The sequence below is a fragment of the Chitinophaga niastensis genome, from assembly GCF_003014755.1.
GTDB lineage: Bacteria > Bacteroidota > Bacteroidia > Chitinophagales > Chitinophagaceae > Chitinophaga > Chitinophaga niastensis.
In genome coordinates this window covers 57,672-173,014 of sequence record NZ_PYAW01000001.1, presented here as the reverse complement: position 1 = coordinate 173,014, position 115,343 = coordinate 57,672, and the positions used below count along the sequence as shown (strand labels likewise).

Below are 115,343 nucleotides of genomic sequence, written 5' to 3'. Positions count from 1 at the left end.
GCTGTAATGGCTTACGCTGCAGCTCCGGCACCAGCATCATTGCAAGGGAGGGTTGCCGGAGTGGCCCTGGATTCCGCTCCTCAAAAGGAAGAAGCCGTACCAAAAACAGATAATACCGATAACATCACCATCCGCAAAAACTTCCAGGAAACGGCTTTCTTTTTCCCGGATCTGCACACCGACAAAGAAGGCAATATTTCCTTTGAGTTTACTGTGCCGGAAGCCCTCACCAAATGGAACTTCCAGGGCCTTGCCCATACGAAGGACCTGTCATTTGGTGCTGTGAACACCAGCATTGTTACACAAAAAACGTTAATGGTGCAGCCTAATGCGCCCCGCTTTGTACGTGAAGGCGATAAAATTGAATTCACTGCTAAGGTGAGCAACCTGTCGGATACTTTGCTCATTGGACAGGCACACCTGGAACTGCTGGATGCTACTACCATGCAGCCGGTAGACGGATGGTTCCAGAACATTTTCCCGGTGCAGCACTTTACCGCCAAAGCCGGACAAAGTACCCTGGTTACTTTCCCATTGCAGATACCGCACGGGTTCCAGAGTGCGCTGATTTACCGCATTACTGCGCAGGCAGGGAGTTTCAGTGATGGAGAAGAAAACGCATTGCCGGTATTGATCAACTCCATGTTGGTAACAGAATCAATGCCATTGCCGGTTCGTGGAGATGGTAAACATAATTTTACTTTCGACAAATTATTGCATAGCGAGGCCTCGCAAACGTTGCGTCAGCATGCAGTAACGGTAGAATATACCAGCAATCCGGCCTGGTACGCTGTACAGGCGTTGCCATACCTGATGGAGTTCCCTTATGAATGTGCGGAACAGGTATTTAATCGTTACTACGCTAATGCACTGGCTACACATATTGTAGACGCCACACCTGGTATAAAAGCAGTGTTTGAAAAGTGGAAAATAACAGATACTGCTGCATTACAAAGTAATCTGCAAAAGAATGAAGAACTGAAATCGGTATTGCTCCAACAAACGCCATGGGTGCTGGAAGCAAAGAATGAAGCAGAACAGAAAAAGAATATTGCGCTGCTGTTTGACCTGCAACGTATGCAGCGGGAAAGAAAATCAGCATTGACGCAGTTAGCCGCTAAACAATTACCCAACGGTGCTTTCTCCTGGTTTACCGGTATGTGGGAAGATCGTTTTATCACGCAGTATATTTTAGCCGGCATCGGTCACCTGCAACAACTGGCTACCATTAAGGATCCGGAAGCCATGACAATTGCCAACAAGGCAATGGATTACCTGGATAGACAATTGGACAAAGACTATTATGCATTAATAAAGAGTAAGGCTAATCTGAAGGAACAACACCTCAGTGAGATACAGATTCATTACCTGTATGCACGTAGTTTCTTCAATCGCCCTGTACCTGCGGAGATGCACAAATCATTTGATTATTACAACGCGCAGCAGCAACAATTCTGGACCAAACAGAACCGTTATTCACAGGGTATGATAGCGTTGTCGCTCTTCAGAAAAGGAGACCAGGTAACACCAAAGGCTATATTAAAATCGCTGAAAGAAAATGCGATGAATAATAAAGAAATGGGGATGTACTGGAAAGATGTAACCGCTGGTTATGGCTGGCAGCAGGCTCCCATTGAAACGCAGGCATTGCTCATTGAAGCATTTGAAGTAGCAGGAAAAGAGGCAGATGCGGTAACTGATATGAAAACATGGTTGTTGAAAAACAAACAAACCAACAATTGGCACACCACCAAAGCCACTGCGGACGCTTGTTACGCTATGTTGCTGAATGGCAGCAACTGGTTGGCAGCTAATCCGGAGGTAACTATTCAACTGGGTAACAAAACAATCAAACCTGTTGCTACAGAAGCTGGTACCGGTTATTTCAAACAGCGTATTGATGGCAAAGATGTGAAACCTGATATGGGTAACATCAGCGTAACAATAAAGGATAGCAAAGGTCAGCCATCATGGGGCGCAGTGTACTGGCAGTACTTTGAAGAGCTGGATAAAATCACTTCCGCTAAAACACCACTGGTGCTGGAAAAAGAATTATTTAAAGAAGTGAATAGTGATAAAGGTCCGGAACTCACTAAAATAAACGAAGGCAATGAGCTGAAAGTGGGTGATAAAGTGAAAGTACGTATAGTACTGCGTGCCGATAGAACTATGGAATACATCCACCTGAAAGACATGCGGGCGGCTTGTTTTGAGCCAACGAATGTAATCAGTGCCAGCAAATGGCAGGATGGTTTAAGTTATTATGAAAGCACCAAAGATGCTTCTACCGACTTTTTCTTCAGTTACCTGCCTAAAGGCACCTATGTATTTGAGTATACATTGTTCGTTACGCATCAGGGTAAATTCTCTAACGGCATCAGCACTGCTCAGTGTATGTATGCACCGGAGTTCAGCGCACATAGCGAGGGGTTGAATGTGAAGGTGAGTGAGTAGCTTTTAGCAGTTAGCGATTAGCTCTTAGTAAAAATGCAGCGCAGATTATCTGCGCTGCATTTTTACTAAGAGCTAATCGCTAACTGCTAAAAGCTATATTTTCGCATTATCATGAAGAAAGTAGATTACCTCATAGTAGGACAGGGAATTGCGGGCACTATGCTAAGCTGGTTTTTACTACAGGCAGGGAAAAAAGTGATTGTAATAGATGATGCCAAAGCCAATAGCGCTTCCCGCGTGGCGGCGGGCATCATTAACCCGGTGTCGGGTCGCCGTTTTGAACCGGCGTGGTTATACGATACGCTTTATCCTTTTGCAAAAGCTACTTATCTGCAACTTTCGGCGTTACTGGAGGTGCCTGTTTTTACGGAGCGGGAACTATGGACGGTATTTCCCTCGCAGCAGATGCGGGATGCTTTTCTGACCAAAACTACCGGTGATGCCTATACGGAATTACCATCCGCATTAAAATACGAAGCTTTCCTTGATCAGCCGTATGGTGCTGCTATTGTAAAAGGGGCCACGGTGAATCTGCGTGCCTTGCTGCCGGCTTACCGCCGGTATTTACAGGAAAGGGAGTCCTTACTGGAGCAGCATCTTGATCTGACTTCCCTGGAGGTTACTGCTACTCATGTATTATATGGAGATGTCCAGGCAGATAAGATTATTTTTTGTGATGGGGTAGCTACTACTGGTAACCCCTTCTTCAGTAATATTAAATTTTTACCTAATAAGGGAGAGGTATTATTAGTTAAAGTTCCTGGCCTGGTTACCACAGACATTATTAAAAAAGGAATCACGCTTGTTCCACAGGAACCGGAATTATTCTGGGCAGGTTCTTCTTTCGTTTGGGATTATGAGAACGACCATCCTACTGCCAGGCAGCGGGAAATACTGGAAAAGAGCCTTCAACAGCTTTTAAAGCTCCCGTATGAGGTGCAGGACCAATTGGCGGCCGTTCGTCCTTCTGGTAATGACCGGCGTCCTATAGCCGGCCTTCATCCGGAATACCCAGCCATCGGCATATTTAACGGGCTGGGAACCAAAGGTTGCTCGCTGGCGCCCTTTATGGCGGCTCATTTTGTTGATGTGCTCGCTGCTAACGCCCTGCTGATGCCGGAAATAGACGTGCGCAGATATTTTAACATACTTCGGGGGTAAAATGCCCGATTCAAACCGTATCTTTGCCCCCCTTATGGTATAAGTGAACAACTGGATAGTGGTCATAAACAGCTGGCAGCTCATTCCGTATTTTCAACCATAAAACTAACTAAATCAATTATTTGCATGTATAGGACGCACACTTGCGGGGAATTACGAATGGAACAGGTGGGCCAGGAGGTAACTTTGGCCGGATGGGTACAGACAGTAAGAAAGTTTGGCAGCATCAATTTTTTTGATCTGCGCGACCGCTATGGTATTACTCAATTATTATTCGGGGAAAGCCTGAATACCAAACTGGATGCACAGCCGCTGGGCCGTGAATTTGTGATCCAGGTAAAAGGCACCGTAACCGAGCGTTCCAATAAAAATAAAAACATCCCTACTGGTGAGATCGAAATCACGGTGAGCGATTTTACCATCCTCAATGCGGCTAAAACACCGCCGTTTACTTTGCAGGATGATACTGACGGAGGTGACGAGCTGCGTATGAAATACCGCTACCTCGATCTCCGCCGCAATATTGTAAGACAAAACCTGGAACTGCGTTATAATGTAGGTCGTGCTGCACGCAACTATCTGCATACTGCCGGCTTCCTGGATATTGAAACGCCTTTCCTGATCAAGTCTACACCAGAAGGTGCACGCGACTTTGTGGTGCCTAGCCGTATGAACGCCAATGAGTTCTATGCACTGCCACAATCGCCGCAAACTTTCAAGCAATTGCTGATGGTGAGTGGATTTGATCGTTACTACCAGATCGTGAAGTGTTTCAGGGATGAGGATCTACGCGCAGACCGGCAGCCGGAGTTTACACAGATCGACTGTGAGATGAGTTTTGTAGAACAGGAAGATATTCTGAGAACTTTTGAAGATATGGTGAAACATATCTTCAGAGAAATAAAAGGAATTGAGTTTGCCGAATCCTTCCCGCGCATGACCTGGGAAGATGCCATGGAATTTTATGGTAACGACAAACCCGATATCCGCTTTGAAATGAAGCTGGTAAACCTGAACGATACCGTGAAGGAAAAAGGCTTCAAAGTGTTTGATGAGGCAGAGCTGGTGGTAGCAATTGCTGCCAAAGGCTGTGCTGAATACACACGTAAACAGCTGGATGAGCTGACAGAATGGGTTAAACGTCCGCAGATAGGTATGAGCGGACTCATCTATGTGAAGTATAATACAGACGGCACACTGAAGAGTTCGGTGGATAAGTTTTTTGATGAAGGACAGTTAAAATTATGGGCGCAAAAATGTCAGGCGCAACCCGGAGATCTGATCCTGGTGCTGGCCGGCAAGGAAGAGCGCACTCGTAAGGCTGCCAGCGAACTCCGTCTTGAGATGGGTGAACGCCTCGGTTTCCGCAACAAAAACGACTTTAAACCGTTGTGGGTAATAGACTTTCCGCTATTCGAGTACGCAGAAGAAGAAAACCGTTGGGTGGCACGTCACCATCCGTTCACCTCGCCCAAACCAGAGCAGATTGCCCTGATGGACGATCCTTCCCAATACGCTAAAATTAAGGCTAACGCCTACGATATAGTATTAAACGGCACAGAAGTAGGTGGTGGTTCTATCCGCATCTTCCAGCGCGATTTACAACAAAAAATGTTTGCTGCGCTTGGAATGAGTAAAGAAGAGGCAGAACATAAATTTGGCTTCCTGTTGGGTGCATTTGAATATGGTGCACCGCCACACGGAGGTATCGCCTTTGGATTTGACCGCCTGTGTTCGCTGTTAGGTGGCAGTGAGGGTATCCGCGACTTTATCGCCTTCCCGAAAAACAACTCCGGACGCGATGTAATGCTGGATGCGCCTGGTGAAATTGATCAGGTACAGCTGAATGAGTTAAAGATCAGCCTGGTAAAGTAGCTGTTAGCATTTAGCTGTTAGCGATTAGTTTAACTAAAAGCTAAATGCTAACAGCTGATTACCCGGCATAGTCTTTGCAAGTAGCGGGTGCTTTTGTAGCTAAATCCCCTTTGGTATGGCAAGTCGCCGCACCAAAGGGGATTGCCACAATTATAAGGTACAATATTTTTAACAAGAAATTAACGAGCGAGATAAGGATAGAGAAGAGACGTATTATCTAAATTTTTAAAGTAATATTGCGGTGTGATCATCGTCGATATGTGAGGTAAGAAATGATGCTGAAAACAAAGAAGAAACTATCACCTGATACTAAAAATACTACCATGAAGAGGTCAACATTCTTTAAGAGGCAAGTATGGTTATGTGCGGTGTTATTATTGCTAATGCTCAGCAATGTTGGGTTTGCACAGCAAACCACAAACAGTTATTTGAAAAAATACAAACCGGTATCTGTAGAATTAATGCAGGAAACAGGTATACCCGCGAGCGTAATTCTGGGTGTAGCTATGCTTGAATCAGGCACCGGAACCAGTAGAAATGCTAAATTATTGCATAACCATTTTGGCATAGTTGGAAGTAATAGCATGGCTAAGATCAAGCCTGGACACCATTCTGTGTACAAGCAATATGTAACTGATCTGGCTTCCTATGAGCATTTTGTAGAACTATTGGCCAAAAAGAAATGGTTTGGCCAGGTGAAAGGTAACCCACAATTCACTGTATGGCTCCAAAAAATGAATCATAGCGGTTATTCCTCTGCAGGTCATGAATGGATAAGAAGAGTAACATCTATTATTAACCGTTATAAACTGTATAAGCTGGACGCGGGCATGGATAGCGTGGCAACGGAATCATCTACATGGTTAACCGTGGGCATGCCGGCCAACGAACGGTGATGTGCTAACAGATTTTTAAAACTATGTCCGGCAAAAACAAGTCTGCCTATCCGTTCTATATTATAGTAGGTACATTAATCTGTCTGGTGGGGCTTTCACAGCTCAATTACACCTTTTCATATAAAGATTTTCAATTCCGGAAGCTGGACATGTTGTCAGATTTGAGAACATCATCCCCGGATAAACAAAAGCTTACTGCTGTTAAAGACAGCAGTAAGCTTTCTGGTTTAGACAGCACTGCCACTCCCGCTAAAAACAATATTCCAAACCCCGACAATACACATGATTTCATGTCGTATAGCGGCATCATGGAATATGCATCGCCTGTACCCGGCGATACAATTGTTGGGATGAAGCATTTCCTTGCCGTACTGAAAGAACTCAAAGAAGGTAAGCGCAGGAAAGTGCGTATTGCCTACTTTGGCGATTCCATGATTGAAGGAGATCTCATCACCGGTGATCTGCGCGACAGTCTGCAAAGCTTCTTTGGAGGAGCAGGCGTGGGCTTTGTGCCAGTAACCTCTGTGGTGGCTTCTTTCAGAACTACTATCACCCATACTTTTTCTACCGACTGGAAAGATTATCATTATAAAAATGCACCGCCGGCCAGTGTTACACTGGGTTTGTCTGGTCATACTTTTTTACCAGGTGGCAACAGCTGGGTGAAATATTCACCGGTGAAAAAGCCACGCCTGGACAAGTTCCGGGAGGTATCTGTATTATACGGTCCGGCTACTGCGGAAACTATCAATATTAACGATAAAGCCTATACGCTTTCAGGCAGCCAGCCTGTAAACAGATTGGATCTGGAACAGGACACTGCACAGCCTTCGCTGATGCTCAGGTATGCAGGTAATACTGCCATGCCTTTCTATGGCGTTTGTTTTGAAAGCGGCAATGGTGTTTATGTAGATAACTATTCTTTCAGAGGCATCAGTGGTGTGGAGCTGGGACACTTATCAGCAGATATGGTTCGTCGTATGCAGCAGGAACGCCCTTATGACCTGGTAGTGATGCACTACGGCGCCAATGTACTGTTTCGGCCTGAGCTGACAGACTACAGCTGGTACCAGCGCCCCATGAAAAAAGTAATGGATTCATTGCGTCAGGACCTGCCGGCAACCTCTTTCCTGATTATCGGAACTGCAGATAAATCTTACAGAAAAACCGACAAATACATAACAGCACCAGGTGTAGGAGCATTATTGAAAGTACAGCACGAACTGGCAGCAGATCACGGTACTGCCTACTGGAACCTCTTTGCTGCTATGGGTGGAGAAGGCTCTATGGTGAAATGGGTAGAAGGAGATACGGTACTGGCCAACAAAGATTATACACACTTTAACAGACAGGGAGCGGCCAGGGTGGGGGCGCTGCTGTATAAAGCTATTATGAATGAATACAGGCTGGCACAACAACCTTAAAAAGGGATTGGTAGCAGGGCTTGCGCTGTTACTCACCGGTATTACTACTTATGCACAACAGGTAAACGTTAACAACATTCAGCAGGACACTGCTTTATACACTGTTTTTCACGCTTTCTCTGCAGCAGATAGTAATGTAATATCCATTTTGCATTTGGGTGATTCACACGTACAGGCAGGCTATTTTCCGCTGAGCACCGGCACGCTGTTGCAGCAACAGTTTGGCTATGCGGGCAGAGGATATGTTTTTCCGTACAGCGTGGCTGGTACCAATGGCCCGGAGGATTTTAAGTGGAGCAGCACTGTGAGATGGCAGTCGGAACGGGTAGTTGATCGTAACAAATCAACTGTACTGGGCCCGGGCGCTATTACCATCAGCACCCAGAACAATGCGCCTGCGCTGTCTTTCAGCGGTAAGCCGGATGCGGGCATGGACAATAATTTCCGTAAAGTAAAGTTGCTGTACGATGCGGGTAATACCAACAGCACTGTGGTAGTACCTGATGCGGAAGTAACGGTAACGGCTACACCGTTTCCCGGTTCTTCTACCATAAGCATGGCTACACTGAACTTTCAGCAAACATCTTCCTCCTTCCAGGTAAGATGGGAAGGTACCGGCAGCGGACCATTCCGCTTTTACGGTGCAGTGATGGAAAATGGCCATAATGGTATATTGTACCATAGCATTGGTATCAACGGTGCCATGTATCAGCAGTACAATGAAGTAAATAACACTCTGCTGGCCCAGATGGCGGTATTACAACCCCAACTGGTGATCATCTCCCTGGGTACAAATGAAGCCTATGGCCGGTTAGACCCGCTGGCATTCAGGAATGAAATTGATAAAACAGTTCAACTCATCCGGCAGCAGAACCCATCCGTAAATATTTTACTGACTACACCACCGGATTGTATGCGCGTAGTGCATAAGGCTACCCGTAAAAAGATCGGTAAAAGGAAATACAGAACAATATATCATACCGCCTATTATCCTAATCCGTATATCTCCATGGTAACGCAACAGTTGATGGGATATGCAAAACAGCACGGCATTGCCTGCTGGAATTTTAATGCAGTAAATAAAGCGCAGAAAGATAGATTTGCAGGAGCCTGGGCGCCAGACCATATACATTTTAATGCGAGAGGATATCAGTTACAAGGACAATTATTATATGAAGCATTACAACAATCCTACTCACATTATTTAAAGCAAATAAAGAAAAATTCAGTTACTCCCGATGATCAACATTAATAAGCTGTTATCCGAGCTGTTGTACGATCCTAAAGATCCTGTGCTATTTAACAGCGCATTCTTTTTTTATTTCTTTGCCATGTTCCTGCTTTGTTATCTCGCCGTTAGCAAAAGCAAAACAGCCCGCGTATGGGTGTACACCGTTTTTTCGCTGTTCTTCTTTTATAAAGCTTGTGGCTATTATGTAGGACTGGTCATACTTTCAGCGATTGTGGATTTTAATTTATCCCGGTGGATTCATCGCACTCCCAGTAGAACGGTGAAGAAATCATTGCTCATATTCAGTATCCTGCTCAATATAGGATTACTGTTTTATTTCAAGTATACCGACTTCTTTATCGGTATTATCAACGATCTCTCTGCAGGACATATTTCTCCGTTACACCTGATGTTACCGATTGGTATCTCCTTCTATACATTTGAAAATCTGAGTTATACGATAGATGTTTACCGGGATGAAATAAAACCGGTGAATAATTTCATGGACTATCTCTTTTTCCTTTCTTTTTTCCCGAAACTGATGATGGGCCCCATTGTACGGGCGGCAGATTTTATTCCGCAGATATCAATGCCTTATCGCCTCAACTCCGAAGATATGGGCAAAGGCATGTACCTGATTATGGGTGGATTGTTTAAGAAGATAGTGATATCGGATTTTATCTATCAGAATTTTGTACAATTTATTTTTGATGATCCGAGCAAACATACTGGCCTGGAATGTCTCATTGGCGTTTATGGATATGCGCTGGTTATCTATTGTGATTTCTCCGGGTATTCTGATATGGCCCTGGGTATTGCGCGCTGGACCGGATTTAAGATTCCTGCCAACTTTGATTCTCCTTACCAAAGCTCGTCTATCACTGAGTTCTGGCGCCGCTGGCATATTTCCTTGTCCAGCTGGTTGCGTGATTACTTATACATTCCGCTGGGAGGCAACCGTAAAGGCAAAGTACGTCAGTTTATCAACCTGGCACTCACTATGCTCATAGGTGGTTTCTGGCATGGCGCCAGCTGGAACTTCATATTCTGGGGAGCATTACACGGCACCGCACTGGCTGTTGATAAAGTGCGTATAGACTGGCTAAAGAAGAAGAAAACTGTGATTACCGGTTGGAAAGCCACGCTGTTAAAGGTAGCGGGTGTATTGATAACCTTCCACTTTGTATGTTTCTGCTGGGTGTTTTTTAAGGCCTCCACTTTCCATGATGCATGGGCGCTGATACACCAGGTGATGTTCGACTTCCAGCCTGGTATTGCGATGGAGTTGTACAATGGTTATACTGCTGTGTTCTGGATAATAATCCTGGGTTTTGTACTACATTTCCTGCCGGCTAAAGCAGAATTTTCTATCGAAAGATTACTGGGACGTATACCCGTTGCCGGTAGTGTTGCCATCATGGTTACCTTCATATGGCTGCTGGTGCAGGTGAAGAGTACACAACCGATGATGCCGATATATTTCCAGTTTTAGCCTTTAGCTTTTAGTAAAAATGCAGCGGAGAAAGAAATCTCTTCGCTGCATTTTTACTAAAAGCTAAAAGCTAATCGCTAAAAGCTGCGCTTACCTCCTCTGCCAGGGGATGAAAATCTCACAATCATCCTGCCCTGTAAGAGATATAAAAAAATGATTGCTACTCATCTTGAAATAGCCTGCTCTGCAGCTGCTGTTAATAAATTCGTAAATCGGTAAACCGGCTGCGGCAAAACTCATAGGGGCTGCCAGTTTTTTAATAGGTGCCACCGGCTACTTGTTTGGTAAGCAGGCCAAAAGGCTCCTGGAAGCTCAGCTGTATCTGCAGATGAGCCATATCGTATGTTTGGGTTGCGGGTACGAGGATGCCTATATACATCAACATTCTGGCGTAAGAAGTAACGGGCACAATATCCAGTGTGCCGGTAATGACCATCGCACCGGGCAGCGACAGCGATGTTTTGATGGCTGTGAGTTGCTGCTGATAGAGGCCCATATATTCCAGGAGGCTTTTTATTGGATCATTATTGCGGGGAAGAATATTGTAGTACAGCATATAATCAGACAACCACACATCTTCCGTTTTGTCTGGGGTAAAGATTTTGTTTTGCTGATCTTCATGAGGAGCTGTGATTATCCTGTTTCATTGGGAATGATGTATCCTGTTGCGAAAAGAAGTTGGGGAGTCATTGAATAATTCCCGGAAAGCCTTGGAAAAACCGGCATTGGTGTAGCCGCAAAGTTCGCTGATTGTTCTGATACTGTAATCACTGTGCCGGAGATAGCCTGCACCCGCTTCCAGTCTGCGGCGTTTGGCAAAGTGCATGTAAGATTCCCCGCACATATCCACAAACTTATGGGAAAAATTGTCGGTAGATTCCTGAAGCAATGCCGCCACTGTTTTGAGATCCCGCTGCCCAAACGGATCATCATGTGATAAAGAAATATCCAGTTGGATCTTCTTTTCCCAATGATTAATAGTTGACAATTTCATGCTTAGGCCGATTTTGAGGATTGATTCTAATCTACTCAGATTGAAATTTTACAGATCCATTCTGATGCAAGTGAACGTGCATTAACAAATTGTTAACTAAATTAAATAGTTCTTTTGCGCAATAATTTTTTAGAGCTGATGCGAATAACCAAAATCTTTGTGATTGCCGTTTTGTTGTTGTGTTCTACGGTGGTGGCCCGTGCACAGTTTCTGATGGATATGATTGATACCACCACAGAATTGGGAAAGGGTATGATATCGATGTATCAGAAGTATGATGCCCTGCGTTTTAGCGGCTATATTCAACCACAATTTCAGATGGCGCAGGCAAGAGGAGCCAGCAGCTATGCCGGTGGTGATTTTCCTCCCGCTGTGGATAACCGTTTTATGCTGCGTCGTGGGCGTATACGGGTTGATTATGAGCGCTACAACAAGGATAATATGCCTCTTGTGCAGTTCGCCTTTCAGTTTGATGGTACAGAAAGGGGCGTTTTTATCCGTGACTTCTACGGTCGTTTTTTTGAAACTAAATTTAATGTGCTGTCATTGGCTGCTGGTATGTTTGCACGCCCTTTTGGCTATGAGGTAAATCTTTCCTCTGCCGATCGTGAAACACCGGAGCGTGGGCGTATGTCGCAAATCCTGATGAAAACGGAGCGCGACATGGGCGCTATGGTGTCTTTTGAACCCCGGCGTAAGGATCATCCACTCAGCTTCCTGAAGATAGACGCGGGGTTATTTAACGGGCAGGGATTAACCGGTCCCAATGATTTTGACAGCCACAAGGACTTCATAGGCCGCATTGCCATTAAACCCTGTAAGATCAGGGGCACCAACTACCTGTTGTCTGCCGGCGTATCCATTTTGTATGGTGGTATGGAGCAGTTTACCCAGTACATTAATACCATGGGCACTGTAAATGGGAAACCAGGATATACCGTGGATTCTGCTGCTGGCAATGTGGGCAAAATAGCGCCCCGTCATTATTTTGGAGCAGATATACAATTGAAGATACCCAATGGCCCCGGCAAGGGCAGTACCCAATTCCGGGCAGAATATATCCGTGGTAAGCAAACCGCTACAGCATTGACTACTGAAACGCCCGGCATCATTCCACTTACCCCACAAGGCAAGCCACAGCCTTTATATATCCGGAATTTTGATGGTGCTTATTTGTACTTTCTCCAGAACCTTGGCAGCGATAAACACCAGGTGGTAGTGAAATACGATTGGTATGACCCCAATAAAGACGTAAAAGGAAAAGATATCGGTATGCCTGGCGCGGGACTAACTGCTGCGGATATACGTTATAATACCCTCGGTGTAGGTTACCTGTATTATGCCAACGAACACCTCAAATTTATGTTCTACTACGACTGGGTAACCAACGAATCTACTGAACTGGAAGGGTATAAAAAAGATCTGAAAGACAATGTGTTGACGTGCAGGATCCAGTATAGGTTTTAAGCAATGTTTGTCTTTCCCGGGATTAGACTGATTATGCTGATTTTATTTTTGATTTAAAAAAGATTAGCGAAGATCGAAGCGGACATACTCGCTTTAATCTTCGCTAATCTTTTTAAATCTATCTAAATCAAAAAAATAAAATCAGCATAATCAGTCTAATCCTGGGAAAGACAATCTCTTTACTCTCTTCCGGACTCCATCGTAAATCCAAACGTACTGCCTATTTCCGGCTTACTACGTACTGTTATAGACTGATCATGCGCTTCCACAATATGTTTTACGATGGCCAGTCCCAAACCGGTACCGCCAATGTCACGACTGCGTGCACGATCTGTACGATAGAAGCGCTCAAATACGCGTGGCAGGTGGTCTTCAGACATTCCAATGCCGTCATCTGATATTTCTACCAATACACGTTTACCATCCATGCTGTAGATGCTGGCAATGGTGTGACCATCGGGTTTACCGTATTTGATAGAGTTATCTACCAGGTTGATAAGCACCTGCCGGATCTTTTCCTTATCGGCCAGTACTGGTTGTGGTGCTTCGCAACCCTTTTTGATATTGAATTTGATGCCTTTGGTATTGGCCTTCAGCGACAATGTATCAAATACATCTTTCACCAGGTCCTGTATGATAAATACTTCACTGTTGATCGTCATTTCTCCGCTTTCCAACTTGGATATTTCATCCAGGTCATCGATCAGGCGACATAAACGATCAATGTTTTTGGTAGCATTTTTCAGGAAAAGCTTATTTACAGTGGGGTCCTCCAATGCACCATCCAATAGTGTGTGGATGTAGCCCTGTACCGCAAAGATGGGCGTTTTAAGCTCATGCGAAAGGTTCAGCAGGAATTCCTTTCTGAACTCTTCATTGCGGCGGAGATTGTCCAGTTCCTCTTTCTTCTGACTGGCCCATTTCTCTACATCTTCACTTACCTCTTCAATCGTTTTTAAAGGAAGAATATTCTTCTGAAAGAACTCTTCTCTTTTCGATGCCTTGGTTTGATAAATGAATTTATAGATCAGCTTTATCTTCCTGTAAATAAAATTCTGCAGGGTGTAAAGATACAGGTAGTAGGACACAAGAAAGGTCAGCACAAACGCACCCACCACAACCTTCCAGTTGCCATCTACTACGAGGCTGCCCAATGCTATTATGGCTGATATTATCAGGGCTGTAAATCCCGCTAACTTCTGCGGGGATAGATTTTTTGCTTTAAACATACTCCAAAGTGAGTAATTAGTATAATAGTGGGAAATTACTTTAAATTTTTTACTTGCCATAAAAAAGCAGTTAGCTATTAGCTTTTAGCCATTAGCAAACTTATGTTTTGGTGGAAATTATGCAGAAAGGATACCGATCAGAAATGACTAACAGCTAAAGGCTAACAGCTACATTTCAAATTTATAACCTACTCCCTTCACCGTAGTGATCAGGTCGATGCCTATTTTCTGGCGGATCTTACGGATATGCACGTCAATGGTGCGGTCGCCCACAATTACTTCTGTGCCCCACACCTGGTTTAAAATTTCATTGCGCAGGAATACACGACCGGGTTTGGATGCGAGCAACTGCAACAATTCAAATTCTTTTTTAGCGAGAATGATTTCCTGGCCTTTGTAGGTAACCGTGTATTTTTCGCGGTCAATGATCAGGTCGCCCAGCGTTACACGTGTTTCTTCAGGTTTGTGCAGCCGGCGGAAGAGCGCATTGATCCTGCTTACCAGCAATTTGGGTTTAATGGGTTTGGCGATGTAATCATCAGCACCCATATTCAGGCCATCAACTTCTGATTTCTCATCATTGAGTGCTGTTAAAAATAACACCATAGTATCTTTGAACTCAGGGATTTTCCTGATTTCACGGCAGGTATCAATTCCGTTTTTATTCGGCATCATGATATCCAGCATAATCAGATCCGGTCTGAATATTTTTGCTTTCTGGATAGCCTCGCTGCCGTCTTTGGCGGTTACTGTATCGTAGCCCGCTGTTTTAAGGTTGTAGCTGATGATTTCTAAAATATCCAGCTCATCATCTACTACCAGTATTTTTCCTGCAACCGCTTGGTCTATCATAAATTTTGCTTTTAAAAAGACGGGACAAAATTATAAAGCCATTCCCGTGATTAATGTAAAATTAACATTATGAAATTGTTAATTCAATATCAGCCTAGTTTCCAGTGGTCTATGGCAAGTTACATCAAATAATAATTGAAGGCCGATATGTATATTATTCGCTATCCGTAGCCGGGTGATTGTTATGATGATGCCTCCATTCAAAATTTATTATCAAAACTGCTTTTATGACAGCTGTTTCCAGGAATAGATCACTTACAGAATAGAAATATTATATATATTTCGCCTTTAAAAAGAAAAGCTAACGTCGAAATCAGGGCAACATGGATATTTTGGTTGTAAATTTGCTATCTGGTCCACGTGAAATACACTTAGTATGAGAAGATTTTTTATAATGTTATTGCTGGTTGCTTTTTCAGTTAGTCTGGTACGGGCACAAAATAGTCACATACAAATTCCGATTACCAGGCAGGGATTTCATGACAACATCGACAAGGAGCAGGCAGCTGCCGATAAATTTGATGGTAAAGCAGATGATCTGGTAAAAGTATCAGAAGATCAAACGATCAATTTACAGGTAACCAACGCCTTACTCAAAGAAGTTGATGATATGCAGGTAGAAATTGAGCGCGATTCCGCGCTGGATCATCGGCTTAAAGTAAAATATCTCTCCGGCATCTATGTAATGCTGAAAGATTATAACCAGAAGCGTGCACACCACAATATTGACCCGGAAGAAGCTCCCGCTATGATACAGGCGTACCGCAATATGATGCATGCAGATGTTAAAGGACAAAGCATTTTGCCTTATATTCAGCACCTCTCATTTGATGCCTCCGAAAAAATCATTGAACTATTCAGAGATAACTCCGGCTACAAAGAGGCCAGGGGAGTGGTGTTTACCAAATATGCTTTCAGTAACCTCGAAACAGTGATGCCTAAATTGAGTCAATACCTGAATTATCCGGCTACAGATTCTATTATAGCAGCAGTGGCCCGTAAATATCCAAATCAGATCCTGACTTACGCTACTTCTTATACATCCATGGCTACTGCTATTAAGCGCAACCAGGACCCCATTGTGCAGCAGATTGTACGCATCGGACAGTCTGAGCAAAGCACTAAAATTCTTCCCTTTATAGACGAACTGCTGGCAGGTACCACTACCGTGGAAAAGCTGGAGAAGATTGTGGATAACGACTATCAGTATTACAAGCAGATGGTAAAGTCTACCATTGCCTTGCAGAAGCTGAAAAACGAAGGACAAAGTCCATATGGTCTGAAGGCCATGATGGAAAATATGCAGGCTAAATCACTGCTGTATATCCGCGATGTGAACGATCTGCATGAAGAGCCTGCCCCTGTACGTTTCGCCAGTGTAAAAAACTTTACCCCGGAAGAACTCTACTATCTCATTATCAATGGTCAGGAAGAATTATATACTTCCAGCTACACTAATCATAACAATGCCGGTTTATATGATCAGATGATGATCCGCATGAAACCGCCCCGGGGTGATAGTTTACTGATGATGGTGAACTTTGACCGGTTCAAGAAATTCATTGCTATGGCTGCCGGCTTCAATACGCTGGATAATTTCCTGAAGTCTATGGCACCGGAAAACTCCAACTACCTCATGCAGAAGTACGTGCAGAACCTGGAGAAAACAGAAGATCTGGAAGATGCGGTAGATGTGGCTAATTCCTTTGGCAGCATCCGTGATGAAAAGTTGCTGAACTTCCTTCGTGAAGAAGTAAAAAATAACCTGGCATATGTGAAAAAACATAAGGATACGCGTGGTACCGTAATTTACCAGTTGCTGAGTAGTTTGTTTGAAACAGCCTCCAAAGATGAAAACGATTCTTCCAAAGCATCAGATATGTCGGTCAAGTTCCAGTTGCCACCGGTTAACTACGTAGCTTACAATACGCTGGAAAGTGATAGTGGTAAGGTGTTTCAGCAAGTGTTTTTTTATGGGGATAAAGACGGACAGGAGTCTTTCTCCAGCTTTATGACCAACTTTCCGTCTTCTGAATGGAAGGTAAGCAAGAACAAGTACTGGGCTACTATTTCCTCTACAAAAGGCAAGCCGACTACTATTTATGCGAATTTGCCGATAGATGAACCGGGTGATAAGGAAGCTATCTCCAAACTGTCTGAATACCTGGATGAAAATGATATTCACCCTACGATCTTTATTCACCGTGGACACAGTTATCATATCAATACCACCCTGGATAACCTGCAAAGTTCTGCGAAAATAGTGTTGTTGGGCTCCTGCGGAGGTTATCATAACCTGTCTGTAGTACTGGGAAAATCGCCGGAAGCACATATCATTTCCTCCAAACAGGTGGGTACCCGTTTTGTAAATGAACCCATCATTCATAGCCTGGAAGATGTAGTTCGTTCCGGTAAAAATGTGGACTGGGTGATCATGTGGGCGCAGCTGACTAAAAGGTTTGCTCCTGATGCACGCAACAAGGAGCTTTTCAGTGATTATGTGCCACCGCATAAAAACCTCGGAGCCATATTCATCAAGGCTTACAAGCAGATCATAAAAGACGAAAAGAAATAATTACGAATTGCGAATTACGATTTACGAACAGAAGAGAGTGATAGCAGCGGATAACTTTCGCTAAAATCACTCGCTTCTGTTCGTAAATCGCAATTCGCAATTCGTAATTATTTTTACCGTAGGTTTGTTATGTAGTTTAAACCTGGCACATTGGAAAATCTGGCGGTAAAGAAAGTATTTGATTTTAGTTTATTACGGCGCATATTCTCGTTCGCTGCTCCCTACAAACGTTCCTTCTACATTTCCATGATATTAACGGTGGTATTGGCGGTGATATCGCCTATGCGGCCTTATCTTATCCAGGTAACTGTAGATAAGTACATCGCGAATCAGCTTATGCGAATGCTGCTGCTGGTTACTGTTGTGCAAATAGGATTGCTGGTACTGGAAACTATTGTACGTTTCTTCTTTTCTTATCTCACCAACTGGCTGGGACAATCGGTAGTAAAGGATTTGCGGGTAACTGTGTATAAGAAGGTAGTGCACCTGAACCTGGCTTTTTTTGATAAAACACCTATCGGTACGCTTACCACCAGAACGATCAATGATATTGAAGCCATCAATGATGTTTTTTCCGAAGGCATCATTTCCATTGTGGCAGATTTGCTGATGATCATCGCTATCCTGGTAGTGATGTTTATTGAAGACTGGCGCCTGACGTTGATCAGCTTGTCGCCTTTCCCCATCCTGATTTTTGCCACCTATATTTTTAAAGAGAGCGTAAACAAATCTTTTTACAGGGTACGTAATGCAGTATCCGCATTGAATGCCTTTGTGCAGGAGCATATTACCGGTATGGTGGTAGTGCAGGCTTTTACTTCCGAGAAAAGAGAATTTGCCCGTTTTAAGCATATCAACAAAGAACACCGTAAAGCCAATATCGACGCCATCTTCGCCTATTCTGTATTTTTTCCGGTAGTGGAAATTATACTGGCGATCTCACTGGGGCTAATGGTATGGTGGGGCGCCAATAAAGTATTGAATTACGAAGTAACCCAGGGGGTGATGATTGCTTTTATCATGTACCTGAATATGTTGTTTCGTCCGCTGCGTATGCTGGCAGATAAGTTTAATACCCTGCAAATGGGTATGGTGGCCAGTGAGCGCGTGTTCAAGGTACTGGATAACGAAGATTATATTCCCGACAGAGGTCATCAGCCGGCAAATAATATGCAGGGGGCGATCACTTTTGACCAGGTATATTTTGCGTATGTAGATGACCGTTATGTATTGAAAAATATCAGTTTTCATGCAAAGCCAGGAGATACCGTGGCTATTGTAGGGCATACCGGTTCGGGTAAAACCACCATCATCAGTATCCTTAACCGGTTGTATGAAATTCAGAAAGGGAGTATTAAGATTGATGATATTGAGTTGCCCGCCTATTCTCTGGAAGCTTTACGAAGCAAGATAGGCGTGGTATTGCAGGATGTATTCCTGTTTTCAGGTTCTATTTATGACAACATCACACTGCATAATAGTAATATCAGCAGGGCACAGGTAGAGGAAGCCTCCCGGCTGATAGGTATTCATGATTTTATTATGCAACTGCCAGGTGGCTACGATTACCAGGTAATGGAACGGGGCAGCACCTTATCGCTCGGGCAGCGGCAGCTGATTTCGTTTGTACGGGCATTGCTGTATAACCCGGCTATTCTGATCCTTGATGAGGCTACTTCGTCTGTAGATACAGAGTCGGAGATGATGATCCAACACGCCATTGATAAGCTGATTGCGGATCGTACAGCCATTATTATTGCCCACCGTTTGTCTACCATCAGTAAGGCAGATAAAATCATTGTGCTGGATAAGGGAGAGATAAAGGAGATGGGTACACACGAAGAATTACTGCGACTGGAAGGGTTTTATTATAGGTTGCATAGTATGCAATTTAACGTCAGCAAGGTGTAGTGCCTCGTTTTGTATTGTATAGCAGACACTTTAAAACTAATTGTAATAAATCTACTGCACCATCCACATTTAAGGAACTGGAAACTTTTTTTAACGGGATTATTAAAGCGGAGCAAAAATATCTTTCTTTCAAATGATGAAAATATTAATATGAGATAGTTACAAGAGGCGGTTGATTTCAACCGCCTTTTTATCCCTAAAAACGAATCTCGTTTTCATTATAAACAATTGATTATCAATATAATTACAATATATCCTTCTTTTTTTTCGAAGTCGCTTAATTTTGAAGATAAAAACGAGTATCTTTGCGCAAAATTTCAGAAAACGGTGATTTCTTTCAATTGGTTCAAACATAGAATGGTAGCTCTTGTGATGGTCTTAGGCCTTCACAGTTTTAGTAATTTTTCTTATGCGGAGGAACATGTAACAGGAGAGCCTGCTACAGCGCAGGCTTCTACCGCAGAAGAGCCAAAGAAATTTGATGTTAAAGAAGTGATTTTCGGTCACGTAAAGGATGCACATGACTGGCACCTGTTCAGTATAGGTGAAACACATGTAACAATTCCTTTACCTGTGATTATCTACAATCCTACCCGGGGTACTTCCGTATTTTCTTCTTCGGCGTTTCATCACGGACATGAATCTCATGATGGTTATCGCCTGATAAATGGCGACTATGTGAAGGAAAAAGGATTGGATCCTGCTAAATTTCCTGATCAGAAAGTGATTGCAGTAGATGCCAATGATAATCCTACCGGTGTGGAGATCTACGATCTTTCCATGACGAAGAACATTACATCCATGTTGATTGCCGCAATTTTGCTGGTGGTACTCATGCTGAATGTAGCGAAGGCTTACAAAATCCGTGGTGCTAAAAAAGCGCCTAAAGGTTTCCAGGGCCTGGTAGAGCCAGTGATTATTTTTATGCGTGATGAGGTAGTTAAACCTAACATTCCTGGTAAACACGCAGCGAGGTATACTCCTTTTATTCTGACTATATTCTTTTTTATACTTATCAATAACCTGCTTGGCTTGTTACCTGGTTCTGCCAACGTAACCGGTAACCTGGCTGTAACATCAGCACTGGCAATCATCAGCTTTATCGCTACGATGCTCAGTACCAACAAACATTTCTGGGGTCATATTTTTAATCCTCCTGTTCCATTAGGTGTTAAGTTTATCCTGGCGCCGGTAGAGTTGATCGGTGTGTTTACCAAACCGGTATCACTGATGATCAGGTTGTTTGCCAACATCCTGGCGGGCCACATTATCATTTTGAGTATTATATCCCTGGTGTTTATATTTGGTTCATTGAACAAGGTAGCTGGTTACGGCTTCCTGCCTGTTACTGTGCTGTTCAACATTGTAATGATGATGCTGGAATTGCTGGTAGCATTTATCCAGGCATTCATCTTTGCTAACCTGACCGCTGTATTTATTGGTCAGGCGATGGAAGGTGGTCATGACCATGATCATGAGCATGAAAAGGCACACCACTAAGCTTTGGTATTTTACAAAAAGCGGAATGCCCAACTTTTTTGATTAGAAATTTTTTATAATTCAAATACATATTCATTATGGCACTTTTGTCTATTTTATTGCAGGCTGCTGCTGCATCTGGCTTGGCTAAAGCTGGTGGTGCTGTTGGTGCTGGTATCGCTGCTATTGCTGCTGGTATTGGTGTAGGTAACATCGGTAAGAGCGCGCTGGAGTCTATCGCTCGTCAACCAGAAGCTGCTAACGACATCCGTGCAAACATGATCCTGGCTGCTGCGCTGGTAGAGGGTGTTGCCCTTTTCGGTGTAATCGCAGGTCTGTTGGCGGTAGTTCTGTAGGCCAAACTTCTTACTGCATCCGGCGCACAGGGCAATGGATGCAGTAATCTTTATTTTGGTGTTTTATTATTCAGAGATTTTTCATCATCTAATCTCTCAATAGCTTTCTTGAAATCAGTAATAACAAAATAATAAAATTCTAATTATATGGATCTGTTGCAACCCGCGTTAGGCTTGTTTCTTATTTCATTATTCATTTTCATCGTCGTTTTCCTCATCCTGAAAAAATTTGCATGGACTCCCATCCTCGCTGTTTTGAAAGAAAGGGAATCTTCTATCACAGAATCCATTGCTACTGCAGAAAGAGTGAAGGACGAAATGGCGCAGATGAAAGCAGAACATGAACATGTGCTGGCGGAAGCTAAAGCTGAAAGAAGCAAGATCCTGAAAGAAGCAAAAGACGCAAAAGACATGATCATCAGCGAAGCCAAGGTACAAGCCCAGGCAGAAGCTAAAAAGATCATCAGCGAAGCTTACACCGCTATCGAAAACCAGAAAATGGCTGCGTTAACGGATGTGAAAAACCAGGTAGGTAATCTCGTTATCGAAGTAGCAGAAAAAGTGCTCAGAAGAGAACTGGTTGATAAAACAGCACAGGAAAGTTTTGTGAAACAACTCGCAGGAGAAATCAAATTGAACTAAGATATTAGCTGTTAGTTATTAGCTGTGAGCAGCTAAAGGCTAAAGGCTAAAAGCTAAAAGCTTTTTTATTATGCAGAATCCCCGTTTAGCATCCCGGTATGCAAAATCATTGATAGATCTGGCTCAGGAACTGAACCAGCTGGAAGTGGTGCATACTGACATGCTGTTCTTACAACAGGTGATGAAAAGCAACCCCGATGTGGTGAGTTTGCTTAAAAGCCCGATCATTAAGGCAGATAAAAAGCAAAAGATATTGGCAGCAGTGCTGGCTGGTCGTGTAGGTACTACCTCCATCACTTTTTTGAACCTGTTGGTAAGCAAAGGCCGCGAAAGTGTGCTGCCTCAGATTGCCACTGAATTTTCACGCCAGTACATGGTGCTGAAAAATATCAGCCCGGTGAAAATCACTACCGCTGTTGCAATAGATGCTGCTACACTCGATGTTATTAAACAGAAAATAGCCAGCGAAAGCACACAACAAATCCAACTGGAAGCTGCTGTAAACGCAGATCTGATTGGTGGTTTTGTACTGGAAGCAAACGATCAGCTGTTTGATGCTTCTATATTGCGTGATCTGAAAGACATTAAACAACAGTTTAACAAGAATATTTACGTATCTGATATACGTTAATAAATACAGCAGCCGCTGCGTACACGCAAAGCTGTTGTCGTTATACTAAATTTATCTAACGACTTTTTTTAAAATCATAATTATGGTTGATATTAAACCTGATGAAATTTCGGCGATATTACGCCAGCAGTTAAGCAACTTCAATGCTTCTGCCGACCTGGAAGAGGTGGGTACTGTATTGCAGGTGGGTGATGGTATTGCCCGCATATACGGTTTAGGTAATGTGGGTTATGGTGAGCTAGTTGAATTTAGCAACGGTGTAAAAGCTATCGCACTGAACCTGGAAGAAGATAACGTGGGTGTGGTATTGATGGGTCAGTCAGCAGGTATTAAAGAAGGTGATAAAGTACGTCGTACCAAAAAGATCGCTTCCATTAACGTGGGCGAAGGTGTGGTAGGCCGTGTAATCAATACACTGGGTAATCCTATTGATGGTAAAGGTCCGATTAAAGGTGAACTGTATGAAATGCCACTGGAGCGTAAAGCGCCAGGTGTACTGTACCGTGAGCCGGTAAAGGAACCACTGCAAACAGGTGTAAAAGCGATCGATGCTATGATCCCTGTTGGTCGTGGTCAGCGTGAGCTGGTGATTGGTGACCGTCAGACTGGTAAAACAGCCATCTGCATTGACACTATCATCAACCAGAAAGAATTTTACGAAGCAGGTAAACCTGTTTATTGCATATACGTAGCGATTGGTCAGAAAGCATCCACTGTTGCCGGTGTAATGAAAACATTACAGGAAGCAGGTGCTATGGCTTATACTACTATCGTTGCTGCTAACGCTGCTGATCCTGCTCCATTGCAGTTCTACGCTCCGTTTGCCGGTGCTGCGATTGGTGAATTTTTCCGTGACTCAGGTCGCCCTGCACTGATCGTTTATGATGATCTGTCCAAACAGGCAGTTGCTTACCGTGAGGTATCCCTGTTGCTGAAACGTCCTCCGGGTCGTGAAGCATACCCTGGTGACGTATTCTACTTGCATAGCCGTTTACTCGAGCGTGCTGCAAAAATCATCAGCAATGATGCCATTGCACAGCAGATGAACGACTTACCAGAGTCTATCAGACACCTGGTAAAAGGTGGTGGTTCCCTGACAGCTTTGCCTATCATCGAAACACAGGCGAGTGACGTATCTGCTTACATTCCTACAAACGTGATCTCCATTACCGATGGTCAGATCTTCCTGGAAGGTAACCTGTTCAACGCTGGTATCCGTCCGGCGATCAACGTGGGTATCTCTGTAAGCCGTGTAGGTGGTAACGCACAGATCAAATCCATGAAAAAAGTTTCTGGTACCCTGAAACTCGATCAGGCACAATACCGTGAAATGGAGGCTTTCTCCAAATTCGGTGGTGACCTGGATGCTGCTACCAAAGCAGTTATCGACAAAGGTGCCCGTAACGTGGAGATCCTGAAACAAGCACAGTTCAGCCCGTACGCTGTAGAAAAACAGGTAGCCATGATTTACCTGGGTACTAATGGTTTGCTGCGTGATGTTCCTGTAAAACAAGTACGTGCTTTTGAAGAAGCGTTCCTGAATGAAATGCAGGTGCGTTTACCAGAAGTACTGGCTGAGTTCAAAAAAGGTAACCTGCCGGAAGATGGCATCAAGAAAATGGTTACACTGGCAAATGAACTGAAACCAAGATTTGCATAAGCAATTCCTTTATTGCTAAAAATATAGAAGGGCTTTACCAGTAAATGGTAAAGCCCTTTTTTTGTTTTATCCTTTTTGCAGATAACTGATTTTTATTTTATTATTATACTTTATAATATATAAGATTTTCAATCTGTGAGATATTTTTTCTTCATTATTTTGTTATTTATTTAACAGTCTGCTATACATTTGCTGAAGTTATAACCTCGCTCAACCGCATAAGGGTAATTTTAATCCTGTTCATAACCTTCTTCTTTTTAGTGAACATATCAGTCAGTTATTGTCTCTTATAATTGTTTCAGTTGTCATGTGCCCCTGACTTTGTGCCGGAATAGTACGCTATTGTTTTATACGTCTGTTTAGTTGTTAAAACCATTTTGCATGGGTGTAAGTTTACTCTCTGTTTCCGCAGTGAAATGCGTATGCAGGACTACTATCCTTATCGTTTGTTCCTGTTTTGTTTTTAATGTAGTCCACGCACAGTTTACGATTACGCAGGATTTTAAAAGTAATTCGCAGGGAAATACTACCCTGGGAGGGGCTGCCAAGCTTACTTCCGGTACTATAGATCCCGCGGGGCAGGGATGGCTGAGACTTACAGAAGATTTGAACAACCAGGTAGGCTATGCTTTTGTTAACCAGGGATTTCCATCTACATTAGGAGTCCTGATGGATTTTGAATATGTATCCTGGAGAGCTACTTCTGCTGCCGGCGCAGATGGTTTTTCTGTTTTTCTGTTTGATGATATAATAAACAGTACCACCTTCAGTCTTGGGGCAAGGGGAGGAAGTCTTGGATATGCACAATCTACCAGTACCAGCAATACAGGGCTGCGTGGTGGTTACGTTGGTGTGGGAATAGATGAATATGGTAACTACTCCAACTGTAGTGATGGAAAAAGTGGGGGACAGACTGCAAATTGCGGTACCCTGTTCACTAATTTTATTTCTGCCAGAGGTCCAGCACCCACCTATAGCTATATTGGCGGAACCAATGTAGGTACCTCTCTGGATTATGATGTAGCCACAACTGTAAGACCAACACCAACACAATTTTATCGCCGGGTGCAGATAATCCTTACCCCCAACGGACTCGGGCAATTTGTGTTAGTGGTAAAATCTACCACTACACCGGGAGGAGCACTCAGTACCTTGTTTGGCCCTATCACCATTACTTCTCCACCACCTGCCAGGCTTAAACTGGGATTTGCTGCTTCTACAGGTGGAGCTGTTAATAAACATGAAGTAAGAAATCTGATCATTACCACGCCTGGTAATATCAGGACCCAGAAGCTGGTAAACAAACCGGTAGCCAGGGTAGGAGACCAGCTTGTCTATACCGTTAATGTATACAATGAAACAGCATCTATAGTTAACGGACTACCACTGACAGATCTGTTTACACCAAACAATGGTTTTAATATCACCAATGTAGTTTTCAGCGGAACAGTAGGTAACTCCGCTACCGGCTATACAAGTACAAGTTTATCCAACGCTACTTTAGCCATGCAGGCTAACAGTGTTTCTACTTTTACAGTAACCGGAACGGTTACCGGCATGCCACCTAACGGGGTACTTACCAATACTGCTTATGTGAATCCCATTCCAACCGGTATAAGTGATGGAGATCCTACCAATGATACATCAAGGGTCAGTACACAGATTATAGCGCCGGATCTGGCCATTGCCAAAACGCATAGTGGCAAATTGAGGAAAGGATTGAGTGGTACTTATACGATCAGTGTGAACAATGTGGGGACTAATACCAAACCCATGTTGAGTACCGTAACAGTGCAGGATGTAGTGCCTGCCGGCCTCACAGCGGGTACTCCAACCGGTACCGGCTGGACATTCTCCGGCACCGGTAATAACATTACTGCCACCAGAACGGATTCACTGGCGCCGGGTGCTACGTATCCGCCCATCAATATCCCGGTCACAGTGGCATCCAATGCTCCCGACAGTATTACCAATACAGCTACTGTTACCAATGAATATGAGGCCAATACAGCCAATAATACCGCAAAAGATGCAATAGATACCCGCCGCAATATGGACCTGCAGGTGGTATCGCTTGTAATGCCACCAGGTAAACTCGGATGTTTGAATGTACCATACCAGGTACAGGTGAACATCCGGAATAATGGTCCTGATTCTGCTGTGAATGGTCGTTTTAATTTCAGTGTGCCAACTGCCCTGAATAATATTTCTCTCGTCAGCAGAACTATCACAGGGGGCTCAGGTTCCTTTGGTGCCGGCAGTTCTGTGAGTACTACCGGTTATGTTGATTCTGTAACGCTTACCAGCGGCAGTTCTGCCAGGTATATTTTTTCAGTGATAGTTACTTCACCTGCACCTGCTACGCTGGCCATTGCACAGGCGAGTTTGCTGCGTTCTGCCACAGACCTGGATATAGATGCCTCTGATCCTCTCATTTCCATACCAACTGATCCTCTACACGAATGTGATGCCCCTCCTTCAGGAGGCGGCTGTAATAACATTTTGCGGGACACTACTTTTGTGAGTGGAGGCGTATCTACTTCCAATGCAGGTCCTGACCAGATTTTGTGCGGAGTAACAAATGCCACATTAGCAGCTACTGCTCCAACATCAGGTACAGGTGCATGGACAGAAGTATCAGGCCCTAATACAGCTGTCATTAACAATGCAGCAGTAGCCAATACAGGTATCAGCGGCCTGATAGCCGGTACTTACACATTTGTATGGACCGTGAGTAACGGAGGATGTGCCCCCTCTACTGATACCATGCTCATTAAGCTGAGCGCATTGCCTACTGTAGCCAACGCGGGGCCGGATCAAAGTCCCTGTAACGTAACCACAGCTACGTTGGCCGGAAATACGCCTGTAACAGGCACTGGTGGCTGGCATCAGATCAGTGGGCCTAATAGCGCGGTGTTTGCAGATACAACATTGTCCAATACCGGTATCAGTGGGCTGGTAGCGGGTAGTTATAATTTTGTGTGGACGATTCGTAATGGTACCTGTCCACCCTTTATGGACACAGTACAGATAAATGTAAGCCCGGTGCCAACTGTTGCCAATGCAGGTCAGGATCAGCAATTGTGTAATGCTACCACAACCACACTGTCGGGCAATACACCTGCAGCAGGTACGGGTACCTGGTCGCAGATAGCAGGTCCCAATACACTTACGTTTGTAAATGCAGCATTGCCCAATACTGCTGTGCAGAACCTGGTACCAGGTATTTATTCCCTGGTATGGACTATCAGCAGTGGCACCTGCCCGGTATCAACAGATACTATGCAGCTCCAGGTATATGCCCAGCCGGATGCTGCTAATGCCGGTCCGGATCAGACGAAGAATAATAACGGGCAGTTTACAATGAATGCCAATGCGCCGGTAAGTGGTACAGGAACATGGGCGCAGGTGAGCGGCAGTGCAGTTATTGCTGCGCCTTCCAATCCTAATACGCTGGTTACATTGCAGCCCAATACAACAGCAGTACTTACCTGGACTATCTCCAATGGAAATTGTACTTCCAGTGTAGATACAGTGGTATTGAAATATGTACGGCAAGCCGATCTTAAAATCACTAAGTCAGATGCGGGCAACAGCTATAAGACTAATAGTCCGTTGAATTATACAATTACTGTTGAAAACCTGGGACCAACAGATGTATATGGTTTTACCCTGCAGGATGTATTACCCGCGCAGTTGGTGAATCCTTCCTGGTCATCTGTTGTAACCGGTACCAATGTGGCATTAAGGCCTGTATCCGGTACCGGTAGTACCATCAATGCAAATGGTGATATTCCTTTCGCTCCAGGCAACAAGATAGTGATCAATGTTACCGGTAATGTAGCTGCTACGGCTGTAGGAGGAACTAATATCAGTAATACAGCTACCGTCAGCACACCGGCAGATATTCCGGATCCTGTACAGGGAAATAATACTTCCTCAGTAACAGGGGTGGTGCCTAACAATCCACCGGTAGCAGTGAACGACAATTTTACCACGCTAAGAGATGTACCGGTAAGTGGTAATGTGTTGACGAATGATAGTGATCCGGAAAACCAGCCACTAACGGTAACGACTACACCGGTGACACCTCCTGCATTTGGAACAGTAGTGCAAAACGCTGATGGAACATTCACCTATACGCCGTCACCTGGTTTTATTGGTGGGGATTCCTATGTATACCAGGTGTGCGATAATCAGGGCGCCTGTTCCCAGGCAACGGTAAATATCACTATTACCCAGGGCAGGGCTGATCTTAATATTACCAAAATAGCTACGCCTGCTACCGCTACGGCAGGCGCTCCACTTACTTATACGCTTACAGTTACTAATAATGGGCCTTCTACCATACATGCTTCGGAAACATTTGTAGTAGTGGATACTTTGCCTAATGGCTTCGTTGCAAATACCTATACACCATCAGCAGGTACTTATGCGAGTGCAAGCGGTAACTGGACCGGCGTAAACCTCGCGCCCGGAGGTTCTGTCACACTGACCATTGCAGGTCAGGTAGCTGCGCAGTTTACCGGTACTAGCTTAACTAATGCTGCAAGTGCCACCCCTCCTGCCGCAGTGCCTGATCCTACACCGGCAACTACCACACTGGTAACTCCGGTAAACAAATCAGTAGAAGTGGTAGTCACTAAAACAGATAATACCACTACCTATACAGCGGGGACCAACACACAATACAAGATCACTATTATTAATAACGGGCCATCCTCGCTGACCGGCGCCACTTTCCTGGATCCGCTTCCGGCAGGGATTACTACTGCTTCCTGGACAGCTGCTACTCCTGGAGGAGGCCAGTCCAAGGATTCGGGTTCAGGACCTATTAACCAGCCAATGAATTTGCCGGCAGGTAGTCAGATCGTATATACCTTAACGTTAGCAATACCGTCAAACTATACCGGACCACTGACCAATACTGCCAGTATCGTTATTCCACCCGGATACAATAATATTAATCCTGCAGGCAATACAGCTACGGATACGGATACACCTAATCCGCAATCTGCTATTGTTATTACTAAAACAGGACCAGCAAGTGCAACAGCTGGTACACCTATCAGTTACCAGTTGAAAATTGTTAACAACGGGCCTTCGGATGTAACGGGTGTTACTATTGCTGATCAATTACCATCAGTAATACAAAACCCTGTATGGTCAGTTACCACTGCCGGCACTGCTACCGCCAGTGTTTCCAATGGCAACGGCGCTGTTAATTTCACGGCTGGTCTGCCGGCAGGTGCAGGCAATATCATCACCGTGAATATTAGCGGAACGATAGATCCTGCTGCTGTTGGTAGTTTGGCTAACACAGCGGCTGCTACAGTGACCGGACAGCCACCTGTTTTTTCCAATACCATTAATACTGTATTACAGAATACAACAGGTCTAACGCTGATCAAGCAGGGACCTGCTACCGGCCGTATTGCAGCTGGTCAGCCGATCAGTTATCTGCTTAAACTGACGAATGCCGGTCCTTCAAATGCCAATGGTATAATACTGTCAGATGTAGTGCCGGCTGCCATCACAAATACTACCTGGTCCTTAACAACAGCCGGAGGGGCTTCGCTGGGAACAGGTGCTCCTGCAAGCGGTACAGGTAATAATATCAGTACTGTTGTAAATATTCCGGCAGGACTGGCGAATGTAGTGACGGTGCAGATCAATGGTAGTGTTATTTCATCTGCAACAGATACTTTATTAAATACTGCTACAGCACAGCTGCCCGGAGATACTACCGTAACTGCATTCAATAAAACAGTGGTAGATAACCAGCCAGGTTTACAGATCGTGAAAGCAGGACCTGCTTCTGCTGATGCAGGCAGTAATATCACTTATACGATTACTGTTAATAACAGCGGCCCTTCAGATGCTTTGCAGGCGGTTATTTCAGATGTAGTGGGGCCAACCACGATGACAAATGTCAGCTGGATAGCCACTGCTGCTGGTAATGCTGTCATCAACAGTGGGGCTAACGGTAATGGCAATACGTTATCTGTTAACGCGAATATTCCAGCCGGCAGTAGCAATAGTGTTACTATTACAGTGCAGGGTACTATTCGTCCGGGTGCAGCAGGAAATATCCGTAATGTGGCATCTGTGGCGGTTAACGGACAACAGCCTGTTACTTCCAATGAGGTGATTACACAGATCAGAAATAATCCCGGACTGGCGCTGACCAAGAGTGGACCCGTGAATGGAACTGCCGGAGGTACTATGTTATATCTTATTAAGATTACCAATAGCGGACCATCAGATGCATTACATGCTTTATTACTGGACACAATTTCAACTGTTGTGCAGAACCCGGGAATCACAGCAATCCCTCATGGTAGTGCTACCGTTTCTTCTAGTCAGGTTGTTAACGGAGTGGCACAGGTAATAGGAGATATACCGGCGGGAGATTCCAATTCTATTGATGTTTTCATTGCAGGAAAAATAAATCCAACTTTCACGGGCCAGGTCAGGAACCAGGCGTTTATAAGTACAGATGGTGGTCCGGTAATCAGCTCCGGTGTTGTGATCACAAATATTGTTAGTACGCCTAAATTAATAGTAGATAAGAGCGGTCCGGATACAGCTGTAGCCGGACAAGAGATCACGTATACTGTAACAGCTAATAATATAGGATTATCTGATGCAATAAATGCGATTATACAGGATACTGTTGCTGCTAACTTATCAAATGTTAAATGGAGAGCAATTGCAGTAAGTGGTGCAAGCCTGGTGAGCGGTGCGAGTGGTAGCGGTAACATTATTACCGTAACAGGGAATATACCGGCAGGTAAACAACCGTATGTCATTATCTCCGTAACAGGTACTATTACCCCGGCTTTCACCGGAGATCTGACCAATTTTGCTACCGGTACCGTTAACGGCAGTACACCGGCAATATCAGATACAGTAATCACACATGTTATCAGCAAACCGGCATTGCAGATCACTAAAACAGCACCTGCTACTATTTCTGCCGGCGATCATATCCGGTATACATTACAGGTGACCAATGCAGGACCTTCTGATGCGGTGAATGTTAATATTATGGACAGTGTTAATGCCGTGGTGCAGGGAAGCAGCTGGACATCTCTTACAGCGGGAGGAGCTTCCATTATTTCCGGTGCTACAGGAAGCACCAATAATGTAACGGTTACAGCGAATATACCGGCGGGTACCGGAAGTGTTACCATTTTTGTAGATGGTACTGTAAACCCGGCCATATCCGGAACACTTAATAACCAGGCTACCGCAGCGGTTACCGGTGCACCAACGGTAACCGCCACCGCATCTACTATTATAACAAATGATCCGTTGATAAGTGTCAGCAAAACAGGACCAACACAGGCGAAGGCAGGAGATCAGATCAGTTATACGCTGGTAGTAACCAATTATGGCAAGTCGGATGCACATAATGTGCTCATACAGGATATTGTTCCATCGCAGATAACAAATGTTACGTGGTCTACCAACTTAATCGGTAATGGTAATATTATCAGTGGCGGAACGGGTACTGGTAATAATGTTTCCCTACATGCAAATCTGAATGCAAGTACCGCTAATCATATATTCGTTACCGTTACAGGCACAATAGCGCCGAACTTTACCGGTACGCTGATGAATACATCGGCTGCTTTTGTGAACAATAAGGATACCAGCCGCAGTGATACCGTAATAACGAATGTGATCAATGCACCGGGTATACAGGTAGTGAAATCCGCACCCGATACCTTGTTTGCCGGAAGTAATATTGTTTATACCATTACCACTACCAACATCGGACCTTCAGATGCTCCGAATGTTACCATTACTGATGCCATCCCTGCCTTCGTCAGGAATGTAACATGGTCGGCGGTAGCAACGGGATCAGCTACCGTACAGTCAGGAAGCGGTACCGGAAGTAATGTAATGCTTACCGGCGGTATTCCTGCCGGAGCCGGTAACGTGATTACGCTTACCATTACAGGAACAGTAGATCCATCCTTCACTGGTGATATTCCTAATGTGGCACTTGCTACAGCAGCCGGACAAACGCCGGTTACATCCAATCAAACGCTGACTCATATTATAAAGAAGACCGCATTATCGGTAATAAAATCAGCCCCTTCCCAGGAGGCGGCTGGTCAAAGTATTATCTATCTCATCAATTTAAGTAATAATGGGCCTTCTGATGCGCCGGGTGTGAACTTCACCGATACGGTTCCTGCGGCTATAAAGAATGTTACCTGGACGGCCGTTAAGCTTGGCGGAGCCACTGTTATCAGTGGAGGTTCCGGTAGCGGCAACCAGATTGCTGTTACAGGAAATATTCCTGCAGGCGTTAAGGTTAATAATATTATAGTAACTGTAAAAGGCGTGATAGATCCTGCCTTTACAGGCAGCTTACTGCAGAATATTGCTTATGCATCTTCCCCTGATCAGCCAATACCGGTAAAGGATACAGCAGTGACGAAGGTACTGGTTCAATCATTGCTGAAATTTAGTAAAAGTGGTCCTAGCAGACTGTTTGCCGGAGAGCCGGTTACATATACCATTCATTTGCAAAACGGCGGCCCATCCGATGCCCGTAACGTAACTATCGGGGATGTACTGGATCCGGCGATCCTGAATCCTGCATGGACGGCAGTAGCGACAGGTGTTGGTACCAGCGTTAATGTAAATAATGGCACCGGCAATGTGAGTGTAATTGGTAATATACCCGCAGGGCAGGGACATGATATTGATATAACGGTAACGGGTATACTTAGCCCTGATTTTACGGGTGATAGTATTTCGAATAGTGCTGTAGCGGGTATTCCGGGACAACAACCTGTGGTATCTACAGTTAATACCGTGGTAAGCCGCAGAGCCAATCTGCGTGTGGTAAAGAGCGGACCAGGTACTGCTGCTGCCGGTGAAAAAATCAGTTATACTATCACGGTCACCAATCAGGGCCCTTCCAATGTAAAAGGATTATCTGTTTCAGATATCATTCCGTCCAACATTCTGCAACCGGTATGGACTGCTGTTGCCAGTGGTACAAACAGTTCCGTATCTGCTGCAAGTGGTACCGGAAATATAAATCTGACAGGAAATCTTCCTGCCGGCTCAACTAACAATATCACTATTGTTGTGAATGGTACTATTGATCCGGCAACAGTAAATGGTTCCAATATTATTAATACTGTCACTGTTACACCGCCTGCTAACCTGGAAAACGGCAACCCTGTTACATCAACAGTGGTTACTGCTGTACATAAGGAAGCTGACCTGGTAATAGTGAAGTCCGGTCCAGCCAACATTGCAGCAGGACAAAATATTACTTACGAACTGTTGATCACCAACAGGGGAATTTCTGATGTAACCAATGCAGCTATCCATGATTCGGTACCGGCAAGTATTACTATCAATAATGTGAGTGTTACTTCCACTGGCAGCGCCAGTACAACAACACCGGTTGTTACAGGTAATAACATTGCGCTGAATGCTAATATTGCCGGAGGCCCCGGTAACAGCATTACGGTAACAATAACTGGCATGGTGGATCCTGCTGCTGCAACCGGTTCTATTACCAATACAGCTACTGTAACAGCACCTGTTGATGTAACGGAAACTGTTCCTGCCAATAATACCAGCAGTATAAGTACCAATATCACAACTGATCTTGGCCTGCAGATTTCCAAGTCCGGACCAGCCAGTGTTAATGTATTGGATAAGATTACATACAATATCGTATTAACGAATTCAGGTATTTCTGATGCGGGTGAAGTTACCATTACAGATGTAGTACCTGTTGATATCAGTGGCGTTGTATGGACAGCCTCCGCGACGGGTAATGCACAGGTATTTACAACAGGAGGAAGTGGTAATAATATCAGTTTAATAGCCAGGGTTGGAGGTAGCAATTCAGGTACCGTTACCATTACGGTTACCGGTACAGTACGGGTGAATGCAGCTAATACAATTGTGAATACAGTTGCAGCTGTGTCCGGAGGCACAAAGACCAGCACTGTAACGACTTCTGTAAATAAGTCTGTGGACCTGCGGATTAATAAAACAGCACCTGCCGCTATGGCTGCCGGTGAAGCAATCACGTATGTGGTAACAGTAAATAATGGCGGACCTGCAGATGCCACCGGCGCAACTATAAATGATGTAATCCCGGCAGATGTGCAGCAGGTTAGCTGGACAGCTACAGCGGCAAATGGAGCCACTGTTTTGCCAGCCAGTGGTAGTAGCAGTAATGTTTCATTAACAGCAGATATTCCTGCCAACACTGGTATCGTTACGCTTACAGTGAAAGGCATTGTGAATCCGGCTTTCAGTGGCACGCTTATCAATACAGCTACAGCGGTGCCGGCAATAGGAATAATAGATCCAAGACCTGCAACAGTAACGGTGAATACAGTCGTAACAGCCGTTCCGGGCCTGTCTGTGGTGAAGTCCGGACCTGCACAGGTAATTGCCGGTGATACGATGAGCTATATGCTGGAAATACGCAACAATGGTCCATCTGCTGCTACCGGTGTAAATATTAAAGACACCATTCCTGGTGCAATAAATACCACCACCTGGTCTGCCGTTGCCAACAATGCCATCATTACCAATCCTGGCACAGGTAGTGGAAATATAATAGCCATTATTGCTGACATACCGGTAGGTGGTGTTATTACAGTAAATGTAGCCGGTAAAACCGATCCTGCATTTGAAGGCAGCATGATCAACAGGGCGGTGATTAATGGAAACGGACAAACAGTTGTAAGTAATGACGTGCGCACATTGGTGCAAAATAAACCTGGTCTTACTATACATAAATCCGGTCCGGGGAAAGCAGCGGCCGGTGCACAGATTTCCTATGCTATTACACTTGGTAATAATGGTCTTTCTTCAGCAGCAGGGGTGACCGTAAGTGACCTGTTGCCGGTTGACCTGAAAAATGCAGTATGGTCTGCTACTGCCGGTGGTGGCGCTGTGATAACGGGCGGTAATATTGTTAACCGGCCGGGCAATGTGAGCTTCAAAGCAGATATACCCGCAGGAAGTGGTAATACTATTCTTGTCAATATAAATGGTACGGTGAATGCAGCAGCTATCGGTACCTTAACCAATGTGGCTACTGTTACACCTGTGAATGGTGCGCCAATGGCAGATACTGTAGTTACACAATTGACTACGCAAACAGGTCTGCGACTGGTGAAAGCTGCGCCGGACACTGCTGTAGCGGGAACTACCATTACCTATACCGTTGATGTGTATAATGATGGTCCTTCTGATGCAGTGAAGGTAAATATAGCTGATGTATTGCCTGCACAGCTGAAAGCAACAGTATGGTCTGCAACAGCAGCAGGTGCTGCTACTGTAGAAGGAGGAAATCTGCAACAACAATCAGGTAATGTCAGCTTCACCGGTAATATTCCTGCGGGCGCCGGAAATGTGATTCATGTAGTGATTACAGGTACCTTACTTCCATCATATACAGGACCTGTAAATAACCAGGCAACGGCTACTGCCGGAGGTACAAATTATGTATCCAATAAAGTAGTAACGCAGGTGGTTGGCAAACCGGGATTACGTCTTGTTAAATCCGGCCCTGCTACAGCTATTGCGGGAGGAACTATTAGTTACAGTATTATCTTAAGTAATGATGGTCCTTCAGATGCAGTGAATATTACAGTGAATGACCTGTTGCCGGCAGCATTGCAAAATACGCTGTGGTCAGCTAAGATGTCCGGCACAGCAATTATACCGGGTGGAAATATTACAGATCATCCGGGAAATGTAAATCTGATAGCCAGCGTTCCGGCAGGAGCAGGTAATCGTATAGTCATTGACGTGAGTGGTACCATTAACCCTGCCTTCTCAGGTAACATTACCAACATTGCCAGCTATACCATCAATAGTGTCACCACCAACACACCGCCAGTGGTTACAGTTGTTAATCAGCAGGCAGCATTGCATATCAGCAAATCTGCTCCTGATACTATATCTGCCGGCAGTACCATCAGGTATACTTTACTGGTATCCAATAATGGCCCATCAGATGCGAATAATATTACGATCGGTGATGTGGTACCGGCAACTATACAAAATGTAACATGGAATGCACAGCCTACCGGTGCTGTCATTAATGGTGCAAATAGCGGAACAGGTAATAACATTAGTATCAGTGCCAATATTCCGGCCGGTGAGCAGCATAATGTACTGGTAACGATTTCAGGCACTATTGCATCAGGTATTACCGGAGTTGTACAAAATAGTGCATCTGTAAGTTTCAATGGAAAGATAGTAGCCGGAGATTCTGTGAATACGCATATTATTAACAGACCTGGTGTGCAATTCTCCAAAGCTGGTCCGCGCAATGCTATAGCCGGTAGCATTATCAACTATACAATAAGTCTTGAAAATACAGGTCCGTCAGATCTTGTAAATGGAATGATATCAGACCAGGTGCCTGCGCAGATCCAGGATGTAAGCTGGACTATTACAACACAGGGTAGCGCTACATTGCCGACAGGTACACCTGTTTCCGGCATTGGTAACCAGATTGCCTTCAATGCAAATGTTCCGGCCGGACCAGGTAATGGAGTGGAAGTAGCTGTATCAGGAAGAATTGATCCTCAGTTCACAGGCAGCTTTACAAATATAGCACAAGCTAAAGATGAGAATGGAAAGGTATATACCTCCAGCGTAAACACTATCGTCAGCAATCAGTCTTTATTGACTGTGGAAAAAATTGGCCCTGACAGTGTGAACGCAGGCAATGGTATCAGTTATGTAATCACGGCCACTAACCAGGGACCTTCTGATGCAAATGGTATTACTATTACAGACCTGGTACCTGCCGGTGTAACAAAGGTAACCTGGACCGCAGTGACCTCAGGAAATGCACAGATAACAGGCCCCGTTTCCGGTGTGGGCAATAATATATCTGTTGGCGGAAATATTGCAGCTGGTACGCAGAATAAAATACAGATAACAATTAACGGAGTAGTCGCACCGGATGCCGCCGCTGGTGTGATAACTAATACGGCTACACTGAAAAAGACAGATGGAACTACAGTGACATCTCCACCGGTTAGTACAGTTATCCATAGTATTGCAGTACTTAATATAACGAAGGTAGCACCGGCAACAGCCAATGCAGGAGATAGTTTGCGTTATAATATCACATTGGCTAATAATGGCCCTTCGGATGCAAGGAACATACAGATCACCGACATCGTTTCTGATACGCTTGTGGGGGTAAGATGGACAGCCACTGCCGCCGGAGCAGCACAGATTATCGGATCATCTGAAGGTAATGGTAAAAATGTTACCCTGAAAGCTAATATCCCTGCGGGTTCAGGCAATGTAATCCAGCTGTGGATCATTGGTAAGATCAATCCTGATTTCGCGGGTACTATCACCAATACTGCCAGGGTAACAGATTCCAGTGGGAAGATATACAATGCAGCTGCTACTACAGCCGTAAGCAGCAAGCCATCGCTGAGCATTACTAAAACCAGTGTAGCCCAGGTGAATATGGGCGATACCATCCATTATGTAATCATCGCATCCAATGGTGGTCCGTCTGATGCCGCAGGGGTAAATATTACAGATATGGTGCCGGCTGTTATTGCCAATGTAAGCTGGACAGCTACCGCTAATGGTACTTCACAGATAGTGGGTGCATCAACAGGTACCGGTAATAATGTATTGGTGAAAAGTAATATCAATGCAGGAAGTGCAAACACTGTACAGGTAAATATCATGGGAGTGGTACCTGCCAATACTACCGCCACTTCCCTGACTAATATCGCTGTACTGAAACCAGGTACCGGAGATTCTATTCCGACTCCACCAGTCATCACAGTAGTAACGAAGAAACCATCTGTTCATATCGTGAAACAGGCCCCAGCAGTTGCTATTGCAGGTGATAGCCTGAAGTATACGATCACCGTTACTAACGACGGCCCATCTGATGCTACCGGTGTACAGATTCGTGATATGGTATCAGATACGCTTACAGGAGTAAGCTGGAGCGCTACAGCGAGTGGCAATGCACAGGTAACAGGACCTACTAACGGCAACGGCAATACGGTAACGCTGAGTGGCAACATTGCCGCAGGTGCAGGCAATGCGATTAACATACAGATCAGTGGTAAGATCAATCCAGGTTTCGCCGGCAGGATCACCAATACGGCCGGTGCAACGGATGCCAATAACAACACTGTTACTTCAACAGCCACTACGCAGGTAAGCAGCAAACCATTGCTGAGTATTACCAAAACCAGTTCCGGCCCGGTCAATGCCGGCGATACGATCCATTATGTCATCATCGCATCCAATGCGGGTCCATCTGATGCCGCAGGGGTAAATATTACAGATATGGTGCCGGCTGTTATTACCAATGTAAGCTGGACTGCTACCGCCAATGGTACCTCACAGATAGTGGGCGCGTCAACAGGTACCGGTAATAATGTATTGGTGAAGAGTAATATCAATGCAGGAAGTGGAAACACGGTACAGGTAAATATCACTGGTGTGGTACCTGCCAATGCTACCGTCACTTCCCTGACTAATATCGCTGTGCTGAAACCAGGCACCGGAGATTCAATTCCGACTCCACCAGTCATCACAGTAGTAACGAAGAAACCATCTGTTCATATCGTGAAACAGGCAGCAGCTACGGCTATTGCAGGTGATAGTCTGAAGTATATCATCACTGTTACTAACGACGGCCCTTCTGATGCCACAGATGTGGCGATCAATGACGTGGTGCCTGCTACACTCAGCGGTGTTAGCTGGGTGGCTACAACAGGCGGTAATGCACAAATAACAGGTGCTGCCAGCGGTAATGGAAATAATGTGACGTTGCATGCGAACATTCCAGCGGGCGCCAATAATACGGTGAACCTGCAGATCATCGGAAAAATAGATCCATCATTTACCGGAACAATTAACAACCAGGCCACCGCCATAACAAATGAGGTGAGTGTTTCCTCTAATACTACCGCCACCATTGTAAGCAGCAAACCATTGCTGAGCATTACTAAAACCAGTTTCGGCCCGGTCAATGCCGGCGATACGATCCATTATGTAATCATCGCATCCAATGCTGGCTCATCTGATGCCGCAGGGGTGAATATTACAGATATGGTGCCGGCAGTTATTACTAATGTAAGCTGGACAGCTACCGCTAACGGTACTTCACAGATAGTGGGCGCATCAACAGGTACCGGTAATAATGTATTGGTGAAAAGTAATATCAATGTAGGAAGTGGAAACACGGTACAGGTAAATATCACCGGTGTGGTACCTGCCAATACTACCGTCACTTCCCTGACTAATATCGCTGTGCTGAAACCAGGTACCGGAGATTCTATTCCGACTCCACCAGTCATCACAGTAGTAACGAAGAAACCATCTGTTCATATCGTAAAACAGGCCCCAGCTACGGCTATTGCAGGTGATAGTCTAAGGTATATCATCACCGTTACTAACGACGGGCCATCTGATGCCACAGATGTGGCGATCAGTGATGTGGTGCCTGCTACCCTCGCCGGCGTAAGCTGGATGGCTACTACAGGCGGTAATGCGCAAATAACAGGTGCTGCCAGTGGTACTGGAAATAATGTGATGTTACATGCGAACATTCCAGCGGGTGCCAATAATACGGTGAACCTGCAGATCACCGGAAAAATAGATCCATCATTTACCGGAACTATTAATAACCAGGCCACCGCCATAACAAATGAGGTGAGTGTTTCCTCCAATACTACCGCCACTATTGTAAGCAGTAAACCATCGCTGAGCATTACCAAAACCAGCTCCGGCCCGGTCAATGCCGGCGATACGATCCATTATGTCATCATCGCATCCAATGGTGGTCCGTCTGATGCCGCAGGGGTAAATATTACAGATATGGTGCCGGCAGTTATTACTAATGTAAGCTGGACTGCTACCGCTAATGGTACTTCACAGATAGTGGGTGCGTCAACAGGTACCGGTAACAATGTATTGGTGAAGAGTAATATCAATGCAGGAAGTGCAAACATTGTACAGGTAAACATCACTGGTGTGGTACCTGCCAATACTACCGCCACTTCCCTGACTAATATCGCTGTGCTGAAACCAGGCACCGGAGATTCAATTCCGACTCCACCAGTCATCACAGTAGTAACGAAGAAATCAATTTTACATATCGTAAAACAGGCACTAGCAGCAGCTATTGCAGGTGATAGCCTAAGGTATATCATCACTGTTACTAACGACGGGCCATCTGATGCCACAGATGTGGCGATCAATGATGTGGTACCTGCTACCCTCGCCGGTGTGAGCTGGATGGCTACAACAGGCGGTAATGCACAAATAACAGGTGCTGCCAGCGGTACTGGAAATAATGTGACGTTGCATGCGAACATTCCAGCGGGTGCCAATAATACGGTGAACCTGCAAATCACCGGCAAAATAGATCCGTCATTTACAGGAACTATTAATAACCAGGCCACCGCCATAACAAATGAGGTGAGTGTTTCCTCCAATACCACTACCACCACAATAACAAGAATGACCGATCTGCAAATCAGTAAAGCCGGTCCGTCTGAACTCAGTGACGGTGATTCTGTTACTTATGTACTCAATGCAAGTAATAACGGTCCTGCTAACGGAGATGGTGCTGTTATTACGGATGTACTGCCAGCTGGTATACAGGGCGCTTATGCAGTAGTATTATCTGCTACAGGTGGTGCTGCCGGAATACAGATGACCATAAATGGCAATACTGTGAAAATAACGGCGGGTGTCTTCCCGGCTGGTGCAGCAATACGTATAGGCATTACCGGTAGAGTATCAGGTGTTGGGCAATTAGTTAACCAGGCGCTTATTGAAGTGCCGGCTGGTGCAACAGATCCGGATCTTAGTAATAATAGCAGCGGGAAGGTGGTTACAAAGGTGAATGCAGGTCCTAATATTAAATCAGCGGATGTACAGCTCCGGAAAGCATTAACAACCACTACGCCGTTGCAGACAGGTGGTAAAGCAAATTTTGTTATCACCGTAAATAACGCCGGACCTGATACCGCCATGGCTGTTATGATCGTCGATACATTAAAAAATAACCTGGATGTAATAGGTGGTATAACCACCAGTATAGGCGCTGTACAGTATAATCCTGTTACCAGAATACTGGTATGGACCATTGATCAGCTCACCGTAACGCAAACGGCTACACTGAATATGACCACTCGCATCATCGCTAATGGTACGGTAGTAAATGCTGCCAGCGTAACGGCTGCTACCAGCGATCCTGATGCGTCTAATAACAGGGCTGTTACCAAAGAAGTGACGGTTACCGGAGATGATATTTTTATACCAAACGTCATCACACCAAACGGAGATGGTAAGAATGATAAGTTCGTAGTGCCCGGTATCTCCCAGCATCCGAACTCGTCTTTATTTATCTATAACCGTTGGGGTAACCAGGTATATCAATCTAAGAATTACCAGAATGAATGGGATGGAAGTGGTTTAAGTGAAGGGACTTATTACTATGTGTTAAAACTGCAAACAGCAGGCGGTGAAAAAATTTATAAGGGATGGATTGAATTGTTGAGATAGCAGAGATGTTGTACATAAATAAATGCATATCAGCGATGAAAAATTTTTTATCAATACTGTGTTGCTGCATTGCCTTACAGGCCAGTGCACAACAGAATGTGCAGTTCAGTCAGTACGTGTTTAATATGCTGAGTGTGAATCCTGCTTATGCCGGGTATAAAGGAGACTGGTACCTGAATGCGATTTACAGGCATCAATGGGTTGATTTTCCGGGTGCCCCTCAAACGGGCGGGGTTTCTATTGACGGCCTTACCAATGCACCTGATGAAAGGGTAGGTGTGGGGGCACAGGTGATGGTTGATAACCTGGGGCCGCAGCAAACATTGTCTGCTTACGGGTTTTACTCTTACCGCATTCCTTTGGGAGATGAAGGTACCAGGCGTTTGTGTATTGGTTTAGGTGGAGGTATCACCCAATACAGCATTGATGGTAATGCGCTGAAATATGTGGATGACCTGGACCAGGCTTTGCCATTGGGTAAAACTTCGCAGATAGTACCAGATGCACGTTTCGGTGTTTATTATTATACCCCTAAATTTTATTTAAGTGCATCTGTGATGGATCTTTTTTCGTTATACACATCTAATTTCCGTTACTACTGGGGAGGATATAATTATTCAACACTTCGTAAAACACAGCACTTATATGTAGGAGCGGGTTATTTGCTGGATCTGTCAGAGAACCTGAAATTAAAACCTTCGCTGATGATAAAGGAAGATTTTAAAGGGCCTACAAATGTAGATCTGACCGCCTTTTTACTTATAGCCGAAAAGTTATGGATAGGTGGTTCCTACAGAACGGGAGTGAAACTATGGAGCAAACCTGCACTGGCTAAAGACCTTGAACAACTGGATGCCGCCAGTGCAATGGTGGAATTTTACGCTACTCCGCAATTAAGGATTGGTTATTCCTATGATCTCTCTATTAATAAATTAGCAGGCTATCAGGCGGGCTCTCATGAAATATCAATCGGTTATCTGTTTAGTAAAAAGAAAACACGTATCAGCAGTCCCCGGTATTTCTAAATCCATTCGGGAAAGAAAATCAACCTTACCTACTGCGGGTGAGTTGGCTGCTTATTTTAAATTAAATTTGGTTTATAATATAAACTAGTTTAGTTTTATTTAAAATTTAACGCCCTACTATGTCGAAGTTCAACCTTTATCTATATCTCCTTATATTTTCACCTTTGCTGGCGTTGGCTCAGAGCAAAATCAGCGGTAAAGTGGTTGATAATAAAAAACGTCCTTTACCAGGTGTAAATGTATCTATAAAAGGTTCATACGATGGCGCCACTACAGCAGCTGATGGTAGCTTTTCCTTCACCACTGCCACCACTGGTGATCAGCTACTGACCACTGCTTTAATGGGATATCAAACACTGGAATTAAAGATCAATACAGCTACTGATCAGCAACTGAATATAGTAATGAAAGATGCCATGAACGCATTACGTGTGGTAACTATTTCTGCCGGCAGCTTTGAAGCCAGCGATGATAAAAAAGGTACGGTGCTGAAACCGCTGGATATTGTAACTACAGCCGGCGCCGGCGCAGATATTGCGAATGCTATCAAAACCCTGCCGGGAGCACAACAAACCAACGACCGCGAAGGTCTGTTTGTACGTGGAGGTACAGGCTATGAAACACAAACATTGATTGATGGTATGTTAGTCAGGAATCCTTTCTCCAGTAGCTTACCGGATATGCCAGGCCGCGGGCGCTTTTCCCCTTTCCTGTTTAAAGGTACTACTTTCAGCAGTGGCGGCTATTCTGCCCAATACGGACAGGCATTGTCTTCGGCCCTGATATTGGAATCACAGGATCTCCCGCAGCGTTCTTCTTCTTCTTTAGGTCTTTCGGTGATCGGTGTAAATGCAGGGGTGGATAATCTTTCAAGAGATAAAAGAACATCCTATGGAGTAGAAGCTGATTATACTAACCTGGCACCGTATTTTGACATCGCAAAGCCTAAAAGAGCACCTAATCTCGGGCCTGAAATTATTGGTACTTCTGTTAATTTCCGCAGAAAAACATCTGCCACCGGTATGATTAAATTTTACGGATATGGTAACTGGAGTAAGATGGGCTTTAATTCCAATAGCACTGAATATCCTGGTTATACAGAATCTTTTCAGCTGCGTAACAATAACGCCTATACGAACCTTACCTATCGTGAAAACATCGGGCACGACTGGCACCTGTACCTGGGTACTTCTTTCAGTTCCAACACAGATAATATTAAAGCAGATACACTGCTGAAAAATCCTGCACCCTCTCTCATTAAAGTACGCTCAGATCTGACCCAATCCCGTTTGATGTTTTACAAAAACCTGGGTCGTTTTTCAGTGCTTCGACTGGGAGCAGAATATCAATATGCAGTGGAGAAATCTGCACTTAATGAGAACAAAGCGAGCTATGTAGATAATTACACAGCTGCTTTTGCAGAGTCGGATATATATTTTACACCCAGCTTTGTAGGTCGTGTAGGTGGTCGTGCGGAATACTCTTCTGTATTAGGTAAAATGAATTTTGCCCCACGCGTATCGCTGGCATATAAGTTAGATAATTATAGTCAGTTCTCCGTAGCATATGGCGATTATTATCAGAAACCGGAACCGCAGTATGTACGCTTTGATAACGGTCTTGGCTATATGAAAGCAACGCACTATATCCTAAGCTATCAGCGCGTAGCTAGCGACTATACTTTCCGCACAGAACTGTTCTATAAAAAATATCATGACCTCATTAAAACGGTTCCCACTTTAAGCAATAACGGTGACGGCTATGCGCAAGGCGTAGAAGTTTTCTGGCGTGACCGAAAAACCTTTAAGAACGTGGACTACTGGATATCTTATTCTTATCTCGATACCAAACGTAATTACCTGAATTATCCTTACCAGGTGCAGCCTGATTTTGCATCCAGTCATACAGCAAGCCTTGTATACAAACATTTTTTTACCAAGCTTAAAACCAATCTGGGATTCACCTATACGTTTGCTACCGGCAGACCTTATTATGATCCTAATTTGCCGCTGAATAAATTTATGTCTGAGAAAACAATAGATTACAATGCCCTGGGACTTAGCGTAAGTTATCTTACCAGTATCCACAAAGCCTTCACCATATTTGTTTTATCGGTGAGTAATGTATTGGGTAACAAACAGGTATTTGGGTATCATTATTCTACTGACGGGTTGCGTCGTGATGAGGTAGTTCCTAATGTACCACGGTTTATTTTTGTGGGGATGTTCATGAATTTTGGAATTGACAGAAGACAAGATGTTATTAATAACCTCTAATTATTATAAATATGAAACGAATCTTTCTTTCTCTTTTTCTTACAGGTGGCGTGGCTATGGCTGCCATGGCACAAAGTGCGCAATACCAGGATGCAATGAGTAAACAAACTGCTGAACTGGATAGTAGCAGTACATTTACCCCTGATGGGTTGCAGCAAAAAGCAAACACCTTTGAACGCATCGCTGATGCCGAAAAGAATCAGTGGCTGCCTTACTATTATGCTGCATACGCAGAAGTAATGCAGACATTTATGCTAAAAGATAAGAGCCAGATTGATCCGCTGGCAGATAAGGCAGAAGCTAACCTGGACAAAGCAGAAGCACTGAGTCAAAAGAACTCTGAAATTGCCTGCATCCGTTCATTGGTAGCAACTGCAAGGCTCACTGTAGATCCAATGACGAGAGGTATGAAGTATGGAGCAGAAGCAGCTTCATTGCTGGAACAGGCCAAGGCCTACAATCCGGAAAATCCCCGCATCTATATGTTACAGGGACAATCATTATTATTTACACCGGAACAATTTGGTGGCAGTAAGTCAAGAGCTAAAACCACTTTTGAATTAGCATTGGAGAAGTTTGCAGCTTTTAAACCGGAGAGTAATATTGCACCACATTGGGGCGAACCATATACCCGTCAGCTGTTGGCAAAGGCGCAATAATTTAGTAAGGAATTTTTATTATTTAGATATTTAGTTATTTTGTTTCACTGGTAGATAACCCGTTGATTCAAAATAACTAAGTATTTAAGTAGCTAAATCAAAACTATATTCATGGACTTTAAAGATCTGGACCCGGTATTACATTCACAATTGCGGCTGGCTATTATGTCGTTGCTGATCAGTGAAAAGGAAGCAGAGTTTACTTCCCTGAAGGAAAAAACCAATGCAACTGCGGGCAATCTGAGTGTGCAGATCAATAAATTGCGTGATGCGGAGTACATTACGGTCGTGAAGCAGTTTAAAGAAAATTACCCGCAAACTATTTGTAAAATAACATCCACAGGCAAAAAAGCCTTTGAAAATTACGTTACTTCTATTCAATCATATCTGAATGCGGGCAAACGCTAATAGCTAATTGCTAAAGGCTACTCCGATGCCAGTTCTGTTTTCTTCAGGGGGTTTTTATTGTTTTCGGCATAACGTTCACGTTGTTCCAGAATTTCCAGGCAGGTAAAGATGGCTTGTCTGAAGGAGTCCGGATCTGCTACGTTTTTACCGGCAATGTCAAAGGCAGTGCCGTGGTCAGGAGAGGTGCGTACAACGGCCAGTCCTGCAGTATAGTTAATACCCTGGCCACTTGCCAGTGATTTAAATGGAATAAGTCCCTGATCGTGGTACATCGCTAATACACCATCGAATTGTTTAAACATTTCGCGGGCAAAAAATGCATCGGCGCTATAGGGGCCGAAACACAGGATACCATTGCCTTTGGCATGTTTGATCGCAGGGGCAATGTGGTCTATTTCTTCTCTTCCTATCAATCCATCATCACCGGCATGGGGGTTAAGACCCAATACAGCAATACGGGGTTGATCAATACCAAAATCTTTTACCAGGCTTTCTTTCATCAGCTGCAACTTGCCCAGGATGTTTTCTTTGGTCACATATTTTGCTACTTCCGCTACCGGCACATGTTCTGTGAGCAGGCCCACACGCATGTTATCCGCGGTCATGAACATCAGTACATCTTTAGCATTGAAGGATGCTTTAAGATAAGGTGTATGACCGGTATAGTTGAAGGTGGCGCTTTGTACATTATTTTTATGGATAGGAGCTGTTACCAGTCCTTGTATATAGCCATCTTTAATACATTGAATAGCTACTTCCAGTGCGCGTGCAGCGTATTTGCCGCCGGCTTCATTCAATACCCCCGGAGTGATCTGTACTTCTTCTTCCCAGCAGTTGTATACATTCACCTGTTTGTGATTAAGACGGGTGAAGTCTTTAATGCTTTGGTAGTTGAAATTATTCTCATTCATCAGCTTCCGGTAAAAGTTGATGGTTTTGTTAGATGCAAAAATCACCGGCGTACAGAATTCCATCATCCGTGGATCTATAAACGTTTTGATGATAATTTCCGCGCCAATGCTGTTGATATCACCAATGGTGATGCCTATAACCGGTTTGTTGATCTGGGTAGTACTCATGCTGTATTGCCTCAATGAGGGACAAATATAAAGCTTTTAGTGGTTAGCATTTAGCTTTTAGCTGGACTGCACACAAAAGCTACCTGGGTATTGTATATCCCTTTTTAAAATAGCTGACTATTCATCGCTGAGAGCTAACTGCTAAAAGCTAACCGCTAAAAGCTGATAATGCTTTATATTTGCGCTTCACACATGTATACAATAAAAAAATCACTCGGCCAGCATTTCCTCACAGATGAGAATATCTGCAGAAAAATCGTTGAGTCGTTACCTGTAATAGAAGGCCAGCAAGTGCTGGAAGTGGGCCCCGGTGCGGGCGCCATTACAAAGTATCTGATGCAGCTGCCGGGCATACAGTTCAAAGCCATAGAGCTTGATAGGGAAAAGGTGCAGTACCTGGAAAAAACCTACCCGGATATCCAGGGAAAGCTGATCAATGAAAGTATCCTGGATGCCACATTACCTTTTGAGGGTCAGTTTCACCTGATCGGTAATTTCCCGTATAATATTTCTACCCAGATTATGTTTAAGGTGCTGGAATGGCGCTCACACGTGGATGTAATAGTGGGGATGTTCCAGAAAGAAGTGGCACAGCGTATTGCAGCTCCTCATGGCAACAAGGAATATGGTATTCTCAGTGTGCTGTTACAGGCATTTTACAAAATAGAATATTTATTTGAAGTACATGAAAACTGCTTCAATCCGCCACCCAAAGTGAAATCAGGGGTGATCCGTCTTACAAGGCTGGAACAACCTGCTGATATTGCTTCTGAGCGTAAATTTTTTGTACTGGTGAAGACCGCTTTTGGTCAGCGTCGCAAGCAATTGCGCAATCCGTTGAAGACTATGTTTGATAAGGAGCTGATGTTACAGGACCCAATCTTTACCAAAAGAGCAGAAGAATTGAGTGTAGCTGATTTTGCAGCATTATCCCATAAGATGATATGAGCAGGAAAGTATTAATTACAGCGAAGACGCATCCGTATTTAGTTGATCAACTGGAAAACAAAGGCTTTGAAGTAATCTACCAGCCTTCTATTTCTCATGATGAAGTATACAGCACTATCAAGGATTGTATAGGGCTGATCGTTACTACCCGCATACGGGTAGACAAGCACATCATTGATCAGGCAAAAGGACTGCAATGGATAGGCCGTTTGGGTTCCGGCATGGAACTGATAGATGTGCCTTATGCGGAAAGCAAAGGTATTCACTGTGTAAGCAGCCCGGAAGGTAACCGGGATGCGGTAGGAGAGCAGGCGGTGGGTATGCTGCTGTGCCTGCTGAATAATGTGTTGAAAAGCAACCTGGAGCTGAGAACAGGTATCTGGGAGCGGGACGGCAACCGGGCTTATGAGCTGAACGGTAAAACGGTAGGCATTATAGGTTACGGTAACACCGGCAGTACCCTGGCGCATAAACTGCAGGGCTTTGATGTGAATATCCTGGCTTACGATAAATACAAAAAGGGCTTTGGCACAGCTGCTGTGAAAGAAGCCACCATGGAGCAGGTGTTTAATGAGGCAGATGTGGTGAGCCTTCATTTACCACTGACCGAAGAAACACGGCACCTGGCAAATGCTTCCTTTTTCAGCTCATTTGCCCGGCCGGTATGGTTCATGAATACGGCAAGGGGTAAGCTGGTGAATAACCGCGACCTGATAGCAGCGCTGCAAAGTGGTGTGCTGGCAGGTGCCTGTCTGGATGTATTAGAGAATGAAAAACTAGAAACATATAACAGCGAAGAGAAAGAGCAGCTGGCTTATTTACTGAAGGCTACCAATGTAGTAGTAACACCGCATATAGCGGGTTATTCACACGAAGCCAGCATTAAGATGGCGCGTATTGTATTAGAGAAATTAAACATTATATAAATCCCTCCCGGGGTTTATAAATCTGAGTTAAATAATTGATTATCAATTTATTTGACTCGGAAAAGACTATTCTTTTCTTTGTACAAAATTCATTATATTTGCAATAATACCAGTAACAACGCTTCTGTGCAAATGGAGGCGTTGATTTTTTTTTCTTATAACCAAAAAAACACAGCAGGTTATGTCTGGCATAAATTACGTTACGAAAGAAACCCTGGAGCAAATGATGAGTGAACTATCCATCCTGAAAACCAAGGGACGGGCAGAGATCGCACGCGCTATTGCAGAAGCAAGAGAAAAGGGTGACTTGAAGGAAAATGCCGAATATGATGCCGCCAAAGAAGCACAGGGTCTGCATGAAGCCCGGCTTGCAACACTGGAGAATGCCATTGCAGCTTCCCGTATAGTGGATGCTGATGCTATAGATACTTCCAAAGTATCTATCCTGTGTAAAGTAACCATTACTAATGTAGCCAATAAGAAAACGGTTACTTATCAGGTGGTGTCTGAAACGGAAGCCGATTTGAAACTGGGGAAAATATCTGTTACTTCTCCCATTGGCAGAGGCCTGCTTGGCAAACAAGTGGGTGATGTGGCGGAAGTACAGGCGCCCAACGGAGCTATTAAATTCAGGATTGATAACATTACTGTATAAGCGCCGGTGGCACTTTTTCACGATATTTGCTGGGGTTGCACTGAATGCAGCCCCTTTTTTATTGTCAAATAAATAATCTCAACATCCATATGACCATATTCACGAAAATTATCAAGGGCGAGATTCCCAGTTATAAAATTGCGGAGAACGAACACTTTTACGCTTTCCTGGATATTTTCCCGCTGGTAAAAGGGCATACGCTGGTGGTTCCCAAATCAGAAACGGATAAGTTCTTTGATGTATCTGATGAGCTGTTGCAGGAATGGTTGGTGTTTGCCAAACCTATTGCAAATGCGATAGAAAAAGTAGTGCCGTGTAATCGTATAGGGGTAAGTGTAGTGGGCCTGGAAGTGCCGCACGCGCATATGCACCTTATCCCGATCAATTCAGCGGATGACATGAATTTTACCCGCAGTAAACTGAAGTTGTCTGTAGAAGAATTTAAGGAGATACAAGCGCAGATAATAGCTGCTTTGTAAAGGATTATTTTGCCGGAATATTGAACCGGAACCCGACACCATGAACAGTTTCCAGTTTAATTTGGGGGTCCGACTTAAAATGTTTCCGGAGCTTGGTGATAAAAACATCCATACTGCGGCCAAGGAAATAATCATCTTTTCCCCATACATGAGAGAGGATGTCTTCTCTTTTCAATGTTTTATTGGGATTGTTACAGAGATATTTTAACAGGTCTGCTTCTTTTTGTGTAAGAGAAATAGATACTTCGCCGGTTTCGGAATAGAGACGCAAGTCTTCATAATCAAAGGTGAGTTTACCTATTGCGAAGAGATGGGACTTGTCTTTGCTCCGGCTCATGGTCCTTTTCAGAAATACTTCAATGCGCAGGATCAGTTCCTGCATGCTGAAAGGCTTGCTGATATAATCATCTGCGCCGGTTTGCAGGCCGGCGATTCTGTCTTCCCTTTCATTTTTGGAAGTGAGGAATAATATAGGAACGAGGTCGTTAAGTTCACGGATTTGCTGTGCCAGTTCCAGGCCGTCTTTTTTGGGCATTACTACATCCAGCAAACAAATATCGAATGAGCGTAACTGGAACTGTTCCCAGGCTGCCTGGCCATCAATACTGTGGACTACATCATAGCCCGCTTCCTCCAATCGTTTCTTTGTTACCGCACCAATATATTGATCATCTTCCACCAATAGGATTCTTGCTTTCATATCTGCCTGATGCTGATTAAAATAAAAAAGCTTGTTGTACAAATACGGTACAACAAATGATGGTCATTTTTCATAGTTTGCTATTGTCCGGACACACTGTCGGTTAGCTTTTTTAATGGGCCGATGAATTTCAACCAAAGTAACTACAATTTACGGAATTATGAAATAACCTTTTAGTGCCGGAGTTATTACTTTGAAATCCTTTCGGGGTGTTGTTGTAGGAACTTGTCCCAACCTTTTGCTTTAGAAATACCTGCAAGTGGACTGCCTTCCTGGTAAAAATGGCAAACGGCCACCGCCAGGGCATCTGTAGCATCAAAGTAATCAGGCCGTTCTGTAATCTGCAGTATGCGTTGAAGCATGAGCCATACCTGTTCTTTATCAGCGTTACCATTGCCGGTAACAGATTGTTTTACTTTTTTAGGGGAATACTCTGTTACGGGAAGACCTCCCTGCATCGCTGCAGCGATAGCCACACCCTGCGCCCGACCCAACTTCAGCATACTTTGCACGTTCTTGCCAAAAAAGGGAGCTTCAATGGCAAAACTATTGGGTTTATGCTGATGAATAAGTTCATGTACCCTGCTATGAATCAGCTGTAGTCTTTCGTAGTGATCTTTAAATTTAGATAGTTTTAGCACGTCCATGTCAATAAGACTAACTTTTTTTCCTTCTATAAGTATAAGCCCATAGCCCATTACGAGGGTACCGGGGTCAATGCCGAGAATTATTTTAGACTTGTTTGCCAACCACAGTTTATTTTTGCCAAAATCTTACTATCTGAACAAAAGTACCAAAATAATTCTCAATTACTTATTAGGGGCGGGGCTTTTTACATGGCTGGCATACTCTATTTATTCGCAATTGATTCATCGCGATAATCTGCAGCAGTCATTGTTGCAGATGGGTGATTCCCTGCAACAAAGAGGATGGATGGGCATCTTCATAGTATCGATCCTCATGCTTTTTAACTGGGGACTGGAAGCACGGAAATGGCAAAAGGTAGTTAAACCACTGGAGGAAGTATCTTTTTTACGGGCTTTCAGCGCTATTCTTTCGGGGGTATCGCTCTCTATTAACACACCAAATCGTGTAGGCGAATACGGTGGACGCATTCTTTACCTGAAAAATAAAAACAAGCTTAAAGCGATAGCTGCCACTATTGTGGGTAGTTTCAGTCAACTGATCGTGACTATTATCTTTGGGTTAATTGGCTTGATCTATTATGTCAATAACTTCACGCTGGTAAAGGATCATGCCTATACTACCACCACTTTCTGGCAAAAAATACTGTTAGGAACACTGGTAGTTATTTGTGCCCTGACGATATTGTTATATTTTCGGTTGCAAATTATTCTGTCTGTATTTGAAAAGATACCTTTCCTTCGTAAAGTAAAGGTGTTTGTGCAAATCATTGTGAAATACTCATCCGGCGATTTACGTTACCTGTTGCTACTTTCAGCCCTCCGGTACATGGTCTTCTCGGCACAGTATTTGATTTTGTTGGACGCACTGGGACTGGAATTTCTGTGGATACAAGCCTTTTTGTTGAACAGCATAATTTATCTTGTAATGGCGGTAGTACCTACCATTGCTATCGCTGAACTGGGAGTGCGCGGAAAGGTGAGTATTTTTTTTCTTGGGTTGCTCAGTTCCAATACAGCGGCTATTATAGCAGCAACTGTAGGGATATGGCTAATCAACCTTGTGCTGCCGGCCGTTTTAGGAAGCGTGCTGCTTTTAGGAGTAAAAATTTTTAAGGAAAAATAGCTTCCACCAATGAGGTATCTTCTACTCATAGTTCTAGTAATCACCTGTATTCAACCCGTTGAAGCCCAAAACGACTTCTGCTCTATCCGTAATTCCAGTTTTAATGCAGGAGAGACCATTACCTTCAAAGTGTATTATAACCTCGGTAAAATGTACGTAGGCGCAGGTGAAGCCATTTTTACCAGCGTCCTCGAACGTTTTGCCAACCGCGATGTATACCATGTAACCGGCGATGGGAAAACTTACCGCGCATACGACTGGATCTTTAAAGTACGCGATAAATACGAAAGCTTTATCGACACCGCCACCCTGCAGCCACTGAAATTTCTGCGCAATGTAAATGAAGGCGGATATAAGATCTATAACAATGTGGTATTTAACCAGGCTGGTCATCAGGCTATCAGCACCAACGGCACTTTTACGGTGCCACCTTGTGTGCAGGACGTGATCAGCGCTATCTATTACGCCCGCAATATCGATTTCAGCAAGTATAACGCCGGAGATAAGATCCCTTTCGCCATGTTCCTGGACGACCAGGTGTATAATATCTACATAAGATATATGGGAAAAGAGGAAGTGGATACCAAGTTCGGGAAATTCCGGGCTATTAAATTCAAACCCCTGCTGATTAAAGGAACCATCTTTGAAGGCGGAGAGAAAATGTCGGTATGGGTAAGCGATGACGCAAACAAAGTGCCATTACGCATAGAAAGCCCTATTTCTGTTGGAAATATTGTGGTAGATATGATTAACTATGGCCACCTCCGGCACCCCTTCACTTCCCTGTTGAGCAAGAAATAAGACGGATTACAGGCCCCGCCGGTAATAGTTTAACAATTCATTTGAGCTGACAAGCCCAAAATTTAACGACCTTTCCAGCCGCATAAAAAACTTTATATTTGTTATAATCAACCCTTTATGATTATGGAAGAACGTAAACCGAAAATATTACTGGCCGAAGATGATACCAATCTGGGTATGGTGTTAAAGAACTACCTGGAGCTGAATGATTATGATGTTGAATTGTGCCGCGATGGTATTCTGGCGCTGGCAGCCTTCCGCCGTGAAAAATTCGATATCTGTCTCCTGGACATCATGATGCCCAATATGGACGGCTTTAAACTGGCGGAAGAAATCAGAGATGTAGATCCTGATATTCCCCTTTTCTTTCTGTCGGCCAAAACCATGAAGGAAGATATTATTCAGGGCTACAAACTGGGCGCGGATGATTATATCTCCAAACCATTCGACAGCGAATTGCTGCTGCTGAAAATTAAAGCTATCCTGAAACGCAACCAGGAACTGAATAACAAGGAAGAAGAAATACATGAGTTCATCGTAGGTTCTTATGCATTCAACTCCCGCCTGCGCACACTGGCACATAATGGTGAAACACATACGTTGTCTCCAAAGGAAAACGAATTGTTGCACATGTTATGCGAACATAAAAATGATTTGTTACCGCGTGAACTGGCACTGAAGAAAATTTGGGGTAGCGATACTTATTTCAATGGTCGCAGTATGGACGTATATATCGCCAAGCTGCGCAAATACCTAAAAGATGATACCAATATTGAAATCGTGAACATTCACGGAAATGGTTTCCGGTTGGTAGTGAAAGAGTAATAAAGCCTTCGGCTTTTGTCTTTCCCAGGATTAGACTGATTCCCATGATTTTTTTGAATTAAAATAAAAAGATTAGCGAAGATCAGAGCGGATATAACCGCTTTGATCTTCGCTAATCTTTTTAAATCTATCTAAATCAAAAAAATAAAATCAGGAAAATCAGGATAATCAGTCTAATCCTGGGAAAGACAAAAGTTAAAACAACATATTGTTTCCCCCTCTGAAAGGTGTTTTCCCCAGGTGCGTATACGCTTTCTCCGTTACCTCTCTTCCTCTTGGGGTACGTTTAATAAAACCTTCCTGGATCAGGAATGGCTCATACACTTCTTCCAAAGTACCAGCTTCTTCCCCTACTGCAGTAGCAATAGTGGTGATGCCCACAGGCCCTCCTTTAAAGTTTTCGATAATAATATTTAAGATACGGTTATCCATTTCATCTAAACCGTATTCATCCACATTCAATGCTTTGAGGCTGTACTGCGCTATTTCCATGTCGATGATACCATTGCCTACTACCTGCGCAAAATCGCGTACCCGCCGTAACAAACCATTTGCAATACGCGGTGTACCACGGGATCGCCGGGCTATTTCATTGGCTGCATCAGAAGTGATCTTGGTATGGAGCAATCCTGCGGCACGCCACAGGATCTTTTGCAGCGTAGCAGCATTATAGTATTCCAGTCTCGACTTAATCCCGAAACGCGATAACAAAGGTGCTGTAAGCAGCCCTGAACGCGTGGTAGCGCCTATCAGTGTAAACGGATGTAAGTTGATTTGTATAGACCGTGCATTAGGACCCGTATCTATCATGATATCGATGCGGTAATCTTCCATGGCAGAATACAGGTATTCTTCCACCACAGTACTTAACCGGTGTATTTCATCAATAAATAGTACGTCTTTATCTTCCAGGTTGGTGAGCAAACCTGCGAGATCGCCGGGCTTTTCAATAACCGGACCGGAAGTTTCACGGATGTTTACCCCCAACTCATTGGCTACAATGCGCGACAGCGTTGTTTTACCCAAACCCGGAGGGCCATGGAACAACACATGATCAAGCGCTTCGTCACGCATTTTTGCCGCTTTGATAAATATCTTCAGGTTTTCGATAATCTGGTCCTGGCCCGAAAAATCAATGATCTCCCGCGGACGTATACTATTTTCAAACTCTTTCTCAGCGGCGCTGAGCTTATTCTCGTCTGGTCTTAAAGGCTGATTGGACATATATTGTATGTGCCCAAAAATACGCAAATAATCAAAGGAAGTGCGGAGATACTCAGCAGCTATTGTTTGTTCCTGTTTATATGACTATTTTCAGATATTAAAATCTGTTCCCCATTATGCCCAAATGCCACACCCTGATAGCAGCGCTGATACTCTCTCATGCCATCTCTGTATCAGCACAAACAAAATTCAGAAAAAATGAAACCAGGTTATACCAGCTTACCACTACCAGTAATGCCCTGGATGTTAATAGGTTCATAGAAAAGATCTACCGGGTTACTATTGGGGACACAGATAAAAAAGGTAATACCAGCGCCATGTGTATGCTCCAAAGTGTGAGGGAGAAAGCCAGCGGAAAATATCCCGTAAATTATTTCAGTGGAGATATCGCCACCTATAAACTGAATGGGGCTGCTATTTTAGATGGTATGGCTTTATTGTATCTGCCGATGAACATCACTATTTATGCGAACGATAGCATTTCGGATCCACAGAATTTAGATGTGCTCACCAGCAAAATTATAAAGGACTGGGCGTTGGAAACAGAAAATAGTCAGCGCCTGCCACAAAATTTACGTAACACTGTTCCGGCGGAATTGCGGTTACTCTTTCGCAGTTCACCGTTAAAGCAGGAGGGAGCTGAACAAAAGGTCACCTTGCTACCGGCAGATGCGCCAATACCCAAAGCAGATACCGCCTTGTTTAGTGCACTTGTACGCATGGGCTGGCCGAGCAATTACCTGAAAGTAAACGGAGAACAGGACTCCGCCAGGGTAGTTGATTTCCTGGCATTAAATGACCCGAAATACAGTAGTGATCCTTTGTATAGTGTTGCAAAACTGGATGTTTACCAGCGCAGCAGGAAACCCTCTATGTTTGGGCTATACAGTGCTGCATTGCAAAAAATACCATCCGCTTATATTGCCGACAATATGGCCCACCTATTTAATAAGCTGGGGGATACTTTCAGGCACAATCCTGATTCCGCCATGGTATTGATCAGAATGTTGATGAGCAATCCAAATTTGTTGGAGAGCTGGATGAATAATTTCTTTGCCCAGAGTTTACAAAAGGATCCGGCAGATGCCATGCAGAATGAAAGGAAATCGGCTGTAAAAGTATTGCAACTGATGATGCAGGATAAGGATCTTGACTTGCTGTTAAAGCTCAGGCCCATGTACCTTTGGAATACTGCAATGGAAACTACGGATACGGCTATACTAAAAAATATAGCAGCACAATTCAACCAGGTAAATGTGGATGAGATAGTGCTGGGTAAAGCAGCGCGGTATGAACTGCTGGTATATGAACTGTTAGAAAAAGCTAATCTTCATAAAGAGGCCAATGCCTTACTGGACAAGGCTATAGTGGATCTGAAAATGAACCAGGCGGATACAGCATATTGGAATGGAAAACCCAAATACTTCAAAGATAAAAAGCTGGCGAATAAATACATACTCTCGCATGCTTACTACCTCAGGTATAAACAAACATTGTTGACTGATAAAAAGGCTGCATTGGGCTACCTCAGTCAGGCTGCTGCGAATGCACCGAAAAACAATGAAGAAAAAGTATATGAAAGTTATTACGACCGGAGTGCGCTTGAAGGAGAAGAGAGCTACCAGTCTGTGTTTGCCCGGGAGCTGAATGCAATGGGTAAACCGGAGGAAGCCATGAAAGTATTATCCAAACAATTATCTGCGCAGCCGGAAACATTGGAAACGGTGAAGACATACTTCACTGAACATTTTCCTGGTAAATCATTTGCTGCTTATTTCCGTGAAGTGTTGATGGAGGAATGGGAAACAGCCCCCAACTTTGTTTTAACAGGACTAAAAAATGAGCAGATCCGATTATCCGATTATAAAGGTAAGTGGTTGCTGATTGATTTCTGGGGAACATGGTGCGTGCCCTGCCGGGAAGATTTTCCGGCGATGAATCAACTGGCGGCAGAAATAAATGCAGGCACTCATCCCAATACCGCTTTGCTGGCTATTTCCTGCGCGGAATCATTGAAGGTGGCGCAGGAGTTTATGACGCAGCATCAATACATTGTTCCGGGTGCGCATTCAGATGGAGTAGTAGAAAAATTATATAAAGTGAGAGGCTATCCTACCAAAGTGTTAGTGTCACCTCAGGGGAAAATGTTAGACTTGCAATTCGGGAGCAACTATGCAGCCATCCTGCAAGCATTTAATACTGTCTATTTTAAGAAAGATCAACAACAGCAACCAATAACCAATATAAACAACGAGAAAAAAGATTAAACGCTTATATGAGAAAATCACTGTTATTACTACTGGCTACCGGCTGTATTACTGTTGCCGGTTATGCACAACAAATTAAAGAAAAAGAAGTAGCACGTATTATTGGTACGCTTGCTGCAGATGATATGCAGGGACGTTTCCCCGGCACACCCGGTATTGAAAAGGCAGCGCAGTTTATCAGCGGAGAGTTTGAAAAAGCAGGACTGCAGCCATTACCAGGTGAAAAGGGGTTTCTGGAGGAGTTCAGCAAATATAGTCTGCAACAAAGCAGTGTATCCTTCACCGTTAGCGGGCAACAAAAAGACTGGCCCGTTATCCCTCTGGGAAATAGCCGCAGCTTTAACTGGGAAAAAGATACCAACTATGCTGTTGTGCACGTAAAAGATCCGGGAGAGCTGATAAAAATTTTGTACAGCGCAGATTCGGTGAAAAAGAATACGCTGGTATGGATGGACGCTTCTCTGGTAGGTTATCTGGGGAATATCAGGGCTTCTTTCTCTGAACATTCATATGATAGTATTGCTCAGTTAGAAAGAGTAGCTGTCAATGCACCAAAGAAACAGGTGATCCTGGCATTTGAAAAGGAACCGGTGGCAGATACCGCTTCCTGGTCTATTCATATCGACAGAACCATAAAAAGCACGCATTTCGCCAATGTGGGAGGTATGATCAAAGGCAGTACCAAACCGGATGAATACGTAGTATTTTCCGGTCACTATGATCACCTGGGTATATTGCCGGCAGTAGCAGGAGATAGCATTGCCAACGGCGCGGATGATGATGCTTCCGGTACTACGGCGGTGATTATGCTGTCAAAATATTTCAAACAATTACATCCGGCACGCTCTGTTATTTTTGTAGCTTTCACAGCAGAGGAATCAGGTGGTTATGGCTCCAGATATTTTTCAAAAAAGCAGGATCCTGATAAAGTGGTAGCGATGTTTAATATTGAGATGATTGGTAAGGAATCCAAATTTGGTAAGAACAGCGCCTTTATTACGGGCTTTGAGAAATCCGATTTCGGACCTATTCTTCAACGTAACCTGAAAGGCTCTACGTTTAATTTCTATCCTGATCCTTATCCGGAGCAGGGCTTGTTCTATCGCTCCGATAACGCCACCCTGGCCAGATTGGGCGTGCCTGCGCATACTATTTCCACTACGCAGATTGATAAAGATAAATTTTATCATACAGTAGGCGATGAAGTGAAAACATTGGACATTACAAATATTACAGATATTATTAAGGCGATCGCTGTAAGTTCCACCTCAATAGTAAATGGAACGGACACGCCTACACGAATTGCCAAAGAATCTTCCAAATAAACTGACACCATATAATGATCCGATTGGGCCCGACTCAATCGGATCATTCTTTTTTTATTAACACATGAACATTTTGTTTTCCCAAATTCTTTGTTAAATTTACGGCACGAATTTCCCCCATTAGTCATTAAAAACCATATCGATAATGAAAACCGGAATCCTACATTTCTGTGGTGCAGCTGTGCTCGCATCTATGTTGCTATCATCTTGTGCTAACAAGGACATGGCAACTCCTGATCAACAACCAATTAACGACAAGGATGTCGCTACAGTGAATTATGAAATTTCTGCAGTGAATCAAACGTCTACATTAACGCCGGATGCTTCTGGGCGCTTATCTGCTATCACTGGTGATGCAGCTATGGCCAAAGCAGCTCCCGGTGGTTTCGACATTACGTGGGATACTGCTACTGCACGTTTAAGAGAAATTCGCTTTGACGCAAAGCGCGGAAAAGATGAACTGGAATTTAAATTGAAAACAGATCGCCAGATAGATCTGAAACAAGCGGTTGCTGTACTGGGCGCCATCAAAATTCCTAAAGGCACTTACCAACAGGTAAAAGTGTACGCAAGAGTAGAAGGCGACAAAAAAGATCCGGCTGTAAGACTGAAAGGCTGGTTAACCTGGGCTGGTAAGAAAATTCCAATGGAAATCCTGCTGTCCGGCCAGATTGAGCTGATGGCTAAAGGAAAAGATGTGGTAGTAACAGACACCAAAATTGATTGGAAGGGTTCCCTGAAAATCTCTATGGACCTGATTCTCACCAAACTCCAGGTAGGTGATTTTACCGGTTCTTTTACCAGCGGTAAATTACAGATCAGTGTGGATGTAAACGGCAGCCTGCACAACAAGGTAGTGGGTGCGCTGGAAAACAGTATGTCAGTAGAACATATGCATGACTAATAAATTACGAATTACGAATTGCGAATTACGTATCAGAGCGATCTTCGCGCTTAACCGTAATTCGCAATTCGTAATTTATTTTATCGTAATCTCTGCGTACACTGCAAAGTGATCAGAGGCATATCTTCCGCCCCATGTTTCAGAAATACTTGCATGTTTTGATACCCCGAATTTTCCTTTCAGAAAAATATAATCAATCGGTTTGTCTTCCATCTCTGAAATTTGCCATCCGTTGAAAGTGCCCACAGGGCCGAAATGTGGCGTTTGACTAATTGTCTTGCTATCAGTTAAATGAAGTGGATTACCCGGTTGCATCACTATCTGAATAGGTTCGTCATCTGGTGTGGCGTTGAAGTCGCCGGTGATGATGGCAGGTATGGCACCTGCTATTGTATGTACCTGCTGCAACAGAAATTTAGCACTCTCTCTGCGGGCAATTTTTCCCATATGATCAAAGTGTGTATTAAAATGGAAGAACACTTTGTTTGTTTTTTTATCCCTGAATTTACCCCAGGTAACAATGCGTGTACAAGCACCATCCCAGCCTATACGGCCGGCAACGGCAGGTGTTTCAGACAACCAGAACGTTTCGCAATGCAGTAATTGCAGGCGGGTTGTGTCGTAAAATATAGCGGCATATTCCCCTTTTGTTTTACCATCTTCTCTGCCTACACCAACGGTTTTATATTGTGGTAATTGTTGTTGCAGATCCTGCATTTGCTCATAGAGCGCTTCCTGTACACCCAGGATGCTGGCACCATGGAACAGTACTTCCGAAGCCACCTTTTCCTTGCGGTGAGGCCAGGCATTGAGACTGTCGTCTGGTGTATTCATGCGTATGTTAAATGTCATCACTTGCAGCGGAGCTTGCGCAGCTACCGTACCCATGATCAGGCAACATACACCTGACAGCAATATTTTTCTCATACAATATCGATTTAGCGCATAAAAATAGTAAGTGCAGACGGAAATCCTAATTTATGGGGAACAACTTTATGATTTGATAATTTTCGTGTGGAAATCAGGCAGTAACTTAATGTGTATACTGGTTCAATTGCAGGATCACGTCGGGGTCCGGACAATTCAACAAATATTTCTCCCGCTCACTGTAACGGCATACACCCGGATAATCTCCCCGATAATGCTGCATATCTTCAATAAGCTGGAAATGCAGGTGTGGCGGCCAGCCGCCGTTTTCAGACGGTGTGCCGAAGTGCGCCAGCGGCTGTCCTGCGGTGACAGGCATATTTTCGTATAGCCCCTGCAGGTTAGATATACTGAGATGTCCGTATAAGGTATGAAATGTATGGCCATCCAATGTATGTTGTAAGATGATGGTGGCACCGTAATCCCCGAAACGATCATTGAAGCGGAAGCTGTGTACACGTGCATTCATAGGTGCATACAGCTGTGTACCTGCTTCTCCCCATACATCTACGCCCAGATGGAGCCGGCGCGGCTCTTCTCCGGCATCAAAATGCGGACTCACCGCGTAAATGGTGCGATGCTCTCCATACCCACCAATGCCCAGCCGGCAGCCGCTTTGCTCCAGGGTATTATCAATATACCTGCAAAATTTACTGATATCCTGTAACGTGTTTTTAGTCAGAGAAGTATTGTTAGCAGTAAAATCCATTACCAGCAATTGTTCGTTTTCCTCCAACAGGGGAATAACGGGCTTAAACGTTGATTGATACTTCTTTAATACCTCTTGTAACATAGTTTACGGGACTTGACTTTCATCTAAATATAAATATTAATTTGTGGATTAAATAATTGTAGCCCTTTGCAGTTCCCCGTATATATCTCTTTGTTCTCTTTACACTTTCCGTTACATGCCATAACAGAAACACTTGGCATGTTCATTGGCTTCCGGTATTTTTTGTACCTGCGTTTAAAACAGAGCGACCATATAGACAATAGTAACCGTATCTGGGTCATCCTTGGCGCCATTTTTGGCGCGCTGTTCGGCAGCCGTTTATTGGGCACATTGGAAAACCCACCGGGACTCCTGCATGCAGATAACCTGCTGTTTTACATCTACCAGAATAAAACAATTGTTGGTGGTCTGCTTGGCGGACTCATAGGCGTGGAACTGATTAAAAAAGGCATCGGGGAAAGCATGTCTACCGGCGACCTCTTTGTATATCCGCTTATACTGGCCATGATCATAGGACGCATCGGTTGTTTTACCATGGGCATATATGAAGAAACTTATGGCCTGCCCACCTCCCTTCCCTGGGGAATGAACCTGGGCGATGGTTTGCTGCGGCACCCGGTATCGCTCTACGAAATTGTTTTCCTGATTTTACTATGGCAAACACTGGCTTTTATCGGCCGTAGATATACACTGGTAAATGGCGCCAGGTTTAAGCTTTTCATGATTGCTTACCTGATATTCCGTTTTCTGTTAGACTTCATCAAGCCCGGTTATCGTTTCGCCTTTGGCCTGGGATCTATACAGCTGGCCTGTTTGGCCGGATTAATCTATTATCTACCAACCGTCGTTTTCCCATCACGACTAATTCAAAAACAATATGTCTGAAAAAAACTACACTTACTACGATTTTACGCTGAGCATTTGCAGTACCTGTTTACGACGTGTAGACGCGAAGGTTATATTTGAAGATGAAAAAGTTTTCATGGTTAAACACTGCCCGCATCATGGTAAAGAAAAAGTGTTGATTGCTACAGATATCGACTATTACAAAAACACACGCAACTATAACAAACCTTCTGAAGCACCTCAGAAAACCAATACCAACACGCATTATGGCTGCCCCTACGATTGCGGGTTATGCCAGGATCATGAACAGCATTCCTGTTTAACGGTAATAGAAGTAACGGATCGTTGTAACCTTACCTGTCCTACCTGTTATGCGATGTCATCTCCGCACTATGGCCGCCATCGCACATTGGAAGAGATAGAGCAGATGCTGGATATTATTGTAGCCAATGAAGGGCAACCTGATGTGATCCAGCTCAGCGGAGGAGAGCCTACTATTCATCCACAGTTCTTTGAAATACTTGATATTGCCAAAACCAAGCCTATCCGGCATTTGATGATAAACACCAATGGTGTGCGTATTGCAAAAGATAAAGCGTTTACTGCCAGGCTGGCTACATATATGCCCAACTTTGAAGTGTACCTGCAATTCGATTCCTTTAAGCCGGAAGTGCTGGAACGTATGCGTGGAAAGGATTTGACAGATGTACGCAGGCAGGCACTGGAAAATTTAAACGAAGTAAATTTAAGTACCACGCTGGTAGTTACTTTACAAAAAGGGCAGAACGATGATGAAATGGGTGCTATCATTGACTATGCCATCAAACAACCCTGTGTACGCGGTGTAACCTTTCAGCCGGTACAGGTAGCCGGTCGTACCGATGATTTTGATCCGGCTACAGATCGTATAACGTTAACGGAAGTACGACAACGCATCCTGGAACAATCGCCTATCTGGAATGCAAACGACATCATACCGGTGCCTTGTAACCCGGATTCATTGGCCATGGCCTATGCACTGAAAATAGACGGAGCTGTTTTCCCTTTAACACGTTTTGTAGATCCGGCAGTATTACTAAATAACTCAAAAAATACAATCGTATACGAACAGGACGAAAGGCTGCATCAGCATGTACTTAAAATATTCAGCACAGGTATCTCTACAGATGCGGCGGTAAATGATATGCAATCATTACTCTGTTGTTTGCCACAGGTACAGGCTCCGGGGCTGGATTACAATAATCTTTTCCGTATTGTGATCATGCGTTTTTTAGATGCTTACGATTTTGATGTGCGTGCCATTAAAAAATCCTGTGTTCACATTGTACACAAAGACGGCCGTATTATTCCTTTTGAAACCATGAATTTATTTTACAGAGATGATAAAGAAGAATATCTGAAACAACTGCAGAAGGAACGTGAATTTATTCCAATTTTATAATGATTTGATATGAATAAAACTTTCAAGGACCTGTTACTGGTAACATTAATCCCGTTGGGGGTCTTTCTGATAGCATGTCTTAGCGGATCTGAAGGGATTATCATGGCAGGTATATTATCAATGTTGCTAGTAGGGGCCTATTTTATTACAGGACTCATCCTGCTTATTCTCAAAAATAATCATTGGGGAAAAGTATTATTACTGTCAGCAGGCATTGTTTTGCTGGTAGGATTATCTACCTGCGGAATTATGATGAATGGGATGAGTTTTCATTAATTTGTCTTTCTCCCGATTAGACTGATTATGCTGATTACCCTGATTTTTTTATTTTGATTTTAAAAAGATTAGCGAAGACTAAAATGGATATTTCCGCTTCAATCTTCGCTAATCTTTTTAAATCTTTTATTAAAAAAATAAAATCAGGGTAATCAGCATAATCAGTCTAATCGGGAGAAAGACAAACTCCTATATCACCACATTGATCATTCTTCCCTTTACTATAATCACTTTCTTGGGTGGATTGCCTTCCAGCCATTTCTGCACTATTTCACTGGCCAGTACTTCCTTTTCAATGGCAGCGGTATCAGCATCTAGTGCAAAGCCCATTTCAGCGCGGGTTTTACCGTTGATGGCAACAGGGTAGTTGAAGGTGCTTTCTTTGGTATATTGTTCATTATATACCGGGTACAATGCATTCAGAATGCTCTCGTTGTTACCGATATATTGCCACAGTTCTTCGCACAGGTGCGGAGCATATGGTGTAAGCAATATCAGCAATGGCTCCAGTATGCTGCGTTTATGGCAACGCATGGTAGCGAGTTCATTTACACAAATCATAAACTGACTCACAGCTGTATTGTAAGAGAAACTGGAAGTATCCTGGTCTATCTTATGAATAGTTTTGTGTAATATTTTCATTTCTTCCGGTGTAGCCGCTTGTTCATTTACGAGGAGGCTTTTCTGTTCATCGGCAAACAGGCGCCACAGCTTTTTGAGAAAACGATGTACGCCTTCAATCCCTTTGGTATCCCATGGTTTGGACTGTTCTACGGGCCCCAGGAACATTTCGTACATGCGGAATGTATCAGCACCGTATTTCTCAACGAGTTCATTTGGATTAACGGTGTTGTACTTGCTCTTACTCATCTTCTCCACTTCTGTACCACAGATGTACTGGCCATCTTCGAGGATGAAAGTAGCTTCGTAATAGTCAGGTTTCCATTTCTTGAAGGCGGCTGTATTTAACGTTACCCCATCTACGAAATTAACATCTACATGCAGCTTATCTGTTTGGTAATTGTCCTTTAAACCGGCAGATACGAATTGATGTGTGCCATGGATACGATATACAAACCGGGAAGATCCCTGAATCATCCCCTGATTGATCAATGATTTAAACGGTTCATCAAAACCAATATGTCCAAGGTCAAACAATATTTTTGTCCACATACGGGAGTACAGCAGATGCCCTACAGCGTGTTCTGTACCGCCTACGTATACATCCACCTGGTTCCAGTAATCAGTGGCTTTACGGTCCGCAAAAGTGTGACTGTTGTGCGGGTCCATATAACGCAGGAAGTACCAGCTGCTACCGGCATAACCGGGCATGGTGTTGGTTTCGCGTTTAACACCGGGGGCTACATTTACCCAGTCGGTGATGTTGGCCAACGGGCCTTCGCCTTCTTCTCCTGGTTTATAGTTTTCTACATGAGGTAATTCCAGTGGCAGGTCTTTTTCGTCCATTCCATACGGAATACCATCTTTGTAGATGATCGGGAAAGGCTCCCCCCAGTAGCGCTGACGGCTAAAGCCTGCATCACGCATTTTATAATTGATCTGGCGCTTACCAATACCCAGTGCTTCCAGTTTGTTGATCACTACATCTGTGGCGGGTCTCATATCCATGCCATCGAGGAAACCGCTGTTTTGCAGTTTGGCATCTTTGGTAGGATTGGCTTCCTGGCCATTGAAGGCATCGCCAATAATGTTGGTGATAGGAATATTGAAATGTTTGGCAAAGCCAAAGTCGCGCTGGTCGCCGCAAGGCACCGCCATGATAGCGCCGGTACCGTAACCGGCCAGTACATATTCCGCAATCCATACCGGAATTTCACGACCATCAAACGGGTTGATGGCATAGGCGCCGGTAAAGCAACCGGTGATCTGTTTTACATCGGCCATACGCTCACGTTCAGAGCGACTTTTAACGTAATCCAGGTATTTATCAATATCAGCCTGTTGTGCCGGTGTAGTAATCTTTTGTACCAGGTCGTGCTCAGGAGCAACTACCATAAAGTCCACGCCAAAGATGGTATCCGGGCGTGTCGTGTATACATCCACGTGACTGGTGGAGTTTTTAACGGCAAATTTTATTTCAGCGCCCTGGCTCTTGCCGATCCAGTTGCGTTGCATTTCTTTCATGGCATCGCTGAAGGATACAGTTTCCAGTCCTTCCAGCAGGCGGTTCGCATATTCAGTAATACGCAGGAACCATTGGCGCATTTTCTTTTTCACTACAGGGTGGCCACCACGCTCGCTGACACCGTTGATCACCTCATCGTTTGCCAGTACAGTGCCTAAAGCAGCACACCAGTTCACTTCTGCATATGCCAGGAAGGCGAGGCGATACTGCATCAGTATATCGCGCTGTTCTTTTTCGCTGTAACCCTGCCATTGTGCGGCAGTGAATTGAATGGTACGGTCGCCCGGACAAATAAGCCCGGCATTCCCATCTTTCTCAAAAATGTTTACCAATCCGCTGATGGGCTCCGCTTTTTGGGTAGTTCTGTTGTACCAGCTTTCAAAAATCTGCAGGAAAATCCACTGGGTCCATTTGTAATAGCCAGGATCGCTGGTATTTATCTGGCGTTCCCAATCGTAGCAAAAGCCGATGTTATCCAGCTGTTTGCGAAAAGTTTTCATATTGGCTGCAGTGGTAACAGCAGGGTGCTGACCAGTTTCCATGGCATATTGTTCTGCCGGAAGGCCAAAAGCATCATAGCCCATGGTGTGCAGCACATTATAGCCTTTCAGTCTTTTATAGCGCGCATAAATGTCTGTGGCAATATATCCTAAAGGGTGCCCTACGTGAAGGCCAGCTCCTGAGGGGTAGGGGAACATGTCCAGTACATAACATTTAGGTTTGGGACCGTTATTGCTTACCCGGTAAGCGTGGGACTGATCCCATTGTTCCTGCCACTTTTTTTCGATTGCCCTGAAATTGTATTCCATATCAGTTGTAGATGAGCTGTAATTGGCCGGATATAAACAATACATCCGGGTATTACCGCGTTATCAGTTATAATTTAAAAATTCTATGATGCCTGTTCAGCAAAATAATGTTAAAATCATTAATACACCAATGTCATTCCCTAACATCTCTATATATTGCTGTTTTGTTACCCTGATCTGATGTATTACCTGATCGGGCTGGCAAAATTAAACACATAACTACTAATTTTTATTATTTTCGCCGATAAACTGCAGATTAATGGCGCAACCTGGGAAATCATCAGCAAAGAAGTCGAAACCATCCTACCTGTACTCCATCATTGGTGTGGCGCTGGTATTGTTTTTACTGGGCACATTGGGTCTGGTGGTAATACATGCAAATAAGCTGAGCGTGTATTTCAAGGAAAGCATTGAGGTTCAGGTGATCCTGAGAGATAATGTGAAAGAAAACCAGGCACTGGCCCTGCGCGACTCCATGGCGCATAAACCATATATCAAGTCAATTGAATATGTGTCCAAGGAGATGGCTGCACAACGTTTTAAGAAAGATTTTGGGGAGGATTTCATTACCCTGTTGCAATACAATCCGCTCTACAGCAGCATTAACATAAAGGCAAATGCCAATTATGTAAACAATGATAGTTTGAAGATCATTGAAAATAACCTGTCCCAACAGAGTATTGTTCGGGAGATCTCTTATCAGCGTACATTGGTGAGTAAACTGAACGAAAATGTGAATAAGATCGGTATGGTGATCCTGATCATCAGTGGCTTACTGGCCCTGGTGGTGATTTTCCTGATAGATAACACCATTCGTCTGGCTATGTTCAGCAACCGTTTCCTGATCAAAACCATGCAAATGGTAGGCGCTACCCGTTGGTTCATTGCCAAGCCGTTTGACCTGCGCAGCATTGCTAATGGTGCCATCAGTGCCGTAATTGCCATTGCTGGCCTGATCGGTATTATGTCGCTGGCAGATAAGGTATTGCCGGAATTGACCGGGCTGCGTGATAATCTCATGATCGCCTTATTATTTGCAGGCATGATCCTGATCGGTATTTGTATTTCCCTGGTGAGCACACATCGCTCAGTAATGAAATACCTGCGCTTAAAACTGGATGATCTGTATTAATTTAAAATCTTTAACTGAAGATATAATACCAAATATTATGGCTAAAATAAGCATAAAACCAGCTGTCAAAAAGGATGCACATGCTATTGAAGTAGCACTGGAAAACAGCCGCCCTATTTTCTCTAAAGAAAATTATAAATTCATGCTGGCTGGTGTAGTGGTGATTATACTGGGTTTCCTCCTGATGATGGGTGGCAATTCCGATGATCCCAATGTTTTTAAACCAGAAGAAGTATACAGCTTCCGCAGAATTACCCTGGCGCCAATTGTGATTGTGCTGGGACTGCTGATAGAGGTGTATGCTATTATGCGCCGTCCTAAAACGAAAGCATAATATTTACAGCATTAAAAATATTAATAGCGATGACTCCCTCATCGCTTTTTTTCACTTTTAACCATACTTAATTCAATGAACTTTGTACAGGCTATTATCATTGCCATTGTGGAAGGGTTAACGGAATTCCTGCCCATTTCTTCCACCGGCCATATGATTATTGTAAGCTCATTGCTGGGCATTAGCAAAGATGAATTCACCAAATTGTTTGAAGTGGTGATTCAACTGGGAGCCATTCTGGCGGTAGTTGTTTTCTACTGGAGGAAATTCCTGGTATTTGACAAAAACCGGTTTAATTTTTATCTGAAACTGTTTGTGGCGGTGATTCCTGCGCTGATCCTTGGATTTTTATTCAGTAAAAGAATTGATGCGCTGCTGGAAAGTCCGCTTACAGTGGGTATTATGCTGTTGCTGGGAGGTATTGTATTATTATTTGTAGATAACTGGTTTAAAGACCCCACTATTCTTACAGAAGAAAAGATTGATATTTTCACTGCCCTGCGTATCGGATTTTATCAGTGCCTGGCGCTGATTCCGGGAACCAGTCGTAGTGCTGCTTCCATCATTGGAGGTATGCAACAAAAACTTTCCCGCAGTGTGGCTGCCGAATTTTCCTTCTTCCTGGCAGTGCCTACCATGGCCGCTGCTACAGGTTACAAGCTCTTAAAAGGAAAGGAACTGCTGATGGCACATCCTGAAAATCTGAAACTCTTACTGGTAGGTAATATTGTGGCTTTCGTGGTAGCGTTGGGAGCCATCAAATTTTTTATCGGTGCTTTGAAAAAGTACGGATTTAAGATGTGGGGCTATTACCGTATTGTAGTAGGTGCTATTATTATTGGTGCTATCCTGATGGGATATACACTGGAGGTATAGCGGATTTTGTCTTTCTCCCGATTAAGCTGATTATACTGATTACCCTGATTTTCTTTTTTTTGATTTAAAAAGATTAGCGAAGATTAAAGCGAATATTCCCGCTTCGATCTTCGCTAATCTTTTTAAATCTTTATAAATAAAAAATAAAATCAGGGTAATCAGTATAATCAGCTTAATCGGGAGAAAGACAATTTACCCTTTCACCGCCAGTAACAGCTCCAGGTCAGTATATTTCAGTTTGAACTTCTCACTTAAATGGTAATTTGTCAGGGCCCCTTTATAGAGATAGATACCATTACGTACCCCGCGCTTGATCCATACCAGGTTCTCAAAACCACCGTCATCAGATGCTTCTATAAGCAGGGGCATCAACACATTGCTGATAGCTTCTGAGGCTGTACGTGCAAATCCGGATGGGATATTAGGCACACAATAATGTACTACATCGTATTTTTTAAACACCGGATTTTCATGGCTGGTAATCTCGGAGGTTTCAAAACAGCCGCCACGGTCAATACTCACATCTACGATCACAGAACCGGCTTTCATATTACTTACCATGGATTCGCTTACCACAATAGGTGTGCGGCCGCTCTGGGACGACAATGCTCCTACGGCTACGTCTGCATTGCGTAACTGCTCTGCCAGTACTTTAGGCTGAATAACGGAGGTGAATACACGAACCCCGATATTATTCTGCAGACGTTTTAATTTATAGATATTATTATCGAATACTTTTACGGAAGATCCCAGTGCCAGTGCGGTACGGGCGGCAAATTCGCCAACTATACCAGCGCCAATGATCACCACTTTGGTAGGCGGAATGCCGGTAATGCCACCCAGCAGGATGCCTTTACCTTTATTGCCATTGCTGAGATACTGACCGGCAATGAGCATACAGGCGCCCCCTGCAATTTCACTCATGGCCCTTACAATAGGATAAGTACCTGCGTCATCTTTCAGATTTTCGAAAGAGAGCAGCGTAATGCGTTTCTCCATCATCTTTTGTACCTGTGGAGCTTTCAGCGCCGCCAGGTGAATAGGGGAGATAATGATCTGGTGCGGGTGCAGTAATTCAATCTCTTCATCATTCAGCGGAGCTGACTTAACAATGATCTCCGCTTTAAAGACTTCTTTTTTATCATACACAATTTCCGCCCCGGCTTCAGAATAGTCGGTGTCGTAATAATGTGATCCATCGCCGGCTTTGTGTTCTACCACTATGTGATGTCCGTGTGCCGCTAAAATGCTGACCGCATCGGGCGTAAGGGCAATACGGTTTTCCTGGAAAGATGTCTCCTTAGGGATACCTATGAACAACTTGGAATTTTTTTGTGGAATATCCAACGTTTCTTCCAGTGGTGAATAGGAAAAGCCAGCACTTACAACAGGTTTTTGCCTTTGCTCCATATACGTGTTCCGTTTTTTTTAAATCGAAGTATTCAAAGATACATTATTTGGAAGATGCAATGATTTCGCGCAAGATCCTTTTTTGATCCGGCAGTACTTCCAGTTGAAGATGCACGGTATTAGGCGGCAACATATGTGCCACTACCCCGGGCCATTCCACAAAACAGATAGCATCCTGGTACAGGGTATCTTCCACACCTGCACTGATGGCGTCATCTTCATCCCGGAGGCGGTACAGGTCCAGGTGGTAAATACTATGGGGTTCCCCCTGTTTATCCTGGTAGGTATATTCATTAATGATGGAAAAAGTAGGGCTGGCAGTGGTGTCCTGCACGCCCATAGCAGCGCATAAAGCTTTTACCAGCGTGGTTTTACCTGCTCCCATAGGACCATCAAGCGTAAATACCTGTTTGTCAGTAAAATGTTCCCAGAACTGTTTGGCTGTTTTGGGTAATTGGTCCAGCGTAAATGTCCATTGCATCCTCAAAAATAAGCAGAAAGCTGCTTTCTGCTTCGCTGTTGCATTAATATTTTCATCCTGTAATTCACCAACAGGTAACTTTGTAACAAGGAGAAAATATGACAAATGACACCAATCAGTTGTAAGGTAGAAGGGATGCATTGCACCAATTGTGCACTCAGCGTTTCCAAATACCTGGAGAAAAAAGGTATGCAGGACGTAAGCGTTAGCTTCGCTACAGAGGAAGTTAGCTTTACGGCACCTGTTGGTGCGGATTCCAAAGAAGTGCTGCATGGCATTAATCAAATGGGTTACCGCGTGGTATTCCCGGAAGATAAACCGGCCAAACGAGCCATACATACCACCCTCACATTCAAATTTTTCTTTTGCCTCATATTTACAGCCCCCCTTTTACTGCATATGTGGGTAAACTGGCCATGGTTAAATCGTCCATGGGTGCAGTTCTGGCTTACACTGCCGGTATTTGCAGTGGGAATGTGGCATTTTGGACGCAGTGCCGTTCGCTCGCTGATGAACCGTATGGCCAACATGGACGTACTGGTGGCCCTGGGCGCTACGGCGGCCTTTGTTTATAGTTTTGTGGGTACAGTGATATATGCTAACCCCGACTATATGTTTTACGAAACTACTGCTGCCATCCTTACCCTCGTATTCCTGGGTAATATGCTGGAGGAAAAGTCTGTGAAACAAACAACCACGGCTATTGCTGAACTGGCTAAAATGCAGATCACCACTGCCCGCCTCATCAATACTGACCACGGCCATGAACATATCCATGAAGTAGATAACCGCACCTTACGCCCAGGCGATTGCGTGTTGGTCAATACCGGCGATAAAATACCTATGGATGGTACTATCTATTGGGGTAGTGGTCATGCCAACGAATCCATGATCACAGGCGAAAGTGCGCCGGTTGTTAAAAAAGAAAAGGATAAAGTAATAGGGGGCACCCTGCTGGAAGATGGTAGCATCAAAGTATATATCACCGCTACCGGCAAGGATACCGTGCTTTCATATATCATTGAGCTGGTGAAACAGGCCCAGGCCGATAAACCACCTATGCAAAAGCTGGCAGACCGCATCAGCGCTATATTTGTGCCGATGGTGCTGAGCATTGCAGTGATCACATTTTTAGGCTGGTATTTTATAGGCCATACTTCTGTTGCTACTGCCATGATGCGCAGTGTAGCCGTACTCGTTATTGCTTGTCCGTGTGCCATGGGATTGGCCACACCGGCGGCTGTAATGGTAGGACTGGGCCGCGCTGCCCGTAATGGTATCCTCATCAAAGGAGGACATACACTGGAGATGTTCAGGGACATCAAACAAGTGGTATTTGATAAAACAGGTACACTCACCACCGGTAAACTGCAGATGGGTGAATATCATTTTTTTGAGATGACGGAGCAGGATTTTAAACAGATCGTTTATAGCCTCGAAAAATATTCTTCTCACCCTATTGCCCGCTCTATCGCCGGCTTGTGGAAATCCGGCGGGGAACTGCCTTTGCAGCAGGTACGTGAACACAAAGGACTGGGAATGCGGGCAAAAGATGGGGAAGGTAATGAGTGGCAACTTGGTTCTTTCAGAATGGCAGATGGTGTTACGAAAGATGACAGCCATAACCTGTATCTCCTGAAAAACGGACTGCTGGCCGGCTGGATCGACTTTACAGACGAAATAAGACCCGAAGCCGCTACAGTTATTAAACAATTACAACAGGTAGGTATAAAATCAATTTTACTGAGTGGAGATACCACTCGCAAATGCCAGGAACTGGCCGCTAAGCTTGGTATCACAGAAGTATATGCTGAGCAATCGCCGGAACAAAAACTCCAGAAAATTGATGCATTCATGAAAACTGCTCCCACCGCTATGGTAGGAGATGGTATCAATGACGCACCGGCATTGGCAAAAGCGACTATCGGTATTTCTCTCAGCGATGCCACACAAGTGGCCATGCAAAGTGCAAACGTGGTATTGTTGAATAATAACCTGGGCTCCCTGCCACTGGCGCTGGGACTGGGAAAACATACTTATCTCACCATCAAACAAAATCTTTTCTGGGCGTTTATTTATAACGTAGTAGCGATACCAGTAGCCGCTCTCGGATTTTTAAATCCTATTGTGGGCGCCGGCGTAATGGGCCTTTCAGATGTAGTACTGGCCATCAACTCCGTTAGATTGCGCTATAAAAATGTACAACGCTAAAAAGGAGTTTGTCTTTCTCAGGATTAGGCTGATTATACTGATTACCCTGATTTTATTTTTGGATTTGGAAAGATTTTAAAAAGATTAGCGAGGATCTAAGCGGATATTGTCTGAACCAGGATTTTTAGGATTGAATGAATTACCCTGATGGATACTGAAGATCTAAGCGGAGATATTCGTTAATATCTTCCAGATAAAAAACAACATAACACCCATCAGGGTAATTCATTCAATCCTAAAAATCCTGGTTCAGACAATATCCGCTGAAATCTTCGCACATCAGGATAATCATACCAATCACAAAAATCACAGTTCAGACAATATCCACTGAAATCTTCGCTAATCTTTTTAAAATCTTTCTAAATCCAAAAAATAAAATCAGGGTAATCAGTATAATCAGCTTAATCCTGGGAAAGACAATCGTCAGCTGTATGGTTTATCCTATCTTCGCGTGAACCAGTTACAACTAATCATTTGAGTACGCCAGTAGCCATACTACAACAATATTGGGGATACGACCAGTTTCGACCGTTACAGGAAGATATAGTAAATACGATCTTGTCCGGACAGGATACACTGGCGCTGTTGCCTACCGGTGGTGGTAAATCTATTTGTTTCCAGGTGCCGGCTATGTTGAAACCGGGCTTGTGCCTGGTGATCACACCGCTTATTGCATTGATGAAAGATCAGGTGGCTAACCTCAAAAAAAGAGGTATCACCGCCTATTCCATTTACTCCGGTATGCAGTACAAAGAGGTGGAAAAAGTATTGGAATCCGCCCGCCGCGGAGGTTGTAAATTTTTGTATGTATCTCCTGAAAGACTCCAGAGCAAACTGTTTCAGACGTATTGTGATGGCCTGCCGGTAAATATTATTGCAGTAGATGAAGCGCACTGTATTTCTCAATGGGGCTATGATTTCCGTCCCGCCTACTTACAAATAGCGGATATACGCAGTTTTTTTCCGGATGTACCGGTATTGGCACTCACCGCTTCTGCTACGCCTAAAGTGCAAACAGACGTTTGTGATAAACTGCTGATGAAAGATGCGAAAGTGTTTACCAAAAGCTTCGCCCGCGCTAACCTTTCGTACAGTGTATTAGAGGAAACCACCAAAATAGATAAAGTAAAACATATACTGGATCGCGTGCCTGGCTGTGGTATTGTATACTGCCGCAACCGCAAGCGTACCAAAGAAATAGCCACATTATTGCAAATGCAGGGAATCCCTGCAAGCTACTACCATGCGGGCCTGCCACAGGCGGAACGTGCCGCCAGACAAGAAGCCTGGATCAATAATGAAACACGCATCATGGTTTGTACCAACGCATTTGGTATGGGCATCGATAAACCGGATGTACGCATAGTAGTACACTATGATATGCCTGATGGTCTGGAAGCCTACTACCAGGAGGCAGGGCGTGCCGGTCGTGATGAACAAAAAGCTTATGCGGTACTCCTCTACAATGAGGAGGAACTGGCGGATATGCACGAGCGCATAGCGCTGCAATTCCCTACACTGGAGCAGATCCGCGAGGTATATCAGGGTATTGTGAATTACCTGCAGGTGCCTGTGGGCAGCGCAGAAGGGATGTACTTTGATTTTGATATCAACGATTTTGCCCGCACTTTTCACCTGAACCTCACCATTGCCTATAGCGCGGTGCGACTGTTGGAACAGGAAGGCGTGCTGCAATTAAGTGAAAGCGTGTTCCTCCCTTCCCGTGCGGAGTTCGTAACAAATAAAGAGTCACTATACGAATTCGAAAGTGCCTACCCTGCACTGGAAGAAATCATCAAAACCCTTCTCCGTACATATGAAGGGATATTTGACAATCCCGTGCCCATCTACGAAAGACAAATAGGCAGGATCATGTTGATGGAAGATGATGATATCGCTGCACTGTTGCACCAATTGCATCAGTATGGCATTCTGCATTATCATGCGCGTCGTGATGAGCCACAGCTCTGCTTCCTGCAGGAACGTGTATCCGCACAGCAACTACGTATTAACATGGCGAGGGTGGAAGTACGTAAAAAAGTATATGCCGACCGGCTGGAAGCTATGTTTGCGTATGCCCGTAACCGTGATACATGCCGCACACAACAGGTGGTGGCCTATTTCGGAGAAAAGGAAAGCAAGCCTTGCGGGGTATGTGATAGCTGTTTGAAAAAGAAATCACTCCCCATGGATGCCGCTGCATTTAAACGTATATCCGATACCGTTATCTCCTTAATAAAAGAACAACCATTGTTATTTACAGTCCTGCAAATCAAAATGCCGGATGTAAAAAGAAATGATCTGATGGAAGTATTGCAGTTCCTGAATGAGGAGGGGTTGATTAAAAGAGATGAAGAGGGGAGATTGTCTTACTCATGATTAGGCTGATTATACTGATTACCCTGATTTTATTTTTGGATTTAAAAAGATTTTAAAAAGATTAGCGAAGATTAGAGCGAATAAATCCGCTTCGATCTTCGCTAATCTTTTTAAATCACAAAAAAAATCAGGGTAATCAGTATAATCAACCTAATCATGAGTAAGACAATTTATAAGTTCACCACCTTGCCTTCTTTACTGCTTTCAAATGCCGCTTCTATTACGCGGATCACTTTTATTGCATCCTGCGGTGGTACCGGGTTTGCAGCTTTGTTCACCAACGCTTCATAAATACCCTGGTAATAATCCATGTAATTACCATGACCACCAGGTATAAATTCCTTCACTACTTTGCCATCAATTTCGGTATGTAATAATCCCCATTCGTGTGGCGCTTCTGCACCCCAGTCAGGGCTATCAGGGAATAAGCCTCTTTGCAGCTGTGCTTCCTGAATATCTGACTTTGTTTTGATGAAGGAACCTTTGCGGCCATGTAATTGATAAGCAGGCAACGCTTCCCGCACCATGTAATTACATTTAACACGGGCACGCAGGTTATCGTAGTATAACACCAGTTCAAAATAGTCATCTACCACAGAATCCTTACGGATAATGCGGATATCAGCCCATACTGATTTGGGCATACCAAACAGCGTAAGGGCCTGATCTATGAGGTGGGAACCCAGATCGTACAGAGAGCCTGTGCCGGGGCCGCCAGCTTCTTTATGTTTTTTATAGCTGAGTTCTTCTTTAAAACGATCATAGTGGATCTCCGCTTCCAGTACATCTCCCAGGTGTCCGGAGTTGAGTACCTTTTTCACTACTTTGTAATCACTATCGTAACGACGGTTATGATACACACTGAGTAGCAAACCTTTTTCTGCTGCCAGGGCAGCCAGTATTTCGCCTTCCTTTGCGTGTACGGTGAAAGGTTTTTCCACAATTACATTTTTCCCTGCTTCCAGCGCTGCTTTCACATAATCGAAGTGGGTATAGTTGGGCGTGTTCACTACAATTAGTTCCAGTTCTTTATCTGCCAGCATATCCTCCACACTCGTATATACTTTAACGTTAGGATAGCGTTGTTGTGCCAGATGTTTACTTCTTTCTACCACGGCTGTAAATTCAAAGCCCGGATTCACATGCAGGAACGGTGCATGAAATATTTGCCCGGACATGCCATACGAGCATACGCCCGTTTTGATAATTTTACTCATAATCGATGTTATATAAATTTGAGCGGGCTGCCTGTTGCTGCCTTCGCATAATTAAAAACAGCTTTTACTTTTGCCGCTTTTGCCACCCAGTCCAAGTGCACCAAGCACGTAATATTTTTTATGAAGATAATAAAAAGCAAGCGGTTGTTTACCCCGTACATAAATGGGAGATGCGCAATGTGGGCACTGAACAAAATAAAAAAACCTGCCATATAATGGCAGGTTTTAAATAGCATAACTAGCAAATATGTTACAGGTCTTCTTCCCGTTCTAGCATTAATATAGCCCCTTGCGGCACTATATAATAGGTTTCTTCCTGGTAAACTACTTCGGTGGATCCACTCATCAGAAAGATGGCCAGATCGCCTTCTTTGACCTGTAATGGAATATATTTTACTTTCTCTTCTTCTGCTTTCCAGGCGTCATCTTCATCTGCCGGCACAGGAATGGCATAACCCGGACCTGTTTTAATTACATATCCACGTTGTACTTTTTCTTTCTCCTGTACACCAGGAGGAAGGTATAACCCGCTGTTAGTACGCTCGTGGGGCGTGGTTGGCTTTATCAGCACCCGGTCGCCCACAACAATTAGTTTTTTCAACTTATTATCCGGTGTTATTTGTATAGCCATAATGAGAGTGTAGCAAATATAGTGCAGCGCAATAAAGCGTGACAGACTGACAGTAATTACAGCTCGCTCAGCGCAAAAGCATTACCGGCACGAATGCCTTTTTCTGTTTGTTGCAATACACAACATTCTACTACCGGATCATGCTCAAAAAAGAGTACATATTGTTTTTCTGCTGCTTCCTGTAAAAAGCTCTTCTTTTCCACCAGTGTTTTTAAGGGAAAGATATCATATGCCATCACATAAGGAATGGGAATATGCCCGATGGAAGGCAGCAGGTCTGCCATGTATATAATAGTTTTCCCCTTATAGTTGATCTGCGGTAACATCATGGCATCCGTATGACCGTTTGCAAATCTTATGGAGATGTTATCCGCGAATGAAATGCCCTCGGCATGATCCAGGAATTTAAGCTGACCACTTTCCTGTATCGGCAGAATGTTTTCTTTCAGGAAAGATGCTTTTTCCCGGTCATTGGGTGCTGTAGCCCATTTCCAGTGATCTGCATTGCTCCAGTACACCGCATTTTTGAAAGCCGGTACCAATGTATCGCCTTGTCTTATGATGCTGCCACCACAATGATCAAAGTGCAGATGAGTTAAAAAAACATCTGTGATATCATCCCGGTGAAACCCGTGAGCTGCGAGGGATTTGTCCAGGGTTGCATCACCGTGCAGGTAATAGTGACTGAAAAATTTAGCATCCTGTTTATTGCCGATACCGTTGTCTATGAGAATAAGTCTTTTGCCATCTTCAATCAGCAGGCAGCGCATGGCCCAGGAGCATAAATTATTTTCGTCTGCCGGGTTTAGTTTGTTCCAGATGCCTTTAGGCACTACACCAAACATAGCGCCACCGTCCAGTTTGAAGAATCCTGTTTCTATGGTGTATAATTTCATATGTAGTTATTTAGTTATCGGGGTTAAAGCAGCATCGATCTCTTTTTGTTTGCGCAAAGCAGAAATGATCCATACCAATCCTATCACAAAAAACACCACCAGCGCCAATACAGAGTTACGCATATCTTCGGTAAGGTCATCTATATAAGCAAAAGAAAACATGCCTATCACAATAGACAGTTTTTCTGTAACATCATAATAACTGAAGAAAGAAGCTGTATCCTTGGTTTCGGGCATCAGCTTGGCATACGTAGAGCGGCTGAGCGATTGTATACCACCCATTACCAGTCCCACCGCAGTGGCCAGTAAATAGAAATGCATAGCGGTTTGCATCTTGTAACCTGCAATACAAATGCCTATCCATAGTATCACAACGCCAATCAAAACAGGAAGATTACCAAATATGCCGGAGAGCCTGGCCATACTCCATGCGCCTGCAATAGCTACTATCTGGATAATTACTACGGTAACAATCAGCATGGTTGCTTCCAGGTGTAATACTTTGCTGCCAAATATAGTGGCGGCCATCATAACGGTTTGTACGCCCATGCTGTAAAAGAAGAAGCCACGCAAAAATCTTTTCAGTACGGGCATCTGTTTTACCTGTGCATATACTTTGCGCAATTCGCTGAATCCCTCTGTCATAGCGCTGCCGGTATGCTTGGCTACTGTGCCTATACTGGCTGGGAGGCGTGCAAAAGTGATTTGAGCAAACCCCAGCCACCAAAGACCAACCAGTAAAAAAGTAATTTGTACAGGTTTGCTTTCATCCATGCCCAGTGGTTTAGCTGCCAGCACTAATCCAAAGCCTATCAATTGTAAAATAACACTGCCTATATAGCCCATACTAAAGCCCCTGGCACTAACGCGGTCCCTGTCTTCCGGTGCGGCAATTTCAGGCAGATAGGAATTATAGAATACGAGTCCGCCGCAATACCCCATGGTAGCCAGCATAAAGGAAACTACGCCCAGTATTAAATGATCTTTATTGAAGAAATAAAGGGCACTGCAGGAGAGGGCTCCCAGTGTGGTAAAGAAGCGCAGGAAGTTCTTTTTATTTCCCCTGGTATCAGCAATAGACGACAGGATGGGAGAGGCAATGGCTACCAGCAGGAAAGCCGCTGCCATGGTGTAATTGTAGAGTGCGGAGTTTACAAATTTCATTCCGAGGAAAGAAACATGTTCATCCGTCACGGCTAAAAAATAAATAGGAAAAAAGGTAGTAGTGATCACGAGGTTGTACACGGAGTTGGCCCAGTCATACATGGCCCAGCCATTAATCACTTTTTTACTGGCAGTTTGCATAATAGCTCTTAGCTTTTAGTTGTTAGCTTTTAGCGAAGATAATAAAAGCGCTTACAGCTAATAGCTAAATGCTAACAGCTAAACGCTATTTATAATCCGTAATATGAATACGATGTTCGCACATGAAGTATTCCTGTTCATCATTAGAACTAACAATGATCAGGCGGTTGCCTCCATAGTCTTTGATCAGTTGCTGATAAAGCGCTGTGCCGGCAGCATCGAGGTTGGTGCAGGGCTCATCCAGCAGGAGTACCGGAACATCGGATAAGATGGCAAGGGCCAGCTTGATACGTTGTTTCATGCCGGAAGAGAAGTTACGCAACTGTTTGTGGGCGGCCTTTTCCAGACCTACCAGTTGCATCGCCATCGCCGGTGTAATACCAGGAAGAAAATTTTTGAATTGGAGATGAAATGTGATGATCTCCGTAAGGGTAAGCTCTTCAATCAGCTCCAGGTAAGGCGCTGCAATAGCACAATACCGGAAAAACGCATCAGGAGCGATGGGTTTTTCCGGTGTGCCGGTGTTGTATAAAACGGTGCCTTCATTGTGTTGAATGGCACCGCTGATAACCTGTAATAATGTTGATTTGCCCGAACCATTGGGCCCCAGAATAGCATAACGTTGTCCTTCACTAAAGGTGAGGGTTACACGACGAAAAATCCAGTCGTAGTTAAAACGCTTACCTGTCTGGTTAAGAGATATCGTCATTGGTACGGGAAGTATAGCCTCTCATAATACCACGGCCGGATTCACGGATGAAGGATAGGATTTCATCTCTTTCATCAGTAGCAGGAAATTCTGCTTCAATGATGTTGATGGCCTTGGATAATTTATATCCCTTCACAAATATCACGCGGTATATATCCAGGATAGAGTTGATCTTTTCCAGTGAAAATCCTCTTCTCTTTAAACCTACAGAGTTCACACCTACATAGGAGAGGGGCTCACGTGCAGCTTTTACAAAAGGAGGAACATCTTTACGCACCATTGAACCGCCGGTTATAAAAGCATGGTCGCCAACTTTACAGAACTGTTGGATGGCTACCATTCCCGCCAGCACCACGTGATCGCCTACAGTGATATGTCCGGCAAGGGTGGTGTTGTTGGAGAATACACAGTGGTTACCTACTTCACAGTCGTGTGCAATATGGCTGTAAGCCATGATCAGGCAGTTGTCGCCGATAACGGTTTTCCATTTGTCTTTGGTACCACGATTAATAGTAACATACTCACGGATAGTGGTATTGTCACCTATTTCCACCGTTGTTTCTTCACCTGCATATTTTAAATCCTGAGGGATGGCAGAAATAACAGCGCCTGGAAATATGCGGCAATTTTTGCCGATACGGGCTCCTTCCATAATGGTTACGTTGGAACCAATCCAGGTGCCATCACCGATTTCTACGTTTTTATGTATAACGGTAAATGGATCAATTTTTACATTAGGCGCTACTTTGGCGTCCGGATGTATATATGTAAGCGGGTGGATCATTGCTATTATTTGCCTTCTCTTGTTTTTATAATTTGTGCTATCATGTCGGCTTCAGTAGCTACTTTGTTGCCGATAAATACTGTTCCCCGCATTTCTACAAGACCTCTTCTGATTGGGCTCAGCAATTCCATTTTCAGGATCATGGTATCACCCGGAACTACTTTCTGTTTAAACTTACAGTTGTCTATTTTCAGGAAATAAGTATCGTAATTTTCAGGATCCGGTACACGGTTCAGGGCGAGGATACCACCTACCTGTGCCAGTGCTTCCAGTTGCAGCACACCGGGCATTACCGGGTTGCCTGGGAAGTGACCCTGAAAGAAGTGTTCGTTGAAGGTAACGTTCTTGATACCTACTACTTTCTCTTCTGACAGCTCAATGATCTTATCTACCAGCAGCATCGGATAACGATGCGGCAATGTTCTTTCAATACGCGGGGTATCAAATACAGGTGGTTGATTAGGATCGTAAACAGGTACGTCTTTATTATGCTTGTTCTTTTTGATATACGCTTTGATCTTACGTGCAAACTCCACGTTAGATGCATGTCCCGGACGGTTAGCGATGATGTGTGCATTAATTGGGTAACCAATCAGTGCCAGATCACCTACTACATCCAGCAACTTGTGACGTGCCGGTTCGTTAGGGAAACGTAATTCTATATTATTCAGGATACCTTCTTTCTGTACAGAAATGGTATCACGGTTAAACACTTTCGCCAAACGGGCCAGCTCTTCCTCTGTTACAGGTTTGTCTACCACAACAATCGCGTTGTTGATATCACCACCTTTGATCAGGTTGAGCGACAGCTGGTATTCCAGTTCATGTAAAAAGCAGAAAGTACGGCAGGGAGCAATCTCTGTTCTGAATTCTTCTATTCCTTTCATCTTGGCGTGTTGCGTGCCCAGTACAGGAGAGTTGAAGTCGATCAGACAGGTGATACGGTAGTCAACAGCAGGCATCGCCACCATTTCTACCTTTTTCTTATCGTCGTAATAGCTGATGTTAGTATCTATAGTATAGTATACCTTTTTAGCATCCTGGTTTTGCAGGCCAATATTTTCGATGGCTTCGATAAAAGCATAGGCGCTGCCATCCATGATAGGAATTTCGCCGCCATCCAGCTCTACCAGTACGTTATCCACACCTGTTCCTGCCAAAGCAGCCATGATGTGTTCTACCGTGCTTACGCGTGCACCATTATGCTCCAGCGTTGTGCTGCGGGTTGTTTCTACTACATAATCCACATCGGCTTTAACGATGGGTTGTCCCGGCAGGTCTATACGTTGAAATTTGATCCCGTGCCCCGGTGTAGCGGGCTTAAGGGTCATATTAACATGGGCGCCTGTATGCAAACCAATACCCGACAGGGAAATCTCTCCCTTCAGGGTATGCTGGTATTGCAACTGTTGATTTTCCATAATAAGCGAACTAATATGTAACTATTTGACCAGTAATCAATTATACACCTGCCTTTTCTTGTAGCAGTTGTTTTACCATCTCTTCCAGCTCTTTTACGCGCTTTTCAAGATCCGGCAAATTTCTAAAAATTGCCTGACTTTTCAGCGAACTTTTATAATCGTACGCCGGGGAGCCGGTAAGAGAGGTGTTAGGTAAGGTGATGGATTTTGACAAACCACTCTGTGCGTTGATCTTGGTACCATCCGCAATATGGATATGTCCTACCATGCCTACCTGTCCACCTATAACACAGTTCTGGCCAATCTTGGTACTGCCGGAAACGCCTGTTTGTGCAGCGATTACGGTATTGGGTCCGATGTCTACATTATGCGCTACCTGGATCAGATTGTCCAGTTTAACACCCTTCTGGATCACGGTAGAACCCATGGTTGCCCTGTCAATGGTAGTATTGGCGCCAATTTCCACATCATCATGGATCACCACATTACCAATTTGGGGAACCTTTTTGTAAGCGCCATCAGGCTGTGGGGCAAAGCCAAAGCCGTCGCCACCAATCACACAACCGGCATGCAACATCACGCGGCTGCCTACAATACAGTTATCATATACCTTTACGCCAGGGTATAAGATGGCATCGTTATTCACGATCACATTATCGCCCAGGTATACACCAGGATATATTTTTACGTTATTGCCCAGCACTACGTTCTCTCCCAGGTACGCAAAAGCACCTACGAATACATTCTCACCCATCTTCACAGACTTGGGAATGTAAGACGGCTGCTGAATGCCCGACTTATTACCTGTCAGGTACCGGTATTGCTCCAGTAAAAGGGCAAAGCTGCTGTAAGCATCTTTCACCCGGATCAGGGTAGATTTGATCGGACGCTCTATCACCAGGCTCTCATTTACGATCAAAATGGACGCGTTGGTGGTATATATGAATTCTTCATACTTAGGATTGGCAATAAAACTGAGCATCCCCTCGCCAGCTTCTTCAATCTTGGCGATATTGCTCACCTTAACGTCCGGATTTCCCTCCAGCTTACCATCTAACATGGTAGCTAATTGTAATGCGCTAAACTGCATAATTTATAATTGTAATGTTTTCCAGGCTACACCGGATAGTATGAACTTATTCTTTAACATTTTATTCCGTATAAAACGTTGTTAGCCTAGATTTTTGGATGACAAATGTAGAATTTTTTTACCGGTATCGCCAGAGTATGGCTAATCAGTGCATTGTCTATGGAGGAAATGTCTTTTACAGTTCCGTCTTTAAATAGGATATTAATCTTCTCGTCATTCACATTATAGGCCCTCAGCGTGGCTGCACCGGAAAAAACAAAATAATCCAGATCCAACCCGGATATACCCCATTTTTGTGCCACCTGTTGTTTTAGCAAATCCTCTGCACTGCCGTCAAATGCCTCATTACTTAATACCACTTTGAACAAAGTTCTGTCTATCAACCATTTACATAAAAGTGATAACACTTTGTCGGAATGACTAGCCCAAACTTTTATAGCACCCATGATATCATAATCATCCAACATGCAAAAAAGTCGGAGACAATCCGGTTCCCGCTCAAAGTTATCTTTTGTAACCGTGTTATACAGAAAGTATTCCAATGCAGGTGAACAGAACAACTTTTGCCCGTCCTGTGCGAGCGCTTTCGCCCTGCAAAGTATTTTTACCAACATATTTTCCGCACTCAGTACCGTTTTGTGCAGATATACCTGCCAATACATGAGCCTGCGTGCTATAATAAACTTCTCTATAGAATAAATCCCTTTCTCCTCTACCATTAACTCACCATGGTGAACAATCAGCATTTTAATAATGCGGTCGTACCCGATGGTGCCTTCTGCCACACCCGTATAAAAGCTGTCGCGGTTCAGGTAATCCATTCTGTCTACATCCAACTGACTGGAAACCAACTGATGCAGAAATTGTTTATGATAACGTCCATTGAAGATATCCAGTGTGAGTGACAAGGCGCCATTCATCTCTTTATTCAGGTCTTCCATCAGCCACTGGGAAATCTCTTCATGTGACACTCCTTCAATAATACCGTTTTCCAGCGCATGGGAATATGGTCCATGGCCTATATCATGCAGCAAGATAGCCATTTTAGTGGCCACCTCTTCATCCGTACTAATGTCAGCCCCTTTGCTTCTTAGCTCCTGCAAGGCCATACTCATGAGGTGGTAGGCACCCATGCTGTGATGGAACCGCGTATGCATAGCACCGGGATATACCAGGTGAGCAAGGGCCATCTGGTGTATGCGGCGGAGCCGCTGGTAATATGGATGTGAAATGAGGTTAAGAATCAACGGGTGATCAATGGTAATAAAGCCATACACCGGATCATTAACAATTTTTCGCTTGCGTTCGGTCATTGCATTTAATTATACAATTTCAGATGGGTCATCTACACCTGAAATTCTAAGTGCCAGTATGCAAAACTACACCATGATTTAATTATATGTATTTTTTTTACTTATAATGACGTCCTCCGTCCACAAAACCCCTATTACAGTAAAAAAACAGTTGGTAGGTTACAGGTATGAAAAGTTATGGATGCGAAGGTAAATAACTTTATCAGCCTCCACGCTTTTTACTACTATCATTTTGCGCCGCACTCGCCTTTTTAACATATAATTACCGGCAAATGATATACGGGGAATGATATTTGCCAAAAAATTAGGGTAATTTTCTTTTTTTACCGGTACTTAAATCTTTCTATGAGCCAGATAAATATACTTTGGGTAGACGATGAAATAGAGTCTTTAAAATCACAGATAATTTTTTTGGAAAGCAAAGGGTATAAAGTTTCTGCCCTGACAAACGGATATGATGCACTGGAATTTCTGAAAGAGAAGGTAGTGGATGTGGTACTGTTGGATGAATCCATGCCAGGCATCACCGGACTGGAAACACTGGGTAAAATCAAGGAAATAGATCAGCAGATCCCGGTAGTCATGATCACCAAAAATGAGGCGGAAAACGTGATGGACGACGCTATCGGCTCCCAGATCACCGATTATCTCATCAAACCGGTAAATCCCAACCAGGTATTATTATCTCTCAAAAAAATAATTGATAACAAAAGGCTGGTAGCGGAAAAAACAACCACTGCCTACCAACAGGAGTTCCGTACACTGTTCATGGCCCTCAGTTCCAACCCGGATTACAATGAGTGGATGGACATCTACAAGAAACTCGTTTACTGGGAAATGGAAATGACCAAAGCCAACAGCCCCGAAATGCTGGAGGTATTTAATGCGCAGAAAGCCGAAGCCAACAACGAATTCTCCAAATTTATCAGCAGAAACTATGGCGAATGGCTACATCCCAAAGCTAAAGACGCCCCGGTGATGTCGCATACCCTGTTCCGCGATAAGGTAGTTCCTAACATGGACCCATCTGTGCCCAATGTGTTTTTACTGATAGATAACCTCCGCTACGACCAGTGGAAGGCGATCCTGCCCATTTTTCAGGAATCGTTCCGGTTGGTGGAAGAAGAATCGTTTTACAGTATTCTGCCTACCAGTACGCAATACAGCCGTAACGCCATCTTTGCCGGCATGTTGCCGATAGATATAGAACATAAATTTCCGCAGGAATGGAAAAATGACGATGAAGAAGGCGGGAAAAACCTGTACGAGGAACATTTCTTTGCCGCTCAGCTGAAGCAATTGAAAATGGATCCCCGTTTTTCCTACACCAAGGTCACCAACCATGCGGATGCGCAAACCATGCTCAATAATATTCATAATATGCTGGACTATCCGCTCAGCATCATTGTATATAATTTTGTTGATATGCTCAGCCACGCCCGTACAGAAATGGAAGTGCTCAAGGAACTGGCCGGTGATGAAGCCTCTTACCGCTCTATCACTAACAGCTGGTTTGAACACAGCCCGTTGCACCAGGCACTGAAACGTATCAGCGATAAAAAAATTAATCTTATCATCGCCACAGATCATGGCAGCGTGCGCGTGAAAACACCGGTAAAAGTGATCGGCGACAAACAAACAACTACCAACCTGCGTTATAAACACGGGCGCAACCTGAACTACGATCCTAAAGAGGTACTGGCTTTCAGAGATCCGCGGGAAGCTGGTTTACCCAAGCCCAACGTAAACTCATCTTACATTTTTGCCAAGGGAGATGGCTATCTCTGCTATCCTAATAACTACAATTATTTTGTAAACTATTACCGCAATACATTTCAGCATGGTGGCATTTCCCTGGAAGAAATGATTGTACCCTTTGCCAGGATGGTATCTAAATAGTTGTTAGCCGTTAGTTTTTAGTAAATGCAGCGAAGATAAAATCATATATTCTCGCTGCATTTACTAAAAGCTAACGGCTAACAGCTTTTTGCTATTTTTGCCACATGAATATCAAAATCACGCCTAATAACCTGACTAAGCTGGAAAAAATCTTTGATGAAGCCAAGTATGTGCTGCGCTTCGAAAAAGGTAGTTTTACCTCCGGCTATTGCGTACTGGAACATAAAAAGGTGGTGGTGATCAACAGATTCCTGAACCTGGAAGGACGCATTAATGCATTGATCGATATTTTAACTACCCTGCCGCTGGAGGAAGAATTGCTTACAACAGAATCACATAAGCTGTACAAGCAGATCCAGGCAAGCAAACCTGTTGCAGATGCCTCGTCAGATACGGCCGCCGAACAGGAAGGAACAGCAGAATAGGTTAAACAGACAAATGATTTTTGGATGAAAGTTACATTCTTAGGAACAGGCACATCGCAGGGAGTACCGGTAATAGCTTGTGGTTGCGAAGTTTGCTCGTCTTCCGACAAAAAAGATAAACGTTTAAGGAGCAGTATCCTCATCGCCTCACCTGCAGGTAATATTGTAGTGGATACCACACCCGACTTCCGTTACCAGATGCTGCGCGAAAAGGTAGGACACCTGGAAGCTGTACTCATCACACATTCTCATAAAGATCATATCGCCGGCATGGATGATATCCGCGCTTTTAATTTCTTTCAGAAAAGCTCTATAGATATTTTTGCAACTGAATTTTCGCAGAACATTATCATGCGTGAATTTGCCTATGCCTTTGCTGATTTTAAATACCCGGGTATTCCGGAGATAAATCTGAAAACGATTAGTGACGGGCCTTTCCAGATAAACGGACTAACGATCACGCCTATACAGGTAATGCATTATAAAATGCCGGTGATGGGTTTTCGTGTCCATGATTTTACCTATATCACCGATGCTAATTTTATTGCGCCGGAAGAAAAAGAAAAGATCCGCGGTTCAAAAGTACTGGTGCTGAATGCCCTGCGCAAAGAAAAACACATCTCGCATTTTACGCTGGAAGAAGCCATTGCACTGGGAAAGGAGCTGGAAGTACCTAACGTGTATTTTACGCATATCAGCCACCAGCTGGGATTGCATGAAGAAGTAACCAAGGAATTGCCCAATGGCATGGCGCTGGCGCATGATGGGCTCACCATAGAAATTTAAGACCATTTACTTTCCATTAACAAACTGCCGGTCCCGGTTAATTAATTTAGGGAGAAACTTTGTTACCCCATGTGGAAGTCTTTTGCCCGGGAATATCTCCGGTTTTCGCGAAAGGAACGTTCCGGTATACTGTTGCTGGTGGGCCTGATCCTGCTCACCTGCCAGATGCCGGATATACTTTTTCATTTTCAGCGTATACCCGTTACCGATACCAGTAATTTAAAATTAGCCGTAGCTGTATTTGAAGCGCAAATGCTCCCTGCATCCCTGCCAGATGAAAAAACGGCTGCTGCACCACTTTTTTATTTTGACCCCAATACCTTACCCGTGGCGGATTGGCTGCGATTGGGTGTTAGCGAACGTACTGCACAAACCATTCAGAAATACCTTTCCAAAGGCGGCCATTTCCGCCAGCCCGGTGATTTACAGAAGATCTATGGTATATCGCCTGCATTGTGCGCAAAGCTGTTACCGTTTGTAAGTATTGCAGGGGACAGGTTTAAGGGAGATGAAAAAACCTTTAACAGGGATACCGCTTACCGTAAGTCGTGGACCTTTAAGAGAGATACTGCATTTACCCGTTTTCGGGCAAAACCACCTGCCAGTATCATCGATATTAATACGTCGGATACCCTCGTCTGGCAAACGCTGCCCGGCATCGGAGCGGGCTTCGCCCGACGGATAGTAGCCTTCCGCGACAAGCTCGGCGGCTTTTATGCAGTAGCGCAGGTAAGTGAATGTTATGGTTTGCCAGACTCCACATTTCAAAAAATTCAACCGTTCTTACAGATCAGTAATAGTTCTCTAAAAAAAATGGACCTCAACAGCACAGATGAAAAATCTTTGGCAGCTCACCCATACATACGCTATAAACTGGCCCGTTTAATAGTGCAGTATCGTAGCGCCCACGCGGGTTTCAGGCAGGTAGATGAGCTTCGTGCCCTGCCGTTGGTGGATGAGATTATTTATCGTAAAATTGAACATTACATTGAGATCAAACTTTAAAGCCACACGTTTATGAACTTTGAGCCTACGGAAATGCAGCAACAGATTGCGCAAATGATCCGGGATTTCGGAAAGACAAATATTCAGCCTTACGTGTTGGAATGGGATGAAAAACAGGAATTTCCCGTACATGTATTCAAGAAACTGGGAGAACTGGGGCTGATGGGGGTGTTGGTGCCACAGGAATACGGTGGCAGTGGCCTGGGATACCTGGAGTATGTAACCGTGATCAGTGAGATTTCCCGTATTTGCGGGGCTATCGGACTAAGTGTAGCTGCACATAACTCTTTAGGCACTGGTCATATTTTACAATTCGGCAACGATGCACAGAAACAACGTTATCTTCCAAAACTGGCTACTGCAGAGTGGATTGGCGCATGGGGCTTAACAGAACCTAATACCGGCTCTGATGCCATGAATATGAAATGTGTAGCAAAAAAAGATGGCAACGACTGGGTGATTAATGGCACCAAATGCTGGATCACACACGGCAGGAGCTGCGATGTAGCTGTAGTGATAGTGCGCACCGGCGATGTGCGTGATAGTCATGGTATGAGCGCATTTGTAGTAGAAAAAGGTACACCGGGATTCAGCGGTGGCAAGAAAGAGAATAAACTGGGCATGCGTGCCTCTGAAACAGCCGAAATGATATTTGATAATTGCCGTATACCCGCAGAAAATATGCTGGGGGCAGAAGGGGATGGTTTTATACAATCCATGAAAGTGCTGGATGGTGGCCGTATCTCCATTGCTGCATTGTCGCTCGGTATTGCTAAGGGTGCTTGTGATGCAGCTATCAAATATTCTAAAGAACGCCACCAGTTTGATCAGCCGATTGCTAATTTCCAGGGCATCTCTTTTAAACTGGCCGATATGGCCACTGAAATTGAAGCAGCGGAATTACTCACTATGCAGGCAGCCGATATGAAGAACCGTAAGGTGAAGATGACGCAACAAGCTGCTATGGCTAAGTATTACGCATCTGAAGTAGCGGTAAGGGTAGCTAATGAAGCAGTACAGGTATTTGGGGGGTATGGGTATACAAAAGATTTTCCGGTGGAGAAATTTTATCGGGATGCAAAATTATGCACTATAGGGGAGGGAACCTCAGAAATTCAAAAGATCGTCATAGCACGCGAAGCCTTGAGATAACTATAACGATTTTGCTATTGATTTTGACAAGATTGGAGTAGATGTATTTTTTTAATTTAAAAAAAGAAAGGTTATAAGCCATTTATCATTTTTTCAAATTAATATAACATTACCCCTTTAGTGTTATTGAATATTGCAAAAGGAACGTTAAATTTGGGTTAATTCATCACTCTTTACCGTTTATCAACCTTAACACACAAAATCAAAGAAAGATTTGAAACACTTTTACGCAATGAAAAGCACCCTGTAACGGGTGCTTTTCTATACCGGAATCAAACAGATTTACGTGATTGTCTGAAAGAAGTTTTAAAAAAGATGTAGAACTTGTAATCCACGTTATGTTTTTCCTTCATTCAGTGTCTAAACTGAGGAGACATAACCTTTTATCCCTGGTACTTTTACCTAAAATAACGCTATCTGAAAACGCTATAAAACTAAAACACCCTTCCGTATTGTGCGGAAGGGTGTTTTGGTTTATTACCTGTTATGCATTACCAGTGGTTATGCACCTTTCTTATCTTTATTGAAGAAGTCGGATACTTTATCCTTTGCTTCTTCTGCCCAGTCTTCTGCTTTATCTTTCACGTTATCCAGGAAATCACTTGCCTGGTCCATCAGGCCGGCTTTTTTGCCTTCTGCTTTATCTGACATGCCCGCAAACCAATTGTCTACAGTGCCGGCAATAAAAGGAGGCAGCTTGCCTTTTACGTATTCTTTGATTACGTCTATGGATTGTGCGGCTTGTTCGGCCGTAAGACCCGCTTTTTCCTGCAATTGCTGAATGAGTTCCTGCATAAATAGTGGTTTTATAGTTAGAGATAAACGTTATGCAACTTTCAGTTTTATCAAGGTAGACTGCTCCAGTTTAGCCTGTGCATATTCTTTGCTCAGGATAAAGGTGGTTTCGTTAGCAGATGGCAGTTCATACATAGCATCGCTTAATACTACTTCACAGATGGAGCGGAGACCGCGTGCACCCAGTTTGTATTCCATAGCTTTATCTACGATGTATTCTATCGCATCATCTTCTACGTGGAGGTCTATGTTTTCTACTTTGAACAGTTTCTTGTATTGTTTTACTAACGCATTTTTAGGCTCGGTTAAGATAGCTTTCAATGTGTCTCTGTCGAGGGAGTTGAGGTAAGTAACCACCGGCAAACGACCCAGTAATTCCGGGATGAGGCCAAATGTTTTCAGGTCCTGTGAGTTGATGTAACGCAGGATCTGTTTTCTGTTCTCTTCTTCCTTTTCTTTGTTGACAGTAAAGCCAATAGAATGTGTTTGTATTCTTCTGCTGATGATTCTTTCCACGCCATCAAATGCGCCACCGCAGATGAACAGGATGTTTTGCGTGTTCAGTTTGATCAGTTTCTGTTCCGGGTGTTTACGACCACCCTGAGGAGGTACCAGTACTTCGGTGCCTTCCAGTAATTTCAGGAGGCCCTGTTGTACGCCTTCACCACTCACATCGCGGGTAATGGAAGGGTTATCGCTTTTACGGGCAATCTTATCTATTTCATCGATATATACGATACCACGTTCAGCAGCTTCCACATCGTAGTTACATACCTGTAACAGGCGGCTGAGGATACTTTCTACGTCTTCGCCTACGTAACCAGCTTCAGTAAATACGGTAGCATCTACAATAGCGAAAGGCACGTTTAATTGCTTGGCGATAGATTTAGCCAGCAGGGTTTTACCGGTGCCGGTTTCACCCACCATGATAATGTTTGATTTTTCGATCTCTACTTCATCATCTCCTACCTGTTGGTTGAGTCTTTTGTAGTGATTATATACAGCTACTGCCAGTATTTTCTTTGCATCATCCTGACCAATTACATACTCATCCAGGAACTTTTTCATGTCCTTTGGTTTGGACACTTTAGTCGCAAAGTGCGGAGCCACGGCAGCTGCTGCAGCTTTTTTACCGGGAGCAAATAACTCCTGGTCAATTATTTCCTGTGCATTAGCTACGCAGTTTTCACAGATATGTCCTTCCGCTCCCGCTATTAATATCTGCACTTCTTCCTTAGAGCGGCTGCAAAAAGAGCAACGAATTTTTGTTTCTTTCATTTCGGAATAGATTATTTTTCAACGAAACTATCATTGCCTGCAATCATATTACAGGGGTACAAATTTACACTAAAAAGCTGACTAAAAAGGTTAAAGCGCAGGCTGAGCTTATAAGCTATTAAAGCGAAGACATCAGCGGAATCTTTTAAATAACCCGCTAATATCTTCGCTTTAATTACTTTATGCGTTAAGCTTTTTATGCCTTACTGAGGCGTATCCAGATTTTTCTTAGGATTCTTCTGGAGTACGTCATCGATGATGCCGTATTCTTTAGCTTCGTCCGCAGTCATCCAGTAGTCACGATCAGAGTCCTTTTCCACTTTTTTCACTGCCTGTCCGCAATGGCTGGCAATGATTTCATTCAGCTCTTTTTTCAGTTTCACGAACTCACGTGCAGTGATCTCGATATCTGAAGTTTGACCTTCAGCACCGCCATGAGGCTGGTGGATCATTACACGGGCGTGTTTCAGGGCAGTACGTTTTCCTTTAGCACCTGCTACCAGCAGTACAGCACCAAAAGAGGCGGCCATACCGGTACAGATAGTAGCTATTTCAGGAGAAACAACCTGCATGGTATCATATATACCCAAACCAGCATATACACTGCCTCCGGGGCTGTTAATGTACATCTGGATATCGCGGGTACGGTCAGAAGACTCCAGGAACAAAAGCTGCGCGGTAATTACGTTAGCCACGTAGTCATTCACAGGATCTCCGAGGAAAATAATACGATCAGCCATCAACCTGGAGAAAACGTCCATCTGTTGCATATTCAACTGACGCTCTTCAAGGATGTAAGGAGTCAGACTGTTTAACTGGTGACTCTTAGCATAGCTATCTACTACCAGGCTGCTGATTCCACGATGCTGGATGGCATATTTTCTGAATTCGTTATTAATGTTCATGATGGTGATGTTTATGAGGTAAATTAACAAAATCTTCTGCTTTGATTTCCTCTTCTTTCACGTTCACCTTACTTTCAGCCCAGTCAAACAACTTGGCAGTGATCATTTCACGGTAAGTCTGGTCTACAAATTTCTCATCCTGTAACAGGCGATCCAGGTAGCTGTCTAACCATTCTGCTCCATCAGCAGCGGCGCCACCATAGTAACCCAATACTTTTTGTTTGGCATTTTCTTTCAGATCTTCGAAAGAAACTTCCAGTTTATTTTCTTTAACCAGTTTATCGCTGATCAGTGTCCAACGCAGTTGGTGGTCGAAACTTGGGAATTCTTTTTCGGCTTCTTCAGCGGTTTTGGGTTTTTCACCACCTACCTGCAGCCAGCGTTTGAGGAAATCCTTTGGTAAATCGATCGGCGTTTCATGCACCAGTACTTCGAACAGGTCGTTGTGCAGGTGATTACGGCTTTCGGAATCCCAGTATTTGCCGATTTCTTCTTTCAGTTTACCGCGGAAAGCTTCTTCTGTAGTGATGTTATCCGCAGGATAAATTTCTTTGAAGAATTCTTCGTTCAGTTCTCTTTTTTCAATCAAACCTACTTTAGTGATCGTCAGTTTGAAATATTTGTCTGCTGCTGCTTTATCCGTTGCTTCAAAGCCCAGATCCTTCAGGATCCAGCCCAGACGCTGTTCATCAAAAGAAGTAGCCAGTTGGAATACGATGCTGTCGTTGTTCTTTTTGCCTTGCAGTTCCTTTTGGATAGCAGGTGTAAAGTATTTAACGAGCAATGCGTTTTCTTTGGTGATACCACCTTCTACTACGTTGCCTTTTTTATCAGACTCATCGAAAGTAACATTGATAACGTTATCTTCTGAGGTAATGGTTTCAGGCTCGGTTGTTTTACCACCTTTCAGCTGCAGACGCTGAATTTCATCGTTTACCATTTCTTCGGTAACGGCTACTTTATATTTAGTAAGGGTGGTTTTGTTATTTTCCAGCGGTGTAATGTTGAAGGAAGGCTTGATACCTACTTCAAATTCGAAAGCGTATTCAGCTGGGTTGCTGAAATCCAGGTTTTTTGCCTGTTTGTCCAGAGACAGTGGCTGGCCGAAAAGGTCCAGTTTCTCTGCCTGTACATAACCCATCAGTTCTTTTTCTACAGTTTTCAGAATTTCATCACCAAAGATAGCCTGACCGTGCATCTTCTTAACCATACCTGCAGGTACCATTCCTTTACGGAATCCTGGTATGTTGGCATTTTTGCTGAATTGCTTTACTGCTTTGTCAAAATTAGGAAGGTAATCTTCCTGGCTCACTTTCACAGTGATCTTATCGTTCAATAAACCAATGTTTTCTCTCGTAACGGTTGCCATAATTGAATTGTATAAAGTGTTCTTTAAGAAGCAATAATGATTCCTTGTTTGTTTTTCTGCCATGAAGTCACAACGGCAAGTAGGAATGGCAGGAAACTTTTTTTGAATAAATTAAGTGAGAGTGTGTCTGGATAGGACAGAAGTGACAATGAAAGAGAGGGAAAGCATAACATTATCACGTTGCCATATTGACGCATTGCCACATAATATTATATGTGCGGGTGGAGGGACTCGAACCCCCATGCCGTGAAGCACCAGATCCTAAGTCTGGCATGTCTACCAATTTCATCACACCCGCAGGAAATAAAAGAACTTTTGTTTTAAGCGCCGGCCCGAGGCACCGCGCGAAAGTACATAAAAAGATCTGCCTTTTTGGCTAAAAAGGATTGCAAAGGTATTGTTTTTTGTGAATTAACAAAATCATTTATAAGAGAAGTTTTAAGCCCGGCCCGACAGTATTTGTTGGAATATCATCTCACAAGAGTGAAATATTAAAATTAAGCTGCTTAAATTGGAGATTCGTTATTGTAAAAAGATGATCTGTTTCCATGGCTAAAACCTTTTTTGAAGAATTAAACAGTGCCAATGTTACCGGAGTGGCCTATAAGAATTTCAACCTGAAGAAAGCCGCCCTCGCATATTTTGCTAATAAAGGCAACGCAACTATTGCTGATATGTGTAAGGAACTTGGCCTTAGTACCCCCAAAGTGGCTAACCTGGTAAATGATCTTATCAACGATGGTCTGGTCAGGGATTATGGCAAAATTGAATCTACCGGCGGACGAAAACCCAATCTTTATGGCCTTGTACCGGATTCTGCGTTCTTTATTGGCGTGGATGTAAAACAGGACCATCTTAACCTGGGCTTGTCCGATCTGAATAAAAACCTGGTAAAAACAGTGGAGGCATTGCCCTATGAACTGGATAATACTAAAGAATCACTGGAACAACTATGCGTCCTCATTAATAATTTTATAGATGACTTAACGGTGCCAAGAGAAAAGATCCTGGGCATCGGGATTAATATATCCGGCCGCATCAATTATGCTACCGGGTACAATTACAGCTTGTTTTATTTTGATGAGGAGCCATTGAGCAAGGTAATCGCTGCAAAAGTAGGCATCCGGGTTTTCCTGGAAAACGATTCCCGCGCTATGGCGTATGGAGAGTTTTGTTCGGATATCGTAAACGGTGAACGCGACGTTTTATTCCTCAACCTGGACTATGGAATAGGAATGGGTGTAGTGATAGATGGAAAATTATACTACGGTAAATCCGGCTATAGCGGGGAAGTTGGACATATTCCGCTCTTTGATAATGAAATCATTTGTCATTGTGGTAAGAAGGGCTGTATGGAAACGGAAGCTTCGGGATGGGCGCTGGTACGCATGTTCCGGCAAAAGCTGCAGGCAGGGTCATCTTCTATGCTTACACGTACCCATGCATCACCTGATGATATTCATCTTCACGATATTATCAACGCGGCTAATCATGATGATATGCTGGCTATAGAACTGATCGCTAAAATAGGGGAGAATCTGGGCCGTGGTGTTGCTTTATTAATAAATATTTTTAATCCGGAACTGGTAATACTGGGTGGTAGCCTGGCTGCTTCACAGGATCATATCCGGCTGCCCATTAAAAGTGCCATGAAAAAGTATTCGCTGAGCCTGGTGAGCAACGATACAAAGCTTAGAATGTCGCTGCTTGGAGAGCGTGCAGGTATTATTGGCGCCTGTTTGCTGGTGCGGCACAAGTTGTTGATTAGTTAGTTAAGTTTTGTAACTTCATTGTCCTGAATTCCAAATTTCCATCTTATCTTATCCAAAAAAATCTTCTTATGTCTACACTAAATGTGTATCTCGTTTTCGATGGCAACACCCGTGAAGCCATGACTTATTACAAAGAGGCTATTGGCGGTGATCTTAAAATTATGACCGTGGGAGAATCACCCATGAAAGACCATATGCCGCCAGAAATGCATGGTCAGGTGATGCATGCACTGTTACAAACACCATCGTTTACTTTAATGGCATCTGATGGTATGATGGGTAAGCCTCCTGTAAACGGAGATTCCGTTGCACTGGCATTTGGTGTTACCTCTAATGACGACGCAGAAAATGTATTTGCAAAACTTTCTGACGGAGGAAATGTGACGATGCCTATCCAGGAAACATTTTGGGCATATCGTTATGGACAGCTTACCGACAAATTCGGCATTAACTGGATGGTAAATTATAACAAGCCGATGCCATAGTTTTTTATGCAGCTATTTTGTTGCTGTATTAAATCTAATACAGCAACAAAATAGCTGCATCTTAAAAGAAAAAATGTTAAGATCATCATTTCTTTTTCCTGAAAAAAGAAAACAATCCCCCGCCTTTCAACTGATCTTTTTTATCTAACGCAGGCTGATATTTCGGATCATTCGCTACAATTAAATCAATAGTTTTCTTACACGCACTCATGTTTTCTTTTCCTTCGTAAGCCAATGCCATCGTATACCGGAAGGCAGAAGACTCTGCATCCCATGCCCAGTTTCTATCGGTGTACATGTTGGCACATTTGAAGCCATATTCCAAACTGAGATCATACGCTTTTTCACCGAGGTAAGCCTCCGCGAGATAAGCATATACACCAAAACGATTGTTGGGAGAATTATCGGAATCGTCGCCACCGGACATGATTTCAAGGGTTTGCAACATATCTGTAATGGCTGCGTTGTACCTGCCTAATTTTAATGCTGCTTTACCTCTGAAGTAGTAAATTTTCATTTGGGATACTACCGGCAATTTGCTGATACCACCAATAGAGATGCGGTTATTGACTGCACCAATACAATGCTCATACTGTGCATTATCAAAATAGAGATACATCAGGTTGAAGTAAGCATCACTGTCATCCGGTTTTTCAACAAGATGGTTTTCCAATGCCTGTATACGTTCCGACAGATCATCCGCACTGCCTGTTTTGATAAAAGCACGACCGGTTTTAATACGGTCTATGTTATACATGATCGTTTCACGGTCGTAGTCTTCCAGTTCTTCCATGTCTCTTGAAATCCAGCCATCGTATTCCGCGAGTATTTTTTCGTAGAGGTCTAATGCTTCTGTGTGCCGCTCCAGCGTGGTGAGGTCTTCTATGATACGCTCATGAATAGACACATAGTACATCAACGGTAATACAGTGGTGAAATGTTCCAGTATTATTTTACGGTCGGTAATGGCTTCTTCCAGTTTGCCCATGCTGTGATGTGCATCAGCTCTGGATTCCAGCTGTTCCCAGAAGGGGAACATATTGTATCCGATGGTATGTATGCGTACTGCTTCTTCAAATGCACCCTGTTCATACAATACAATACCATAGTTATTGCAGCACATAGCAAAATGGTGCGGATGGCCGGCCCAGGAGCTACCCGTGTTTTCAAACCAGTAGGGAAAGTATAGATCAAATGATTTTTTATAGAGAAATTTCTTCAGTGGTAATGACTGCTGTTTGGCCACAGCATTTTTTTCCAGTTGTATGATTTCACTGAAGATAACGCCCGCAGCGTACCAGTCGTACGGCAGGTTATATGCAGCATCCGGCCAGCTTGCCGGGAAGTGCCCGTTTATTTTATAGCTGGCATAATACCATCGTACAATGCTGGATGGATATGCCTGTATGGCCAGTGCTTTTTCATAATATGGCAGCGATTCGCTGTAGCTGCCTATATTAAAGAAAGCAGTGGCCGTGTAATGATAAAAGTATGCCTCCTCCGGATATTGGGCAATGAAGCGCTTGCCGGTGGATATCTGTTCCAGGGTGCCTTCGTCATCATCATCTCCATAAAACTGATGCCAGTAATCGGTAGTACCCCAGCAAAATTCCCTGGCCAGCAGGGCATGACGCAAGCCATCTTCCAACATTTGTTGTATATGCCTGAGCAGCTTGAGGAGGTCTTCTTCCTCCGTTTCGCCTGCTGTAATCATTACATGCATCATGCTGGCGGCAAAATCATAATCGGCCATATCCAATGCGAAATAAACAGTGGATAATAGCCGGTTATTATGCACCGTGCATACAAAGGCCTGTTTATAATAGTCCAGCGCCGCAGGTCTGTTGTCAATATGATAATACACATCTCCAATGCGGGTATAACATTGAAATTTTGCCACATTGAGCTGTGGTTGGTCATCTGCATACAGTGACTGATATACTTCGAGGCTTTGGCGCATATCTGCCAATGCCTTTTCTGTTTCATTTTTAATGATCCATACCTGGAAGCGATAAAGCAATGCTTTGGTTATCAGCTCTTCATCTCCTCCTGCTATCAGGATATTACAATCGTTAACAGCTTCGTCTCCTTTGTCTTCCATTACATTAGCGCCCATATAAGCGCGGTGTACACGCGCCTGTATATGAGTGGCATCTGTAGCTAATACTTTGCTGAAGGCTTCGTAAGCGACTTCGTATATGGTGATGGCCTCTTCCCGCGTTTCAGCAGTTTTGGCTATTTCCAGCTGACATAAGCCCAGCAAATGCCACCCCCGGATATCTTCCGGTTGCGTTAGTAAATATATTTCCAGTTGTGTTACTGCTTCCGTGTATGCCTGGTCGTTATACAGCCGTTCCAGCTCGTCTAAATACATATACCATTTATTAGGACGTGCAATTTATTAATATTGGATCACGATGATGAATAAATTATAATTATTACAGTTGAATATATATGTTTTAAGAGCCATTTAATACTGACCTAAAAGATAGATTCCTTTTCAAAAAGACAATTATCCTATCGTTGTTACTTTTCTGTAATATAACGTTATACGCACAGCATTATGATGGTAACCTGTTACCGGAGATGGCTAACAGGACAAGGGATTGATAATAAAGGTTTTGGACCGGATGTGAAAATGGATTTTGATAAAGCCGGATGGTTGGAAGAGGTGCCGGGGGAAATTGTAATTTCTTTTCCGTTAAGATTGAGTTTACAATTGGCTACATTTTAATGATCATCTTTACTCCGACAAATATTGTCTTCATGCTATTGTATGAAGTTCAATAAATTTATAGTAACAATGGTAGAAAAGCCGGCCTCACAAATCCTTGTGAGGCCTATTTTATTCAGATGATTTTTTTTTGCAGGATGTCTGAGAGTATATGTGTTAACTCGCGCAAGTTATTAGGCTTCGTTAAAAAGTAAGCTGCCCCCAGCTCCCTGGTTTCTTTTTTATCGTCTTCATGAGAAGAGGTGGTGTAAATAATAACAGGGATTTTTTTCAAATGATCCATCTGTTGTATTTCGGCCAGGAACTGCTTTCCGTCTACACGTGGCATATTAAGATCAAGGAAAATAAGATCGGGTATCAGGTGGTTATCCAGCTTTTCCAATGCATCCTCTCCGTTAATGGCCTCATGGTAAATAATATCCGGTGCCAGTTCTTTTAATACTTCACCAAATATCATCCTGTCATCTATGTCGTCATCAATTAAAAGTACGGAGGTATATTTACAGCTATTACCCATATCAATTTCGAATAGGGACAAATCTATGATTTTGTTGTTATTTTATTATCATTATAATACAGCTAACTTACCGTTCTGAAAGGGAGATCTATTTAAACCCGGTAAGGGCGTTATTTTCAGGATGTATTCTATGAAAAACTAAACAAGCTCAGGCAGATGAAAAAATATTTTATGCATCTTCCGTTACCCAGGAAGTTATTGCTGATAGCCATAATACCGCTTATTTGTCTTGTTTATTTTGGTGTTCAGATTTTCAATAAGCAAAACGAAGATATCCGCAGCATAGATATCCTGTTGCAACAGGTAGGTAATGCCACTAACATTATGAAGGTGGCGGATCAGATACATATGGAACGTCGTTACAGCGTAAATTATGTAATGCATACCGAGGGGATCAACGATCTGTTGACGCAACGTGCTAAAACAGATTTGGCTATTGATGCAGTGAAAAGTAAGCTGCTGGCAGATGACAGCCACTTCTTCCAATATTCATTACTCAACACACTACCTAAGAAAAGAATTGAAATCGATAAGAAGAGCATGCCGCAACAAGAGGTGTTGGACTATTATTCCAATCTTATCTTCCGGTTGAATAACCTGTCCAGGACCAATGCACCGAATATAACCATTCTGCGGACACTGCAACAGGAGCTGGATGCACAATACCTGCTGTCGCAAATGGCCGCTTACCAGGGCATGATTCGCATGGACATTTATTATTTTATGCTGAAGAAGGAGGTGTGGCCGGAAGATTTTTCCCGCGTGGAAAATAATAATGATATGTATGCATCACTGCGCACTGAATTTATGGATAAAGCATCTCCTGTTGCCACCAGGGAATTTGAGCAAATGGAGCACTCTAATGCGTATACCATCACTAATGATTTTATCGCGGGTACCATCAGCAACCATAAGATAGATACATTATTTAATGCAGACTCCTGGTGGGACAACTCTTCCAGCGCAGTGGACCAGCTGAAACAATTACAACGATCCATCTTAGAGCGGGCAAGCAGAGATGCGAAAGCGATTTCACAAAGAGAGAACGATCTTAAAACACGGTACCTGGTTTTCCTGGTGCTCATTATTGTATTAGTAGTTGTTTTTGTAACGATCACTATCAGCAGTATTACCGATAGCCTAGAATTATTAAGAGCTGCTGCTGTGAAAATTGCGAAAGGCATACCCGGCGCGGCTCCTGTGCTGCACACAAAAGATGCTGTTGGTAGCCTGGCCCGTTCATTTGTAACAATAGACGAAACAAACCAGGCATTGGCGAATGCAGCAGACAGTATTGGTCGCGGCAATTTTAATATCGATGTGCAGCCCCGCAGCAGTGAAGATTTGCTCGGAAATGCTGTTGTACATATGGCTGCAGAACTGAAAATATTCCGCCGCAGCAATGAGCAAAAGATATGGATACAATCGGGACTGAACCGCATCACTGAAACACTGCTGGGAGAAAAAGCAATGAATGAACTCAGCAAAGATGCACTCACTGATATTGTACAATATACCGGGGCACAAACCGGTATTTTATACATCAAACAATCCAATGAACTGCACTTTGCTGCAGGATATGCATTATCAGCCGATTATCCGGCACCACCGGTAATTGAAGTGGGGAAAACATTGCTGGGACAAGCAGTGCTGCAGCGGGAGCCTTTGTATTTAAAGGAAGCACCGGATAACTTTCTGCACATCGTTGGGGGTACTGCTGCCGCGCAGCCGGGTTATGTGCTTATTATTCCACTCATTCATGCCGGCATATCTGAAGGAGTAATGGAAATAGGCTCGCTGTTTCCGTTTACAGACAATGTAATAGATTTTACAAAACAGGCTGCTGTAAATATTGCAGTTGCTTTACAAACTACCAGGAGCCGTACCAAATTACAGGAACTGCTGGAAGAAACACAGGCACAGACCGAAGAGCTGCAAATACAGCACAGCGAGCTGGAAAGCCTCAATGTAGAACTGGAAGCACAAACAGAAAAACTACAGGTATCTGAAGAAGAACTGAAAGTGCAACAGGAAGAACTGATGCAGTCCAACGCAGAGTTGGAAGAAAGAAGCCGCCTGCTGGAAGATAAAAATCAGATCATCGTAGAACGTAACCTGGATATATATAAGAAGGCAGAAGAACTGGCACTCAGCACCCAATACAAATCAGAGTTCCTGGCGAATATGTCGCATGAACTACGTACACCGCTGAACTCTATCCTGTTGCTGTCACGCCTGTTGTCAGAGAATCATGATCATAATCTCAAGGGTGACCAGGTAGAATATGCACAGGTGATCAATAGCTCAGGTAAAGGTTTGCTTACGCTGATAGATGAAATACTGGATCTCTCAAAAATTGAGTCCGGAAAAATGGAGCTGGAATATAGTGATGTATCTGTTGACGATATCAGCGCTAGCATGCAGGCATTGTTTGAGCCAATGGCACGTGAAAAAGGACTTACACTAAAACTGCTTACTGCACCGGAAACACCGGTCACCATTGAAACAGATCAAAACAGGCTGGAACAGGTACTGAAAAATTTATTATCCAATGCACTGAAATTTACTGCCAGGGGATCAGTAACACTGGAGATAGCACCCGGCGAAACCCCTGATACTATTCGCTTTGCAGTGAAGGATACCGGCATCGGTATTCCGGTTGAAAAACAACAGATTATCTTTGAAGCCTTTCAACAGGCTGACGGCTCTACCCGCAGAAAGTATGGCGGAACGGGACTGGGATTGTCTATCAGTCGCGAGCTGGCTAAGTTATTAGGCGGACAAATAAACATCAGCAGCAAAAGCAACGAAGGCAGTGAGTTTTCTGTTACCATTCCTATAATGCATAAACCTTTTCCAGCACCCGATAATAACTTCGTACTGCCGTCACCGGTAGTAGAAGAGATCACCACTTTGCCACGTTATCTTTCTACTATCATACCAGCCGATATTTATGATGACCGCGGATTAATTGAACCCGGTGATCCGGTGATATTGATAGTGGAAGACGACACACATTTTGCCAAAGCACTACTGGACTTCACGCATACCCGCGGATACAAAGGCATTGTATCAGTGCGTGGTGATGAAGCGGCCCCCCTGGCCCGTAAATACAAACCCATTGGTATTCTATTGGATATACAACTACCTGTAAAAGATGGATGGCAGGTAATGGAAGAACTCAAAAATGATCCGCTAACCAGACCTATTCCGGTGCATATCATGTCATCTATGGAAATGAAAAAAGAAAGCCTGCTGAAAGGTGCGGTAGACTTTATCAACAAACCGGTGACCATAGAAAATATGCAGCTCATTTTTGAAAAGATGGAATTTGTACTGCAGCGTTCCACCGCTACCAAAAAAGTATTGATACTGGAGGAAAACGCCAAACACGCCAAAGCACTGGCATATTTCCTGAGCAACTACCAGGTGAGCGCTGAAATCAGCAATACAGTAGATGACGGTGTGAAATTGCTGCAACAAAAGGATGTGGACTGTGTTATACTGGATATGGGCATCCCTGATCAGCAGGCATATGAAGCACTCGAAATGGTGAAAGAAATAAAAGGTCTTGAAAATCTGCCGATCATCATCTTCACAGGTAAAAGTTTATCCAAAGCGGAAGAGCATCGCATCAAACAATACGCAGATTCTATTGTAGTGAAAACAGCGCATTCCTATCAGCGTATGCTGGATGAGGTATCGCTCTTTTTGCACCTGGTATCAGAAAATGCACCACCCGTATCCGCTGTGAATGGTAAAATGGCCATGCTCAACGAAGTGCTGAAAGATAAAACAGTACTGATCGCAGATGATGATGTGCGCAATATCTTCTCCTTAACAAAAGCACTGGAAAAACACCAGATGAAAGTGCTGCCGGCTATCGATGGGAAAGAAGCCCTGCAGCAGCTGAGGGAACATACTGCAGACATAGTACTCATGGATATGATGATGCCTGAAATGGACGGCTATGACGCCATTGCAGCCATCAGAAAACAACCCGATCTGAAAAACCTCCCGGTGATTGCTGTTACAGCCAAAGCCATGATGGGCGACAGAGAGAAGTGCCTGCAGGCAGGTGCATCTGATTATATTTCCAAACCGGTAGACGTAGACCAGTTAATCTCTTTATTACGGGTATGGCTATACGATAAAGGCATGAAATAATTTATGGAACAAAAAAACGTATTGATTATAGACGATGATACGCGCAACATTTACGCACTGAAGGCAGTGTTGCGTTCCCGGAATATTCCCTGCCAGAGCGCCAGTACAGCGGCTGAAGGACTGCAGCTATTATCGCAGGACCACCAGGTAGGAGTAGTGCTCATGGATATTATGATGCCGGATATGGATGGCTACGAAACCATTGTGGCATTACGTGCTATTCCCGGAAATAGTCAGTTGCCTGTTATTGCAGTCACCGCAAAAGCAATGGTAGGCGATCGCGAGAAGTGCCTGGAAGCCGGTGCGGATAATTATATTTCAAAACCTATTGATGTAGATGAGTTGCTGACGCAGATACACCAATATTTATCGGTGGAAAAGTGATCAGGAATCCTATAAGTGAACAGGAGGTAGCCATGTTGTTAAACGACGTGCTGGAAAGATATGGGTACGATTTTACTGAATATGCACCAGCTTCTATTAACAGAAGAGTGAATCATCTTTTTCGGATAGACCGCTTTCCGAGCTTTGCGGAATATCGATGCCGCATTATTTCAGATGAGGAATATGTATTGCGTTTTGTGGAGGAAATTACGGTGAACGTAACAGAGATGTTCCGTGATCCTGACTTCTACAGTGCGCTACGTACGGAGGTATTACCGGTATTGGCTACTTATCCGTTTATTCGCGTTTGGCATGCCGGCTGTTCTACAGGAGAGGAAGTATATTCATTTGCGATCCTGCTGAAAGAAGCTAACCTGTTGCATAAATCCGTGATCTACGCAACAGATATTAATACGCATGTGTTGGAGAAAGGCCGCAAGGGCATGTTTCGTCTTTCGCAGATGCAGCAATACTCCCGCAATTATATGGAGGCTGGTGGTCAGGAAGACTTCTCTTCATATTATACTGCCAATTATGATTATGCTAAATTTCGTGAATACCTGGGGGAGAAGATTATTTTTTCTCCGCACAACCTGGTTACAGACGGTTCTTTTAACGAATTTCAACTGATCATCTGTCGTAATGTGCTGATCTATTTTAATAAAAATTTGCAGGATAAAGTACTCACCTTATTTTCTGAGAGTATGGAGCAGCTTGGATTTCTGGCATTGGGTAGTAAGGAAACGCTTAACTTCACCAGTGTCATAAAAAAATTCAGGCAGCTTGGAAACAGAGAGAAGATCTGGCGAAAGATGCACCTGTAATGATGAAACTACAACCCTTATGACTGTTGCACCTCGTTTGATAGTAATTGGCGGTTCTGCCGGAGGCTTACAGGCTATCTTATCATTATTGCCAGATCTGGATGTGCAGCTGCAGTCTGCTGTTATTATTGTGCTGCACCGGCAAAGCCACTATGAGTCTGTGTTGACAGAGCTACTTTCTACCAAAACAAAGCTGCCTGTTAAGGAAGCCGAAGAAAAGGAGGCGTTGCTGTCCGGTGTTATTTACATTGCACCGGCAGATTATCATTTGTTGGTAGAAGCAGACCATACCCTGTCACTTGATTATTCAGAGAAGGTGAATTATAGCCGTCCGAGTATAGATGTTACATTTTCGTCCGCAGCGCCTGTCTATGGCGGCAATATGCTGGCATTGCTGCTTTCGGGTGCCAATACAGACGGGGCAGAAGGATTGATAGATGTACATGAAGCCGGCGGTGTGATTGCAGTACAGGATCCGCAAACGGCTGACGTGGATTATATGCCACGCCGGGCTATTCAGCTCGCGCCTGTTGATGTTATTTTGCGACCGGAAGAAATGGCTGCCTACATCAACGGATTTGCGGGGGTATGATTATTGAGCAGTATTGTTTAACTGAATATGCCGGGTTGAAATGCCGCCCTGTACAAAATGCTGACTGCTTAAATATATATGTTTTTGTATGATCCTGATTGTAGATGATAAGCCGGAAAACATACTGTCGATTAAAAAGACGCTCGAGCTGTATAAGTTTGAAGTAGACGCAGCTGCATCCGGTGAGGAAGCACTGAAGAAAATACTTAAGCATAATTATACGCTGATCATCCTGGATGTACAAATGCCCAGCATGGATGGATTTGAAGTAGCAGAGGCTATTTCAGGCTACAGTAAAGCCAGGGATATTCCTATCATTTTTTTATCTGCTGTTAATAAAGACAAAAGATTCATCGTAAAAGGATATGATTCCGGCGGTATTGATTATATCACTAAACCCGTAGATCCTGATATCCTGCTGATGAAAGTAAAAACCTTCTCCCGCCTTTATCAGCAATCGTTAGAGCTGAAGCAGATACATCAGTCGCTCAAAGAGGAAGTAGAAGTGCGTAAGCTGGCGCAGGAAGCGCTTATTGCGCATCAGCGGCAGGTGAATGAAATGCTGGAGCAGAAAGTAAAGGAAAGAACAGAAGAACTGAGGGAGATTAATAAATCACTCGAAGCCAGCAACCATGATCTGCAGCAATTTGCTTCAGTAGCCTCTCATGACCTGAAAGAACCATTGCGTAAAATACAACTGTTTGGGGCTATTTTAAGAGATAAATTCCTGCAGATGGACCCTAACGCTATGGCGTACATGGAACGTATTGTAGGGTCTTCAGAACGCATGGCAAGGCTGATAAACGACCTCTTGAACTACTCCCGCTTATCGGTGGCAAGCATATACGAAAAAACGGATCTGAACGTAGTGGTACAGGAAATTCTCAGCGACCTGGAATTGATGATTAGTGAGAAAGACGCTACCATACATGTGGAGAAAATGCCCCATATTGAAGCGGTTCCGGGGCAAATCCGACAGGTTTTTCAAAATATTATCAGTAATGCACTGAAGTTTTCCCGCAGTGATATATCGCCGCAAATAAATATTACTGCGGAACTGGTGGCAGACAATCACCCTCAAAGTGCCGCCCACCCCGACGGACACTATTGCCGTATCGTTATCCGCGATAATGGGATCGGATTCAATGAAAAATATCTCTCTAAAATATTCACCATCTTCCAGCGGCTGCATACGTCGGAGCTATATGAGGGTACAGGCATTGGGCTGGCCATCGCTAAAAAAGTAATCGATAAGCATCAGGGAATGATCACTGCTAGGAGTAAAGAAGGGGAGGGGACTTCCTTCATCATTGTATTGCCGGTGCAGCAGGTAAATAACGTAAATAACCTGGTAGCGTAATCACAAAAGATATAAAAAAGAAAAGGGCTTACAAATCTTATGATTTGTAAGCCCTTTAAGGGTGGAGGATATCGGACTCGAACCGATCACCTCAAACATGCCATGCTTGCGCTCTACCAGATGAGCTAATCCCCCATGTCAATTGAAGTTCCCCCTTTCGGGAGTGCAAAAATATATTTTTTCCTGTAAACGCCAACATTTTATAAAAAATCTTTGAAGATTCCTTCAATGGTTTCCTTTAAATCCTTTAGCAACAATGGTTTGCGCAGTAATTTTATTACCATCGGGTTGGCATTGGTACGGGTAATATCTCCATAATCAAGGGAAGAGGAGACCATAACGATATGGCATTGTGATTTAATTTTGTATGGATAGGCATCAAATGCATGCAGGAATTCAAACCCATCCATCTCCGGCATTTGTATATCCAGTAAGATAACAGTGGGCGGAATTTTAGGTAATGTAATGTTGGAAGATAAAAATTCCAGCGCCTTGTTAGCATTTGCAAATGAAAGTACCGTTCTGCTGATTTGTTGAAAGCTGATCAACTTTTCATGCAGCAATAAATCAATCTCGTTGTCATCTATCAATATGACGCGCAGGTCAGGTATCGAATTCATTTCTATTGGGGATGCTAATTTCAAATTGTGTGCCTTCACCGTATTTGGATGCTACATTAATAGTCCCGCCAATTTTACTCAGCGCTTCTTTTACAATGTAAAGACCAATACCACTACCAGGTTTGTTATTATTTTTAGACCTGAAAAACATTTTGAAGATATTATTCAGATGCTCGCTTAATATACCAATTCCATTATCCCGAATGCATATAGTAGCCTTGTGAGGCTCTACTTTAACAGACAGGTTCACCATGGGATTGGTTTCATCTGGTTTTTGGTACTTAACAGCGTTAGAAATAAGATTGTTTAAAATTACACTGATGCGGAAAGTATCTCCCCTGAAGTCCAGGGCTTGCTCTACCTGCGTTTGAAAGCGGATATCTGTATTCTGTGGTTTAAATGCTGTGATGCAATCGTTCAGCAGATTGATGAAATCAATTTTTTCATATTCTATTTCCAGGCGGGAATTGCGGTAATATTCAATAATCTTCTGTATAAAGTCGTCCAGCTTTAGTACACAGGATTCTACCATCACCATATAACCGTTGGGGTCCACCACTGAATTATCCAGTCGCGATAAATTGATGATACCCAGTACAGACATCAACGGAGAACGAAGATCATGGGAGGTGGAATAAATAAAACGATTGAGTTCATCATTCGTTTTTTCCAGCTCTTCTATCTTTTCCTTTAACTGTTTGCGGGTACGGTATATCTCATAAGCATTATTGATGGTTTTATGCAGCTCATGCTCATCCCAGGGTTTCTTGATATAGGAATAGATATGCCCTTTGTTAATAGCATCAATGATATCATCAACATCCGTATAACCAGTGAGCAAAATACGCATCGGGTCAGGGAGCGTATCTTTTATCTCATTAAAAAATTCTACACCGGTAGATACGGGCATTTTCTGATCCGCTATTATAATCTGCACCATAATCTCTTTCAGCAGTAGCTTTCCCTCCTGCGCAGAGCTGGCGGTATAGATTTCATAACTTCTGCGAAAACTGGCTTTAAAGGCGTTTAGATTATGAATTTCATCATCTATATATAATATTCTTATGCGGTTTTCTTTCATTAAAAGATCTTATGGTTAATTACGATAAATGATTTGTTATATCGAGGGGTAAATATATAATAAATTCCGCTCCTTCTCCGGGGGCCGAATTGACAATGATCTTACCCTTGTGCTTTTCTATGATGCTGAATACAATAGATAATCCCAGGCCAGTGCCTTCTCCTACGTCTTTGGTGGTGAAGAAAGGATCAAAAATCTTTTCCCTTACTGCTTCTGTCATACCAATACCGGTATCTTTTATGGTGATGATTATAAACTTATCTTCCTGTCGTGTAGAAATGGAGATAAACTCATTATTATGATGTTCTTTTTTGGTTTTGATGGCATTCAGTGAATTGGAGAAAATATTCATGAACACCTGGTTAATTTTACCGGCGTAGCATTCTATTTTCGGCAGTTCTGCATAATCCTTAATGATATTTACATCCGGTGGTATGCCATTGCGAAGCAATACCAGCGTGGAGTCCAGCCCTTCATGTATATCAATGGACTTTACTTCACTTTCATCCAAACGGCTGAAAGTACGTAAGCCTTTTACTATTTCGGCGGTGCGTGCTGCTCCATCTTCTATACCTTTTATAAGCGATGAAATTTCTTCATGGATATAATCAATATCAATTTCTTTTTTGAATAACTCAATATCTGCCAGTTCTTTTTGTATATCCGGGTTGGTGGCCAGCTGATCATAGCGACTCAGTAAGCTTCTCAGGTCCGCAATATCCAGTTTCAGTGGTTTGATGTTGGAAGTAACAAAGTTGATAGGATTGTTGATTTCATGGGCAATACCGGCTGTAAGCTGACCAAGCGATGCCATCTTTTCTTTTTCTACCAGCCTGGTTTGTGTGTCCTTCAAATTATTCAGGGCATTATTCAATTCCAGGTTAGTCGCCTGCAGGTCTTCCGTTCTGTCCTTTACTTTACTTTCCAGTATGATATTTTGTTCTCTTACCAGTCGCTCATTTTCCAGGGAGATGGTCAGTGCCAGTTGCTGGGAAGCTTCTTTTTCCGCTTTGAACATATTTATTTTATGTGCCAGCGCAAATGATAATAACAACACTTCCAGCCCGGAGCCTATCTGTAAGGCGTAATAGGTAAAGTTGTTGTAAGGCAGCATATTGAAGTTGCGCAACACAAACACAAAAATGCTGATCAGGAAGATAGACCAGGCCACCAGGAAGAACCTGGCCGCACTCACTCCTTTAAGACTGATACGGTAGGCTACAACAAATGCAATCACTGCAGCAAGGAAAGCATCCATCTGCACCATGATCTGCGCATAATTATACATGTCCAGGAACATGGGAATAAAACACAACAGGTACAAGACAAAGGCTGCATACAACAGTTTGTGTCCTAAAGGATAATTCTGTTTGGTATGCAGAAAATTTTGAATGAACGCCAACGCTGTAAGCCCGTTTAGTATAGGCACAAACACCGTGGCATGCATAGCCAGCCAGGAATTGTTGGGCCACAGGAACCGGAAGGCATAACCTTGCAGTGTGACCTGTGTAAGACCCACACAAATAATATAGCTTACATAAATAAGGTAACTGTTATCCCTGGTAGAAATATAAATGAACAGGTTATAGCATGCCATGGCCAGGATAACACCAATATAGATACCGAATATGAGTTCGCGCCTGTTGTTTTTTTCAAAGATGAGTTCCGGTGTGCTCAGATAAACGGGCAGCTGCAGCTGTTCTCCGGCTTTCACCCTCAGATAATATTCTCTGGTGGCATTGGTTGGAATACTGATGGCAAACTGATAATTCTGATGATCATAACCACGGGTTTTAAAAGCGGTATACTCACCCAGCCTGGTACTTTTAGTACTGCCATCGGGCAAACTTTCATACAAAGTAATATCATCAATAATCGGGTATTCTATTTCCAGTATTAATTGATTTTCATCAGACAGATTCTGGATAGAGAACCTGGCCCATTGTGTATAAGGTGTGATCTGCAGGTTGGGAACATCCTGTGTGGAAGCCAGAAAGGGCTGTTGTTTTACCGCATCAAAAGTTAATTTGTTGCTTTTGTCGGTATAAAGCGCAAGATGGCCGCCTATTTGCAACAACTGGTGACCGTTTTTATATACAACGGGTTGCGCAGTTATTGTAAATAAGGTAGACAAAGTAAAAATTGACCACAAAACAACAATCTTAGACAACATCCGGAAGAAATTATATTAGAATTGAATTTATATATTTTTTTTGTAATTGCGGTCAGCTTACTGGCAAAGATCAGGGTTTCGTTGTAGCCAAATGAACATTTGAAGGAATTTTGAGATGATAATTAACCTCATAAGTCCCTTTGGGCCCAACTTCTACTTTAGATTGAATAGGATTTTCACGTAAATCTGCAATCAGTAATTTTTCTTTTGGATCTGCGTAATCCAGGTTGTAACAATCATTGATTACCATAGCCGTGGCCAGGAAGTCATCTTTAGGATAAAAGAAAGTGCCTTTATTTCCTAATGATTCATCAATTACAAAACCAACGCGCTTGCCTACACGAGTAGTAATAGGTGCACATAGTACATGAAATGTTTCGATGGGCAGCTGTGCTGCCAGCACTACACCAACCCTTGCCAGTACCTGGCTGCCGATTCCCATTCCGGCTACTTCCTTGGAATTCCACATGCCACAGATCTCTGCACTTCCTTTTTTTACATAAGAGTATATCTTGGGATCATATTTACCGATAGCTGTTTCGATAGGTAATGGTAATATACCGTCTGCTATTTGTACACGTGCCCCTCCATATGTTTTGGTACGCGTTTCATCTTCCACAATAATCACGATTGTATTGTCGTGTTGCATCCAATCTACACTGCCAGAGGTCACCTGGGCGATGCCAAAATAAATCTCCAGCAGCCTCATGTGACCAGTATAAAATCTTAAACAAGCCTCAGGATCAGCCGGTGCCCTAAATACCCTTACATTAATCATGACATTGCGGAATAGCGCTTATACAAGGCATAAGTTTGTTAAACAATCAACTGCTCAAAATCTATGTAATACCTGCCTGAACTCTTCAATTGATTCAGTGATATCCGGCGGCAAGTATCTGCTACAAGTGCGCCACCCAATACTACAGAAGATGCGAGTTGTGGCCAGGTGGTGATAGTTTTACCAATTTCGCCCAGAGAAAATTTCATTCTGGCCGAAGCGTTCTCTAATGCCAGCATAGGACTGAAGATAGGCAGCTTTTCCGCATCTGTGAGCCCTTTCAGTGTGGATATCTCCACTTCAGGAATCAGTCCATGCAGCAGGGGCCTGTCCGGCTCCAGATCAAAGCGCTCAATATCTATCATGCCTCTGTCGTTCATTTCCATCACCACAGGTATCTTTAACTGTTTAGCCTTTATTCTGCTCAATATCTTTATATCTACCCCATCACATTCTTCTACGAAAATATCCAGTTGACCATCAGCACTAAAAAAGTCGTCCATGTTACTTTCAGTCATGCCATCCGGATAACACTTCACTTTTATATAAGGATCCAGTTCTGCTATTTCACGGGCAGCTATCACTACTTTGGATACCTGTATATTATGCACACCACAACGAATCCTGTTCATGTTAGTCAGTTCCAGCTTATCAAAGTCTGCCAGCCTGAGCTCACCACATAAACGTTCCATCACCAGTGTTAATGCGATCGATTGCCCAACTGATAAACCCACGATGCCAATCTTCTTTTTCGACAGGATTGCTATTTCTTCATCAGTAATTTTATGTTTATTGCGACTGGTACGTAATTCAATAAAATCTGCCTCATCTACAATGTGTACCAAATGATCACTCCAGGGATAATATACCCATACGCCAACATGATCTGCGGGTAATGCTCCGATATATTCCCGGATCTTTTTTTCGGATTCTTCGTGAGTAAGTGGTTTAGTAGGATTCCTGATTTTCATCAGTTCACGTAACTGGGAATATAAATTATCGTTGATGCGTATATGTGGTCGGGATTTCAGTAAGGTGGCCAATCCCTGCTGGTCTTGCTCTCTGTTTAAATTGTAAAAAACAGGTTTATAGTCATTAGATTCGTCCTGTTGTTTCCTGAGGTGTTCTCGTATCATGTTTCCTGCTTTATCGAGGTAGTGCTTAATAAATTGTTGGCCTTAACTACATTATAATATCGTTGTGAAAAAATAATATCGTTGTGAAAAAGCAACTCCTGTTACTTCAAAGTTATTTGCTTGTATCTTGTATAAGGCAATCGGTTATTTTATGTTGGCTAATTGGCGGGTTAATAAACAGGGACATCTTTATGCCTGTTGAGCCCGGGATAAATAAGTTTGGCAATCATAAATTAATCACAATTATCAGGTGTAATCATCACATGAATGTAAGGTAAAATAATAATTTAATATCAAAATAAAGGAAAACTTTTCCGTTATTTTGGTATTAAATTACTCCTTTTGCTGTTTAAACTAGTGTTATAATATCACTTTTCCCGTTCTTTCGCTAAATTAGATTGGTGTAATATTTGCCGTTTTTTTGCGCTTAACTTCGATCTTTATTACTCTTTAATGTATATTAAAAAATAGAAATATGGACAAGAGAGAATTTCTCAAACTAACCAGCCTTGCAGGTGCCGCTGTATTAAGCGCCCCATTAAGCAGTCTGGCCGCTCCAGCTTTTACCGGCAAACCATCCTTTGCCGATCCTAAGGCCCCTTTTGTACTCCCCGCATTGCCTTATGCATATGATGCCCTGGAGCCCAATATTGATAAGCTGACAATGGAAATACACCATGATAAGCACCATGCAGCCTACGTGAAAAATCTGAACGATGCTTTGACAGGTACTGCTTTTGCAGCGCTTTCACTGGAAGACATCCTGAATAAGGTAACGGAGAAAGATAAAGCTATCCGCAATAACGGTGGCGGACACTACAACCACTCGCTGTTCTGGACCCTGCTCTCACCAAAAGAATCCAATATCTCTGCCGGCTTAAAAAGTGATCTTACTTCCGCTTTTGGTACCTGGGAGAGTTTTCAGACTAAATTCAACGATGCAGCGAAAACTGTTTTCGGTTCCGGCTGGGCATGGTTGATAGTAACCCCAGGGAAGAAACTGGCTATTATCAATACTCCTAATCAGGATAACCCGTTGATGCACAATATTGTAAAAGATAAAGGAACGCCAATTCTGGCACTGGATGTATGGGAACATGCCTACTACCTGAAGCATCAGAACAAGCGTCCTGACTATATCAATGCATTCTGGAAGGCCATCAACTGGGAAGAAGTAGAGAAGAGATATAAAGCAGCAATGGCATAGATTGTCTTACTCCGATTAGACTGATTATGCTGATTACCCCGATTTTATTTTTTTGATTAAGATAGATTGTAAAAAGATTAGCGAAGATCGAAGCGGATATACTCGCTTTAATCTTCGCTAATCTTTTTATAATCAAAAAAATAAAATCGGGGTAATCAGCATAATCAGTCTAATCGGGAGTAAGACAGTCCTATTTACGCTTTAAGAACACAAAACCATTCTTCTCCCCAATCACTTCCAGGTTAGGAAGGTGCCGGTACTGTTCACTATCTGTAATACGGCAAATGAAATAAGCTGGTTTATCTATTTGCCCGTTCAGCAACCATTCAGTATCGTAATAATTCTTATTGGC

At 43.6% G+C, this 115,343-nt stretch carries 87 protein-coding genes and 2 tRNA genes (2 of these 89 cut by a window edge); 52 read left to right on the top strand and 37 right to left on the bottom strand.

Going from position 1 to position 115,343, the window contains the following annotated elements:
• The 7 genes from CLV51_RS00715 to CLV51_RS00685 form a co-directional block, all read left to right on the top strand.
• On the top strand, positions 1 to 2,454 hold the final stretch of the coding sequence (locus CLV51_RS00715) for an alpha-2-macroglobulin family protein (RefSeq protein ID WP_106526096.1). Its footprint begins 3,588 nt before the window's first position; only the last 2,454 of its 6,042 coding nucleotides appear in the window; the start codon falls outside the window, past its left edge; its stop codon occupies positions 2,452 to 2,454.
• A 111-nt stretch (positions 2,455 to 2,565) separates the two neighbouring features.
• Positions 2,566 to 3,615 carry an NAD(P)/FAD-dependent oxidoreductase gene (locus tag CLV51_RS00710; RefSeq protein ID WP_106526095.1) on the top strand — a complete coding sequence of 350 codons (1,050 nt, stop codon included), beginning with the start codon at positions 2,566 to 2,568 and terminating at the stop codon, positions 3,613 to 3,615.
• 126 nt (positions 3,616 to 3,741) lie between these two features.
• Positions 3,742 to 5,490: an aspartate--tRNA ligase gene (aspS, locus tag CLV51_RS00705; RefSeq protein WP_106526094.1), complete on the top strand. Its 1,749-nt coding sequence runs from the start codon at positions 3,742 to 3,744 to the stop codon at positions 5,488 to 5,490.
• Between the two features lie 323 nt (positions 5,491 to 5,813).
• The gene (locus CLV51_RS00700) at positions 5,814 to 6,386 is read left to right on the top strand and encodes a glucosaminidase domain-containing protein (protein ID WP_158266895.1); all 573 of its coding nucleotides are present in this window, start codon (positions 5,814 to 5,816) and stop codon (positions 6,384 to 6,386) included.
• A 23-nt stretch (positions 6,387 to 6,409) separates the two neighbouring features.
• Positions 6,410 to 7,810: an SGNH/GDSL hydrolase family protein gene (locus tag CLV51_RS00695; protein ID WP_106526092.1), complete on the top strand. Its 1,401-nt coding sequence runs from the start codon at positions 6,410 to 6,412 to the stop codon at positions 7,808 to 7,810.
• Complete coding sequence (locus tag CLV51_RS00690; protein WP_106526091.1) at positions 7,782 to 9,062, top strand: GDSL-type esterase/lipase family protein; 1,281 nt, start codon at positions 7,782 to 7,784, stop codon at positions 9,060 to 9,062. Before CLV51_RS00695 ends, CLV51_RS00690 begins: the two co-directional genes overlap by 29 nt.
• Positions 9,049 to 10,533 carry an MBOAT family O-acyltransferase gene (locus tag CLV51_RS00685; protein WP_106526090.1) on the top strand — a complete coding sequence of 495 codons (1,485 nt, stop codon included), beginning with the start codon at positions 9,049 to 9,051 and terminating at the stop codon, positions 10,531 to 10,533. Before CLV51_RS00690 ends, CLV51_RS00685 begins: the two co-directional genes overlap by 14 nt.
• 256 nt (positions 10,534 to 10,789) lie before the next feature.
• Here the strand turns inward: CLV51_RS00685 and CLV51_RS00675 are convergent, their stop codons facing one another.
• On the bottom strand, positions 10,790 to 11,107 hold the full coding sequence (locus tag CLV51_RS00675; protein WP_146151207.1) for a hypothetical protein: 318 nt from the start codon (positions 11,105 to 11,107) through the stop codon (positions 10,790 to 10,792).
• Positions 11,108 to 11,176: 69 nt separating this feature from the next.
• Entirely contained in the window at positions 11,177 to 11,527 is a 351-nt protein-coding gene (locus tag CLV51_RS00670) for a helix-turn-helix domain-containing protein (RefSeq protein WP_106526087.1), read from the bottom strand.
• A 138-nt stretch (positions 11,528 to 11,665) separates the two neighbouring features.
• Here CLV51_RS00670 and CLV51_RS00665 point away from each other — a divergent pair, with 138 nt between their 5' ends.
• On the top strand, positions 11,666 to 12,994 hold the full coding sequence (locus CLV51_RS00665; protein WP_245898584.1) for an OprO/OprP family phosphate-selective porin: 1,329 nt from the start codon (positions 11,666 to 11,668) through the stop codon (positions 12,992 to 12,994).
• Positions 12,995 to 13,173: 179 nt separating this feature from the next.
• Here the strand turns inward: CLV51_RS00665 and CLV51_RS00660 are convergent, their stop codons facing one another.
• Both CLV51_RS00660 and CLV51_RS00655 read right to left on the bottom strand, forming a co-directional pair.
• Positions 13,174 to 14,223 carry a sensor histidine kinase gene (locus CLV51_RS00660; protein WP_245898583.1) on the bottom strand — a complete coding sequence of 350 codons (1,050 nt, stop codon included), beginning with the start codon at positions 14,221 to 14,223 and terminating at the stop codon, positions 13,174 to 13,176.
• Positions 14,224 to 14,391: 168 nt separating this feature from the next.
• Positions 14,392 to 15,075: a response regulator transcription factor gene (locus CLV51_RS00655; protein ID WP_106526085.1), complete on the bottom strand. Its 684-nt coding sequence runs from the start codon at positions 15,073 to 15,075 to the stop codon at positions 14,392 to 14,394.
• 376 nt (positions 15,076 to 15,451) lie between these two features.
• Here CLV51_RS00655 and CLV51_RS00650 point away from each other — a divergent pair, with 376 nt between their 5' ends.
• The 12 genes from CLV51_RS00650 to CLV51_RS00595 all read left to right on the top strand — a co-directional run bounded on the left by CLV51_RS00650 (position 15,452) and on the right by CLV51_RS00595 (position 46,277).
• Positions 15,452 to 17,650: an alkaline phosphatase family protein gene (locus tag CLV51_RS00650; RefSeq protein WP_106526084.1), complete on the top strand. Its 2,199-nt coding sequence runs from the start codon at positions 15,452 to 15,454 to the stop codon at positions 17,648 to 17,650.
• A gap of 150 nt (positions 17,651 to 17,800) precedes the next feature.
• On the top strand, positions 17,801 to 19,561 hold the full coding sequence (locus CLV51_RS00645; protein WP_106526083.1) for an ABC transporter ATP-binding protein: 1,761 nt from the start codon (positions 17,801 to 17,803) through the stop codon (positions 19,559 to 19,561).
• A gap of 357 nt (positions 19,562 to 19,918) precedes the next feature.
• Positions 19,919 to 21,061, top strand: a complete 1,143-nt coding sequence (gene atpB, locus CLV51_RS00640) for a F0F1 ATP synthase subunit A (RefSeq protein ID WP_245898582.1) — start codon at positions 19,919 to 19,921, stop codon at positions 21,059 to 21,061.
• Between the two features lie 77 nt (positions 21,062 to 21,138).
• Positions 21,139 to 21,396 (top strand): ATP synthase F0 subunit C, encoded by a 258-nt coding sequence (atpE, locus tag CLV51_RS00635; protein ID WP_079471016.1) that lies wholly within the window; start codon positions 21,139 to 21,141, stop codon positions 21,394 to 21,396.
• A 147-nt stretch (positions 21,397 to 21,543) separates the two neighbouring features.
• Positions 21,544 to 22,038 carry a F0F1 ATP synthase subunit B gene (gene atpF, locus CLV51_RS00630; protein WP_106526082.1) on the top strand — a complete coding sequence of 165 codons (495 nt, stop codon included), beginning with the start codon at positions 21,544 to 21,546 and terminating at the stop codon, positions 22,036 to 22,038.
• Between the two features lie 70 nt (positions 22,039 to 22,108).
• On the top strand, positions 22,109 to 22,669 hold the full coding sequence (atpH, locus tag CLV51_RS00625; protein ID WP_106526081.1) for an ATP synthase F1 subunit delta: 561 nt from the start codon (positions 22,109 to 22,111) through the stop codon (positions 22,667 to 22,669).
• A gap of 82 nt (positions 22,670 to 22,751) precedes the next feature.
• Positions 22,752 to 24,329, top strand: a complete 1,578-nt coding sequence (gene atpA / locus CLV51_RS00620) for a F0F1 ATP synthase subunit alpha (protein ID WP_106526080.1) — start codon at positions 22,752 to 22,754, stop codon at positions 24,327 to 24,329.
• Between the two features lie 381 nt (positions 24,330 to 24,710).
• On the top strand, positions 24,711 to 41,909 hold the full coding sequence (locus CLV51_RS00615; RefSeq protein WP_106526079.1) for a T9SS type B sorting domain-containing protein: 17,199 nt from the start codon (positions 24,711 to 24,713) through the stop codon (positions 41,907 to 41,909).
• A 35-nt stretch (positions 41,910 to 41,944) separates the two neighbouring features.
• Entirely contained in the window at positions 41,945 to 42,934 is a 990-nt protein-coding gene (locus CLV51_RS00610; RefSeq protein ID WP_106526078.1) for a PorP/SprF family type IX secretion system membrane protein, read from the top strand.
• Positions 42,935 to 43,053: 119 nt separating this feature from the next.
• Positions 43,054 to 45,210: a TonB-dependent receptor gene (locus CLV51_RS00605; protein WP_106526077.1), complete on the top strand. Its 2,157-nt coding sequence runs from the start codon at positions 43,054 to 43,056 to the stop codon at positions 45,208 to 45,210.
• Between the two features lie 11 nt (positions 45,211 to 45,221).
• The gene (locus CLV51_RS00600) at positions 45,222 to 45,869 is read left to right on the top strand and encodes a hypothetical protein (protein ID WP_106526076.1); all 648 of its coding nucleotides are present in this window, start codon (positions 45,222 to 45,224) and stop codon (positions 45,867 to 45,869) included.
• A gap of 111 nt (positions 45,870 to 45,980) precedes the next feature.
• A complete protein-coding gene (locus tag CLV51_RS00595) occupies positions 45,981 to 46,277 on the top strand; it encodes a winged helix-turn-helix domain-containing protein (protein WP_106526075.1) in 297 nt (98 codons plus the stop codon).
• Positions 46,278 to 46,294: 17 nt separating this feature from the next.
• Here CLV51_RS00595 and pdxA read toward each other — a convergent pair whose 3' ends face one another.
• The gene (gene pdxA / locus CLV51_RS00590) at positions 46,295 to 47,356 is read right to left on the bottom strand and encodes a 4-hydroxythreonine-4-phosphate dehydrogenase PdxA (protein ID WP_106526074.1); all 1,062 of its coding nucleotides are present in this window, start codon (positions 47,354 to 47,356) and stop codon (positions 46,295 to 46,297) included.
• 192 nt (positions 47,357 to 47,548) lie between these two features.
• Here pdxA and rsmA point away from each other — a divergent pair, with 192 nt between their 5' ends.
• The 4 genes from rsmA (at position 47,549) to CLV51_RS00570 (ending at position 50,364) form a co-directional block, all read left to right on the top strand.
• Complete coding sequence (gene rsmA / locus CLV51_RS00585; protein ID WP_106526073.1) at positions 47,549 to 48,304, top strand: 16S rRNA (adenine(1518)-N(6)/adenine(1519)-N(6))-dimethyltransferase RsmA; 756 nt, start codon at positions 47,549 to 47,551, stop codon at positions 48,302 to 48,304.
• Complete coding sequence (locus tag CLV51_RS00580) at positions 48,301 to 49,230, top strand: NAD(P)-dependent oxidoreductase (protein WP_106526072.1); 930 nt, start codon at positions 48,301 to 48,303, stop codon at positions 49,228 to 49,230. The genes rsmA and CLV51_RS00580 overlap by 4 nt, the downstream gene beginning before the upstream one ends.
• Positions 49,231 to 49,411: 181 nt before the next feature.
• Positions 49,412 to 49,885, top strand: a complete 474-nt coding sequence (greA, locus tag CLV51_RS00575) for a transcription elongation factor GreA (protein ID WP_106526071.1) — start codon at positions 49,412 to 49,414, stop codon at positions 49,883 to 49,885.
• Between the two features lie 89 nt (positions 49,886 to 49,974).
• Positions 49,975 to 50,364: an HIT family protein gene (locus CLV51_RS00570; protein ID WP_106526070.1), complete on the top strand. Its 390-nt coding sequence runs from the start codon at positions 49,975 to 49,977 to the stop codon at positions 50,362 to 50,364.
• 4 nt (positions 50,365 to 50,368) lie between these two features.
• On the opposite strand, the gene CLV51_RS00565 is transcribed toward CLV51_RS00570, so the two are convergent.
• Together CLV51_RS00565 and ruvC are read right to left on the bottom strand one after the other, a co-directional pair.
• Positions 50,369 to 51,064 (bottom strand): response regulator transcription factor, encoded by a 696-nt coding sequence (locus CLV51_RS00565; RefSeq protein WP_106527541.1) that lies wholly within the window; start codon positions 51,062 to 51,064, stop codon positions 50,369 to 50,371.
• Positions 51,065 to 51,252: 188 nt separating this feature from the next.
• Positions 51,253 to 51,813, bottom strand: coding sequence for a crossover junction endodeoxyribonuclease RuvC (gene ruvC, locus CLV51_RS00560; RefSeq protein WP_106526069.1), 561 nt, complete (start codon positions 51,811 to 51,813; stop codon positions 51,253 to 51,255).
• A 13-nt stretch (positions 51,814 to 51,826) separates the two neighbouring features.
• On the opposite strand from ruvC, the gene CLV51_RS00555 reads away from it, so the two are divergent.
• The 3 genes from CLV51_RS00555 to CLV51_RS00545 all read left to right on the top strand — a co-directional run bounded on the left by CLV51_RS00555 (position 51,827) and on the right by CLV51_RS00545 (position 54,460).
• Positions 51,827 to 52,834 (top strand): lysylphosphatidylglycerol synthase domain-containing protein, encoded by a 1,008-nt coding sequence (locus CLV51_RS00555; protein ID WP_158266894.1) that lies wholly within the window; start codon positions 51,827 to 51,829, stop codon positions 52,832 to 52,834.
• Positions 52,835 to 52,843: 9 nt separating this feature from the next.
• The gene (locus tag CLV51_RS00550) at positions 52,844 to 53,635 is read left to right on the top strand and encodes a DUF3108 domain-containing protein (RefSeq protein WP_106526067.1); all 792 of its coding nucleotides are present in this window, start codon (positions 52,844 to 52,846) and stop codon (positions 53,633 to 53,635) included.
• A 123-nt stretch (positions 53,636 to 53,758) separates the two neighbouring features.
• Positions 53,759 to 54,460 carry a response regulator transcription factor gene (locus CLV51_RS00545; RefSeq protein WP_106527540.1) on the top strand — a complete coding sequence of 234 codons (702 nt, stop codon included), beginning with the start codon at positions 53,759 to 53,761 and terminating at the stop codon, positions 54,458 to 54,460.
• Between the two features lie 195 nt (positions 54,461 to 54,655).
• Here the strand turns inward: CLV51_RS00545 and ruvB are convergent, their stop codons facing one another.
• Positions 54,656 to 55,684: a Holliday junction branch migration DNA helicase RuvB gene (ruvB, locus tag CLV51_RS00540; protein WP_106526066.1), complete on the bottom strand. Its 1,029-nt coding sequence runs from the start codon at positions 55,682 to 55,684 to the stop codon at positions 54,656 to 54,658.
• Between the two features lie 116 nt (positions 55,685 to 55,800).
• Between ruvB and CLV51_RS00535 the strand changes: the two genes are divergently transcribed.
• The 3 genes from CLV51_RS00535 to CLV51_RS00525 all read left to right on the top strand — a co-directional run bounded on the left by CLV51_RS00535 (position 55,801) and on the right by CLV51_RS00525 (position 60,180).
• On the top strand, positions 55,801 to 57,951 hold the full coding sequence (locus CLV51_RS00535; protein ID WP_106526065.1) for a TlpA family protein disulfide reductase: 2,151 nt from the start codon (positions 55,801 to 55,803) through the stop codon (positions 57,949 to 57,951).
• An 8-nt stretch (positions 57,952 to 57,959) separates the two neighbouring features.
• Positions 57,960 to 59,276: a M20/M25/M40 family metallo-hydrolase gene (locus CLV51_RS00530; RefSeq protein ID WP_106526064.1), complete on the top strand. Its 1,317-nt coding sequence runs from the start codon at positions 57,960 to 57,962 to the stop codon at positions 59,274 to 59,276.
• Between the two features lie 145 nt (positions 59,277 to 59,421).
• Positions 59,422 to 60,180 carry a hypothetical protein gene (locus CLV51_RS00525; RefSeq protein WP_106526063.1) on the top strand — a complete coding sequence of 253 codons (759 nt, stop codon included), beginning with the start codon at positions 59,422 to 59,424 and terminating at the stop codon, positions 60,178 to 60,180.
• Between the two features lie 75 nt (positions 60,181 to 60,255).
• On the opposite strand, the gene CLV51_RS00520 is transcribed toward CLV51_RS00525, so the two are convergent.
• Together CLV51_RS00520 and CLV51_RS00515 are read right to left on the bottom strand one after the other, a co-directional pair.
• On the bottom strand, positions 60,256 to 61,107 hold the full coding sequence (locus CLV51_RS00520; RefSeq protein ID WP_106526062.1) for an endonuclease/exonuclease/phosphatase family protein: 852 nt from the start codon (positions 61,105 to 61,107) through the stop codon (positions 60,256 to 60,258).
• A 106-nt stretch (positions 61,108 to 61,213) separates the two neighbouring features.
• Complete coding sequence (locus CLV51_RS00515; protein ID WP_106526061.1) at positions 61,214 to 61,900, bottom strand: peptidoglycan DD-metalloendopeptidase family protein; 687 nt, start codon at positions 61,898 to 61,900, stop codon at positions 61,214 to 61,216.
• 66 nt (positions 61,901 to 61,966) lie between these two features.
• Between CLV51_RS00515 and CLV51_RS00510 the strand changes: the two genes are divergently transcribed.
• From CLV51_RS00510 to CLV51_RS00500, 3 genes are read left to right on the top strand one after another with little or no spacing between them, the layout of a single operon-like run.
• On the top strand, positions 61,967 to 62,725 hold the full coding sequence (locus tag CLV51_RS00510; protein WP_106526060.1) for a prolipoprotein diacylglyceryl transferase: 759 nt from the start codon (positions 61,967 to 61,969) through the stop codon (positions 62,723 to 62,725).
• Entirely contained in the window at positions 62,718 to 64,127 is a 1,410-nt protein-coding gene (locus CLV51_RS00505; protein WP_106526059.1) for a radical SAM protein, read from the top strand. The genes CLV51_RS00510 and CLV51_RS00505 overlap by 8 nt, the downstream gene beginning before the upstream one ends.
• Positions 64,128 to 64,136: 9 nt before the next feature.
• Positions 64,137 to 64,403, top strand: a complete 267-nt coding sequence (locus tag CLV51_RS00500; RefSeq protein WP_106526058.1) for a hypothetical protein — start codon at positions 64,137 to 64,139, stop codon at positions 64,401 to 64,403.
• 189 nt (positions 64,404 to 64,592) lie between these two features.
• Here CLV51_RS00500 and leuS read toward each other — a convergent pair whose 3' ends face one another.
• Positions 64,593 to 67,358 (bottom strand): leucine--tRNA ligase, encoded by a 2,766-nt coding sequence (gene leuS, locus CLV51_RS00495; RefSeq protein ID WP_106527539.1) that lies wholly within the window; start codon positions 67,356 to 67,358, stop codon positions 64,593 to 64,595.
• A gap of 259 nt (positions 67,359 to 67,617) precedes the next feature.
• Here leuS and CLV51_RS00490 point away from each other — a divergent pair, with 259 nt between their 5' ends.
• From CLV51_RS00490 to CLV51_RS00480, 3 genes are all read left to right on the top strand, one after another.
• On the top strand, positions 67,618 to 68,490 hold the full coding sequence (locus CLV51_RS00490; RefSeq protein ID WP_106526057.1) for a cell division protein FtsX: 873 nt from the start codon (positions 67,618 to 67,620) through the stop codon (positions 68,488 to 68,490).
• Between the two features lie 37 nt (positions 68,491 to 68,527).
• On the top strand, positions 68,528 to 68,824 hold the full coding sequence (locus CLV51_RS00485) for a DUF3098 domain-containing protein (protein ID WP_106527538.1): 297 nt from the start codon (positions 68,528 to 68,530) through the stop codon (positions 68,822 to 68,824).
• Positions 68,825 to 68,899: 75 nt separating this feature from the next.
• The gene (locus CLV51_RS00480) at positions 68,900 to 69,700 is read left to right on the top strand and encodes an undecaprenyl-diphosphate phosphatase (protein ID WP_106526056.1); all 801 of its coding nucleotides are present in this window, start codon (positions 68,900 to 68,902) and stop codon (positions 69,698 to 69,700) included.
• A gap of 192 nt (positions 69,701 to 69,892) precedes the next feature.
• On the opposite strand, the gene CLV51_RS00475 is transcribed toward CLV51_RS00480, so the two are convergent.
• Both CLV51_RS00475 and tsaE read right to left on the bottom strand, forming a co-directional pair.
• Positions 69,893 to 71,110, bottom strand: a complete 1,218-nt coding sequence (locus tag CLV51_RS00475; RefSeq protein WP_106526055.1) for an alanine dehydrogenase — start codon at positions 71,108 to 71,110, stop codon at positions 69,893 to 69,895.
• A 43-nt stretch (positions 71,111 to 71,153) separates the two neighbouring features.
• The gene (gene tsaE, locus CLV51_RS00470) at positions 71,154 to 71,696 is read right to left on the bottom strand and encodes a tRNA (adenosine(37)-N6)-threonylcarbamoyltransferase complex ATPase subunit type 1 TsaE (protein WP_158266893.1); all 543 of its coding nucleotides are present in this window, start codon (positions 71,694 to 71,696) and stop codon (positions 71,154 to 71,156) included.
• On the opposite strand from tsaE, the gene CLV51_RS00465 reads away from it, so the two are divergent.
• Positions 71,697 to 73,802, top strand: coding sequence for a heavy metal translocating P-type ATPase (locus CLV51_RS00465; protein WP_106526053.1), 2,106 nt, complete (start codon positions 71,697 to 71,699; stop codon positions 73,800 to 73,802).
• 474 nt (positions 73,803 to 74,276) lie between these two features.
• A complete protein-coding gene (locus CLV51_RS00460; RefSeq protein WP_106526052.1) occupies positions 74,277 to 76,181 on the top strand; it encodes a RecQ family ATP-dependent DNA helicase in 1,905 nt (634 codons plus the stop codon).
• Positions 76,182 to 76,351: 170 nt separating this feature from the next.
• Here CLV51_RS00460 and CLV51_RS00455 read toward each other — a convergent pair whose 3' ends face one another.
• From CLV51_RS00455 to CLV51_RS00410, 10 genes are all read right to left on the bottom strand, one after another.
• Positions 76,352 to 77,398 carry a Gfo/Idh/MocA family oxidoreductase gene (locus CLV51_RS00455; RefSeq protein WP_106526051.1) on the bottom strand — a complete coding sequence of 349 codons (1,047 nt, stop codon included), beginning with the start codon at positions 77,396 to 77,398 and terminating at the stop codon, positions 76,352 to 76,354.
• A gap of 8 nt (positions 77,399 to 77,406) precedes the next feature.
• Positions 77,407 to 77,610 carry a hypothetical protein gene (locus CLV51_RS00450; protein WP_106526050.1) on the bottom strand — a complete coding sequence of 68 codons (204 nt, stop codon included), beginning with the start codon at positions 77,608 to 77,610 and terminating at the stop codon, positions 77,407 to 77,409.
• A 38-nt stretch (positions 77,611 to 77,648) separates the two neighbouring features.
• Positions 77,649 to 78,029 (bottom strand): co-chaperone GroES, encoded by a 381-nt coding sequence (locus tag CLV51_RS00445; RefSeq protein WP_245898577.1) that lies wholly within the window; start codon positions 78,027 to 78,029, stop codon positions 77,649 to 77,651.
• A 56-nt stretch (positions 78,030 to 78,085) separates the two neighbouring features.
• A complete protein-coding gene (locus CLV51_RS00440; RefSeq protein ID WP_106526049.1) occupies positions 78,086 to 78,925 on the bottom strand; it encodes an MBL fold metallo-hydrolase in 840 nt (279 codons plus the stop codon).
• A gap of 6 nt (positions 78,926 to 78,931) precedes the next feature.
• Positions 78,932 to 80,230 (bottom strand): MFS transporter, encoded by a 1,299-nt coding sequence (locus CLV51_RS00435; protein WP_106526048.1) that lies wholly within the window; start codon positions 80,228 to 80,230, stop codon positions 78,932 to 78,934.
• Positions 80,231 to 80,315: 85 nt separating this feature from the next.
• Positions 80,316 to 80,939 carry an ABC transporter ATP-binding protein gene (locus tag CLV51_RS00430; protein WP_106526047.1) on the bottom strand — a complete coding sequence of 208 codons (624 nt, stop codon included), beginning with the start codon at positions 80,937 to 80,939 and terminating at the stop codon, positions 80,316 to 80,318.
• Positions 80,923 to 81,723 (bottom strand): acyl-ACP--UDP-N-acetylglucosamine O-acyltransferase, encoded by an 801-nt coding sequence (gene lpxA, locus CLV51_RS00425; RefSeq protein ID WP_106526046.1) that lies wholly within the window; start codon positions 81,721 to 81,723, stop codon positions 80,923 to 80,925. The genes CLV51_RS00430 and lpxA overlap by 17 nt, the downstream gene beginning before the upstream one ends.
• Before the next feature lie 5 nt (positions 81,724 to 81,728).
• Positions 81,729 to 83,144: a bifunctional UDP-3-O-[3-hydroxymyristoyl] N-acetylglucosamine deacetylase/3-hydroxyacyl-ACP dehydratase gene (locus CLV51_RS00420; RefSeq protein WP_106526045.1), complete on the bottom strand. Its 1,416-nt coding sequence runs from the start codon at positions 83,142 to 83,144 to the stop codon at positions 81,729 to 81,731.
• Between the two features lie 40 nt (positions 83,145 to 83,184).
• A complete protein-coding gene (gene lpxD, locus CLV51_RS00415; RefSeq protein WP_106526044.1) occupies positions 83,185 to 84,234 on the bottom strand; it encodes a UDP-3-O-(3-hydroxymyristoyl)glucosamine N-acyltransferase in 1,050 nt (349 codons plus the stop codon).
• Positions 84,235 to 84,320: 86 nt separating this feature from the next.
• Entirely contained in the window at positions 84,321 to 85,547 is a 1,227-nt protein-coding gene (locus CLV51_RS00410; RefSeq protein ID WP_106526043.1) for an HD domain-containing protein, read from the bottom strand.
• A 345-nt stretch (positions 85,548 to 85,892) separates the two neighbouring features.
• Here CLV51_RS00410 and porX point away from each other — a divergent pair, with 345 nt between their 5' ends.
• From porX to CLV51_RS00385, 5 genes are all read left to right on the top strand, one after another.
• Positions 85,893 to 87,446 carry a T9SS response regulator signal transducer PorX gene (gene porX / locus CLV51_RS00405; RefSeq protein WP_106526042.1) on the top strand — a complete coding sequence of 518 codons (1,554 nt, stop codon included), beginning with the start codon at positions 85,893 to 85,895 and terminating at the stop codon, positions 87,444 to 87,446.
• Between the two features lie 104 nt (positions 87,447 to 87,550).
• Positions 87,551 to 87,871 (top strand): hypothetical protein, encoded by a 321-nt coding sequence (locus CLV51_RS00400; protein ID WP_106526041.1) that lies wholly within the window; start codon positions 87,551 to 87,553, stop codon positions 87,869 to 87,871.
• Between the two features lie 24 nt (positions 87,872 to 87,895).
• A complete protein-coding gene (locus tag CLV51_RS00395) occupies positions 87,896 to 88,657 on the top strand; it encodes an MBL fold metallo-hydrolase (RefSeq protein WP_106526040.1) in 762 nt (253 codons plus the stop codon).
• Between the two features lie 69 nt (positions 88,658 to 88,726).
• Positions 88,727 to 89,662: a ComEA family DNA-binding protein gene (locus CLV51_RS00390; protein ID WP_106526039.1), complete on the top strand. Its 936-nt coding sequence runs from the start codon at positions 88,727 to 88,729 to the stop codon at positions 89,660 to 89,662.
• A 12-nt stretch (positions 89,663 to 89,674) separates the two neighbouring features.
• Entirely contained in the window at positions 89,675 to 90,814 is a 1,140-nt protein-coding gene (locus CLV51_RS00385) for an acyl-CoA dehydrogenase family protein (protein WP_106526038.1), read from the top strand.
• Between the two features lie 501 nt (positions 90,815 to 91,315).
• Here CLV51_RS00385 and CLV51_RS00380 read toward each other — a convergent pair.
• The 5 genes from CLV51_RS00380 to CLV51_RS00360 all read right to left on the bottom strand — a co-directional run bounded on the left by CLV51_RS00380 (position 91,316) and on the right by CLV51_RS00360 (position 95,459).
• Positions 91,316 to 91,609, bottom strand: coding sequence for a hypothetical protein (locus CLV51_RS00380; RefSeq protein ID WP_106526037.1), 294 nt, complete (start codon positions 91,607 to 91,609; stop codon positions 91,316 to 91,318).
• A 30-nt stretch (positions 91,610 to 91,639) separates the two neighbouring features.
• On the bottom strand, positions 91,640 to 92,887 hold the full coding sequence (clpX, locus tag CLV51_RS00375) for an ATP-dependent Clp protease ATP-binding subunit ClpX (protein ID WP_106526036.1): 1,248 nt from the start codon (positions 92,885 to 92,887) through the stop codon (positions 91,640 to 91,642).
• Between the two features lie 203 nt (positions 92,888 to 93,090).
• Positions 93,091 to 93,792 (bottom strand): ATP-dependent Clp endopeptidase proteolytic subunit ClpP, encoded by a 702-nt coding sequence (gene clpP / locus CLV51_RS00370; RefSeq protein ID WP_106526035.1) that lies wholly within the window; start codon positions 93,790 to 93,792, stop codon positions 93,091 to 93,093.
• Positions 93,782 to 95,161: a trigger factor gene (gene tig / locus CLV51_RS00365; protein ID WP_106526034.1), complete on the bottom strand. Its 1,380-nt coding sequence runs from the start codon at positions 95,159 to 95,161 to the stop codon at positions 93,782 to 93,784. Before tig ends, clpP begins: the two co-directional genes overlap by 11 nt.
• Positions 95,162 to 95,377: 216 nt before the next feature.
• A tRNA-Leu gene (locus CLV51_RS00360) sits at positions 95,378 to 95,459 on the bottom strand.
• A gap of 250 nt (positions 95,460 to 95,709) precedes the next feature.
• Here CLV51_RS00360 and CLV51_RS00355 point away from each other — a divergent pair.
• Both CLV51_RS00355 and CLV51_RS00350 read left to right on the top strand, forming a co-directional pair.
• Entirely contained in the window at positions 95,710 to 96,933 is a 1,224-nt protein-coding gene (locus tag CLV51_RS00355) for an ROK family transcriptional regulator (RefSeq protein ID WP_106526033.1), read from the top strand.
• A gap of 68 nt (positions 96,934 to 97,001) precedes the next feature.
• The gene (locus CLV51_RS00350) at positions 97,002 to 97,418 is read left to right on the top strand and encodes a VOC family protein (RefSeq protein ID WP_106526032.1); all 417 of its coding nucleotides are present in this window, start codon (positions 97,002 to 97,004) and stop codon (positions 97,416 to 97,418) included.
• An 85-nt stretch (positions 97,419 to 97,503) separates the two neighbouring features.
• Here the strand turns inward: CLV51_RS00350 and CLV51_RS00345 are convergent, their stop codons facing one another.
• The gene (locus CLV51_RS00345; RefSeq protein ID WP_106526031.1) at positions 97,504 to 99,792 is read right to left on the bottom strand and encodes a tetratricopeptide repeat protein; all 2,289 of its coding nucleotides are present in this window, start codon (positions 99,790 to 99,792) and stop codon (positions 97,504 to 97,506) included.
• Positions 99,793 to 99,981: 189 nt separating this feature from the next.
• On the opposite strand from CLV51_RS00345, the gene CLV51_RS28985 reads away from it, so the two are divergent.
• Positions 99,982 to 100,152 carry a hypothetical protein gene (locus CLV51_RS28985; protein WP_158266892.1) on the top strand — a complete coding sequence of 57 codons (171 nt, stop codon included), beginning with the start codon at positions 99,982 to 99,984 and terminating at the stop codon, positions 100,150 to 100,152.
• A 115-nt stretch (positions 100,153 to 100,267) separates the two neighbouring features.
• Here CLV51_RS28985 and CLV51_RS00340 read toward each other — a convergent pair whose 3' ends face one another.
• Positions 100,268 to 100,690, bottom strand: coding sequence for a response regulator (locus CLV51_RS00340; RefSeq protein WP_146151206.1), 423 nt, complete (start codon positions 100,688 to 100,690; stop codon positions 100,268 to 100,270).
• 150 nt (positions 100,691 to 100,840) lie between these two features.
• Between CLV51_RS00340 and CLV51_RS00335 the strand changes: the two genes are divergently transcribed.
• From CLV51_RS00335 to CLV51_RS00315, 5 genes are all read left to right on the top strand, one after another.
• Positions 100,841 to 104,836, top strand: a complete 3,996-nt coding sequence (locus CLV51_RS00335; RefSeq protein ID WP_245898575.1) for a response regulator — start codon at positions 100,841 to 100,843, stop codon at positions 104,834 to 104,836.
• A 3-nt stretch (positions 104,837 to 104,839) separates the two neighbouring features.
• Positions 104,840 to 105,220 (top strand): response regulator, encoded by a 381-nt coding sequence (locus CLV51_RS00330; protein ID WP_106526028.1) that lies wholly within the window; start codon positions 104,840 to 104,842, stop codon positions 105,218 to 105,220.
• Positions 105,217 to 106,044: a CheR family methyltransferase gene (locus tag CLV51_RS00325; protein ID WP_245898572.1), complete on the top strand. Its 828-nt coding sequence runs from the start codon at positions 105,217 to 105,219 to the stop codon at positions 106,042 to 106,044. The genes CLV51_RS00330 and CLV51_RS00325 overlap by 4 nt, the downstream gene beginning before the upstream one ends.
• Positions 106,045 to 106,063: 19 nt before the next feature.
• Positions 106,064 to 106,636, top strand: coding sequence for a chemotaxis protein CheB (locus tag CLV51_RS00320; protein WP_106526027.1), 573 nt, complete (start codon positions 106,064 to 106,066; stop codon positions 106,634 to 106,636).
• An 88-nt stretch (positions 106,637 to 106,724) separates the two neighbouring features.
• A complete protein-coding gene (locus tag CLV51_RS00315) occupies positions 106,725 to 107,996 on the top strand; it encodes a hybrid sensor histidine kinase/response regulator (protein WP_106526026.1) in 1,272 nt (423 codons plus the stop codon).
• A gap of 62 nt (positions 107,997 to 108,058) precedes the next feature.
• Here the strand turns inward: CLV51_RS00315 and CLV51_RS00310 are convergent.
• From CLV51_RS00310 to CLV51_RS00285, 6 genes are all read right to left on the bottom strand, one after another.
• Positions 108,059 to 108,131 (bottom strand) — tRNA-Ala (locus CLV51_RS00310).
• A gap of 65 nt (positions 108,132 to 108,196) precedes the next feature.
• Complete coding sequence (locus CLV51_RS00305) at positions 108,197 to 108,616, bottom strand: response regulator (RefSeq protein ID WP_106526025.1); 420 nt, start codon at positions 108,614 to 108,616, stop codon at positions 108,197 to 108,199.
• Entirely contained in the window at positions 108,600 to 109,697 is a 1,098-nt protein-coding gene (locus CLV51_RS00300; RefSeq protein ID WP_106526024.1) for a hybrid sensor histidine kinase/response regulator, read from the bottom strand. Before CLV51_RS00300 ends, CLV51_RS00305 begins: the two co-directional genes overlap by 17 nt.
• Before the next feature lie 19 nt (positions 109,698 to 109,716).
• Positions 109,717 to 111,831 (bottom strand): sensor histidine kinase, encoded by a 2,115-nt coding sequence (locus CLV51_RS29725; protein WP_158266891.1) that lies wholly within the window; start codon positions 111,829 to 111,831, stop codon positions 109,717 to 109,719.
• A gap of 109 nt (positions 111,832 to 111,940) precedes the next feature.
• Entirely contained in the window at positions 111,941 to 112,579 is a 639-nt protein-coding gene (locus CLV51_RS00290) for a hypothetical protein (protein ID WP_245898570.1), read from the bottom strand.
• Positions 112,580 to 112,686: 107 nt separating this feature from the next.
• Positions 112,687 to 113,784 carry an Rv1355c family protein gene (locus tag CLV51_RS00285; RefSeq protein WP_106526021.1) on the bottom strand — a complete coding sequence of 366 codons (1,098 nt, stop codon included), beginning with the start codon at positions 113,782 to 113,784 and terminating at the stop codon, positions 112,687 to 112,689.
• A 475-nt stretch (positions 113,785 to 114,259) separates the two neighbouring features.
• Here CLV51_RS00285 and CLV51_RS00280 point away from each other — a divergent pair, with 475 nt between their 5' ends.
• A complete protein-coding gene (locus CLV51_RS00280; RefSeq protein WP_106526020.1) occupies positions 114,260 to 114,991 on the top strand; it encodes a superoxide dismutase in 732 nt (243 codons plus the stop codon).
• A 190-nt stretch (positions 114,992 to 115,181) separates the two neighbouring features.
• Here the strand turns inward: CLV51_RS00280 and CLV51_RS00275 are convergent, their stop codons facing one another.
• Positions 115,182 to 115,343, bottom strand: the end of a protein-coding gene (locus CLV51_RS00275; RefSeq protein ID WP_106526019.1) for an ArnT family glycosyltransferase. Its footprint extends 1,461 nt past the window's final position; 162 of the gene's 1,623 nt are visible here — the last part of the coding sequence; its start codon lies off the right edge, out of view; its stop codon occupies positions 115,182 to 115,184.

Bases quoted from the DNA above. Each gene is read 5' to 3' on its own strand.
- CLV51_RS00710 (WP_106526095.1), top strand. From the start codon at position 2,566: ATGAAGAAAGTAGATTACCTCATAGTAGGACAGGGAATTGCGGGCACT.
- aspS (WP_106526094.1), top strand. From the start codon at position 3,742: ATGTATAGGACGCACACTTGCGGGGAATTACGAATGGAACAGGTGGGC.
- CLV51_RS00700 (WP_158266895.1), top strand. From the start codon at position 5,814: ATGAAGAGGTCAACATTCTTTAAGAGGCAAGTATGGTTATGTGCGGTG.
- CLV51_RS00695 (WP_106526092.1), top strand. From the start codon at position 6,410: ATGTCCGGCAAAAACAAGTCTGCCTATCCGTTCTATATTATAGTAGGT.
- CLV51_RS00690 (WP_106526091.1), top strand. From the start codon at position 7,782: ATGAATACAGGCTGGCACAACAACCTTAAAAAGGGATTGGTAGCAGGG.
- CLV51_RS00685 (WP_106526090.1), top strand. From the start codon at position 9,049: ATGATCAACATTAATAAGCTGTTATCCGAGCTGTTGTACGATCCTAAA.
- CLV51_RS00670 (WP_106526087.1), bottom strand. From the start codon at position 11,527: ATGAAATTGTCAACTATTAATCATTGGGAAAAGAAGATCCAACTGGAT.
- CLV51_RS00665 (WP_245898584.1), top strand. From the start codon at position 11,666: ATGCGAATAACCAAAATCTTTGTGATTGCCGTTTTGTTGTTGTGTTCT.
- CLV51_RS00660 (WP_245898583.1), bottom strand. From the start codon at position 14,223: ATGTTTAAAGCAAAAAATCTATCCCCGCAGAAGTTAGCGGGATTTACA.
- CLV51_RS00655 (WP_106526085.1), bottom strand. From the start codon at position 15,075: ATGATAGACCAAGCGGTTGCAGGAAAAATACTGGTAGTAGATGATGAG.
- CLV51_RS00650 (WP_106526084.1), top strand. From the start codon at position 15,452: ATGAGAAGATTTTTTATAATGTTATTGCTGGTTGCTTTTTCAGTTAGT.
- atpB (WP_245898582.1), top strand. From the start codon at position 19,919: ATGGTAGCTCTTGTGATGGTCTTAGGCCTTCACAGTTTTAGTAATTTT.
- atpE (WP_079471016.1), top strand. From the start codon at position 21,139: ATGGCACTTTTGTCTATTTTATTGCAGGCTGCTGCTGCATCTGGCTTG.
- atpF (WP_106526082.1), top strand. From the start codon at position 21,544: ATGGATCTGTTGCAACCCGCGTTAGGCTTGTTTCTTATTTCATTATTC.
- atpH (WP_106526081.1), top strand. From the start codon at position 22,109: ATGCAGAATCCCCGTTTAGCATCCCGGTATGCAAAATCATTGATAGAT.
- atpA (WP_106526080.1), top strand. From the start codon at position 22,752: ATGGTTGATATTAAACCTGATGAAATTTCGGCGATATTACGCCAGCAG.
- CLV51_RS00615 (WP_106526079.1), top strand. From the start codon at position 24,711: ATGGGTGTAAGTTTACTCTCTGTTTCCGCAGTGAAATGCGTATGCAGG.
- CLV51_RS00610 (WP_106526078.1), top strand. From the start codon at position 41,945: ATGAAAAATTTTTTATCAATACTGTGTTGCTGCATTGCCTTACAGGCC.
- CLV51_RS00605 (WP_106526077.1), top strand. From the start codon at position 43,054: ATGTCGAAGTTCAACCTTTATCTATATCTCCTTATATTTTCACCTTTG.
- CLV51_RS00600 (WP_106526076.1), top strand. From the start codon at position 45,222: ATGAAACGAATCTTTCTTTCTCTTTTTCTTACAGGTGGCGTGGCTATG.
- CLV51_RS00595 (WP_106526075.1), top strand. From the start codon at position 45,981: ATGGACTTTAAAGATCTGGACCCGGTATTACATTCACAATTGCGGCTG.
- pdxA (WP_106526074.1), bottom strand. From the start codon at position 47,356: ATGAGTACTACCCAGATCAACAAACCGGTTATAGGCATCACCATTGGT.
- rsmA (WP_106526073.1), top strand. From the start codon at position 47,549: ATGTATACAATAAAAAAATCACTCGGCCAGCATTTCCTCACAGATGAG.
- CLV51_RS00580 (WP_106526072.1), top strand. From the start codon at position 48,301: ATGAGCAGGAAAGTATTAATTACAGCGAAGACGCATCCGTATTTAGTT.
- greA (WP_106526071.1), top strand. From the start codon at position 49,412: ATGTCTGGCATAAATTACGTTACGAAAGAAACCCTGGAGCAAATGATG.
- CLV51_RS00570 (WP_106526070.1), top strand. From the start codon at position 49,975: ATGACCATATTCACGAAAATTATCAAGGGCGAGATTCCCAGTTATAAA.
- CLV51_RS00565 (WP_106527541.1), bottom strand. From the start codon at position 51,064: ATGAAAGCAAGAATCCTATTGGTGGAAGATGATCAATATATTGGTGCG.
- CLV51_RS00550 (WP_106526067.1), top strand. From the start codon at position 52,844: ATGAGGTATCTTCTACTCATAGTTCTAGTAATCACCTGTATTCAACCC.
- CLV51_RS00545 (WP_106527540.1), top strand. From the start codon at position 53,759: ATGGAAGAACGTAAACCGAAAATATTACTGGCCGAAGATGATACCAAT.
- ruvB (WP_106526066.1), bottom strand. From the start codon at position 55,684: ATGTCCAATCAGCCTTTAAGACCAGACGAGAATAAGCTCAGCGCCGCT.
- CLV51_RS00535 (WP_106526065.1), top strand. From the start codon at position 55,801: ATGCCCAAATGCCACACCCTGATAGCAGCGCTGATACTCTCTCATGCC.
- CLV51_RS00530 (WP_106526064.1), top strand. From the start codon at position 57,960: ATGAGAAAATCACTGTTATTACTACTGGCTACCGGCTGTATTACTGTT.
- CLV51_RS00525 (WP_106526063.1), top strand. From the start codon at position 59,422: ATGAAAACCGGAATCCTACATTTCTGTGGTGCAGCTGTGCTCGCATCT.
- CLV51_RS00520 (WP_106526062.1), bottom strand. From the start codon at position 61,107: ATGAGAAAAATATTGCTGTCAGGTGTATGTTGCCTGATCATGGGTACG.
- CLV51_RS00515 (WP_106526061.1), bottom strand. From the start codon at position 61,900: ATGTTACAAGAGGTATTAAAGAAGTATCAATCAACGTTTAAGCCCGTT.
- CLV51_RS00505 (WP_106526059.1), top strand. From the start codon at position 62,718: ATGTCTGAAAAAAACTACACTTACTACGATTTTACGCTGAGCATTTGC.
- CLV51_RS00500 (WP_106526058.1), top strand. From the start codon at position 64,137: ATGAATAAAACTTTCAAGGACCTGTTACTGGTAACATTAATCCCGTTG.
- leuS (WP_106527539.1), bottom strand. From the start codon at position 67,358: ATGGAATACAATTTCAGGGCAATCGAAAAAAAGTGGCAGGAACAATGG.
- CLV51_RS00490 (WP_106526057.1), top strand. From the start codon at position 67,618: ATGGCGCAACCTGGGAAATCATCAGCAAAGAAGTCGAAACCATCCTAC.
- CLV51_RS00485 (WP_106527538.1), top strand. From the start codon at position 68,528: ATGGCTAAAATAAGCATAAAACCAGCTGTCAAAAAGGATGCACATGCT.
- CLV51_RS00480 (WP_106526056.1), top strand. From the start codon at position 68,900: ATGAACTTTGTACAGGCTATTATCATTGCCATTGTGGAAGGGTTAACG.
- CLV51_RS00475 (WP_106526055.1), bottom strand. From the start codon at position 71,110: ATGGAGCAAAGGCAAAAACCTGTTGTAAGTGCTGGCTTTTCCTATTCA.
- CLV51_RS00465 (WP_106526053.1), top strand. From the start codon at position 71,697: ATGACACCAATCAGTTGTAAGGTAGAAGGGATGCATTGCACCAATTGT.
- CLV51_RS00455 (WP_106526051.1), bottom strand. From the start codon at position 77,398: ATGAGTAAAATTATCAAAACGGGCGTATGCTCGTATGGCATGTCCGGG.
- CLV51_RS00450 (WP_106526050.1), bottom strand. From the start codon at position 77,610: ATGGCAGGTTTTTTTATTTTGTTCAGTGCCCACATTGCGCATCTCCCA.
- CLV51_RS00445 (WP_245898577.1), bottom strand. From the start codon at position 78,029: ATGGCTATACAAATAACACCGGATAATAAGTTGAAAAAACTAATTGTT.
- CLV51_RS00440 (WP_106526049.1), bottom strand. From the start codon at position 78,925: ATGAAATTATACACCATAGAAACAGGATTCTTCAAACTGGACGGTGGC.
- CLV51_RS00435 (WP_106526048.1), bottom strand. From the start codon at position 80,230: ATGCAAACTGCCAGTAAAAAAGTGATTAATGGCTGGGCCATGTATGAC.
- CLV51_RS00430 (WP_106526047.1), bottom strand. From the start codon at position 80,939: ATGACGATATCTCTTAACCAGACAGGTAAGCGTTTTAACTACGACTGG.
- lpxA (WP_106526046.1), bottom strand. From the start codon at position 81,723: ATGATCCACCCGCTTACATATATACATCCGGACGCCAAAGTAGCGCCT.
- CLV51_RS00420 (WP_106526045.1), bottom strand. From the start codon at position 83,144: ATGGAAAATCAACAGTTGCAATACCAGCATACCCTGAAGGGAGAGATT.
- lpxD (WP_106526044.1), bottom strand. From the start codon at position 84,234: ATGCAGTTTAGCGCATTACAATTAGCTACCATGTTAGATGGTAAGCTG.
- CLV51_RS00410 (WP_106526043.1), bottom strand. From the start codon at position 85,547: ATGACCGAACGCAAGCGAAAAATTGTTAATGATCCGGTGTATGGCTTT.
- porX (WP_106526042.1), top strand. From the start codon at position 85,893: ATGAGCCAGATAAATATACTTTGGGTAGACGATGAAATAGAGTCTTTA.
- CLV51_RS00400 (WP_106526041.1), top strand. From the start codon at position 87,551: ATGAATATCAAAATCACGCCTAATAACCTGACTAAGCTGGAAAAAATC.
- CLV51_RS00395 (WP_106526040.1), top strand. From the start codon at position 87,896: ATGAAAGTTACATTCTTAGGAACAGGCACATCGCAGGGAGTACCGGTA.
- CLV51_RS00390 (WP_106526039.1), top strand. From the start codon at position 88,727: ATGTGGAAGTCTTTTGCCCGGGAATATCTCCGGTTTTCGCGAAAGGAA.
- CLV51_RS00385 (WP_106526038.1), top strand. From the start codon at position 89,675: ATGAACTTTGAGCCTACGGAAATGCAGCAACAGATTGCGCAAATGATC.
- CLV51_RS00380 (WP_106526037.1), bottom strand. From the start codon at position 91,609: ATGCAGGAACTCATTCAGCAATTGCAGGAAAAAGCGGGTCTTACGGCC.
- clpX (WP_106526036.1), bottom strand. From the start codon at position 92,887: ATGAAAGAAACAAAAATTCGTTGCTCTTTTTGCAGCCGCTCTAAGGAA.
- clpP (WP_106526035.1), bottom strand. From the start codon at position 93,792: ATGAACATTAATAACGAATTCAGAAAATATGCCATCCAGCATCGTGGA.
- tig (WP_106526034.1), bottom strand. From the start codon at position 95,161: ATGGCAACCGTTACGAGAGAAAACATTGGTTTATTGAACGATAAGATC.
- CLV51_RS00355 (WP_106526033.1), top strand. From the start codon at position 95,710: ATGGCTAAAACCTTTTTTGAAGAATTAAACAGTGCCAATGTTACCGGA.
- CLV51_RS00350 (WP_106526032.1), top strand. From the start codon at position 97,002: ATGTCTACACTAAATGTGTATCTCGTTTTCGATGGCAACACCCGTGAA.
- CLV51_RS00345 (WP_106526031.1), bottom strand. From the start codon at position 99,792: ATGTATTTAGACGAGCTGGAACGGCTGTATAACGACCAGGCATACACG.
- CLV51_RS28985 (WP_158266892.1), top strand. From the start codon at position 99,982: ATGATGGTAACCTGTTACCGGAGATGGCTAACAGGACAAGGGATTGAT.
- CLV51_RS00335 (WP_245898575.1), top strand. From the start codon at position 100,841: ATGCATCTTCCGTTACCCAGGAAGTTATTGCTGATAGCCATAATACCG.
- CLV51_RS00330 (WP_106526028.1), top strand. From the start codon at position 104,840: ATGGAACAAAAAAACGTATTGATTATAGACGATGATACGCGCAACATT.
- CLV51_RS00320 (WP_106526027.1), top strand. From the start codon at position 106,064: ATGACTGTTGCACCTCGTTTGATAGTAATTGGCGGTTCTGCCGGAGGC.
- CLV51_RS00315 (WP_106526026.1), top strand. From the start codon at position 106,725: ATGATCCTGATTGTAGATGATAAGCCGGAAAACATACTGTCGATTAAA.
- CLV51_RS00305 (WP_106526025.1), bottom strand. From the start codon at position 108,616: ATGAATTCGATACCTGACCTGCGCGTCATATTGATAGATGACAACGAG.
- CLV51_RS00300 (WP_106526024.1), bottom strand. From the start codon at position 109,697: ATGAAAGAAAACCGCATAAGAATATTATATATAGATGATGAAATTCAT.
- CLV51_RS00290 (WP_245898570.1), bottom strand. From the start codon at position 112,579: ATGAGGCTGCTGGAGATTTATTTTGGCATCGCCCAGGTGACCTCTGGC.
- CLV51_RS00285 (WP_106526021.1), bottom strand. From the start codon at position 113,784: ATGATACGAGAACACCTCAGGAAACAACAGGACGAATCTAATGACTAT.
- CLV51_RS00280 (WP_106526020.1), top strand. From the start codon at position 114,260: ATGGACAAGAGAGAATTTCTCAAACTAACCAGCCTTGCAGGTGCCGCT.